Annotated in this window: 94 protein-coding genes (2 of these 94 running past the window's edge); 54 read left to right on the top strand and 40 right to left on the bottom strand. The window is 71.4% G+C overall.

The genetic code is table 11. The features are described from left to right. From ACQPZZ_RS33805 to ACQPZZ_RS33795, 3 genes are all read right to left on the bottom strand, one after another. Nucleotides 1-371, bottom strand: the start of a protein-coding gene (locus ACQPZZ_RS33805) for a prenyltransferase (protein WP_432925791.1). Its footprint begins 691 nt before the window's first position; 371 of the gene's 1062 nt are visible here — the first part of the coding sequence; it begins with the start codon at nt 369-371; its stop codon lies beyond the left edge, outside the window. Then, nucleotides 368-1081, bottom strand: a complete 714-nt coding sequence (locus ACQPZZ_RS33800; RefSeq protein ID WP_363643814.1) for a class I SAM-dependent methyltransferase — start codon at nt 1079-1081, stop codon at nt 368-370. The genes ACQPZZ_RS33805 and ACQPZZ_RS33800 overlap by 4 nt, the downstream gene beginning before the upstream one ends. Nucleotides 1082-1269: 188 nt before the next feature. Continuing rightward, nucleotides 1270-2511: a glycosyltransferase family 4 protein gene (locus ACQPZZ_RS33795; RefSeq protein ID WP_363643816.1), complete on the bottom strand. Its 1242-nt coding sequence runs from the start codon at nt 2509-2511 to the stop codon at nt 1270-1272. Nucleotides 2512-2766: 255 nt separating this feature from the next. On the opposite strand from ACQPZZ_RS33795, the gene ACQPZZ_RS33790 reads away from it, so the two are divergent. Next, complete coding sequence (locus ACQPZZ_RS33790; protein WP_363643818.1) at nt 2767-3792, top strand: GDP-mannose 4,6-dehydratase; 1026 nt, start codon at nt 2767-2769, stop codon at nt 3790-3792. 7 nt (nt 3793-3799) lie between these two features. Here ACQPZZ_RS33790 and ACQPZZ_RS33785 read toward each other — a convergent pair whose 3' ends face one another. Then, nucleotides 3800-5728 (bottom strand): hypothetical protein, encoded by a 1929-nt coding sequence (locus tag ACQPZZ_RS33785; RefSeq protein ID WP_432925787.1) that lies wholly within the window; start codon nt 5726-5728, stop codon nt 3800-3802. A gap of 12 nt (nt 5729-5740) precedes the next feature. On the opposite strand from ACQPZZ_RS33785, the gene ACQPZZ_RS33780 reads away from it, so the two are divergent. After that, nucleotides 5741-6070 carry a hypothetical protein gene (locus tag ACQPZZ_RS33780; RefSeq protein WP_432925785.1) on the top strand — a complete coding sequence of 110 codons (330 nt, stop codon included), beginning with the start codon at nt 5741-5743 and terminating at the stop codon, nt 6068-6070. Nucleotides 6071-6214: 144 nt separating this feature from the next. Here the strand turns inward: ACQPZZ_RS33780 and ACQPZZ_RS33775 are convergent, their stop codons facing one another. Next, nucleotides 6215-6652, bottom strand: a complete 438-nt coding sequence (locus tag ACQPZZ_RS33775) for a cellulose binding domain-containing protein (protein WP_432925783.1) — start codon at nt 6650-6652, stop codon at nt 6215-6217. A 248-nt stretch (nt 6653-6900) separates the two neighbouring features. Here ACQPZZ_RS33775 and ACQPZZ_RS33770 point away from each other — a divergent pair, with 248 nt between their 5' ends. After that, nucleotides 6901-8139 (top strand): ROK family protein, encoded by a 1239-nt coding sequence (locus ACQPZZ_RS33770; protein ID WP_432925781.1) that lies wholly within the window; start codon nt 6901-6903, stop codon nt 8137-8139. Nucleotides 8140-8160: 21 nt separating this feature from the next. On the opposite strand, the gene ACQPZZ_RS33765 is transcribed toward ACQPZZ_RS33770, so the two are convergent. Beyond that, on the bottom strand, nt 8161-9360 hold the full coding sequence (locus ACQPZZ_RS33765) for a cytochrome P450 (protein WP_432925779.1): 1200 nt from the start codon (nt 9358-9360) through the stop codon (nt 8161-8163). 205 nt (nt 9361-9565) lie between these two features. Here ACQPZZ_RS33765 and ACQPZZ_RS33760 point away from each other — a divergent pair, with 205 nt between their 5' ends. After that, entirely contained in the window at nt 9566-9922 is a 357-nt protein-coding gene (locus ACQPZZ_RS33760; RefSeq protein ID WP_363643829.1) for an MmcQ/YjbR family DNA-binding protein, read from the top strand. 115 nt (nt 9923-10037) lie between these two features. Here ACQPZZ_RS33760 and ACQPZZ_RS33755 read toward each other — a convergent pair whose 3' ends face one another. Beyond that, nucleotides 10038-10706: a TetR family transcriptional regulator gene (locus ACQPZZ_RS33755; protein ID WP_432925776.1), complete on the bottom strand. Its 669-nt coding sequence runs from the start codon at nt 10704-10706 to the stop codon at nt 10038-10040. Nucleotides 10707-10914: 208 nt separating this feature from the next. On the opposite strand from ACQPZZ_RS33755, the gene ACQPZZ_RS33750 reads away from it, so the two are divergent. After that, nucleotides 10915-11982, top strand: a complete 1068-nt coding sequence (locus tag ACQPZZ_RS33750; protein WP_432925774.1) for an acyl-CoA dehydrogenase family protein — start codon at nt 10915-10917, stop codon at nt 11980-11982. After that, nucleotides 11982-13154, top strand: coding sequence for an acyl-CoA dehydrogenase family protein (locus ACQPZZ_RS33745; protein ID WP_432925772.1), 1173 nt, complete (start codon nt 11982-11984; stop codon nt 13152-13154). Before ACQPZZ_RS33750 ends, ACQPZZ_RS33745 begins: the two co-directional genes overlap by 1 nt. Before the next feature lie 65 nt (nt 13155-13219). Here ACQPZZ_RS33745 and ACQPZZ_RS33740 read toward each other — a convergent pair whose 3' ends face one another. After that, a complete protein-coding gene (locus ACQPZZ_RS33740) occupies nt 13220-15268 on the bottom strand; it encodes a hypothetical protein (protein WP_432925770.1) in 2049 nt (682 codons plus the stop codon). 274 nt (nt 15269-15542) lie between these two features. Here ACQPZZ_RS33740 and ACQPZZ_RS33735 point away from each other — a divergent pair, with 274 nt between their 5' ends. The 4 genes from ACQPZZ_RS33735 to ACQPZZ_RS33720 are packed head-to-tail and all read left to right on the top strand — an operon-like array spanning nt 15543 to nt 18990. Continuing rightward, on the top strand, nt 15543-16700 hold the full coding sequence (locus tag ACQPZZ_RS33735) for an ABC transporter ATP-binding protein (protein WP_432925768.1): 1158 nt from the start codon (nt 15543-15545) through the stop codon (nt 16698-16700). After that, a complete protein-coding gene (locus ACQPZZ_RS33730; RefSeq protein ID WP_363643841.1) occupies nt 16697-17371 on the top strand; it encodes an ABC transporter permease in 675 nt (224 codons plus the stop codon). Before ACQPZZ_RS33735 ends, ACQPZZ_RS33730 begins: the two co-directional genes overlap by 4 nt. Next, entirely contained in the window at nt 17368-18030 is a 663-nt protein-coding gene (locus tag ACQPZZ_RS33725) for an ABC transporter permease (protein ID WP_363643843.1), read from the top strand. The genes ACQPZZ_RS33730 and ACQPZZ_RS33725 overlap by 4 nt, the downstream gene beginning before the upstream one ends. 39 nt (nt 18031-18069) lie before the next feature. Continuing rightward, nucleotides 18070-18990 carry an ABC transporter substrate-binding protein gene (locus ACQPZZ_RS33720; RefSeq protein WP_363643845.1) on the top strand — a complete coding sequence of 307 codons (921 nt, stop codon included), beginning with the start codon at nt 18070-18072 and terminating at the stop codon, nt 18988-18990. 42 nt (nt 18991-19032) lie between these two features. Here the strand turns inward: ACQPZZ_RS33720 and ACQPZZ_RS33715 are convergent, their stop codons facing one another. Further along, a complete protein-coding gene (locus ACQPZZ_RS33715; RefSeq protein WP_432925765.1) occupies nt 19033-20169 on the bottom strand; it encodes an SGNH/GDSL hydrolase family protein in 1137 nt (378 codons plus the stop codon). Between the two features lie 307 nt (nt 20170-20476). Further along, nucleotides 20477-22339: a 3D-(3,5/4)-trihydroxycyclohexane-1,2-dione acylhydrolase (decyclizing) gene (gene iolD / locus ACQPZZ_RS33710; RefSeq protein ID WP_432925763.1), complete on the bottom strand. Its 1863-nt coding sequence runs from the start codon at nt 22337-22339 to the stop codon at nt 20477-20479. A gap of 235 nt (nt 22340-22574) precedes the next feature. Here iolD and ACQPZZ_RS33705 point away from each other — a divergent pair, with 235 nt between their 5' ends. Beyond that, nucleotides 22575-23033: a flavin reductase family protein gene (locus ACQPZZ_RS33705; RefSeq protein ID WP_432934636.1), complete on the top strand. Its 459-nt coding sequence runs from the start codon at nt 22575-22577 to the stop codon at nt 23031-23033. Here ACQPZZ_RS33705 and ACQPZZ_RS33700 read toward each other — a convergent pair. From ACQPZZ_RS33700 to ACQPZZ_RS33690, 3 genes are all read right to left on the bottom strand, one after another. Further along, nucleotides 23026-24717 (bottom strand): S49 family peptidase, encoded by a 1692-nt coding sequence (locus tag ACQPZZ_RS33700; protein WP_432925761.1) that lies wholly within the window; start codon nt 24715-24717, stop codon nt 23026-23028. The two genes, ACQPZZ_RS33705 and ACQPZZ_RS33700, sit on opposite strands and share 8 nt — an antisense overlap. Before the next feature lie 75 nt (nt 24718-24792). Next, nucleotides 24793-26403: a glycosyl hydrolase family 18 protein gene (locus tag ACQPZZ_RS33695; protein ID WP_432925759.1), complete on the bottom strand. Its 1611-nt coding sequence runs from the start codon at nt 26401-26403 to the stop codon at nt 24793-24795. 318 nt (nt 26404-26721) lie between these two features. After that, on the bottom strand, nt 26722-27213 hold the full coding sequence (locus ACQPZZ_RS33690) for a winged helix-turn-helix transcriptional regulator (protein ID WP_139578314.1): 492 nt from the start codon (nt 27211-27213) through the stop codon (nt 26722-26724). Nucleotides 27214-27308: 95 nt separating this feature from the next. On the opposite strand from ACQPZZ_RS33690, the gene ACQPZZ_RS33685 reads away from it, so the two are divergent. The 3 genes from ACQPZZ_RS33685 (at nt 27309) to ACQPZZ_RS33675 (ending at nt 29842) form a co-directional block, all read left to right on the top strand. After that, nucleotides 27309-27803, top strand: coding sequence for a hypothetical protein (locus ACQPZZ_RS33685; protein WP_432925757.1), 495 nt, complete (start codon nt 27309-27311; stop codon nt 27801-27803). A 216-nt stretch (nt 27804-28019) separates the two neighbouring features. Next, entirely contained in the window at nt 28020-29159 is a 1140-nt protein-coding gene (locus ACQPZZ_RS33680) for a sensor histidine kinase (protein WP_363643859.1), read from the top strand. Next, nucleotides 29156-29842, top strand: coding sequence for a response regulator (locus ACQPZZ_RS33675; protein WP_432925754.1), 687 nt, complete (start codon nt 29156-29158; stop codon nt 29840-29842). Before ACQPZZ_RS33680 ends, ACQPZZ_RS33675 begins: the two co-directional genes overlap by 4 nt. A 29-nt stretch (nt 29843-29871) precedes the next feature. On the opposite strand, the gene ACQPZZ_RS33670 is transcribed toward ACQPZZ_RS33675, so the two are convergent. After that, nucleotides 29872-30807 (bottom strand): LysR family transcriptional regulator, encoded by a 936-nt coding sequence (locus ACQPZZ_RS33670; RefSeq protein ID WP_432925752.1) that lies wholly within the window; start codon nt 30805-30807, stop codon nt 29872-29874. Between the two features lie 134 nt (nt 30808-30941). On the opposite strand from ACQPZZ_RS33670, the gene ACQPZZ_RS33665 reads away from it, so the two are divergent. Further along, nucleotides 30942-32210: an MFS transporter gene (locus ACQPZZ_RS33665; RefSeq protein WP_432925750.1), complete on the top strand. Its 1269-nt coding sequence runs from the start codon at nt 30942-30944 to the stop codon at nt 32208-32210. 47 nt (nt 32211-32257) lie between these two features. Next, entirely contained in the window at nt 32258-32890 is a 633-nt protein-coding gene (locus ACQPZZ_RS33660; protein WP_432925748.1) for a cysteine hydrolase family protein, read from the top strand. 5 nt (nt 32891-32895) lie between these two features. Here the strand turns inward: ACQPZZ_RS33660 and ACQPZZ_RS33655 are convergent, their stop codons facing one another. Further along, nucleotides 32896-33609: a DUF2306 domain-containing protein gene (locus ACQPZZ_RS33655; RefSeq protein ID WP_432925746.1), complete on the bottom strand. Its 714-nt coding sequence runs from the start codon at nt 33607-33609 to the stop codon at nt 32896-32898. A 162-nt stretch (nt 33610-33771) separates the two neighbouring features. On the opposite strand from ACQPZZ_RS33655, the gene ACQPZZ_RS33650 reads away from it, so the two are divergent. Continuing rightward, nucleotides 33772-34755 (top strand): NAD(P)-dependent alcohol dehydrogenase, encoded by a 984-nt coding sequence (locus ACQPZZ_RS33650; RefSeq protein ID WP_432925744.1) that lies wholly within the window; start codon nt 33772-33774, stop codon nt 34753-34755. Nucleotides 34756-34769: 14 nt separating this feature from the next. Here the strand turns inward: ACQPZZ_RS33650 and ACQPZZ_RS33645 are convergent, their stop codons facing one another. After that, complete coding sequence (locus ACQPZZ_RS33645) at nt 34770-35735, bottom strand: helix-turn-helix transcriptional regulator (RefSeq protein WP_432925742.1); 966 nt, start codon at nt 35733-35735, stop codon at nt 34770-34772. Nucleotides 35736-35797: 62 nt separating this feature from the next. Between ACQPZZ_RS33645 and ACQPZZ_RS33640 the strand changes: the two genes are divergently transcribed. Next, nucleotides 35798-36952 (top strand): epoxide hydrolase family protein, encoded by a 1155-nt coding sequence (locus ACQPZZ_RS33640; protein WP_432925740.1) that lies wholly within the window; start codon nt 35798-35800, stop codon nt 36950-36952. 50 nt (nt 36953-37002) lie between these two features. Here the strand turns inward: ACQPZZ_RS33640 and glgB are convergent, their stop codons facing one another. Genes glgB through ACQPZZ_RS33620 form a run of 4 tightly spaced genes read right to left on the bottom strand, consistent with a single transcriptional unit; the run spans nt 37003 to nt 44446 of the window. Then, on the bottom strand, nt 37003-39222 hold the full coding sequence (glgB, locus tag ACQPZZ_RS33635; RefSeq protein ID WP_432925738.1) for a 1,4-alpha-glucan branching protein GlgB: 2220 nt from the start codon (nt 39220-39222) through the stop codon (nt 37003-37005). Nucleotides 39223-39268: 46 nt separating this feature from the next. Then, complete coding sequence (locus ACQPZZ_RS33630; RefSeq protein ID WP_432925736.1) at nt 39269-40618, bottom strand: maltokinase N-terminal cap-like domain-containing protein; 1350 nt, start codon at nt 40616-40618, stop codon at nt 39269-39271. Then, nucleotides 40615-42366 carry a maltose alpha-D-glucosyltransferase gene (treS, locus tag ACQPZZ_RS33625; RefSeq protein ID WP_432925734.1) on the bottom strand — a complete coding sequence of 584 codons (1752 nt, stop codon included), beginning with the start codon at nt 42364-42366 and terminating at the stop codon, nt 40615-40617. The genes ACQPZZ_RS33630 and treS overlap by 4 nt, the downstream gene beginning before the upstream one ends. A 31-nt stretch (nt 42367-42397) precedes the next feature. Further along, nucleotides 42398-44446, bottom strand: coding sequence for an alpha-1,4-glucan--maltose-1-phosphate maltosyltransferase (locus ACQPZZ_RS33620; protein WP_432925732.1), 2049 nt, complete (start codon nt 44444-44446; stop codon nt 42398-42400). Between the two features lie 380 nt (nt 44447-44826). On the opposite strand from ACQPZZ_RS33620, the gene glgP reads away from it, so the two are divergent. Beyond that, on the top strand, nt 44827-47424 hold the full coding sequence (gene glgP, locus ACQPZZ_RS33615; protein ID WP_432925730.1) for an alpha-glucan family phosphorylase: 2598 nt from the start codon (nt 44827-44829) through the stop codon (nt 47422-47424). A gap of 47 nt (nt 47425-47471) precedes the next feature. Here the strand turns inward: glgP and fxsT are convergent, their stop codons facing one another. Further along, nucleotides 47472-49898, bottom strand: a complete 2427-nt coding sequence (fxsT, locus tag ACQPZZ_RS33610; protein ID WP_432925728.1) for an FxSxx-COOH system tetratricopeptide repeat protein — start codon at nt 49896-49898, stop codon at nt 47472-47474. A gap of 249 nt (nt 49899-50147) precedes the next feature. Continuing rightward, nucleotides 50148-51047, bottom strand: a complete 900-nt coding sequence (locus ACQPZZ_RS33605; RefSeq protein WP_432925726.1) for a hypothetical protein — start codon at nt 51045-51047, stop codon at nt 50148-50150. 215 nt (nt 51048-51262) lie between these two features. On the opposite strand from ACQPZZ_RS33605, the gene ACQPZZ_RS33600 reads away from it, so the two are divergent. Beyond that, complete coding sequence (locus tag ACQPZZ_RS33600) at nt 51263-52360, top strand: glycosyltransferase family 4 protein (RefSeq protein WP_432925724.1); 1098 nt, start codon at nt 51263-51265, stop codon at nt 52358-52360. A 21-nt stretch (nt 52361-52381) separates the two neighbouring features. Then, nucleotides 52382-53155, top strand: a complete 774-nt coding sequence (locus tag ACQPZZ_RS33595; protein WP_432925722.1) for an enoyl-CoA hydratase/isomerase family protein — start codon at nt 52382-52384, stop codon at nt 53153-53155. Between the two features lie 25 nt (nt 53156-53180). On the opposite strand, the gene ACQPZZ_RS33590 is transcribed toward ACQPZZ_RS33595, so the two are convergent. Together ACQPZZ_RS33590 and ACQPZZ_RS33585 are read right to left on the bottom strand one after the other, a co-directional pair. Beyond that, on the bottom strand, nt 53181-54056 hold the full coding sequence (locus ACQPZZ_RS33590) for an alpha/beta fold hydrolase (RefSeq protein ID WP_432925720.1): 876 nt from the start codon (nt 54054-54056) through the stop codon (nt 53181-53183). Nucleotides 54057-54059: 3 nt separating this feature from the next. After that, nucleotides 54060-56759: a LuxR C-terminal-related transcriptional regulator gene (locus ACQPZZ_RS33585; protein WP_432925718.1), complete on the bottom strand. Its 2700-nt coding sequence runs from the start codon at nt 56757-56759 to the stop codon at nt 54060-54062. 210 nt (nt 56760-56969) lie between these two features. Between ACQPZZ_RS33585 and ACQPZZ_RS33580 the strand changes: the two genes are divergently transcribed. From ACQPZZ_RS33580 to ACQPZZ_RS33550, 7 genes are all read left to right on the top strand, one after another. Then, nucleotides 56970-57338, top strand: a complete 369-nt coding sequence (locus tag ACQPZZ_RS33580; protein WP_363643894.1) for a hypothetical protein — start codon at nt 56970-56972, stop codon at nt 57336-57338. A gap of 6 nt (nt 57339-57344) precedes the next feature. Continuing rightward, nucleotides 57345-58571, top strand: a complete 1227-nt coding sequence (locus ACQPZZ_RS33575; RefSeq protein ID WP_432925716.1) for a DUF6395 domain-containing protein — start codon at nt 57345-57347, stop codon at nt 58569-58571. Then, nucleotides 58556-59410, top strand: coding sequence for a M55 family metallopeptidase (locus ACQPZZ_RS33570; protein ID WP_363643898.1), 855 nt, complete (start codon nt 58556-58558; stop codon nt 59408-59410). The genes ACQPZZ_RS33575 and ACQPZZ_RS33570 overlap by 16 nt, the downstream gene beginning before the upstream one ends. Before the next feature lie 107 nt (nt 59411-59517). Continuing rightward, nucleotides 59518-60033 (top strand): YbaK/EbsC family protein, encoded by a 516-nt coding sequence (locus ACQPZZ_RS33565; RefSeq protein WP_363643900.1) that lies wholly within the window; start codon nt 59518-59520, stop codon nt 60031-60033. A gap of 106 nt (nt 60034-60139) precedes the next feature. Further along, on the top strand, nt 60140-62386 hold the full coding sequence (locus ACQPZZ_RS33560) for a protein kinase domain-containing protein (RefSeq protein ID WP_432925713.1): 2247 nt from the start codon (nt 60140-60142) through the stop codon (nt 62384-62386). 11 nt (nt 62387-62397) lie between these two features. After that, a complete protein-coding gene (locus ACQPZZ_RS33555) occupies nt 62398-64311 on the top strand; it encodes a serine/threonine-protein kinase (protein ID WP_432925711.1) in 1914 nt (637 codons plus the stop codon). A gap of 182 nt (nt 64312-64493) precedes the next feature. Beyond that, on the top strand, nt 64494-65738 hold the full coding sequence (locus tag ACQPZZ_RS33550; RefSeq protein WP_363643906.1) for a serine/threonine-protein kinase: 1245 nt from the start codon (nt 64494-64496) through the stop codon (nt 65736-65738). A 114-nt stretch (nt 65739-65852) separates the two neighbouring features. Here ACQPZZ_RS33550 and ACQPZZ_RS33545 read toward each other — a convergent pair whose 3' ends face one another. Next, nucleotides 65853-66743: a hypothetical protein gene (locus tag ACQPZZ_RS33545; RefSeq protein WP_432925709.1), complete on the bottom strand. Its 891-nt coding sequence runs from the start codon at nt 66741-66743 to the stop codon at nt 65853-65855. 453 nt (nt 66744-67196) lie between these two features. Between ACQPZZ_RS33545 and ACQPZZ_RS33540 the strand changes: the two genes are divergently transcribed. Together ACQPZZ_RS33540 and ACQPZZ_RS33535 are read left to right on the top strand one after the other, a co-directional pair. Then, the gene (locus ACQPZZ_RS33540; protein WP_432925707.1) at nt 67197-67976 is read left to right on the top strand and encodes an electron transfer flavoprotein subunit beta/FixA family protein; all 780 of its coding nucleotides are present in this window, start codon (nt 67197-67199) and stop codon (nt 67974-67976) included. Between the two features lie 11 nt (nt 67977-67987). After that, entirely contained in the window at nt 67988-68941 is a 954-nt protein-coding gene (locus tag ACQPZZ_RS33535) for an electron transfer flavoprotein subunit alpha/FixB family protein (protein ID WP_363643912.1), read from the top strand. Nucleotides 68942-69049: 108 nt separating this feature from the next. Here ACQPZZ_RS33535 and ACQPZZ_RS33530 read toward each other — a convergent pair whose 3' ends face one another. Beyond that, a complete protein-coding gene (locus ACQPZZ_RS33530) occupies nt 69050-69451 on the bottom strand; it encodes a (R)-mandelonitrile lyase (RefSeq protein WP_363643914.1) in 402 nt (133 codons plus the stop codon). 9 nt (nt 69452-69460) lie between these two features. On the opposite strand from ACQPZZ_RS33530, the gene ACQPZZ_RS33525 reads away from it, so the two are divergent. Beyond that, a complete protein-coding gene (locus tag ACQPZZ_RS33525; RefSeq protein WP_432925704.1) occupies nt 69461-69595 on the top strand; it encodes a hypothetical protein in 135 nt (44 codons plus the stop codon). Here ACQPZZ_RS33525 and ACQPZZ_RS33520 read toward each other — a convergent pair. The 3 genes from ACQPZZ_RS33520 to ACQPZZ_RS33510 all read right to left on the bottom strand — a co-directional run bounded on the left by ACQPZZ_RS33520 (nt 69573) and on the right by ACQPZZ_RS33510 (nt 72850). Further along, the gene (locus ACQPZZ_RS33520; protein ID WP_432925702.1) at nt 69573-70595 is read right to left on the bottom strand and encodes a zinc-dependent alcohol dehydrogenase family protein; all 1023 of its coding nucleotides are present in this window, start codon (nt 70593-70595) and stop codon (nt 69573-69575) included. The two genes, ACQPZZ_RS33525 and ACQPZZ_RS33520, sit on opposite strands and share 23 nt — an antisense overlap. Before the next feature lie 375 nt (nt 70596-70970). Further along, a complete protein-coding gene (locus ACQPZZ_RS33515) occupies nt 70971-72182 on the bottom strand; it encodes an MFS transporter (protein ID WP_432925700.1) in 1212 nt (403 codons plus the stop codon). A gap of 176 nt (nt 72183-72358) precedes the next feature. Beyond that, entirely contained in the window at nt 72359-72850 is a 492-nt protein-coding gene (locus tag ACQPZZ_RS33510; RefSeq protein ID WP_432925698.1) for a TetR/AcrR family transcriptional regulator, read from the bottom strand. Between the two features lie 103 nt (nt 72851-72953). Between ACQPZZ_RS33510 and ACQPZZ_RS33505 the strand changes: the two genes are divergently transcribed. Both ACQPZZ_RS33505 and ACQPZZ_RS33500 read left to right on the top strand, forming a co-directional pair. Then, nucleotides 72954-74108, top strand: a complete 1155-nt coding sequence (locus ACQPZZ_RS33505; protein WP_363643921.1) for a cysteine desulfurase family protein — start codon at nt 72954-72956, stop codon at nt 74106-74108. Between the two features lie 193 nt (nt 74109-74301). Continuing rightward, nucleotides 74302-75198 carry a LysR family transcriptional regulator gene (locus ACQPZZ_RS33500; RefSeq protein ID WP_432925696.1) on the top strand — a complete coding sequence of 299 codons (897 nt, stop codon included), beginning with the start codon at nt 74302-74304 and terminating at the stop codon, nt 75196-75198. A 138-nt stretch (nt 75199-75336) separates the two neighbouring features. On the opposite strand, the gene ACQPZZ_RS33495 is transcribed toward ACQPZZ_RS33500, so the two are convergent. The 4 genes from ACQPZZ_RS33495 to ACQPZZ_RS33480 form a co-directional block, all read right to left on the bottom strand. Then, entirely contained in the window at nt 75337-76122 is a 786-nt protein-coding gene (locus ACQPZZ_RS33495; protein WP_432925694.1) for an SDR family oxidoreductase, read from the bottom strand. A 281-nt stretch (nt 76123-76403) separates the two neighbouring features. Beyond that, nucleotides 76404-76958 (bottom strand): hemerythrin domain-containing protein, encoded by a 555-nt coding sequence (locus ACQPZZ_RS33490; protein WP_432925692.1) that lies wholly within the window; start codon nt 76956-76958, stop codon nt 76404-76406. Continuing rightward, on the bottom strand, nt 76955-77875 hold the full coding sequence (locus ACQPZZ_RS33485) for a Rieske 2Fe-2S domain-containing protein (protein WP_432925689.1): 921 nt from the start codon (nt 77873-77875) through the stop codon (nt 76955-76957). Before ACQPZZ_RS33485 ends, ACQPZZ_RS33490 begins: the two co-directional genes overlap by 4 nt. Before the next feature lie 133 nt (nt 77876-78008). Next, the gene (locus ACQPZZ_RS33480; protein ID WP_432925687.1) at nt 78009-79049 is read right to left on the bottom strand and encodes a DUF695 domain-containing protein; all 1041 of its coding nucleotides are present in this window, start codon (nt 79047-79049) and stop codon (nt 78009-78011) included. Between the two features lie 222 nt (nt 79050-79271). Between ACQPZZ_RS33480 and mnmA the strand changes: the two genes are divergently transcribed. Then, the gene (mnmA, locus tag ACQPZZ_RS33475; RefSeq protein WP_363643933.1) at nt 79272-80357 is read left to right on the top strand and encodes a tRNA 2-thiouridine(34) synthase MnmA; all 1086 of its coding nucleotides are present in this window, start codon (nt 79272-79274) and stop codon (nt 80355-80357) included. A 16-nt stretch (nt 80358-80373) separates the two neighbouring features. On the opposite strand, the gene ACQPZZ_RS33470 is transcribed toward mnmA, so the two are convergent. Next, complete coding sequence (locus ACQPZZ_RS33470) at nt 80374-81003, bottom strand: MBL fold metallo-hydrolase (RefSeq protein ID WP_432925685.1); 630 nt, start codon at nt 81001-81003, stop codon at nt 80374-80376. A gap of 19 nt (nt 81004-81022) precedes the next feature. Here ACQPZZ_RS33470 and ACQPZZ_RS33465 point away from each other — a divergent pair, with 19 nt between their 5' ends. From ACQPZZ_RS33465 to ligA, 3 genes are all read left to right on the top strand, one after another. Beyond that, nucleotides 81023-82027, top strand: a complete 1005-nt coding sequence (locus ACQPZZ_RS33465; protein ID WP_432925683.1) for a methionine synthase — start codon at nt 81023-81025, stop codon at nt 82025-82027. A 241-nt stretch (nt 82028-82268) separates the two neighbouring features. Further along, on the top strand, nt 82269-82739 hold the full coding sequence (locus ACQPZZ_RS33460; RefSeq protein ID WP_432925681.1) for a hypothetical protein: 471 nt from the start codon (nt 82269-82271) through the stop codon (nt 82737-82739). A gap of 394 nt (nt 82740-83133) precedes the next feature. Next, nucleotides 83134-85365 (top strand): NAD-dependent DNA ligase LigA, encoded by a 2232-nt coding sequence (gene ligA / locus ACQPZZ_RS33455; RefSeq protein ID WP_432934634.1) that lies wholly within the window; start codon nt 83134-83136, stop codon nt 85363-85365. A 146-nt stretch (nt 85366-85511) separates the two neighbouring features. On the opposite strand, the gene ACQPZZ_RS33450 is transcribed toward ligA, so the two are convergent. Beyond that, complete coding sequence (locus ACQPZZ_RS33450; RefSeq protein WP_432925679.1) at nt 85512-86846, bottom strand: ATP-binding protein; 1335 nt, start codon at nt 86844-86846, stop codon at nt 85512-85514. A gap of 236 nt (nt 86847-87082) precedes the next feature. Between ACQPZZ_RS33450 and ACQPZZ_RS33445 the strand changes: the two genes are divergently transcribed. Next, entirely contained in the window at nt 87083-88006 is a 924-nt protein-coding gene (locus ACQPZZ_RS33445; RefSeq protein WP_432925677.1) for a PhzF family phenazine biosynthesis protein, read from the top strand. Between the two features lie 140 nt (nt 88007-88146). Here ACQPZZ_RS33445 and ACQPZZ_RS33440 read toward each other — a convergent pair whose 3' ends face one another. From ACQPZZ_RS33440 to ACQPZZ_RS33430, 3 genes are all read right to left on the bottom strand, one after another. Then, the gene (locus ACQPZZ_RS33440) at nt 88147-88590 is read right to left on the bottom strand and encodes a hypothetical protein (protein ID WP_432925675.1); all 444 of its coding nucleotides are present in this window, start codon (nt 88588-88590) and stop codon (nt 88147-88149) included. Between the two features lie 229 nt (nt 88591-88819). Next, the gene (locus ACQPZZ_RS33435; protein WP_432925673.1) at nt 88820-89932 is read right to left on the bottom strand and encodes a hypothetical protein; all 1113 of its coding nucleotides are present in this window, start codon (nt 89930-89932) and stop codon (nt 88820-88822) included. Between the two features lie 102 nt (nt 89933-90034). Further along, entirely contained in the window at nt 90035-91432 is a 1398-nt protein-coding gene (locus tag ACQPZZ_RS33430; RefSeq protein ID WP_432925671.1) for a glycoside hydrolase family 6 protein, read from the bottom strand. Nucleotides 91433-91793: 361 nt separating this feature from the next. Here ACQPZZ_RS33430 and ACQPZZ_RS33425 point away from each other — a divergent pair, with 361 nt between their 5' ends. From ACQPZZ_RS33425 to ACQPZZ_RS33375, 11 genes are all read left to right on the top strand, one after another. Further along, nucleotides 91794-93869, top strand: a complete 2076-nt coding sequence (locus tag ACQPZZ_RS33425) for a putative bifunctional diguanylate cyclase/phosphodiesterase (protein WP_432934633.1) — start codon at nt 91794-91796, stop codon at nt 93867-93869. 96 nt (nt 93870-93965) lie between these two features. After that, nucleotides 93966-94934, top strand: a complete 969-nt coding sequence (locus ACQPZZ_RS33420; RefSeq protein ID WP_432925669.1) for a helix-turn-helix domain-containing protein — start codon at nt 93966-93968, stop codon at nt 94932-94934. A 154-nt stretch (nt 94935-95088) separates the two neighbouring features. After that, nucleotides 95089-95538: a hypothetical protein gene (locus ACQPZZ_RS33415; RefSeq protein ID WP_432925667.1), complete on the top strand. Its 450-nt coding sequence runs from the start codon at nt 95089-95091 to the stop codon at nt 95536-95538. Nucleotides 95539-95712: 174 nt separating this feature from the next. After that, complete coding sequence (gene gatC, locus ACQPZZ_RS33410; RefSeq protein WP_363643963.1) at nt 95713-96012, top strand: Asp-tRNA(Asn)/Glu-tRNA(Gln) amidotransferase subunit GatC; 300 nt, start codon at nt 95713-95715, stop codon at nt 96010-96012. Beyond that, nucleotides 96009-97499 (top strand): Asp-tRNA(Asn)/Glu-tRNA(Gln) amidotransferase subunit GatA, encoded by a 1491-nt coding sequence (gatA, locus tag ACQPZZ_RS33405; protein WP_432925664.1) that lies wholly within the window; start codon nt 96009-96011, stop codon nt 97497-97499. Before gatC ends, gatA begins: the two co-directional genes overlap by 4 nt. Before the next feature lie 25 nt (nt 97500-97524). After that, nucleotides 97525-98871 carry an AAA family ATPase gene (locus ACQPZZ_RS33400; RefSeq protein ID WP_432925662.1) on the top strand — a complete coding sequence of 449 codons (1347 nt, stop codon included), beginning with the start codon at nt 97525-97527 and terminating at the stop codon, nt 98869-98871. Beyond that, nucleotides 98868-99521: a DUF4276 family protein gene (locus ACQPZZ_RS33395; protein WP_432925660.1), complete on the top strand. Its 654-nt coding sequence runs from the start codon at nt 98868-98870 to the stop codon at nt 99519-99521. Before ACQPZZ_RS33400 ends, ACQPZZ_RS33395 begins: the two co-directional genes overlap by 4 nt. Before the next feature lie 144 nt (nt 99522-99665). Further along, on the top strand, nt 99666-100976 hold the full coding sequence (locus ACQPZZ_RS33390) for an AAA family ATPase (RefSeq protein ID WP_432925658.1): 1311 nt from the start codon (nt 99666-99668) through the stop codon (nt 100974-100976). Further along, a complete protein-coding gene (locus tag ACQPZZ_RS33385) occupies nt 100976-101614 on the top strand; it encodes a DUF4276 family protein (protein ID WP_432925656.1) in 639 nt (212 codons plus the stop codon). The genes ACQPZZ_RS33390 and ACQPZZ_RS33385 overlap by 1 nt, the downstream gene beginning before the upstream one ends. Then, nucleotides 101607-103115, top strand: a complete 1509-nt coding sequence (gene gatB / locus ACQPZZ_RS33380) for an Asp-tRNA(Asn)/Glu-tRNA(Gln) amidotransferase subunit GatB (protein ID WP_363643975.1) — start codon at nt 101607-101609, stop codon at nt 103113-103115. Before ACQPZZ_RS33385 ends, gatB begins: the two co-directional genes overlap by 8 nt. A 175-nt stretch (nt 103116-103290) precedes the next feature. After that, complete coding sequence (locus tag ACQPZZ_RS33375) at nt 103291-105261, top strand: VanW family protein (RefSeq protein WP_432925655.1); 1971 nt, start codon at nt 103291-103293, stop codon at nt 105259-105261. A 55-nt stretch (nt 105262-105316) separates the two neighbouring features. Here ACQPZZ_RS33375 and ACQPZZ_RS33370 read toward each other — a convergent pair whose 3' ends face one another. Next, nucleotides 105317-106528, bottom strand: coding sequence for a PQQ-dependent sugar dehydrogenase (locus ACQPZZ_RS33370; protein ID WP_432925653.1), 1212 nt, complete (start codon nt 106526-106528; stop codon nt 105317-105319). A gap of 65 nt (nt 106529-106593) precedes the next feature. Between ACQPZZ_RS33370 and ACQPZZ_RS33365 the strand changes: the two genes are divergently transcribed. From ACQPZZ_RS33365 to ilvC, 5 genes are all read left to right on the top strand, one after another. Further along, nucleotides 106594-107514: a 2-hydroxyacid dehydrogenase gene (locus ACQPZZ_RS33365; RefSeq protein ID WP_432925651.1), complete on the top strand. Its 921-nt coding sequence runs from the start codon at nt 106594-106596 to the stop codon at nt 107512-107514. A 300-nt stretch (nt 107515-107814) separates the two neighbouring features. Next, a complete protein-coding gene (locus ACQPZZ_RS33360) occupies nt 107815-110487 on the top strand; it encodes a putative bifunctional diguanylate cyclase/phosphodiesterase (RefSeq protein ID WP_432925649.1) in 2673 nt (890 codons plus the stop codon). A gap of 244 nt (nt 110488-110731) precedes the next feature. Then, entirely contained in the window at nt 110732-112537 is a 1806-nt protein-coding gene (locus ACQPZZ_RS33355) for an acetolactate synthase large subunit (protein ID WP_432925647.1), read from the top strand. A gap of 126 nt (nt 112538-112663) precedes the next feature. After that, complete coding sequence (ilvN, locus tag ACQPZZ_RS33350) at nt 112664-113188, top strand: acetolactate synthase small subunit (RefSeq protein WP_363643987.1); 525 nt, start codon at nt 112664-112666, stop codon at nt 113186-113188. Nucleotides 113189-113244: 56 nt separating this feature from the next. Further along, complete coding sequence (gene ilvC / locus ACQPZZ_RS33345) at nt 113245-114237, top strand: ketol-acid reductoisomerase (RefSeq protein ID WP_363644189.1); 993 nt, start codon at nt 113245-113247, stop codon at nt 114235-114237. A gap of 124 nt (nt 114238-114361) precedes the next feature. On the opposite strand, the gene dacB is transcribed toward ilvC, so the two are convergent. Further along, nucleotides 114362-115343 carry the 3' portion of a D-alanyl-D-alanine carboxypeptidase/D-alanyl-D-alanine endopeptidase gene (gene dacB, locus ACQPZZ_RS33340; protein ID WP_432925644.1) on the bottom strand. Its footprint extends 617 nt past the window's final position, so the window shows 982 of its 1599 coding nt (coding positions 618-1599); the start codon falls outside the window, past its right edge; it ends in the stop codon at nt 114362-114364.

Here is a 115343-nt window from a genome sequence, read left to right as displayed (position 1 = left end):
ACCACCGGCCACATCGACCGGGCGAAGTCCTCGTCGCCGGTCACGAGCAGGTCGTGCCAGACCCCCACCGCGATGTACGCCGCGTGGTTCGACTCCCCGGCCGCCTCGGCGGGCTCGCCGTCGCGCACCTTCATCGGCCAGGAGCCGTCCGGGCGCTGGTGCCGCACGAGCCAGTCGTAGCCCTTGCGGGCTTCGGCGCGCAGCCCGGCCACGGTCAGCGCCATCAGGCACTCGATGTGGTTCCACGCGTCGATGTGGCCCTCGGGCCAGGGCACGCCGCCCTGGTCGTCCTGGACGGCGGCGATGCTCTCGGCCGTACGGACGACCTGCTCTGCGGTGATGATCCCCGGGACGTCCGGCACCCGCCTCATGCCGGCTTCCGGACGTAGACCACGACGCTCTTGCCGATCAGGGGGTTGAGCACGGCCTCGGCCAGCCGGGTGGCGAGGGGGCGCTTCATGATGTCCCAGACGAGCAGCTCGTGGTAGGCCTTGGCCAGCGGGTGCTGGTCGTCGTTCACCCCGACCGCGCATTTGATCCACCAGTACGGCGAGTGCAGGCCGTGGGCGTAGTGGTGGCCGCCGACCTCCAGCCCGGAGGCCTTCAGCTTCGCCTGGAGCTCGGCCAACGTATAAATCCGGATATGTCCGCCGGGGGCGGTGTGGTAGTCCTCCGACAGGGCCCAGCAGATCCGCTCGGGCAGAAAGCTCGGCACCGTGATCGCGGCCCGTCCGCCCGGCTTCAGCACGCGTACGATCTCGCGCATCGCGGCCATGTCGTCGGGGATGTGCTCAAGCACCTCGGCGGCGATGACGCGGTCGAACGAGGCGTCGGGGAACGGCATGCCGAGGGCGTCGCCGACGACGGTCTCGCCGGTCGCGCCCGCCGGCACCTCGCCCTCCTTGTCCATGGCCGCGAACATGGCCGCCACGCTCTCCATCTCGGCGGCGTCCATGTCGAAGGCGACCACGTCGGCGCCCCGGCGCAGCACCTCGAAGGCGTGCCGGCCACCACCGGCCCCGAGGTCGAGAACGCGGTCGCCCGGGCCGACGGGCAGCCGGTTGAAGTCGACGGTCAGCACTCGGTGCCTGCCTTTCGTGGGTTTCGGGGAGTCGCCGGGAGACCTTCGGAAGTCACGGAGGGGCTTTCGGGGCTCACGGGAGGCTTTCGGAGGTCACCGGTTCCGGCGGTCTGCGGTTCCGGGAGTCACCGGTTCCGGTGGTCGCCGAGATCGATAGTCGCCGGGATCGGTGGTCACGGGCTTCGGGGTCACCGGGAGGGGCGGTGCGCGGCGATGGCCTCGTGGTAGGCCTCGACGGTGCGCTTGGCGACCACCGGCCACGCGTAGCGCTCCATCACGCGCTCGTAGCCGCGGCGGCCGTGCTCGGCGCGCTCCCCGGGGGAGTCGAGCAGGCGGCGCAGGACGGCGGCGAGCTCCTCGGGGTCGCCGGGGGTGACCTGCACGGCCGCGTCGCCGACCACCTCGGGCAGGGCGCCGGTACGCGAGGCGACCAGCGGCGTGCCGCACGCCATGTGCTCCACGGCCGGCAGCGAGAAGCCCTCGTACAGCGAGGGGACCACCGCGACCTCGGAGGTGGCGATCAGCTCGGCCAGCTCCTCGTCCGGGATGCCGTGCACGAACCGCACGCGGTCGTGCAGCGACAGCTCGTTGACCAGCTGCTCGGTCGGCCCGCCGGGCGTCGGCCTGCTCACCACGGTGAGGTTGACCTCGCGCTCGGTGGCGAGCTTGGCGACCGCCCGCAGCAGGGTCGCCACGCCCTTCATGGGCGAGTCCGCGCTGGCCACGGCCACGATCGAGTTCTCCCGCTTCGGCAGTTCCGGCCGGGGGTGGAAGAACCGCGTGTCGACGCCGAGCGGGATCAGCCGCATGTTGGACTGCGGCACGTTGAAGTCGCGGTGGATGTCGGCCAGTGACGACTCGCTGACGGTCAGGATCGGGCTGAGCCGGGGCGCCACGATGCTCTGCATGCGGACGAAGCCGTACCAGCGCCGCATTGACAGCCGCTTCCAGCCCTTGGCGGCCTTCAGCTCGATCCGCCGGTCCACGCTGATCGGGTGGTGGATGGTGCCGACCACCGGGAAGATCTTTTGAATGCCGAGCAGGCCGTATCCGAGGGTCTGGTTGTCCTGGACGACGTCGAAGTCGCCCCGCCGCCTCTTCAGCTCCCGGTAGGCCCGCAGGCTGAACGTCAGCGGCTCGGGGAAACCGGCCGTCCACATCGTGGCGACCTCGAGCGCGTCGATCCAGTCGCGGTATTCGTCGCGTTTGGGGGTACGGAACGGGTCCTCGTCACGGTAGAGGTCCAGGCTCGGCACCTTGTTGAGGATCACGCCCTCGTCCAGCTCCGGGTACGGCTGGCCGGAGAAGACCTCGACATGGTGGCCCAGAGCGACGAGCTCGCGGCTTATGTGGCGCAGATACACCCCCTGGCCGCCGCAGGTGGGCTTGCTGCGGTAGGACAGCAGCGCGACTCGCAGCCTCTCCGCCAAGAGGCACCCCTTTCCAGCCGGTTTCCCGCCGTGCCCCCGTGGGGCTGCTCGCCAGGAACACTACCATTTGACCTTAGATGGGGTAGGTGAGGTGGAAAGGGTCCTCGCTCGACTCCCACCCTGCCCGACCTGGGGACTTGGCTTACTCGAACGAGATTCGGTGTAACGCGTTCTAGTGGGTGTATGCAGGCGAGGCCGGGCAGGACGGTACATTCGCCTCTCATAGGCCAAGTTGGGCGCTACGAGGAGGATCCGTTGGCCAGGCGTGCGCTGATCACCGGCATCACCGGTCAGGACGGCTCCTATCTCGCGGAACACCTGCTGAGCGAGGGATACGAGGTCTGGGGCCTGGTCCGCGGGCAGGCCAACCCGCGCGTCCCGCGCGTGCGCCGGCTCCTGCAGGACGTCCGGCTGGTCCGCGGTGATCTGCTCGACCAGGGCTCGCTGATCTCGGCCGTGGAGAAGGTGCAGCCGGACGAGGTCTACAACCTCGGCGCGATCTCGTTCGTGCCGATGTCGTGGGAGCAGGCCGAGCTGACCGCCGAGGTGACCGGCATGGGTGTGCTCCGGGTGCTGGAGGCCATCCGCGTCTGCTCGGGGATCACCGCCTCGCGCGGCACGGCCGCCGGGCAGATCCGCTTCTACCAGGCGTCGTCCTCGGAGATGTTCGGGCAGGTCAGGGAGACGCCGCAGACCGAGCGCACGCCGTTCCACCCCAGGTCGCCCTACGGCGTGGCCAAGGCGTACGGGCACTTCCTCACGCAGAACTATCGCGAGTCGTACGGGATGTTCGCGGTGTCGGGGATCCTGTTCAACCACGAGTCGCCCCGGCGGGGCGCCGAGTTCGTCACCCGCAAGGTCTCGCTGGGCGTGGCACGGATCAAGCTCGGGATGGCCGCGGAGCTGCGCCTGGGCAACCTGGAGGCGCGCCGTGACTGGGGCTTCGCCGGCGACTTCGTCCGGGCGATGCACATGATGCTGGCGGCCGGCGAGCCCGAGGACTACGTCATCGGCACGGGACGCACGCACTCGGTGCGCGAGCTGGTCGAGGCGGCGTTCGCGGCCGCCGATCTGGACTGGGAACGGTACGTCGTCTGCGACGCGTCCCTGCACCGCCCGGCGGAGGTCGACCTGCTGTGCGCCGACCCGAAGAAGGCCCGCACCCAGCTCGGCTGGGAGCCGACGGTGTCGTTCGAGGAGCTCGTGGCGATGATGGTCGAGGCCGACCTGCGCCTGCTCGCCGACGGCGGCGACCCCGAGCAGGACTCCTCCTGGGCCTGACCGGGAGTCACGGGGGAGTGAGATCCCGGCTCACCGCCTCCGCGACCTTGCGGATGCCGTGTTCGAGACGGCGGAAGTAGGTGGCCCTGGACAGGTGGAGGCGATGCGCGAGGAGGTCGTGGCCTCCGGCGCGGGCGAGGTAGTACAGGCGGAGGATCTCACCGGCCTCGGCGTCCACGGCCGACGCCGACGACGCGAGCGCCTCCACGGCCTGCCGCAGGAGATCGGCGAGCGCGGGCGCCGGGCGCGGGCCCGATGCGGCCGCCCGGGTCGGTGCGCGAAGGTCCCGCAACGCGGCGCGGACGAGTTCGGCCGTCCGGCCGGGTCCCGCGGAGTGAGGGTCCTGCATCCGCCGCAGCCATCCGGACAGGTTCTGCGGCGTGAACGTGCGGGTGTAGAGGGCGCTCGGCCGGCCGCACCGGTAGACGTCGTGCCGCGTGTCGCCCATGCGGCGCAGGCCGAAGCGCGCCGCCATCTCCTGGTAGGGGATCCACGGCGTGGACACGACGAGCCGGCCGCAGTCGATCCCCGCGGTGAGGATGTGGCGGACGAGTGCGGGCTGAGCCCGGGCGAACTGCGGCTCGACCGCCATCATGCCGACGACCCATCCGGACCGCCCGAGGTTCAGCACCGTGTCCGCGTACTGCTGGAGCAGCGGCTCCAGCGCCGGTGCGCCGCCGGGATCCAGCGGCGTGAGGTTGACCATCCCCACCGCGTGATCGTCGGTGTCCACCGCGAGATGGAAGCCATGGTCGGCGCCGGAGAGCCACAGATCCCGCATCCGCTCCACCTGGCGTTCCGCCAGGCCCTCGGCGTCGCCCCACAACCGGATCAGGCGGCCGATCGCCTCGTCGTCGCCCTCGCCCGCGCGCCGGATCGAGAACTCGCCGCGCCCGTCGGCGTACAGATCACGGCGCGCACGTCGGTTCCCCGACAGGTAGAGAACCTGGTCGGCGAGCCGGGCCCGCAGCGGTGGGTCGGCGGTGCGGGCCAGCTGGCGGTGCCGATGCTCGGCGGCCCGGGCGGCCATGTCGTCGCGGAGCACCGGGTGACGCCAGCGATAGGCGAGATCGAAGAGCGTGCGGTACGGCTCGGCGACGGTCAGCCCGTGCCGGTCCGGGCGGATCACGCTCAGCCTTCCCAGCCGCGTGAAGGCCCCGGGCGGAAGCCGTGTCAGGGCGGTGAGGAGATCCTCGTCCGCTCCGTCGACGGCGGCGACGATCGCCAGCACCTCGGGAGGAATCCCCCGGGACTCCACGCCCAGGCGAAGCAGGACCTCGGAGGCGGCCGCATCGGCCGGCGCGCCCTCGGGGCCGGGTTCGCCGCCTCTGCGGATCGCCCGGCACAGCGAGTCCGCGATGAGCGGGATCCCGCCGCTGAGCCGTACGACCAGGTCGGCGCGCGCCGGGTCCGTCACCCCGAGCGCACAGGCGAGCCCGCGGATGTCGGCGGGCGACCACGGCCCGAGCTCGACGGTGACGAGCGGCCTGTGCGCCCACCCGGGCCGTGAGGCCAGGGGCAGCCGGCCGGCGATCAGGAACCGGCCGCGACCGGCCCGGTCCAGGAGACGCGCCGCCGCGGCCGCACGGCGGTCGGTGTCGACACCGTCGATGGCGAGCGGAGCACGGCCGTCCAGGTCGCCGTCAGCCGGCGTATGGACCTCGGCCGGCGTGCGGAGGTCCACGAATCCGGACGACAGCGTCGCGAGCAGACGGCTCTTGCCGACGCCGAGCGGGCCCGCGACGTTGACGATCGCCGACGCACCCGCCTCGTCCAACGCTGCGACGACAGCACGGGCGGCCTCCTCGAAGGCGGCCGGTGGGTCGTGCGCGCCGGCGGGCCGGTGCGCGGAGGCGGGAAGGTTGAGACCCGGCTGAGACTTCGCCGTGGGCGGGCGCGGATACGTTCGGATCACGTCGAACACGGAGTCGAACACGGAGAGGTGACCATGTTCAGTGTCATCCGCGCACGCGCCGGCGCCGCCGCCGCCGTCGTCATCGGCGCGATGAGCGTCCTCGCTGTGACCGCCCGGCCCGCCCAGGCCGCCGTAGACCCGGCCAACTGCCAGTTCAGTTACAACCTGTCGGTCGGACGCGTTGCCGCCGACTGCTGGAACAGCACAGGGTCGGGGTGGTACATCCAGCTCACTTGCGAGCGCTTCAGGAACGGAAGCCATTACTACGCCAGGGGATCGATCGTCTACGGCAGCGGCGTGTCGGCCGCGCAGTGCGACGCGCACACCTCGGAGATCGCCGACGTCGAGATCGTCAACATCTGAGCCGGCGTTCACCGGATCGCACGCCTGCGGCCGGTGCCCGGCGGTGTTCCGCGAGCGGGAGGCCTGCCGGCCTCCCGCCGTCGTCCCGCCGGCCTGCCGGGCGCTCTTGTCGGAGGTCACGATCCGTCCGCTCGGAACGGCTCCCTAGGAGATGTCCGTGTAGGTCACTCCGCAGGGCACGCCGTTGAGAGTGAAGTCGGTCGGTTTGTCGTTGACCCCGCTGTAGGTGCCCTGGAAGCCGAGGGAGGTGCTCGCGCCGGGGGCGATGCTCTTCACCCAACTGGGGTTGACGGCCTGGACGCTCGGGGGTGTCTGCGTCCAGGTCGCGCTCCAGCCGATCGTGATCTTCTGGTCGCCGGAGAACAGGAACTGCAGGATCCACGGGCTGAAGGGCTTGGAGCCGGTGTTGGAGATCGTCAACAGGGCGGTGAAGCCCGTGGCCCAGTCGGCGCTGGCGTAGGTCACCTCGCACCCGTAGCCGGGCGGGGGCGAAAGGGCCGCCGCGTGAGCGGGGGCGGCCGACAGTGCGGCCAGCAGGAGACCGGCCGCTGCGATGCCGGACGATGTGCGGGAAGAGCGCATGGATCCCCCTTCGGGACGCGCGCCCGCGATGCGGGGCGATGGGGCGGGAAGGGCGGTTCCAGCGAATCGTGAGCCGCCGCACGCACGCTGTCAAGATCTCCCCGTACCCTTGCCGCCCGGTCTCGCCCGCCCATGCACAACCGCTGATCCGCGTGCGGAGGCGGGAGGACGCCTGCCGGCAGTCGGCGCAAAATTGACACAAAACCTACCAATTGTGCATCCTTTTCGCCATGCGATCGAATGGCCTCGTGTCTTATGGCCTGGCGTCCGCCGGCCCGGTGTCCGCGGTGCGGCGCGGGCACGAGCAGGCCGTGCTCGGCCTGCTGCGCGGGCACGGCCCGCTCAACCGGGGCGAGATCAGCCGGCGGTGTGGTCTGTCGCGCACGACCCTGCACGACACGCTCAGCGGGCTGCTGGCCACGGGCGCGGTGGTCACCGCGGTGCCGGACGAGGGACCACGCGGCCGGGGGCGTCCGGCCGAGAAGCTGATGCTCAACACCTCGGTGGGCCAGGCCCTCGGCATCGACTTCGCCCGGCGTGCGGTGCACGTCGCGGCCGTCGGCGTGACGTACGAATTGGTGGGCTCGGCGGGGGAGGCGCACGCGCCAGGTCTGCCGTGGCCGGATCGGGTGGCCCTCGCCGAACGCCTCGTCCGCGGGCTTGCCGGCGCGGAGACGTGGCGCAGGGCGCTCAGGGGCGTCGGCGTGGGCGTCGTGGGGCCGCTGGCCGGGGCGCAGGACGGGACCCTCTCCGGCGTCGGGACTCTGCTCGGGGAGCGCTTCGGCGGGCCGGTGCTGCTGGACAACAACACCAGGCTCGCGGCGCTCGCCGAGTCGATGTGGGGCGCGGCCGCCGGCGACCGGGACGTCCTCTACCTACGACTCTCGTACGGCGTCGGCGGCGGGGTGGTGGCCGGAGGCGTGCTGCACCGCGGCGCCGACGGGGTGTCCGGGGAGATCGGCCACATTCCGGTGGACCCGGCGGGAAGGCCCTGCGAATGCGGCGGCACCGGATGCCTGGAGACCGTCGCCTCGATCAGGGCGGTGCTCGACGCCTACCGCGCCCGGGGCGGCCACGGCGACGACCTGCCCGCCCTGGCGGCGGCCGTGGCGGCGGGAGACCCGATCGCCCGGGTCCTGCTGCGCGACGTGGGCACCCAGATCGGCCGGGTGCTCGCCGCGCTGTCCAATGCGATCGGGCCCAGGGTGATCGTGATCGGCGGTGAGCTGGCCCAGATCGGCGCTCCGCTCCTTGGGCCCGTTCGGGAGGCTCTGAACGCGGGCGCGGTGCCGATCTCGCGCCACCGGCTGACCCTGCGCCGGGCGGCGCTGGGCGACGTCGCCGGCGCCCTCGGCGCAGTCGCCCTGGCGCTCGGGGACTCTCCGCTGCTGTCACGCTACCCGGCCGCGGAGCCGGATTCCGGCCCGGCAGGCGCCGATCGGAACGGCGGGGTCGCGGCCCGGCCGCGCCTGGCCCTGACCTTCTGACCCCGCCGTCCTCGCCGCCCTTCAGCCGAGGGTGACGGGCAGTGTCTTGATGCCGTTGATGAAATTGGACCTCAGCCGCGTGGCGTCGCCGCTCTGCCGGATGCCGGGCAGGCGCTGCGCCAGCACCTCGAACAGCACCCGAAGCTCCAGCTTGGCCAGGTGGTTGCCGAGGCAGAAGTGCGCCCCGCCGCCGCCGAAGCCGATCTGCGGGTTGGGGTCGCGGCCGATGTCGAACTCGTCGGGCCGCTCGAAGACCTCCTCGTCCCTGTTGGCCGACGCGTAGAAGACCACCACCTTGTCGCCCTCGGCGATCTTCTGGCCGCGGATCTCGGTGTCCGCCATGGCCGTACGCCGGAACAGGTTGACCGGGGAGACCCACCGGACGATCTCGTCGGCGGCCGTCCTGGCGAGGGAGGGGTCGTCGACCAGGCGCTTCCACTGGTCCGGATGCTCGAAGAGGGTCAGCATGCCGCCGGACGCGGCGTTCCTGGTGGTCTCGTTGCCCGCCACGATCAGCAGCAGGACGAACAGGTCGAACTCGTCCTCGGTCAGCGTCTGCCCGTCCTCGTCGGGCTGCAGGAGCCTGGTGACGATGTCGTCGCGCGGGTCCCGCCTGCGCGCCTCAGCGAGGCTGTGGGCGTAGGAGTAGACCTCGATGGCGGCGGCCTGCCCCTCCTCCGGGCCGGTGGAGTAGTCGGGGTCGTCGCTGCCGATCATGCGGTTGGACCACTCGAAGATCTTGTCGCGGTCCTCGACCGGCGCGCCGAGCAGCTCGCAGATCACATACAGCGGCAACGGTGCGGCGATGTCCCGGACGAAGTCGACCTCGGGCTTGCCCTGGATCTCGTCCACCAGCGCGTGGCAGATGTCGCGGATGTGCTCCTCCAGCCGCCCGATCTGCCGCGGGGTGAAGCCGCGGTTGACCAGAGAACGGCGCCGGGTGTGCTCGGGCGGGTCCTGGTTGAGCATCATCAGCCGCTGGAACTCGCGCTGCTCCTCCGGCATCTCGTCGAACAACGCCAGCTTGCGGGCCGAAGAGAACAGGTCGGAGTGACGGGAGACGTGGACGACGTCCGCGTGCTTGGTGATCGTCCAGAATCCGGGCCAGTCGTCCTGTCCCTCGTGCCAGTAGACGGGCGCGTTCTCCCTGAGCCAGCGGAGCTGGTCGTGCGGAACCCCGCTGCGCGCGTAACGGTCCTTGTCGACGAGGTTGATGTCCATGGGATTCACCTAATCGGGTTTGGCTGCCCTTGGTAAGAGGGACGATCGGCCTGCCGGGGGCCGGCGGGATCGGATACGGCGATCAGTCGCTTGCTCGCGCTGCTCTGCAACGTGTTCTATTGCCGTGGTCACGGCCCGTCAAGCGCCTCGGGGGTGACGGATCGCTGTCGCCGTCCTGTCGGTGGGCTCTGGTACGACTGGGCGCATGGGTGTGAGTGTCGAGGAGTTGTTGGCCATGCTGGACCGGCTGCCCGAGGTCAGCCAGGGCCAGGGCGGCGACTGGGTCTCGTTCAAGGTGCGCGGCAAGGGCTTCGGCTACCTGTGGGAGCGCACCGAGACGGTGGGCCTCAAGGCGACGATCGAGGAGCAGATCGCGCTGGTGGCCGAGCGGCCCGAGGTGTTCGAGCCGCAGTTCACCGCCGGGCGTTTCGGCTGGGTCGTGGTCCATCTGGCGAAGATCGACGCGGACGAGCTGTTCGAGCTGGTCACCGAGGCGTGGTGCCTCACCGCGCCGAAGGCCCTCGTCGAGGCGCACGAGTCCGGGCCCGGCGCGTTGCCGTAGAACTGAAACATGTTCTAACCGAATAGGGGTGATTGGACATGATCGGCTCGCGGGCGGTCATGCGAAGAGCGGATGACGTGACGCCGGCGAGCGGGGGCGCTGTCGGAACGGGAATCTAGAAACCCGCCAGCAACCTCTCGGCGGCGATCTCGATGCGGTGCTGGATCTGCTCGTAGGTGCGCCGCCCGCGCAGCATCTCCAGCAACTCCTGCACCCACACTCCGGTGAGGGAGCCGGTGAGCACGAGCTGGTCCTCCGCGGGCAGGTCCTCCGACGGTGGAACCGAGCGGCCGTTGCCGGCGACACGCAGCAGCAGGCTCGCCATCCGGTCGCCGAACGGCGCCTCCACCTCGGCCATGATCAGTGAGCGGATGAGCGCGTCGGCGAGTTCCGGCTCGCGCATCAGGCCGCGGGTCGCCCGCATCAGCACGTCGACCGCGCGGCCCGCGGGGTGTGCCGCGCTCGGCGGGCGCCGCTCGATGCTGGATTCGAGCAGGTCGATCTCCTCGCCGACCACCGCCACGACCAGGTCCATCTTGGAGGGGAAGTAGCGGTAGAGCGTTCCCAGTGCGACGCCGGCGCGCTCGGCGACCGTGCGCATCTGCATCGCCTCGACGCCTCCGCGGGAGGCGAGGGCGGCCGCCGCCTGGACGATGCGCCGACGCCGTTGGTGCTGGCTCCTGGTGCGGACACTCGGAGTGGCCGGAGCCGGATGGCCGCCCGCGCCGGAAGGACCTTCGGGGAGCGGTGGTGGAGCGTCGGCGACTGTATGCGAAGTGCGCATAGGAACACGTTATCTGATTTCGGCTCCCGCTCGGTGGTTACCCGCGGGTCACAAAAGTGCTGGCATGTTGATGACTTTCGTGTTTCCGCCGCGTGTCGCCACCGCTTCGGGGCCACCCTCTGGACAGAGATTAGAATCTGTTCTACTTTGCGGAACTGGGCGGTGATCTCGCCCCACAGGCAACTCGGCGGCACACGCGGGAGGCGCGGTGGACTTCGATCTCGACGAGACCCATGCCGAGTTGCGCGCGCTGGCCGCGTCGGTGCTGGACCGCGAGGCGGACCAGGCCAGGATCGAGGCGCACGAGCGCGGCGGCCGGCCGTACGACGCGGGGGCGTGGAAGGCGCTGGCGCAGGCGGGCCTGCTCGGCGCGTGCCTGCCGTCCGAGGCGGGCGGTGCCGGACTCGGCCCGCTCGCGGCGGCGGTGATCCTTCGTGAGGTGGGAGCCCGCGCCGCGCCGGTTCCCGCGCTGACCGGTCTGATCGCCGCGCTGACCGTCGCCGGGCACGGCACGGACGCCCAGCGGCGGGCGCTCGCGCCGTTCGGCGAGGGGGAGGAGGTGCTGACCGTCGCCTTCCGCGAGGCCGGAGCGGGCCCCGGCGATCCGCCGGCCGCGATCGCCGGGGACGGCCGGATCACCGGGCGGCCCGGGATCGTCCCGTACGCCGCCGAGGCGTCGGCCATTCTCGTGCCCGCGCGGTCCGGGTCCGGGGCCGCGCTGTTCCTCGTACGGCCCGGGGACGCGCTGTTGTGCCCGGTCCCGTCGGCGACCGGGGAGCCCGCGGCCGCGGTCATCCTCGAGGACGCGCCGGGCGAGATGGTGGGGGAGCCGGACGGCGCGGCCGTGGCCGCGTTGCGGCTGAACACCCTCGCGGCCGTGACCGCGGCCGCCTCCGGAGTGCTGGCCGGCGCGCTCGCGCTGACCAAGGGACACATCGCCACGCGCAGGCAGTTCGGCCGGGTGCTCGCCGAGTTCCAGGCGGTGACCATGCAGATCGCCGACGTCTACATCGCCGCACGCGCGCTCGACGTCGCCATGTGGACGGGGGCGTGGCGGCTGACCGAGGGGCTGCCCGCGGAGCGCGACCTCGCCGTCGCCGCCTACAACGCGGCGGGGCAGGCCGTGCGGGCGCTCTACACCTGTCAGCATCTGCACGGCGGCGTCGGCCTCGACCTGACCTATCCGCTGCACCGCTACTTCGGCCTGGGCAAGCACCTCGCCCATCTGCTGGGCGGTGAGCAGGCCCAGCTCGACCTGATCGGAGCCCTGGTCTGATGTTCATCGAACTGACGGCGGAGCAGCGGCGGCTCCGCGACGACCTGCGGGCCTACTTCGCGTCCTGCCTGACGGGCGAGGAGCGCGCCGAGATCGCCCGGGACCCGTTCGGCGAGGCGTACATGGCGCACTGCCGCAGGCTGGGCCGCGACGGCAAGCTCGGCCTCGGGTGGCCGGAGGAGTACGGCGGAGGCGGCTACGGCTCCGTCGAGCAGCAGATCTTCGCCAACGAGGTCGCCCGGGCCGAGGTGCCCTACCCCGTGATCACATTGCAGACGGTCGGCCCGACGCTGATGAGGTACGGCACGGACGCGCAGAAGGAGTTCTTCCTGCCGCGCATCCTGGCCGGAGAGTGTCACTTCGCGATCGGCTACAGCGAGCCGGAGGCGGGCACCGATCTCGCCTCGCTGCGCACGACGGCGGTGCTGGACGGCGACCACTACGTGGTCAACGGGCAGAAGGTGTTCACCTCGGGCGCCCACCACGCCGGCCACATCTGGCTGGCCGCGCGCACCGACCCGGCGGCGGACAGGCACCGGGGAATCACCATGATGATCGTCGACTGCGCGGACCCCGGATTCTCCTGGACGCCGATCACCACCATGGACGGCCGCCACCACACCAACGCCACGTACTACTCGGACGTGCGCGTCCCGCTCGACATGGTCGTCGGCGAGGTGAACAAGGGCTGGGACCTGATCGTCAGTCAGCTCAACCACGAGCGTGTCACGCTCGGGCCCGCCGGCACACTCGCGCACACCCTCGATCGTTTCGTCCGCTGGGCCAAGACCCATCCGGGCCGCGACGGCGTGCCGCTGTGGGAACACCCCGACGTACGGCGGGCCGTCGCCGAGGTGTACGCGTACTTCCGGACGAACGAGCTGCTGAACTGGCAGGTCGCGGCGTCGATGGACCTCGGCTGGCTGGGCGCGCCCGACGCCTCGGCCACCAAGATCTACGCCTCCGAGCGGGTGCAGGACGTCGGCCGGATCGTCGGCGACACGCTGGCCCGCTTCGGCGACCCGTACGACGAGGAGACGCGCGACCTGATCGAACGGATGGACCGCGGCGTCAAGGGCGCGCTCGTGCTCACCTTCGGCGGCGGCGTCAACGAGGTCCAGCGCGAGCTGATCGCCATGCTCGGGCTCGGGCTGCCCAAACCGCCACGCTGAGCGCACCCCCGCGCCCGCGCCGCGTGCAAGGTTCGGCGCCGGGCTCGTTCTCGGCTCGGCCGGGCTCAGGGCGTGAAGACCGTCGGCACGTTGAAGAAGACGATCACCGCGATGATCAGGCAGATCAGGATGCCGACGACCTCCCACAGCCAGTCGTAGTGCCGGTCGCGCTTGACGCGCCGGCCCTTGCCGGCGCTGTCGCCGCCGGACGGCTTGCCGGCGTGCTTGCTCGCCGTGTTCGTGCCCGAGGTGTTCTTGCCGGTGGTGTTCTTGCCTGCGGCCTTTTTGCCCGCGGTGCGCTTGCGTCCCGCGCGGCGGGTGCCCGCGGGCGCGGGAGCGGGGACTGCCGCGGCCGCCGGGTGGACCAGGATGTCCGGCTTTTCGGCGGGATTCCCGGCGGCGCGCTCGCCGTCCGTTCTGGGAGACGGCGGCACGTCGGCGACCCAGGCCGTCTGGAACGGCTCGGCGTGCTCTCCGGCGGCCGGATCGGCCTGCGGAGGTGCGGGAGCGAACTCGTACACGGGCGGATCGGCCGGAAGGAACGACTCGAGAGGCGGCGTCGGCGGGACCTCGCCGGACGGCTCCCCGGTCTGCGGGAAAGCCTGGGGGAACGCCCCGGTTTGCTCCGCGGTAGGAACCGGGTCGAACGGCCCCACCTGCGGGAAGGCCCCGGCGGACTCGTCCGGCTGCGGCGAGCCGGTCTTCTCGGCCGTACCGAACGCGTCGAAGGGCACCGCGAAGCGGAGGGTGTCGAACAACGCGTCCAGCGGGTCCGCCGGGTGGGGGGTGCCGGTGGTGCCGGGCGCCGGGAAGGGGTCTGCCGGGCGCGGTGGGTTTCCGAAGGCGTCGAACGGTTCCGCCGGTGGTGGTGTGGTGGTTCCGAAGGCGTCGAACGGCTCCGAGCGGTGGGGGGTGCCGGTGGTGCCGGGCGCCGGGAAGGGGTCCGCCGGTGTCGGCGCGTTTCCGAAGGCGTCAAAGGGTTGCGCCTGTGGCGCCGAGGTTCCGAACGCGTCGAACGGCTCCGTCCGGGGAGGCGCGCCGGACGTTCCGAACGCGTCGAACGGGTCCGGATGGCGGGGGACGTCGGAGGTGCCGAAGGCGTCGAACGTCTCCGGGGCGCTCTCCGTCGCGCCCGCGGCGGGCGGCGTGGCCGTGCCGGGCCGGGTGGATTCGCGCGGGGACGTCTGCGGCTCGACGGGTGCGGCCAGGGCCTCCGGTCGCTCCGCAGGCGCCGGTCGCCCGGCGCGTTTCCTACGCAGACGCCCCTCGGCGAGCGAGTTGAGCAGCGATCCGCGCAGCCGGGGCATGGGCTCGGTGGTCGCCTCGTGCTTGGCCTTGCGCCGGGAGCCCTGCGGCTGCCCGATGGCGTCGGTTTTGACCACGCACGTGTTGGTGACCTGGTCGGGGTCGCTCAGCGGCAGCGGCCAGGTCGGCGTGGTCGGCCACAGCCTCTTGGTGGCGAGCCCAGAGGGCTGCTCCCGGCCCGTGGCGGTGCTTCCCGGCTCCTCGTACGGCAGCGCCGCCAGCACCCGGTTGCGTACTGACGCGGCCGGCCGGCGCCAGGGCAGCCGGGTCAGCACGTCGCCGATGGGAGAGACGGCGATGGCGTCGTACACCTCGGCGACGGAGTCGGGCACGAACGGCGCCGACCTGGCGGCGGTGACCGCGGTCTCCAGGGTCTGGCCGAAGCGGCGTGCCGCCCCCGCGATCAGCTCCTCGGCGGTGTCGGCCGCCACATCGAGAACCAGCGAGAGCTCGGGCGCCGTGAGGCCGCACACCTCCGACAGCAGCAGGACCTCCCGCTGGTGTGGCCGGATGTCCCGGAACACCCGCTCGATCAAGGCGGTGGCGGGGTCGGCGACGGAGTCGACGGCCGGCAGGGCGTAGCTGACGTCCCGGCGGTAGATCTCCCGTCGCGCCAGGGCGTACAGCGCGGCGCGCGAGGGTGGCTCGGCGGTCGGAGCGGTGGTGAAGACGGCCACCACGGCATCGGCGGCCGACGTCGTCTCACCGAGTTGGTCGTGGCAGTAAGCGAACAACCCCGCGGCGTGACGCTCGTAGAGCTCGGCGATCAGTTCGCTCCTGGAGCGCTGACCGGTGAGCGGTGGAGTCACGACCGGCTCCTCAGAAGTTCATGGCTGGTCCGTATCGGAGGGACGCGGCGGAGGGATAGAAGAGGCGTGAGAGTAATCATGCCAACACATCGCCGCGTCACGCATCAGGAGATGCCCTATTGATAGATATCTAGGCCCGGCCGCCGCCGTAGGCTGACGGCCGGATGTTCTACGCGAAACGGGTGGCGTTGGATATCCGGGAGGTTCACGGGGAAGAGCGGATGGGCTTCGCGATGTTGGCTTGATCGCACACTCTTTCGAAGGGCGAGATGGCGTGATCACGTTCGAAGGCGTCACCAAGCGCTACCGGGACGGGACGGTGGCCGTGGACGACCTCAGCCTTGAGGTACCCACGGGGGCGATCACCGTGTTCGTCGGCCCCTCCGGCTGCGGCAAGACCACCTCCCTGCGGATGATCAACCGCATGATCGACGCCACCTCCGGCCGCATCAGTCTGGACGGTCAGGATGTGCGCGAGATCGACCCGCCGACGCTGCGGCGCGGCATCGGGTACGTGATCCAGCAGGCGGGTCTGTTTCCGCACCGGAAGATCGTCGACAACGTGGCTACCGTGCCGTACCTGCTGGGCTGGAGCAAGAAGAAGGCACGGACCCGCGCCATGGAGCTGCTGGAGCTCGTCGGTCTCGACCCGGGCCTGGCCGGCCGCTACCCCTTCCAGCTCTCGGGTGGTCAGCAGCAGCGCGTCGGCGTGGCCCGGGCGCTCGCGGCCGATCCTCCGGTGCTGCTCATGGACGAGCCGTTCAGCGCGGTCGATCCGATCGTGCGGGCCAGCCTCCAGGACGAGCTGCTGCGGCTGCAGTCGGAGCTGCGCAAGACGATCGTGTTCGTCACCCACGACATCGACGAGGCGGTCAAGCTCGGCGACACGGTGGCCGTCCTGCGCGTCGGCGGGCGGCTGGCCCAGATGGCCGGCCCGGCCACGCTGCTCACCGAGCCCGCCGACGACTTCGTCCGCGAGTTCCTCGGCCGCGACCGCGGCATCCGGCGGCTGTCGTTCATCTCGGCGAAGGAGGTGCGGCTGAGCGCGGCGCCGTCCGATCTGGCGACGGACGAGGACGGCAGGCCGCTCGGCTGGCGGACCGCGGACGGGCTCGCGGCCTACGGCACCTTCAATCCCGAGTCCGACTCGTTGCGCGCGGCACTCGACGCCGCGCTGCTGTCGCCGGGCGGCACCGCGGTCGCCGTGGACGAGGAGGGCCGCGTGCGCGGAGTGGCCGGCCGGGACGCGATCGACGAACTGCTCGCCAAGTACGCGCCGCCCGCCGCCCCCTCCCCGGGAACCGAAGCCCCGAATTCCAAAGCCCCGGGAGCCGCATCCCCGAAGGGCGAATCCTCGCGGGCCGCATCCCCGGACGGCGGATCACGCGATGACGCCTCCGGCGCCGGCTCCCCCGAGGGGGCGCCCGCGTGAACCAGGAGCCGTTGGTCCGCTGGGACTGGATCGCGCGCAACTGGGCCAACGGAGGCCCCACCGCGATCAGCGCCCTGCTGGAGAACCACGTCGTGATGGCCTTCCTGCCCGTGCTGTTCGGACTGGTCGTGGCACTGCCGCTGGGCCTGGCCTGCGTACGCTGGCGCTGGCTGTACCAGCCGACGGCCGCGCTGATGAACGTCACCTACTCGCTGCCGTCCCTCGTGCTGTTCTCGATCTTCCTGTCGGTCACCGGGCTCACCCGGTCGACCGTCGTCATCCCGCTGACGTTCTTCGCGCTCGCGGTCCTGATCCCCGCCGTGGTGGACGGCCTGGCCTCGGTGCCCGACCCCGTACGGCAGTCCGCGGTGGCGATGGGGTTCCGCCCCGTGCGCCGGCTGCTCCGGGTCGAGCTGCCGGTCGCGGTGCCGGTGGTCCTGGCCGGGCTGCGGGTCGCGACCGTGTCCAGCATCAGCCTGGTCAGCGTGGGCGCGCTGATCGGCCAGGGCGGGCTCGGCAACCTGTTCATCGACGGCTGGCAGCGGCAGTTCTACACGCCCATCGTGGTCGGGATCGTGCTCATCGTGCTGCTCGCCGTGCTCGCCGACGGGCTGCTCGTGCTCGCCCAGCGGCTGCTGACCCCCTGGTCCCGGGCGAGGAGGACGGCGTGAACTTCCTGACCGACTTCTTCGGCGACTCATCGCACTGGTCCGGTCCCGACGGCATCCCGGTCCGGCTGCTGGAGCACCTGGAGTTCTCGGCGGCGGCCTTCGTCGTCGCGGCGCTGATCGCCGTGCCGCTCGGCATGCTCATCGGCCACACCGGCCGCGGCGCGCTGCTCGTCGTGGTCGCGGCGAACGCCGCCCGGGCGTTGCCGACGCTCGGCCTGCTCGTGCTCGTGGTGCTGCTCGCGGGCGTGGGAACCGTCCTGCCGGTGCTGATCCCGCTGATCGTGCTCGCGGTCCCGCCCATCCTCGTGAACACGTACGAGGGTGTGCGGGGGGTGGACGCCGACCTGCGCGACGCCGCGTACGGCATGGGCCTGCGCGGGCGTCAGGTGCTGTTCCAGACGCTGACCCCGGTCGCGCTGCCGCTGATCCTGCTGGGCCTGCGCCTCGCCGCCATCCAGGTCGTCTCGACCGCCACCGTCGCGGCGTTCGTCGGGCTGGGCGGGCTCGGCCGGTTCATCATCGACGGCCTGGCCACCAAGACCTACGCGGACGTGATCGGGGGAGCGGTCCTGGTGGCCGCCCTCGCCCTGGCCGTCCAGTTCGCCTTCCTCCTGCTCGACCGGGTGGCCGTCTCGCCCGGTGTCCGCCAGGTCCGCTAATTCCGCTATTATCGCCCTACAATGAAGGGATTTTTCGGTATGAGACGTATCTTCGGCGTCGCGGCGGTCGCCCTGACCGCGGCGCTCACGTTATCGGGCTGCGGGGGCTCCGACCCCCTTTCCACGACCGCGTCCGCCGCTCCGTCGGCGTCGGGCTCGGGCGACGCCGCCGCCGCGAAGGTCGTCGTGGGCTCCTTCAACTTCCCCGAGAGCGTCCTGCTCGCCTCGATCTACGCCCAGGCCCTCCAGGCCAAGGGGGTCACGGTCGAGGAGAAGCCCAACATCGGCAGCCGCGAGGTCGTCTACGACCAGGTCAAGAGCGGCGGCCTGACCGTGCTGCCCGAGTACGCCGGGTCGCTGCTGGCGTTCGTCGACAAGTCGAGCACCGCCAGGACCAAGGACGAGATCCTCTCGGGCCTGAAGGCCAAGCTGCCGCCGGAGCTGGAGATCCTGGAGCCCGCGGCGGCCGAGGACAACAACTCCCTCACAGTCACCAAGGCCACGGCCGACAAGTACAAGCTGACGAGCATTGAGGACCTCGCCAAGGTGGCGAAGGACTTCGTGGTCGGTGGTCCGCCGGAGTTCAAGCAGCGCCAGGAGGAGAACTTCAAGACCGTCTACGGCCTGGAGTTCAAGCAGTGGAAGCCGACCGGGGACACCACCGCTGACGCGATCAAGAGCGGCACGGTCCAGGTGGGCAACGTGTTCACCACCGACCCCAAGATCGTGCTGAACGACCTCGTGCCGCTGCAGGACAACAAGAACGCGTTCGGCTCGGAGAACGTGACGCCCCTCGTCTACAAGGCCGGGGTGAACGACACCGTGACCTCCACGCTGAACGCGGTCTCCGCCAAGCTGGACACGGAGACGCTGGTCGGGCTGATGAAGCGGATCGCCGTCGACAAGGACGACCCGCCCGTGGTGGCCAAGGACTGGCTCACCCAGAACGGCCTGCTCTGACCCGAGCCGGGGGCCCGGAGTCCTCCGGGCCCCCGGCCGCGTCTACCACCTGAGCGGCAGCGTGGCGATGAAGTCGTCGAGCCGCTGGGAGATGATCCGGTGGTCGTGGGCCGAGGGGTGCCAGTCACAGCCGCCGTAGTCCAGCTCCGAATTGTCGTAGTACCAGTAGCGGACCCGGTCGTCGCCCCGCTCGTTGCGGTCCTGGACGATCTGCCGCGCGGCGTCGGCGAACGCCGTGGTGTTGGACATGTAGGTGGCGCTGACCACGATGATCGCGCGCTTGCCGTACCGGGCCCGGAGCTTGTCGATGAAGCCGTGGTAGGCCGTCTTGTAGGCGGCGACCAGGGACTCCGGCGTCCACGGCTCGCCCGGGTTGATGGCTGTGGAGAAGTCGTTGATGCCGAGGCCGATCACGATCAGCTGCGGGTGCCAGGTGCCCGGATTCCGCCAGACGTCGCCGGGCACGCCGATCAGGGCGCGGTCGTAGTAGGTGCGGTAGTCGGTGCCCGGCTCGATCCCGTTGTAGTTGCGCACCACCCCGCGGCCGGAGAAGGCGTTGATCTGGTAATCGGCTCCGAGGCGGCGCGCGGTGAGGGCGCCGAAGCTGACGTCGGCGTTGGTGTTCCGGTCGATCTGGCCGGGCGCGGGGCAGTCACGGGTGCCGGACATGTTGCCGTAGCCGGCGGTGTAGGAGTCGCCGATGAACTCGATCTGCCGGTGGCGATCGGCCGGCCCGGGCAGGATGGCGCCGCCGGGCGCGGCGACGAACCCGCCGAACCGGCCGGCGGACCACGGGCTCTCGGTGCGCTTGACGAGCCGCACGCTGTGCACGCCGTGGCTCAGGTTCCTGACCCAGTGGGTGGTGCGGCCGGGGGTCACCAGCGTGGCGACCGTGGCGCCGTCGACCTGGACGTCGTAGTCGTTCACCGCGTCGTCGATCACGATCCCGACCCCGCTGCCGCGGAAGCGGCCCTCGAAGTAGACGCCCGGCCAGCTGTAGCGCAGTGAGTTCCCCGCGACCTCGACCCGCCCGGCGGTGTGCACGGTGGCCGGCACGGCCGGCGCCGGCGTGCGCGCCTCCGCCGCGCCGGGCGGGGCCGCCGCGTGGGCGGCCGCCGGCGGCAGCGCGGCGGTCATCGCGAGCGCGGCCAGCGTCGTCCTCACCATTGTGTGTCGCACGGTCTCTCCTTCTGCCTGCCGATGGGGCACCGGGCTCCCTGCCGATGGCACGCCGAGCAGCCGGCGCTGAACGTTTCACGGGCACGGGCACGGCGGGGGGCTCGCCGCGTCGCCGCCGTCCGGAGGCACGACCGGCCGCGGATCTTCGGCCGAGACGCGGATGACCTGGGGGTCAACGCCCACCCTTCGCATGTGATCGGACGGATGCCGGTGGCGGGTCCGTCAACGCGTGCCGGCCCGCGCCGAGCGCAGAGTGTGCGCCCCCGCCCTGATCGTCAAGGCCCCGGACGTCAAGGCCCCGGCTTTGTCAGAGGTAGGGCCGCTGGGCGCGCTTGGCCTCCTCGTAGCGTTCGCGCGCGGCGCGCGTGTCGGCCCGCCCGGAGACCTCGGCCACCGGGACGTCCCACCACGCCTCGGCGGCCGGCGCGGGGCCGGCGACCGTCTCGACGTAAACCACGGTCGTACGCGGGGACGCGACGGCCTCGGTGAGCGCGGCCCGCAGGGCCCGCGGATCGGCCGCGGTCAGCACGTCGGCGCCGAGGCTGGCCGCGTTGGCGGCGAGGTCCACCGGCAGCCGCTCCCCGTCGAGGAGGCCGTCCGGGCCGCGCTTGCGGTAGGCCGTGCCGAGCCGCATGGCGCCGACCGACTCGCTCAGCGCGCCGATCGAGGCGAATCCCCGGTTGTCGACCAGGACGATGACGAGCTTGACACCCTCCTGCACGGCGGTGGCGATCTCCTGGGCCATCATCAGGTAGGACCCGTCGCCGACGAGCACGAACACCTCGCGCTCCGGGGCGGCGAGCTTCGCCCCCAGGCCCCCGGCGATCTCGTAGCCCATGCAGGAGTAGCCGTACTCGACGTGGTACGACTCCGGATCGGCCGCCCGCCACAGCTTGTGCAGGTCGCCCGGCATCGACCCGGCCGCGTTGACCACCACCCCGCCCGCGGCGACCTGGTTGACCGCGTCGTTGACGACGCCCAGCACGACCGGCTGGGTCAGCTCGCTCCCGCCGGAGAACCGGTCGATCTCGGCCTGCCAGGCGGCGGCCAGCTCGGCCGCCCGGCTCGTCCAGCCGGGGTCGGCCCGCCAGTCCAGGCCGTCGAGTGCCCTGAGCGCCTCGCGGGCGTCGGCGACGAGCGTCTCGGCCGCGTGCTTGGCCGCGTCGAACGCCGCCACGTTGACGTTCAGGAACCCGGCCCGGCCGAACAACGTCCGCGAGGCGGTGGTGAAGTCGCTCCAGCGGGTGCCGATCCCGATGACCAGGTCGGCCTCGCGGGCCAGGGTGTCGGCGGCGCGGGTCCCGGTGTGCCCGATCGCGCCCACCGCGCACGCGTGGTCGTACGGCAGCGCGCCCTTGCCCGCCTGGGTCTCGGCCACCGGCACGCCGTGACGTTCCGCGAAGCGGGCCAGCTCGGCGCAGGCGCCGCTGTACCCGACCCCGCCCCCGGCGACGATCAGCGGGCGGCGCGAGCCGCGCAGCACCTCGGCGGCCCTGGCCAGGGCCGCGGGTTCGGGGACCGGCCGGGCCACGTGCCAGACCCTGCGGGCGAACAGCTCGCCCGGCCAGTCGTACGCCTCGGCCTGCACGTCCTGCGGCAGCGCCAGCGTCACCGCGCCGGTCTCGGCCGGGTCGGCGAGCACCCGCATGGCCCCCAGCAGCGCGGACGGAAGCTGCTCGGGCCGGTTGACCCGGTCCCAGAAGCGGCTGACCGGCCTGAGGCAGTCGTTGACGCCGACGTCGTACGACCGGGGGTCCTCCAGCTCCTGCAGCACCGGCGAGGCGGCCCGGGTGGCGAACAGGTCGCCGGGCAGCAGCAGCACCGGCAGCCGGTTGATCGTGGCCAGCGCGGCCCCGGTGACCATGTTGGTCGCGCCCGGCCCGATCGAGCTGGTGCAGGCGAGGGTGGACAGCCGGCCGGACTGCCGGGCGTAGCCGGCGGCCGTGTGCACCATGGCCTGCTCGTTGCGGGCCGGGTAGTAGGGCAGCGGGTCGCGGGTGCCCGCGCCCTGCTCGGCCAGGGCCTGGCCGATGCCCGCCACGTTGCCGTGCCCGAAGATGCCCAGGCAGCCGGCGATCAGCCGGTGCTCCACGCCGTCGCGTTCGGTCCACTGCCGCGTGAGGAACCGCACCAGCGCCTGCGCGACGGTGAGTCTCGTGGTGTTCCTCATCGCGCACCCCCCGGACAACGCGTCCCCCGCCCGGCGCCCGCGCCGGCGACGACGGGCCGCCCGGTTGGTGAGGCGCGGCCCGGGGACGTCCCCCTGGAGTGACGTTCCCCGGACGGCCTGCCGTCTGACGCGGGCGGGCGATCGGTTGCGCGTCCCGGTCCCCGGTGGCACAGTCGCACGCCGGAGGGGAAGGAGCCGGGGAGTGGGACCTGGGCAGGGGTTGTTCACCGAGGCCATGGGGCAGGTGGCCGCGGGCGTGGCGGTGGTGACGGTCAAGGACGACCGTGACGACCTGGGCACGACGGTCGCGACCCTGATGTCGGTGTCGCTCGATCCGCCGCTCGTGCTGGTCAGCCTCGACTCGGCCGGATACCTCGCCGAGGTGCTGCTGCGCCGCGACCGCTGGGCCGCGAGCGTGCTGGCGGACGGCCAGCAGGCGGTCGCCTCACGGTTCGCCGCGGCCGGACGGCCCGGCGCCCGGCTCCTGCTGGCCGGGGTCGCCCACCACCGCGGCGCGCACAGCGAGGCGCTGGTCGTGGAGCGGGGGGTGACGGCGATCGAGGCCGAGACGACGCGGGTCGTCCCGGCCGGCGATCACACGTTGTTCATCGGGGAGGTCCTCGGCGTCGACTACGTCGACGCGTCGAAGGCCCCGCTCGTACGGCTGCGCTCCCGCTACCGTCCGGTCATCTGATCGTCCAGTGGCCCGGCAGCACCAGCGGGCCGTACGCCGGGAGACCGAGCTGCCCGGCCATCCGCGCCAGCGGGCCCCACGCCTCCAGGCGCACCCGGGCGAGCGCGGCCGACTTGTCCTCGCTGGACTCCGGCGGGCGCAGCCGCTCCAGCGGGTGCATGCGCGGATAGGTCCGTACGGGGGCGTCGTCGGCCAGCCCGGCCCGGCGGCGGGCCAGGGCGAGGGCGTCCTCCAGGCCGCCGAGCTCGTCGGCGAGACCGGCCGCCTTGGCGTCGGCGCCGGTCCACACCCGGCCCCTGGCCAGCTCGTGCGCCCGATCCTCGGTCAGGCCGCGGCCCTGCGCCACCTTGCCCACGAAGTCGGCGTAGATGCGGTCGAGCCAGGCGTTCACCCGCTGCCACTGGGCGTCGGAGAACGCGGTGGACGGCGAGAACATCCCGGCGTTGGCGCCCTCGGCGACCGACTCGGTCACCACGCCGAGCTTGCCGAGCAGCTCGCCGACGACGGGCTTGCCGCCGAACACGCCGATCGAGCCGGTCAGCGTGCCCGGCTGGGCGACGATGACGTCGGCGGCCATCGACACGAAGTAACCGCCGGAGGCCGCCAGGTCGCCCATCGACACGATGACCGGCTTGCCCGCCCGACGAGCCAGGACGACCTCCCGCCAGATGGCGTCGGAGGCGACGTACGACCCGCCGGGGCTGTCCACGCGGAACACGATGGCCTTGACCTTCTCGTCCCGCCTGGCCGAGCGCAGGGCGGCGCAGATGGTGTCGGAGCCCATGGCGCCCCCGCCGCCGAGCGGCGAGCGGCCGCTGCGGCCGAGGCGGATCATGCCGTCGCCGTGGACCAGGGCGACCGTGTCGGTCCCCGGGCGGGGGAGCTTGCCGGACAGCACGCTCTTGGCGTACCGCGACACGTAGAGCAGGTGCGCGCCGTCGTCGACGGTTTCGGCGTAGACCTCGTCGCGATATTTCAGCGCGTCCACCAGCCCGGCCTCGACGGCCTCCGTGCCGATGAACGGGCCCTGGTCGATCAGCTCGCGCACCCGCTTCGGGTCGAGCCGGCGCGCCTCGGCGATGCCGGCGACGATCTGCTCGGTGATCGACTCGGCGATGCGCCCGGCCGACTCGCGGTGGGCGTCGGTCATGTGGTTCTGGGTGAACGTGTTGGCCGCGGTCTTGTACTCGTGCCGCTGGCCGAGCTGGTATTCCACCCCCGCCTTGGCGAGCGCGTCACGCAGGAACCGCTGCTCCAGCGCCACGCCGGTCAGACCCACGTCGCCGGAGGGCTGGAGGTAGACCCGCTCGAAGGCGCTCGCCAGGTAGTAGGGGACGGTGCCCGCGCCGAACTCGCCGTACGTCTCGGCGAACGCGACGGTCCGCTTGCCGGCGGCGCGCAGCTTGAGCACGGCCGTGCGCAGCTCCTGCACCATGCCGAGGCCGAGGGGGTTGCCGCCGATCTTGACGATCAGCGCGGTGACGCGCGGGTCCTTACGGGCGCGGCGCAGACCCGAAAGCACGTCGGTGAGGCGTGTCTTGCGCATGGACAGCAGAGCGGTGACCGGGTCGGCGGGCGGGCCTTCCGACAGCCCTTCGGTCAGATCCAGTTCCAGCACGAGCGGCGCCGTACGGCGCTGCCGCAGCTTGCCGACGGTCTCTACGATCGTCCTCGTCGCGTCCATAAATGCCACCATAAGCGACGGTTTAGCCGGAATGGCCCGGATGAGGCCCCCGCAGGCGCGGGGGCCGGTGACCGTTTACTTGAGACCGCTCGACATCGCGGTGATCAGTTCGCCGTTGGCGGTGTCGCCGCTGAACTCCCAGAAGAAGGCCCCGCCGAGACCCTGGTTCTTGGCGTAGGTCATCTTGCCGCCGATCGTGGCGGGGGTGTCGTAGCTCCACCAGTTCGAGCCGCACTTGGCGTAGGCCGTGCCGGCGACGGCGCCGGTGGCCGGGCAGCTGTTCTTGAGGACCTTGTAGTCCTCGATGCCCGCCTCGTACGTGCCGGGGGCGGCGCCGGTGGCGGTGCCTCCGGGAGCGGCCTGGGTGACGCCGGTCCAGCCGCGGCCGTAGAAGCCGATGCCGAGCAGCAGCTTGCTCGTCGGCACGCCCTTGCTCTTGAGCTTCTGGATGGCCGCGTCGGAGTAGAACCCGGCGGTGGGGATGCCGGAGTAGGAGGTGAGCGGCGAGTGCGGGGCCGTCGGGCCCTGCGCGGCGAAGGCGCCGAAGTAGTCGTAGGTCATCACGTTGTACCAGTCGACGTACTGCGCCGCGCCGGCGTAGTCGGCGGCGTCGATCTTGCCACCGTTCGTGCCGTCCGCGGTGATCGCGGCGGTGACGAGGTAGCTGGGCCCGAACTTGGCCCGCAGGGCCGCCATCAGGTTCTTGAACGCCGCCGCGCCGCTGGTGTCACAGCTCAGGCCGCAGGCGTTCGGGTACTCCCAGTCGATGTCGATGCCGTCGAACACATCGGCCCAGCGCGGGTCCTTCAGCAGGGTGTAGCAGGAGTTGGCGAAGGCGGTGGGGTTGGCGGCCGCCTGGCCGAAGCCGCCGGACCAGGTCCAGCCGCCGAAGGAGTAGAGCACCTTGATGTGCGGATACTGCGCCTTCAGCTTGCGCAGCTGGTTGAACGCGCCCCGCAGCGCGCCGTTGTCCCAGGTGTCGGCCTTGCCGTCCACGCTGTTGGCCGTCGTGTAGGCCATGTCGTAGTCGGCGTAGGAGTCGCCGATCGCGCACTGGCCGTTGGTCACGTTGCCGAAGGCGTAGTTGATGTGGGTGAGCTTGGCGGCCGAGCCGCTGCTCACGATGTTCTTCACGAAGTACTGCCGGCCGTACACGCCCCAGTCGGTGAAGTAGCCGAGCACCTTCTTGCCGCCGGGCGGCGGAGGCGTGGGGGATGCGCTCGGCGACGCGGAGGGCGACGCGGACGGGCTGGCACTGGGGCTCGTGCTGGGGCCGGCCGAGGGGGAGCTGCCGGGCCCGCCGGCGCAGGGCGCGCCGTTCAGCGTGCAGTGCAGCGGCGTCGAGCCGCCGGGAGCGCCGATGAAGCCGAAGCTCGCCGAGGCGCCCGCCGCGAGCCCGCCGCTCCAGGAGGGGTTCTTGAACGTGTAGTGGTCGCCGCTCTTGGTCATGGTGGCGTCCCAGGCCGAGCTGATCGTCGCGCCGGAGGGCATGTCGACCTCGACGGTCCAGCTCGGCAGGGCGTCGGACCCGGCCTTGACGGTGAACTTGCCCTGGAAGCCGGAGCCCCAGTCGGAGTCGACGGTGTACGTGGCGGTGGCGGGGGTGGCGGCGGAGGCGGTCCCGAGCGCGAGCGGCGCGAGTAACGCGGCGCCCGCGATCAGGGACCCGAGGAGGATCTTTCGCATCGGAAACTCCCGGTGGGGGGTGTATGAATAGGAAAGTTTCCTATTTATTGTCAGAGTAAGCAAAGGCCGCGAGGGGGTCAACGCCCTCCTGACCCGCTAACCGTCGTTTAAGCCTCCGCTAAGGTCGCGGCGCCGTCCTCGGTGATGACCGGGCCTGCCCTGGTGCCGCGACCGACAGGATTCGCCCGGGGCGAAGATCGGCGAGAGGGGCACCAGCGTGCCGCGGTATCCAACGTTTGCCCCATGGCCCAGGCGTCGGCCCCACTGCTTGGATCATGCTTCTCGCGATATGAGCTGCTCAGTACGATCCTGGGGATCTCAGGAGCTTTCCACGAAGCGCGCGCCCGGCCCGGGCGTGCGGCAGACGTCTTCCGGGGCGAGGTGGCTGTGCCCCGCAGCGCACTCGAGGACGACCTTGACCGGCTCGTCGCAGGAGCTCGCATCGTCGACGGGCCGGTGCCGGACGATGACCGACGGGCCCTGCGGGTCGGCGAGATACGTGTCGCCCCATTCCAGGAGCGCCACGAGCGTGGGCCGCAACGCCCGGCCCTGCTCGGTGAGCTCGTAGGCGAAGCGCTGCCGATCCCCAGGCTCCTGATAGGGCACGCGGCGCATCACTCCCGCGGTCACCAAGGTCTCGAGCCGAGTCGCCAGGAGATTCCTGGCGATCCCGAGGCGGGAGTGGAACTCTCCGAACCGGCGCGCGCCGTCCAGTGCTTCACGAACGATCAGCAGCGACCAGCGCTCCCCCACCACCGAGAGGGCGCGCGCCACCGAGCAGTTCACCGGGTCGATTCGCCGCGTCTCCATGGGACGAGTGTACCCATCTGGGTTTACAAGCTGTACTCAGCCGTCGTAGGCTCCCAGCCTGAGTTGAAGAACTAAACTCATAAAGGAGATCGACCATGCCCATGCTCGACGTTTACATTCCCGAGGGCGCGCTCCAGCCGGACGCCGAGGCGGCCCTGCTGAACCGCATCACCGAGATCCTCGTCCGCAACGAGGGATTCGACCCCGCCGACCCGGTGAGCCGTTCCGTCTCCTGGCTCTGGCTGCACCGACCGGCCGGCGTCTACGTCGGCGGAGAACCCGCGGACGCACCTCGTTACAAGGTCGTCCCGTCCGTCCCCGAGGGCCAGCTCGACGAGCAGAAGCGTGCGAGCGTCATCGCCGAGGTCACCGAGGCGATCCTCGACGCGGAGAACGGCGCCTGGCCGCGTGACGCCAGCCGGATCTGGGTATTCCCCACCGAGATCCCCGAGGGTCACTGGGGCGGCTGGGGCAAGATCAGGCCGCTCGCAACGATCCTCGCCCGACTCACCGGCGACACCGAACGGGCCCGTACGCTCGCGCGTGAGCGGATCGCTGCCACCCGAGCCGAACACGCCCGCCTGCCCTGATGAGCGGCGAACGAAGTGGGGATCGATGCGGCCGGTGACACAGTCGTTAGGATCAGCCCGATTCAGGCGACGTTGGCCTTGGCTACGACTGTCACCGCACCCGGACTCGTCGTCGCCGGCGACAAGGACGAACTCCCGCTCTCCACCCGGGGACCGGACGTTTCTCAGCCGCGGTGCCTGTTCTGCTTCCCACGTCCGCTCTCGTACCATGAGGCGGTGCACGGCTTCATCCGCTCCGTGTGGCACGAGCCCCGTCCTCCCGATCCCCCCGTACGCGTGTGGCGGGACTGGGTGCTCGCCGGGGTGCTCGTGCCGCTCGCGATACTCGAAGGAGTGCTGCGGCCGGATCTTCCGTGGCGGCCGCTGGCGGTGGCCGTCACCGTCGGACTGGTGCCCACCCTCCTGTGGCGGCGGACCCGTCCCCTGGCGATGCTCGCGATCTGCTTCGTCGCCGCGCATGCGATCCCGATCCTCGTGACCGGCGCGACCCTCGACGTGTACACGCTGGGATACCTGCTGATCCTGCCGTACGCGGTGTTCCGGTGGGGGTCGGGCAGGGAGATCGTGACCGGTCTCGGAATCATGATCGCCTCCGCCGGTCTGTCCGCGCTCGTCGACCACGCCGCTCTCGCCGACGTGGTCGGGCCGTTCGCCGTCCTGCTCGCGACCACCAGCCTGGGCGGCGCATTCCGCTACCGGGCCGGGGCGAGAATGCGCGAGCTGGACCAGGTCAAGCTGCTGATGCGCGAGCAGCTCGCCCGCGACCTGCACGACACGGTCGCGCACCATGTCTCCGCGATGGCGATCCGCGCACAGGCGGGGCTCGCCACGGCGGCGGCGCGGCCGGACGCCGCGACCGATGCCCTCCGCGTGATCGAGGCCGAGGCGGCACGGGCCCTCGACGAGATGCGCGCCATCGTCCGCGTCCTGCGGCGCGACCGGCCGGCGGAGCTGACCCCTGGCCTGCGCATCGCCGAACTCGAACGGCTCGCGAGCCGGGGCGGCTCCCACCACCCGGCGGTCGAGGTGGAGATATCCGGTGACTTGGACGATCTGTCGCCGTCGGTCGAGTCCGCGGTCTACCGCATCGCCCAGGAGGCGGTGACCAACGCCGTACGGCACGCGCGCCGTGCCACCAGGGTCGAGGTGCGCGTCGCCGCCGACGAGGCGGCGGTGCGCCTGTGCGTGCGTGACGACGGCGACGGGGGCTCCACCCGCCCGGCCGCGTCGCCGGGATACGGGATCATCGGCATGAGCGAGCGCGCGAGCCTGCTCGGCGGCACGTGCGTGGCCGGCCCGGACCGCGATCGGGGGTGGACGGTGACCGCGGTGCTTCCCCGGGCCGGGGTCGCATGAGCGAGCGGAGCGAGCGAGCCGGTGGGCACGGCGTCCGGGTGCTGATCGCCGACGATCAGGAGATCGTCCGCACCGGGCTCTCGATGATCCTCGACGCCCAGCCGGGCATCGAGGTCGTCGCCACGGCCGCCGACGGGCGGCGGGCCGTCGAGCTCGCCCGGCGCCTGCGCCCCGACGTGTGCCTGTTCGACATCCGCATGCCCGGGACCGACGGCATCGAGGCGACCAGGTCCCTCGCAGGACCGGACGTCGCCGACCCCCTCGCCGTCGTCGTCATCACCACGTTCGACCTCGACGAGTACGTCTATGCGGCGTTGCAGGCCGGGGCCCGGGGTTTCCTGTTGAAGAACGCCGGGGCCGACATGCTCGCGCAGGCCGTGCACGCCGCCGCCGCGGGCGACGCGCTCATCGCCCCGAGCATCACCGCGCGGCTGCTCGGCGCCTTCGCCCGGACCGGTCCCGCCGCGCAGGCCGTGCGGCCCATCGAGGAGCTCACGCACCGGGAGGAGCAGATCCTCGCCGCCGTGGCGCGCGGCCGGACCAACGGCGAGATCTCCGCCGAGCTGCACATCTCGCTCAGCACGGTCAAGACCCACGTCGCCAGCCTGATGGCCAAGCTCGGCGCCCGCAACCGCGTGGAGATCGCCATCTGGGCCTACGAGACCGGCCGCGTCAGGAGCTGACCGCGGTCCGGCCCGCCGAGGCGGCGCGTTCAGCGTGCGATCGCCCAGTCCGGCGCCCAGGTCCCGGCGGTGTCGTGGCCGGCCGCCGTGGCGGCGAGGTGGGCGCGGAGGGTGGCCAGCGCGGGGTGGGGGTTGTCGCGGTGCCACAGGAGCGAGTGCGGGTAGACGGGCGTCGGGTCGGTCACCGGGATGCGGCGCAGGCCGTGGCCGGCGGGCCAGACGAGGCGGGTGTGCCCGCCCATGAAGGTGGCCAGGGCCGGGGTGTCGGCGATGGTGTCGAGGAGCGCGTCGGAGCCGAAGTTGGGGCCGGTCGCCTCGATGGTGAGGCCGAACTCGGCGACGAGGTCGTCGTAGTAGGCGGTCCACTCGGTGCCGGGGGTCAGGCCGGGCATCCAGATCCGGTGCCCGGCGAGCTGGGCGACTGTCACCGACCGGGCGCCGGCCAGCGCGTGGGCGGGGCCGATGAGGAGCTGGAGCGGCTCGTCGAGCACCCGGACGGACTCGATCTCCTCGGGGAGGGGCCGGCCGGGCATGGCGACGGCACGGAAGGACGCGTCGATCGCACCGGACCGGATGGCGGCGACGGCCTTCTCGATGTCGAACAGCATCACCACGTCGAGGTCGATCTCGGGGTGCGCGCGGTGGAAGCCGCGCATCAGGCCCGAGGCCGCGCTGCGGGAGGTGAGCATGTCGACGCGCAGCGGACGGCGGCCGGCGCGCACGGACGCGACAGCCCGGTCGGCGGCGCGCAGCAGCTCCTTGGCGTGGGGCAGGAACGCCTGCCCGTCGATGGTGAGCTCGGCGCCGCGCGGCGTGCGGGTGAACAGCCGCACGCCGAGGTCGCGCTCCAGCGCGGCGATGCGCTTGGAGACGGCCTGTTGCGTGACCGCCAGCTCCGCGGCGGCCTCCTGGAACTGTCCGGCGTCGGCGGCGGCGACGAAGGTCCGGACGGTGTCGAGGTCCATGCGGACACCTTACGGATACAACCATCGGTTGTGGCCGGGCGGCCTCGTGGTTGTTTGATCTGCGGCCATGGTGCTCGCTTTGATGCTTCCGATCGCGGATCGGTTGTATGGGCGAGTGGCGAGGGGCGAGCGACGTGAGGAACGGGCACCGGTTGGGGCGGCGGTTCGGATGGCTCTGGGCGGCGTACGGGACCAGCGCGCTCGGCACGTGGCTCGCCTTCGGCGCGTTCCCGCTGATCGCGGTCCAGGTGCTGCACGCCGGGCCGGCGCAGGTCGCGGCGTTGGCCTCCGTGGGGGCCGCGGTGGGCGCGGCCGTGGCGGTGCCGCTGGGCCCGTGGGTGGAGTTCCGCCGCAAGCGGCCGGTGCTGATCGGGACGGACCTGGTGCGCTTCGCGGCGCTGCTGACGATCCCCGCCGCGTTCGCGCTCGGCGTGCTCTCCTTCGTCCAGCTCCTGCTGGTCTCGGTCGTCGTCGCCGCGGCAGACATCACCTTCCGCGCGGCCTCCGGCGCGTACCTGAAGGCGCTGCTGCCGGCCGAGCACCTGCTCGTCGCCAACGCCCGATTCGAGTCCACGACCTGGACGACCACGATCGTCGGGCCGCCGCTGGGCGGCGCCGCGATCGGGCTCCTCGGCCCGGTGGCGACGGTGGTGGCCGACGCGGTCAGCTACCTGCTCTCGGCCCTGGGCATCCGCGCGACGGGCGGCGGGGAACCGCGGCCCGAGCGCGGGCAGGCCGCGCGCGTGCGGGCCGGGGACCTGCTCGACGGCTGGCGGTACATCCTCGCCGACGCGACGCTGCGTCCGCTGTTCTTCAACACCGCCGTGTTCAACGGCCTGGTGATGGCCGCCGACGCGCTGCTGGCCGTCCTGATGCTCGGCCGGCTCGGGTTCGCTCCGTGGCAGTACGGCCTCGCCTTCGCCGCGCCCGCGATCGGCGGCCTGCTGGGTTCACGGCTGGCCCGGCCGCTCGTCACCCGGTTCGGGCAGCACCGGGTCCTGGTCGTGTCCGGGGCGTTGCGCGCGATCTGGCTCGTCGGCCTGGCCTTCGTGGGGCCGGGCACCGGTGGGCTGTTGCTGGTGATGGCCGTCGAGCTCGGGCTCATCTTCTGCTGCGGCGTCTTCAACCCCGTCTGCGCGACCTACCGCCTCGAACGCACCGCGACCGGCCGGGTGGCCCGCACGCTGTCCGCCTGGACGGTGACGACCAAGGCCTCGACCGCGCTCCTGACGGCCGTCTGGGGTGTGCTGGGCGGCCTGCTCGGCCCGCGCACCGCCATCGGCCTGGCCGGTGTGCTCCTGCTGGCGACCCCGCTGCTGCTTCCCCGACGCGCCGCGGCGACCCCCGCTCAGCCCCCTGCCGGGCCCCCCGCCGAGCCGGAGCCCACACCGAGCCGCGCCTGACGGGCCGCCACCGCCGTCACCGCGATTTCCTCACCCAAGGAGAGAAGATGACCGTCACGACCCCGGCGCTGGACTCCCGGACGGCCGCACTGCTCGTCATGGATTACCAGCCGGCGATCCTGGCCTCGCTCCCCGGCCCGGCCGACCCGGAAGCGCTGCTGTCACGGGTGGCCGGCGCCATCGCCGACATGCGCGCGCACGGCGCGGCCGTCGCCTACGTGCGCGTCGGATTCACCGAAGCCGACTGGGCGGCGATCCCGCCGGCCAACAGGACGTTCTCCTTCCTCGGCCGGCAGCGCCTCATGCACCACGCGGATCCCGCGACGGAAATCCACCATCGGCTCGCTCCCGAGCCCGGCGACATCGTCGTCCGCAAGACCCGCTTCGGCGCGTTCTCCACGACGGATCTGGACCGGCGGCTGCGGGATCGCGGAATCACCACCCTGGTCGTCGCCGGCGTCACCACCAGCGGCGCCGTGCTGTCCACCGTCACCGACGCCGCCGACCGCGACTACCGGCTCCACATCCTGTCCGACGGCGTCGCCGACCCGGACCCGCAGGCCCACCAGGCCCTGATGACCGGCGTCTTCCCGAGGCTGGCCCACATCGTCGACACCGCGGAGCTGCGCGCGCTCCTGCACCAGGGTCATCCCGATCGGGCGGAGACCGGCGGGGCATGAGCCGCTCACTTCGCCCCTCGGGACGATGCCGGCACTCGGGCGCCTCTGCGGACGACCCACTCCGCGACGGCGATGTTGATCAGCCATCCCGCGCCCAGCAGCAGCGCCCGGGGGAGCGGACCGGGCTGACCGGCCACCACGACCCAGGGCACGGTGGTCAGCACCTGGGTGCCCGCGCCCATGCCGATCGCGTAGCCGCGCGTCATCCAGGCGCGATGGCGGGCGATGTCCCGTCGCCGGATCGCCGCGAAGCCGAGGACGACGGACACGAGCATGGCCGTGCCGAACACCAGCCGCATGCCGGTCAGGAGGGCGTGGTCGGCCGGTGGGTGGGGATAGAACACCGTCATCCACAGCCCCGACAGCGCCGTGACGATCCCGGACGGAACCAGCACCCGGCCCAGGACGCGATGCAGGCGCGGCGCGCGGCGGCGGAGCCCGGCGGCGAACTGCAGGGCTCCCAGGACGCTGAACAGGGTGACGGCGACGATGTGCGCGACCACGGGAACGGGTGAGGCGAAAAACCGGGCGCTGTCCGCGGTGACCGGTCCTCCGCCGGTCAGTTGGGACAGCCGGGCGGCGCCGGCGATCATGGGGACGGCGCTGAGCACGATCAGCGCGGCGGGCACGAGCCACCCCGCCCCGCGGTTCCCGCCCGATCGGCCGTTTTCCTTCACCCGGCCGTGTGCGAGCCTGGGCCGTTCCATCGATTCGGTCATGTGCCGATCCTGGGCCGCGAAAGGGACGTGGTTCATCGGTGGAACGGCCGGATCCGTGCCGCCCGATCGGCTGCCGATCGGGCGTACTTTCGGCCGATACGCCCGGCACGCGGCGCTTCTTACGCTGACCTTCCCCACTGCCAAGGTGACGAGGAGAACGCGATGAAGGCGTACGTCCTGCGCTCGTACGGCCCGCCCGACGTCCTGGAGCTCACCGACGTCGGCACGCCCGTGCCCGGCCCCGGCGAGGTGCTGGTCCGGGTGCGCGCCACCTCCGTCCAGCCGTACGACTGGCACCACATGAGAGGCGAGCCGTACGTCGCGCGCCTGATGGGCGGCACGCTCGGCCCGAGACGGCCGCGGATCGGCGTCCTGGGCGCCGACGTGGCGGGAGAGGTCGAGGCGGTCGGCGCCGGCGTCACCGCGTTCCGCCCCGGCGACGAGGTGTTCGCACTGCTCACGCAGGGCGGCTTCGCCGAGTACGTGTGCGTGCGGGAGGGCGCACTGGCCAGGAAACCGGAGAACCTGTCGTTCGAGCAGGCGGCGGCGGTGCCGATGGCGGCCGTCACCGCACTGATCGCGCTCGACCAGGGACGGGTCCAGGCGGGGCACGCGGTTCTCGTGAACGGAGCCTCGGGCGGCGTGGGGACCTTCGCCGTGCAGCTCGCCAAGGCGTTCGGCGCCGAGGTCACCGCAGTGTGCAGCGGCCGGAACGGGGACCTGGTGCGGTCGATCGGCGCCGACGAGGTCGTCGACTACACGAAGGAGGACTTCACCCGGCGCGGGCGGCGCCACGACCTGCTGCTCGACATCGCGGGCACCCGCGCGCTGCGGGCCTGCGCGCGGGTGCTGAAGCCCCGGGGGACGCACCTCGTCGTCGGCGGGCCGGCCGGACGATGGCTGCAGCCCGTCGGTCACATCATCGCGACGCTCGCGGTGTCGCCGTTCGTGTCCCAGCGTGTGGTCGTGACCCAGGTGTCCTACGGCGAGAAGGTCCGGGGCGACCTGATGCGGCTGACCGACCTCATCGAGGACGGCAAGGTCACTCCGGTGATCGACCGCGGTTATCCGTTCGACGAGATCCCGGCGGCCATCGCCCATGTGGAACAGGGGCACGCCCGCGGGAAGGTCGTCATCACGGTCTGACCGATAGGCGGTGGCTAGGCTTCGGCCGCCGTACGCAGCCGGTCGGCCAGGTCGCGCAGGACCGGGATCAGCTCGGGCGGGTCCAGCACCCGGAACGGGAATCCCTTGGCCGCGACGTGCAGGGCCAGCGTCTCCAGCGAGTCGGAGCCCGTGTGGAACAGGCAGGTGTCGGCTCCGTGCGCCTCCAGCCGACCGGCCGTGGGGGAGGAGCGCCGGGCCACCGCCTCGATCGGGGCCTCGAACAGGATCCGGGCCCGGTAGCGGTAGGGCGCCGACGAGATCGCCTGGGAGACGTAGGCAGCCACGTCGCCGGAGGGAGGCGTACGCGGGGTGAACCGGGCGCCGGGCGGGTCCACGGGTCCCTGGATCCGGTCGGCCCGGAAGGTCCGCCAGTCATCGCGGTCCACGTCCCACGCCAGCAGATACCACCGGCGGTGCGTGTGAGCCAGCCGGTGGGGCTCGACGGTACGGACCGCCGGGCCGTCCCGTCCCGGGTACCGCAGCCGCAGCCGCCGGTGGTCCCGGCAGGCCGCCGCGAGCGCGGTCAGCAGGCCGGGGTCGACCGCCTCGCCGGCCGGCGCCGGCCCGGTCAGCGGCACGGCCGCCGCTCGGAACGCGGTCACCCGGTGCCGGAGGCGGGCCGGGAGCATCTGCTCGAGCTTGGTCAGCGCCCGCACCGAGCTCTCCTCCAGCCCGGCCACGCTGCCGGTCGCCGCCGCGTGCAGCCCGATCGCGACCGCCACCGCCTCCTCGTCGTCGAGCAGCAGCGGTGGCAGCGCCGTGCCGGCGCCGAGCCGGTAACCGCCCGCGACTCCCGGGGTCGCGTCCACCGGATAACCGAGGTCGCGCAATCGGTCGATGTCGCGCCGCACCGTACGCAGGCCCACGCCGAGCCGTCCGGCCAGGTCGGCGCCCCGCCAGTCGCCGCGCGACTGGAGCAGCGAGAGCAGCCGGAGCAAACGTGCCGAGGTTTCCAGCATGACCGCAATTGTGCCCGCCATTGGTGACCGAGCCTGACACCGATCGTTCCTACGGTGATCTCATGACGAACACCGAGATCCGTCCGTTCCGCATCGAGATCCCCCAGGCCGACGTCGAGGACCTGCGCGATCGGCTGGCCCGCACCCGCTGGGCCCCCGAGCTGCCGGAGACCGGCTGGGAGCGCGGCGTGCCGACCGGCTACCTGCGCGACCTGGCGGCGTATTGGGCGGAGAAGTACGACTGGCGGGCGCACGAGGCGGCGATCAACGCCCATCAGCAGTTCACGACCACGATCGACGGCATCGACCTGCACTTCCTGCACGTCCGCTCGGCCGTGCCGGACGCCACGCCGCTGCTGCTGCTCCACGGCTGGCCCGGTTCGATCGTGGAGTTCCTCGACGTGATCGGCCCGCTCACCGACCCCGTGGCGCACGGTGGCGACCCCGCCGACGCCTTCCACGTGGTGATCCCGTCGCTTCCCGGGTACGGCTTCTCCGGCCAGCTGCCCGCTGTCGGCTGGACCGACGGACGGGCCGCCGCGGCGTTGACTGAGCTGATGGACCGGCTCGGCTACGAGCGGTACGGCGTGCAGGGCGGCGACGTGAGCGCCTTCATCGCCCCGCTGATCGGCCGGGCGGCGCCCGACCGGGTCATCGGGGTCCACCTCAACGCGCTGGTCACCTTCCCGACCGGGATGCCGGCCGACATGGCCGCGCTGACCGAGGCCGAACAGGAGCGGCTGAGGCGGATGAAGGACTGGCAGGACCGGTCGAGCGCGTACATGCAGATTCAGGGCACCCGGCCGCAGACGATCGCGCACGCCCTGCACGACTCCCCGGCCGGCCAGCTCGCCTGGATCGTGGAGAAGTTCCAGGAGTGGACCGACCCGGCCGCCGATCTGCCCGAAGACGCCGTGGACCGCGACCGGATCCTCACCGACGTCAGCCTCTACTGGTACACCGGCACCGCGGGCTCGGCCGCGCACACCTACTTCGAGCGGTTCAACGACCCGTCCATGTGGGTGCCGCGCGAGCGATCGAGCGTGCCGACGGCCGTGGCGGTCTTCCCCACGGACTTGGCCATCCGTGGGTTCGCCGAAAAGACGCACACCATCGTGCGCTGGACCGAGTTCGACCGGGGCGGCCACTTCCCCGCCCTGGAGGCGCCAGGCCTGCTCGTGGAGGACCTGCGGGAGTTCTTCCGCGGCCGCGCCTGAGCGGCTCCGCCCGACCGGGGTCCGCGCCGCGGACCCCGGTCGTGAGGGGCTCAGGATTCGGCGATCAGGCCATCGGGTTCCCCGGCCGTCGTCTCGGCGCGCTCGTCCATCTCGGCGCTCACGGCCGTGGGACTCTCCACCGGCCGCAGCCACACCACGCCGAGCGGCGGCACGCGCAGGCGTGCCGAGCAGGGCAGTCCGTGCCGCGGCTCCTCGGCCGCCTCGACCGCGCCCATGTTGCCGGTGCCGCTGCCGGCGTACTCGTACGCGTCGGTGTTGAGGACCTCCTCCCACCGCCCGGGAGTGGGCAGGCCGAGGTGGTAGTCCTCGTGCGGGGCGCCGGAGAAGTTGGCGACGCAGGCCAGCACCGAGCCGTCCGTGCCGTACCGCAGGAACGACAGCACGTTGCCCGAGGCGTCGTCGGCGTCGATCCAGCGGAAGCCCTCGTGGGTGTTGTCGCGGGAGTACAGCGCGGGCGACTCCCGGTAGACCCGGTTGAGGTCCCTGACCAGGCGTTGCACGCCACGGTGGTAGTCGAAGTCCAGCACCCACCAGTCGAGGCCCTTGGCCTCCGACCACTCGGCGCCCTGGCCGAACTCGCCGCCCATGAACAGCAGCTGCTTGCCGGGATGGGCCCACATGAAGCCGTACAACGCGCGCAGGTTGGCGAAGCGCTGCCACTCGTCGCCCGGCATCTTGCCCAGCAGCGACCCCTTGAGGTGGACGACCTCGTCGTGCGACAGCGGCAGCACGAAGTTCTCGGAGAAGGCGTACATCAGGGAGAACGTCATCTGGTGGTGGTGATACTGCCGGTAGATCGGCTCGCGCGACATGTAGCTGAGCGAGTCGTGCATCCAGCCCATGTTCCACTTGAAGCCGAAGCCGAGCCCGCCGAGGTAGGCCGGCCGAGACACGCCGGGCCAGGCGGTCGACTCCTCCGCGATCGTGACGATCCCCGGCTCCTCGCGGTAGACGACGGCGTTCATCTCCTTGAGGAACTCGATCGCGTCGAGGTTCTCCCTGCCGCCGTACACGTTGGGCGTCCACTCGCCCTCACGGCGGGAGTAGTCGAGATAGAGCATCGAGGCCACCGCGTCCACCCGCAGGCCGTCGATGTGGAACTCCTTGAGCCAGTAGAGCGCGTTGGCCACGAGGAAGTTGCGCACCTCGTTGCGGCCGAAGTCGAAGACGTACGTGCCCCAGTCGGGGTGCATGCCGCGGGCGGGGTCGGCGTGCTCGTAGAGCGGCGTGCCGTCGAAGCGGGCCAGCGCCCACTCGTCCATCGGGAAGTGCGCGGGCACCCAGTCGACGATCACGCCGATGCCGGCCCGGTGCAGCTCGTCGATCAGGTGGCGGAAGTCGTCGGGGGAGCCGAAGCGCGAGGTGGGGGCGTAGTAGGAGGTCACCTGGTAGCCCCACGAGCCGCCGAAGGGGTGCTCGGCGACCGGCATGAACTCCACGTGCGTGAAGCCCATGTCCTTGACGTAGCCGACCAGCTCGCGGGCGAGCTCCCGGTAGGACAGGCCGGGCCGCCACGAGCCCAGGTGCACCTCGTAGGTGCTCATCGGCTCGGCGAGGGCGTCGCGTGACGGCCTGCCGGCCATCCACTCCCCGTCGCGCCACTCGTACGCGGACTTCTCGACGATGCTGGCGGTCGCCGGGGGGATCTCGGTGCGGCGGGCCATCGGGTCGGCCTTCTCCCGCCAGATGCCGTCGAGGCCGAGGATCTGGAACTTGTACCGCATGCCCTCGCCGATGTCCGGGAGGAACAGTTCCCAGACTCCCGACCGGCCGAGTGAGCGCATGGGATGGGCGGCGCCGTTCCAGTGGTTGAAGTCGCCGATCACCCGCACGCCCTGGGCGTTCGGCGCCCACACCGAGAAGGCCGTCCCGTCCACGTCCTCGTGGCGGACGACCCGCGCCCCGAGCACCTCCCACAGCCGCTCGTGCCGTCCCTCACCGATCAGGTGGAGGTCCAGCTCGCCCAGCGTCGGCCAGTGCCGGTACGGATCGTCCGTCTCGTACGGCGGGGCGTCGGGATAGGTGATGCGCAGGCGATAGTCGGGGACCTTGTCGAGGCCGGGCAGCGTCACCTCGAAGACTCCGAAGTCGAGGTGACTCATCTCGTGGGCCGAGCCGTCGGCCAGCACCTCGACCTTCTCCGCGAAAGGGCGCAGGGCCCTGATCGTGACACCGTCGGGCCCGGGATGGGCACCCAATATGGAGTGGGGGTCGTGGTGCGCGCCCCCCGCCAGCCGATCCAAATCCATGTCGCCAACCTGCCCTCGATGTGTCCCTCAGAACACTCTGATCTTGTCAGCGGAACGCCGCGATTGGGATGGGCAGCCACGAGGGGCGGTTACGCGCCTCGTAGACGACCTCGTACACCGCCTTGCTCAGTTCCAGCGCGCGCAGCAGCACCGCGTCGTCGCCGCGGATGCGCCCGCCACCCTCCGAATAGCCGGCCAGAAACGCGGCGCGGTTGCGCTCCGACCACTCCCTGGCCCGGTTCTCCAGGCTCTCGGCGTCGGGGCGGTCGGCCAGCAGGTGCCGGGCGGCGTAGTCGAACGAGCGCAGCATGCCCGCCACGTCCCGCAACGGCGAGTCGAGCGCCCGGCGCTCGGCCAGCGGCTGCCCCGGCTCTCCCTCGAAGTCGAGCACCACCCAGTCGGTCATGGTGCGCATGACCTGGCCGAGGTGATAGTCGCCGTGCACCCGCTGCACCGGGATCTCGTGGCCGAGATCGGACAGCCGGTCGAACGCCTCGGCGGCCACGGCGGCGTGCTCGCCGAGACGCGGCACCTCGGCGACCGCCTTGTCCAGACGGCGGCGGAACCGCTCGGTCATCCGCTTGATCTCGGGCGGCTCGATCGTCCCCGTCGGGAAGGCCCGCGCGAGCTCGCGGTGGACCTGCGCGGTGGCCAGCCCGAGCCGTCGAGCCTCGCCCGCGAAGTCGCCGCCGGCGTCCTCCGCCGGCATGTCCTCCGGGCACGCGTAGAGATCGCGGACGCTGGTGAGGGCCATGGACCAGCCCTCGTTGGCGTTCTGCAGGTACTCCTGCATGATCGCCAACGTGGTCCGCTCGCCCTGGAGCTCGGTTTCGATCCATCCGTACGGCCTGGCCACCTGGGCCGAGCCCGCGTCGGCGAGGGCCGTGATGATCTCCAGCTCGGGGTTGATCCCCGGGCTGAGCTGGCGGAACAGCTTGAATATGTACTTGTCGCCGTACACCAGCGAGGTGTTCGACTGCTCGGCGGTCAGCACGAGGCTGCGTTGCGAGGTGTCGATCTCCGCCCCGTGCGCGAGATGGAAGCCGAGGCCGTCGAACCGGCGGTCGCCGGCCATCCCCTCCAGCAGGTGCCCGGTCAGGGCGGAGTCGTGCAGCGCGTCGTACACCTCGACCTCGCGGTCGTCCCGGCGGCAGGCGCCAATCCGCACGTGGCCGAGCCGGTCGGGCAGGTGCTCGCGCAGCCCGACCGGAATCTGGTAGCGCGTGCGGCGGTCCCCCTGGCGCACGCACACGATCAGATGGAGCAGCGCCGGGTCTCCCGCGACGATCTCGATCTCCGAGTCGATGGACAGGTCGTCGATGGCGCGCCCCTTGCCGGCGAACCACCGTTGTCCGGTGATCCAGCCGGCGAGGAGCCCCTGCAGTGAAGTCGTCACTCCTCCTTGGTGCCGGCCGTCCTGTGCGTGACGGGCAGTGTGAACCAATAGAACCCATGCCCAGGGAGCGTCAAAAGATACGGAAGCTCACCGATCGGGGGAAAAGGAACTCCGCCCATGCACTCGACCGGCGTGGATCCCTCGAACCTGCGCAGGTCGAGCTCGACCGGCTGGGGGAAGCGCGACAGGTTGTTGACGCACAGGACCCGGTCGTCGCCCAGCTCCCGTACGAACGCGAGCACGCTCGGGTTGGACGAGTTCAGCTCGGTGAACTCGCCGAGGCCGAACACCGGGTGACGCTTGCGGATCTCGATCATCCGCTTGGTGAAGTGGAGCAGCGAGCTGGCGCTCTTCTGCTGTGCCTCGACGTTGATCGCCTGGTACCCGTAGATCGGGTCCATGATCACCGGTAGGTAGAGCCGGCCGGGGTCGCAGTTCGAGAAGCCCGCGTTGCGGTCGGGCGTCCACTGCATCGGCGTGCGGACGCCGTCCCGGTCGCCGAGCCAGATGTTGTCGCCCATGCCGATCTCGTCGCCGTAGTACATGACCGGCGATCCGGGCAGGCTGAGCAGCAGCGCGGTGAACAACTCGATCTGGTTGCGGTCGTTGTCCAGCAGCGTCGCCAGCCGGCGGCGGATGCCGACGTTGGCCCGCATGCGGGGGTCCTTGGCGTACTCGGAGTACATGTAGTCGCGCTCTTCGTCGGTGACCATCTCGAGCGTGAGCTCGTCGTGGTTGCGCAGGAAGATGCCCCACTGGCAGTTCTCGGGGATCTTCGGCGTCTGGGCCATGATCTCCGAGATCGGGTAGCGCGACTCCCGCCGCACCGCCATGAAGATGCGCGGCATCAGCGGGAAGTGGAAGGCCATGTGGCACTCGTCGCCGCCGGTGACCGGGTCGCCGAAGTACTCCACCACGTCGGCCGGCCACTGGTTGGCCTCGGCCAGCAGCACCCGGTCGGGGTAGATGCGGTCCACCTCGGCCCGCACCCGCTTCAGGTACGCGTGGGTCGCCGGCAGGTTCTCGCAGTTGGTGTCCTCCTGCTCGAACAGGTACGGGATCGCGTCGAGGCGGAACCCGTCGATGCCGAGGTCGAGCCAGAAGCGGATGACCTCCATCATCGCGTCCTGCACCGCCGGGTTCTCGAAGTTGAGATCCGGCTGGTGGTGGAAGAACCGGTGCCAGTAGTACTGCCCCCGGACGGGGTCGAAGGTCCAGTTGGACGCCTCGGTGTCGATGAAGATGATCCGGGCGTCCTTGTACTCCTCGTCCGTGTCGCGCCAGACGTAGAAGTCGCCGTACGGGCCCTCGGGGTCGTTGCGGGACGCCTGGAACCACGGGTGCTGGTCGCTGGTGTGGTTCATGACCAGGTCGGCGATGACCCGGATGCCCCGCTTGTGCGCCTCGTCGACCAGTCTGACAAAGTCGCCCAGGTCACCGAAGTCCGGGAGGATCTTCATATAGTCCGAGATGTCGTACCCGCCGTCCTTCAGAGGGGACTCGTACAGCGGGAGCAGCCACAGACAGTCGATGCCGAGCCACTGGAGGTAGTCCAGCTTCTCGATGAGGCCGCGGATGTCGCCGGTGCCGTCGCCGTTCGAGTCGGCGAAACCGCGGATAAGCACCTCGTAGAAGACAGCCCGCTTGTACCAGTACTTGTCCCGTGGTTCCTCCTCGGTGAAGGTGTTCGGGACGGGCTGCGTGTGGCTGGGCTGTGTGTGACTGGGCGGAGGTGTCGTCGAGCTCACCTTTTGACTCCCCGGATGTGCCGAGCTGCGCTCACGGGCGGTGCGCTGACCCGTGGCGGAGCGTGAGAATGTGTGCGGGATGGACGTGCGGATCGAGGCGCACGTAGTTCGCCTGCCCCCAGCGGTACGACTCGCCCGACAGTTGGTCGTCCACGACGAACTCGGCATGCCAGTCGAGACCGAGGGCCGGCATGTCGAGCCGGACCGTCGCCTCGTGTGTGTTGTGTGGATCCAGATTGACGACGGCCAGCACCACATCGCCTAGTCCGTGCCGTCGTGTGGCCGTGTCATAGGCGCCGGGCAGCCGCTTGGAGAAGCAGATCACGTCCGGCTGGTCGACGTTGTGAAACCGTAGGTTACGCAATTCCTGGAGCGCCGGGTGTGCTCTTCTCAACAAATTGAGCTGGGTAATGATCGGGGCAAGGCTGCGGCCCTCACGCTCCGCCTCCGCCCAGTCACGCGGCCTGTACTGGTACTTCTCGCTGTCGAGGTACTCCTCGCTGCCCGGACGCACCGGGACGTTCTCGGCCAGCTCGTACCCGGAGTACACACCCCATGTAGGCGCCATCAAGGCGGCCAGAACGGCCCGGATCTCGAACGCCGGCACGCCCCCGTGCTGGAGGTACTCGTGCAGGATGTCGGGCGTGTTGACGAAGAGGTTCGGCCGCAGGTAGTGCGAGGTCTCGTGGGACAGCTCCCGCAGGTACTCCTCGACTTCCGGCTTGGAGTTGCGCCAGGTGAAGTACGTGTACGACTGGTGGAAGCCGATCTTGGCGAGGGTCTGCAGCATGGCCGGGCGGGTGAACGCCTCGGCGAGGAACAGCACGTCCGGGTCGGTCGAGTTGATGTCGGACAGCAGCCGCTCCCAGAACCGGACCGGCTTGGTGTGCGGGTTGTCCACCCGGAAGATCCGCACGCCGTGGTCCATCCAGTGGCGGACCACCCGCTTGACCTCCGCGTAGATCCCCTCGGGATCCTTGTCGAAGTTCAGGGGGTAGATGTCCTGGTACTTCTTCGGCGGGTTCTCGGCGTACGCGATCGAGCCGTCGGCCCGGATGTTGAACCACTCCGGGTGCTCCTTGACCCAGGGGTGGTCCGGCGAGCACTGGAGCGCGAGGTCGAGGGCGATCTCCATGCCCAGCTCGCGCGCCTTGGCGACGAACACGTCGAAGTCCTCGATCGTGCCCAGGTCGGGGTGGATGGCGTCGTGCCCGCCCTCCTGGCCGCCGATGGCCCAGGGCGACCCGGGGTCGTACTGGTCGGGGGTCAGGGTGTTGTTGCGGCCCTTGCGGAACTGGGCCCCGATCGGGTGGATCGGGGGCAGGTAGACCACGTCGAAGCCCATCTGGGCGATCGCCGGGAGTCGCTTGGCCGCCGTCCTGAACGTCCCCGACTTGGGCGCGACGCCCTCCTCTCCCACCACGGCCCCCTCGGACCGGGGGAAGAACTCGTACCACGAGCCGAACAGCGCCCGCCGCCGGTCCACCCTGACGCGGTTGCGGCCGGAGCGGGTGAGCAGGTCGCGCAGCGGGTGCGCGGCGATCAGCGCGGCGGTCTCGGGCAGCTGGGTCACCGCGAAGCGCGCCCGGGGATCCACCGCCTCGTCCCGCAGGCGGGCCGCGAGGGCCAGCAGCGCGGCCCGGTGCCCACAGGCGCCGCCCGCCTCCGTCACCACGCAGTCCGCCGCCCGCACGCCCTTTGCCGCCCGATCGAACAGCCGGGCGCCCTCCTCGCACATGAGGTCGGCGTCCAGGTTGCGGGGAATCTTGATCCCCGCGTCGTGCATCCACGTGGCGATCGGGTCGCTCCACGCCTCGACCCGGAACTGCCACAGGCCCTCGGCGGGCAGCGTCACCTCCACGCTCCACCGGTCGGTGCCCGGCGCCACCTCGCGCATGGGCATCATCCTGCCCGGCTTGCCGCTCGGGTCGATCAGCACGACGCCGGCGGCGACCGCGTCGTGTCCCTCGCGGAACACGGTCGCGCTGATCTCGAAGGTCTCTCCCGCGGCGGCCTTGGCGGGCCACTGGCCGCAGTCGACGACGGGCTGGATGTCCTGGATGGGAATGCGTCCGATCATCGTCACTTCGTATTCGGGGGCGGCACACCGGGTGCCGCCGGGGCTTGCGGGGCAGGAACATCTGTGGTCAGGCGGGCAGCACGAGACGACGGACTCCGCTGGCCGCGGTCCTTCTCTCGTCCTTACAGGGGTTGCCCTAATAGTCCACTCTTACCCCTGTCGATTGAAAGACCGCCCGCCGTGTTTGGGACGGCCTTCCCAGGAGATCGATCATCTCGTGCCGGCCATCGTCGCCCGGCGCGGACATCACCAGGTCAAGGGTACTTTGGTGAGGTTTGAACCGGTTTGATGGTGGTGAGAGCGTTCGATAACTGGCATCGCAGTACGACAAGTTTGATTCGGTCGCGCATCGTGGCGCTGAGTAACTAGGGTCTGGCCCCGTGAGAGCTATCCGCAGGTTCACTGTCCGAACCGTTCTTCCCTCACAGCTCGCACCTCTGGGCGAGTTGGTTCACAACCTCCGATGGTCCTGGCACCCGGAGACCATGGACCTGTTCGCCGAGGTGGATCCCGAGGTCTGGGAGCGTGTCGATCACGACCCCGTCGCGCTGCTCGGCGCGGTCGAGGCCGACAGGCTGCGCGAGCTCGCCCAGGACCGGCGCTTCCTGCGCCGCCTGGCCGACGCCGCCGACGACCTGCGCGAGTACATGACCGCCCCCCGCTGGTACCAGTCGCTCGAGGACGCACCCAGGGCGATCGGCTACTTCTCCCCCGAATACGGCATCTCCGCCGCCCTGCCGCAGTATTCCGGCGGCCTCGGCATCCTCGCCGGCGACCACCTGAAGGCCGCCAGCGACCTCGGTGTGCCGATCCTCGGCGTCGGCCTGCTCTACCGGCACGGCTACTTCACCCAGTCGCTGTCCGCCGAGGGCTGGCAGCTGGAGCACTACCCCTCCCTCGACCCGGGCGGCCTGCCGCTCACCCTGCTCAAGGAGGAGGACGGCGCACCGGCCCGCATCAAGATCGGCCTGCCGGAGGGGCGCGTCCTGCACGCCCAGATCTGGGTGGCCCAGGTCGGCCGGGTTCCGCTGCTCCTGCTCGACTCCGACGTCGCCGAGAACGACACGGTCGCGCGCGACGTGACCGACCGCCTGTACGGCGGGGGCGGCGACCACCGCCTGATGCAGGAGCTGCTGCTCGGCATCGGCGGCGTACGCGCCATCCGGGCCTACTGCCGGATCACCGGCCACCCCGAGCCCGAGGTGTTCCACACCAACGAGGGCCACGCCGGTTTCCTCGGCCTGGAGCGCATCCGCGAGCTCACCGAGGCCCGGCTGTCGTTCGAGGAGGCCCTGGAGGCCGTACGCGCCGGGACCGTGTTCACCACCCACACGCCGGTCCCCGCCGGCATCGACCGGTTCCCGGCCGAGATGATCGCCCGGCAGTTCGGCGGGTCGAACGCCTGGCCGACGGTGTCGGTGGACCGCATTCTGGAGCTCGGCGCCGAGCCGGACGGTCCCGACGCCGACAAGTCGGTCTTCAACATGGCCGTCATGGGCATGCGGCTGGCCCAGCGGGTCAACGGCGTGTCCGAGCTGCACGGCCACGTCAGCCGGGAGATGTTCCAGGGCCTGTGGCCGGGCTTCGACGTGGACGAGGTGCCGATCGGCTCGATCACCAACGGCGTCCACGCCCCGACGTGGGTCGGCCGGGAGATGATGGAGCTCGCCGGCGAGGAGCTGCCGTCGCTGATCGACAAGGCGCAGGGCTGGGAGAGCGTGCAGAAGCTCTCCGACGCCGACATCTGGGGCATCCGCGCCAAGCTGCGCGCCCGCCTGGTCGAGGAGGCGCGCCGGCGGCTGCGCAAGTCGTGGCGGCAGCGCGGCGCCAGCGAGGCCGAGCTGGGCTGGGTGGAGGAGGCGCTCGACCCGGACGTGCTGACGATCGGCTTCGCCCGGCGGGTGCCCTCCTACAAGCGCCTGACCCTCATGCTCTCCCAGCCCGACCGGCTCCGCAGGCTGCTGCTCGACCCGGACAAGCCGGTGCAGATCGTCATCGCGGGCAAGGCGCACCCGGCCGACGAGGGCGGCAAGAAGCTCATCCAGCAGATCGTCCGCTTCGCCGACTCCGAGGACGTGCGGCACCGCATCGTCTTCCTGCCCGACTACGACATGGCGCTCGGGCAGCTCATGGTGACGGGCTCCGACGTGTGGATGAACAACCCGCTGCGCCCGCTGGAGGCGTGCGGCACGTCCGGCATGAAGGCGGCGCTCAACGGCGGCCTCAACCTGTCCATCCGCGACGGATGGTGGGACGAGTGGTACGACGGCAACAACGGCTGGGCGATCCCCAGCGCCGACGGCGTGGACGACCCCGAGCGCCGCGACGACCTGGAGGCGACGGCGCTGTACGACCTCATCGAGCGCGAGGTCGCCGACCGTTTCTACGACCGGGCCGTCGACGGCCTGCCCCGGCGCTGGCTGGAGATGGTCAAGCACACGCTGAGCTCACTCGGGCCGAAGGTGCTGGCCGGGCGCATGCTGCACGACTACGTCACCGAGCTGTACACCCCGGCGGCGGCCTCCGCCCGCGCGCTCGCGGCCGGCGGCTACGGCGACGCCCGGGTGTTCGCGGCCTGGAAGCTGCGCGTGGCCAAGGCGTGGCCGGGCGTACGGGTCGAGCACGTCGAGGCGACCGGCGTGGGGGACACCCCCGAGCTGGGGGCCCGGCTGGAGCTTCGGGCCACGATCGCCCTCGGCGAGCTGTCGCCCGAGGACGTCCGGGTCCAGGCCGCCTACGGCCGGGTGGGCGCACACGACGAGCTGCTGTCACCCGGCTACGTCACGCTGAAAATCGACTCGGTGGGCGACGACGGCCGGGCGTACTACACCGGCGTCCTGCCGCTGGACCGCACGGGGGCCTTCGGCTACAGCGTGCGTGTGGTCCCGTCCCACCCGCTGATGGCGTCCGTGGCGGAGCTCGGCCTCATCACCGTCCCGGAGGAGCCGGTCGGCATGACCAACGGCACCCTGCGCTGATCCGTTACGCGGATCGCCGGCCTTCCACGGGCCGGCGATCCGCCGCGTCAGGAGTGCCGTGCCACCTCGAGAATCGCCTCCGCCCGTGCCTCCAGTTCCCCGGCGTCCGCCGGTTCCGTCCGGGCGCGGTGGAGGGTGGCGAGTGCCCGCAGGACGGGTGCCATCGCGGGGTGGTCCGCCGCGTACCTGACGGTCACGATGTCCTCGGCACGCCGGAGCGTCTGCTCGGCGTGCTGGAGGCGGCCCTGCCTGATCTCGGCCAGCGCGAGGGGCACCAGGGCCTCGGCGACATAGGGATGGTCCTCGCCGTAGAAACGCTCGTATATGGCCGAAGACGCGCGCAGGTGTCCCTCGGCCTCCTTGGCCCGGCCCCGGACCACCAGGGCGGTGCCGAGGCTTCGGAGGGCGGCGGCCTTGTCGGGGTGGTCGAAACCGTGCAGTGTCGCCAGCCCGTCGACGGCGGCGCGTGCCAGCTCGACGGCCCTGCGGGGATCGGCCAGCTCCAGGTAGCAGTCGCTCAGCAGCTGTTCGGTCTTGAGCACGTCGAAAGCGCCCTGCCCATGGAGCCGCAGGAAGATCTCGTACGCGGCCAGGTGATGGTCGAGGGCGGCGGCGAAGTCGCCGATCAGGACGAGCGCGTCGCCGATTCGGTAGTGGGCATCCGCGATCGTGGCCTGATCGGGGTCGGGCAGGGCGCTCTCCACTTCCAGTTGCCGCTGCGCGTACGAGAGCGCGCTGCCGAACCGGCCCTGCCTCCGCCGGAGATAGGAAAGACGACCGAGCAACGGCACGAGAGGCCGGCTTTCCGGGCCGGCCGACTGCTCAACGAGTGACAGCGCCCGGTTGAGCGTGTCCTCCGCCTCCTGCAATCTGGACAGCTCCATCAGGGTGGTGCTGAGACGGACGAGGTCGTCGGTCAGATCGGTGGAGGCCGGTCCGAGCCGCTTCTCCTTGATTTTCACCGCTCTCTGGCAGAAGAGCAGGGCATCCGCCAGATCCGCGCGCCGGTGCTGGACGCGGGCGAGCTCTCCGCACGTCTCGGCGACGTCGACGCTCTCGTGTCCCCGGGTGTTCTCCAGGTGCTCGAGAGCCGACCGCAGCACCTCCAGCGAGGAGGTGAGGAAGCTGCGCTTGGCGAGGTAGACCCCGGCCCGCAGGAGCAGCTCCCCGGTCGGCTCCCCGACGCCCGCCGCCCTCGCGTGTTCGGCCGCGGACAGCGCGTGCGGCATGAGCTCGGCGCACCGGCCCCAGCACGATCTGTCCCTCGGCGTGCCGGGGAAGGCCGCGTTCAGCGTCTTCACCGTGGTCTCCGCCCAGGCCCGCCGCTCCGTCTCGTCCAGGCTGGCGCGCACGGTGAGCTGCACGAGGCGATGCATCGACAGATACCGGGTGTCCGCGGTCAGCAGCGAGTACCTGTTGAGCGCGGCGACCGCGAGATCGTAGGCGATCTGGTCGGCGGCGAGCTCCCGCAGGTGGTGGCGGCAGCCGATGGTCGCCGGATCACCGGGGAGGTCGCGCGGGATCGCCTCGGGGGCCATGAAGGAACAGAACGCGAGCAGAGCCCTGGCACCGGGCGCGAGGGCCGCCGCCTGATCGATCGACATCGACCACGTGGTGGCGATGGTGGCGTTGTAGTCCGAGGGCGGCGTGGCGGCGAAGACCGCCCCCGTGCGCCGTTCGATGAGATCGGCGTAGTGGGCGAGGGTGGTGCTCGTCTGCGACACGTAGGAGGCGGCCTGGACCAGGGCGAGGGGCAGGCATCCGAGCCGCTCGGCCACTTCGGAGGCCGATCGGGTGTCGGCGGCGGCCACGCGCCGGCGCAGCAGCGCGACCGCGTGGTCCTGGCTGAGCACCTCCACGCAGAACGTCTCGTCGGCCAGTTCCTCCCACTGAGAGGACCGGGATGTCACCAGGATGTGGCCGTCGCCCACCTCCGGCCACGACTCGCGGAGCGAGCCCACGTCCGGAGCGTTGTCGAACATGATCAGCCACGGCTCCCATTGCCGTAGTTCCTGAGTGAGGCGGGAGAACACGTCCGTGCCGTCGTACTCGGCGTCGCCGATGAGGATGCCGAGCAGGCGGGCCAGGTCGCCCGCGAGGGACGCCTGCTGCTCCGCGCGCACCCACCAGACGAGCCGGTATCCGTCGCCGTACCGGTGCGCGTACTCGGACATGAGCGACGACTTTCCCACGCCGCCCAGTCCGTGGAGAGCGCAGCTGCGGACGCTTCTCGCGTCGGGCCGCCCGGCGAGCGCCGTTCGGATGAGTCCCAGGTCGTGGTCGCGGTTGGTGAAACCGGGGTTGCGCGGCGGGACCCGGCCCCAGACCCGCCTGGTGCCGGCGCCGATCGCGGCGCCGGGCGTTGCGGGGCGCCGGGTGAGGGCGGCGTATCCGCCACCGGCGGCGGTGAGGAACGCGAAGACCCCCGCCACCAGGGAGGCGATCGTCGTCCAGAGAACCTGAGCGGAGGACATGGGCCCGGAAAGCTGAGCGGAGATACCCGCATAGGTCCCGAAAGCGGCCAATCCCGCGGCGACCGTGCTACCGGCCCATAAGAGGTGCCTGTTCCGGCCTGTCACCCGACTTCCGGCTCGCCCACGCCGGTGCCCGCTTCTGCGAAATCGCATCCGTCGCTCCCGTCGAGACGTGTGGGGCGTCGTCTCCGCCGAAGGTCAAGAAATGCATGTATAACACGGGAAATCGGTCATGAGGAGACGGCCGGGTCAGGTCGTGGGCCAATGGGTGAGGTCGGGAAGGAGGCCCCGGCTGAGAGGCACGGATATCCGGAATTCCGAAATTCTGATTTCGTGCGATTCCCGGGCGAGGCGCAAAATCGCCGCCAGCCTATGGTTTCCGTCGAGTACGAGGGAGCGCCCGCTGAGCAGATCGAGGGTCGCCAGTGACAGATGAAGCGGCCGGGAGGGCTCGTCGTCGCGATACGCACCGATGAAGTGCCGGATCTTCTCCTGATGGGTGGGGCTGAGTCCCCTGTCGCAGGCGGCCAGCTCCGAGAATCGCCATGGTCGCGCGCCTGGCTCGCCGAAGTCCGCGGGGCGTGTGTGGTCCTGGTGGTACCAGGGGGCGAAGACCTCGTGGAACCCCCGGTCCGAGCGGTGCATCCGCAACGACACCCGCACCTCGCCCGCTTCGTGATGGCGGTCCAGTCGTTCCCAGTCGAGGAGAACCCGTATCTCGTGCGGCTCGTGCCGAAAGAAGCGCCGGAACGCCTCATAGGGGATACGCGGCGGGCGCGGCAGTTCGATGAGGCGGCATGCCAGCAGGGACGCCTGTTCGGCCAGCCGCCGGGAGTCCCCGTCGAGCGAGACGAGATCCGCCGCGTGCTGTGCCTGCCTCTGGAACGGCCGTAGCGCCTCGGCGTAACCCGCCCACTCGCCCGGCTCCCATTTCGCGTACGCGTCGAGAGTGACGGTCATGCCCTGGTGTAATTGGCGCAGTCCCTCGGACAGCAGGTGCAGGTATTCCCGCCGCGGATACGGAGACATGTAGGGGAGGAGAGCCAGTCCGGTGCGCCCATCGGACAGGACGCGGAGCGCCGAACGTGAACTGGTCCCGATTCGCAGCCGTTCGACATGCGTCGCCAGTCCGGCCAGCTTTTCCGTCATATCCACGGCCAGAGCTCCCCCGTTTCGATGGTCGCCTCCACTATCCACCGCTCGCGCGGTGAATTCCCGACGTCTTCGGAGAGGGCATTTCGCCCTCCGGCTAAAGGAACAAAAGGCGGGGGCGCTCACGCGTACGGCCGGCGCACTCGGGCGGGGCCCGGTTCTGTGACCGTCGGCGCAGGTGAGAGGGTGGATGTGCGGTACGGAGGTGAGCGATGGCTCCGGCGGGGGACAGGGCCGGACCGCGGGGGGCGCTTTACGTCGGGATGGTCGCGCCGCCGTGGTATGACGTGCCGCCCCGGACCTACGGCGGCATCGAGGCGGTGGTCGCCGGTCTGGTTCGCGGCCTGCGGGACCGCGGGCACCGGGTCACCGTCATCGGGGCCGGCCGCCGCGTGGATCTGCGGACCTACGACGAGCCGCCGTCGGCGCGGATAGGCGAGCCGTACCCGGAAGTCGTGCACGCGGCCGAGGCGGCCCGCCTCCTGCGGGGCCTGGACGTGGACGTCGTCCACGACCACTCGCTGGCCGGGCCGCTCACCGCCGCCGGGCGGCTCGTGCCGACGGTCGTCACCTGCCACAACGACGTGAGCGGGGAGCTCGGCGACTACTACCGGGGCCTCGGTTCGGACGTGTCCCTCGTGGCCGTCTCCTCGGCCCAGCGCGCCCACGCGCCCGATCTGCACTGGGTGGGGCGGGTGCACAACGCGGTGGACGTCGCGGCGTGGCCGTTCAGGGAGCGCAAGGACGACTGGGTGCTGTGGCTGGGGCGGCTCAGCCCGGACAAGGGCGCCCACCTCGCGATCGAGGCGGCGCGGGCGGCGGGGCGCCGTCTTCTGCTGGTCGGCAGGCAGGCCGGGCAAGCGGAGCGGGCCTACTTCCGCGAGCGGGTGGAGCCGCTGCTCGGGCCCGATGTCGAATATCTGGGGGAGGCGGAGGGCCCGCTCAAGAGCGAGCTGTTCTCCCGGGCCCGGTGCCTGGTGCTCCCTTTGTTATGGGACGAGCCCTTCGGCATGGTCATGATCGAGGCGATGGCCTGCGGCACGCCGGTGGTGGCGCTGCGGCGGGGCGCGGTGCCCGAGATCGTGGTGGACGGGGCGACCGGCTACGTGCGTGACACGCCCGCCGAGCTTCCCGCCGCGATCGAGGCGGTCCCCGCGCTGGACCCGAAGGCCGTACGGGCCCGGGTGGTCCGGCACTTCGACGTGCCCGTGATGGCCGAGGGCTACGAGCGGGTCTACCGCGACGTGACGGCCACCGCGACGGCCGCCGCGCCGTCCGGCCCCCGGCGGCCCCTCCCGCTCGGGCGCTGATCACCCCCTTATGGTGGGGCCATGGGTGAATTCGTCAGGGTGGAGATCTCCGAGCACATCGCCACGATCAGGCTCGACCGGCCGAAGATGAACGCGCTGAACCGGCAGGTCCAGGAGGAGATCGCGGAGGCCGCGCGGCTCGTGGACGCCGATCGGAACACGCACGCCGTCATCGTCTACGGCGGCGAACGCGTCTTCGCGGCCGGGGCCGACATCAAGGAGATGGCGGTCATGTCCTACGCCGACATGGCCGTGCACTCGCGCACCCTGCAGGACTGCTTCACCGCCGTCGCGCGGATCGGCAAGCCGGTGATCGCGGCGATCACCGGCTACGCCCTCGGCGGCGGCTGCGAACTCGCGCTCTGCGCCGACTTCCGGGTGGCCGGGCAGAGCGCGAAGCTCGGCCAGCCGGAGATCACCCTCGGGATCATCCCCGGCGCGGGCGGGACCCAGCGCCTGCCCCGGCTCGTCGGGCCCGCCCGGGCCAAGGACCTGATCTTCACCGGGCGGCACGTGGACGCCGCCGAGGCGCTCGCCATCGGCCTGGTCGACCGCGTGGTGCCCGACGGCGAGGTCTACACGGCGGCGCTCGAACTCGCCGCGACGTTCGCCGAGGGACCGGCCGTCGCGGTCCGGGCGGCCAAGTTCGCGATCGACCACGGGCTCGAAACCGACCTCGACACCGGCCTGGAAATCGAGCGGCTCCAGTTCTCGGGCCTGTTCGCCACCCAGGACGCCCGGGAGGGCATGACGGCCTTCGCCGAGAAGCGCCGGCCCAAATTCACCGGCAACTGAGTTCACCGGCCGGTGACGGGGGCGGTCACCCGGCCGCCGTGTGCACGAGGATGGCGCCGGCCAGTTCCTCGTGCACCTCCGGCGGCAGGGTGTGGCCCATTCCCTTGATCGTCATCAGCCGGGCGCCGGGGATCCGCTCGGCGATGAGGGCGCCGTGGCCCGGCTTGGCGGGCTCGTGCGTGCCCTCGACGACCAGGGTGGGCGCCGTGATCCGGTGCAGGACGCCCACCGGCTCGAAGTCCGGCTTCGCCGCCGCGGCCAGCCGGTGGTTGGTCGCCGCGTCGAGGTCCCGTGCCCGGTCGTACAGGCGTTCTGCCAGTCTGCGTGAGGCGTCCTCGTCGAACGGCAGGCCGGTGCCGTGCAGCACGCGGTCCCCCGCGATCATGCGCTCGATCCGCTCGCGCCGGTCGCGCGGCGGCGGCGCGACGATCAGCTCGCGGTAGAACGCGACGAACTCCGGCGTGGGCTCGGGCAGGCTGCCCTCGGGCTGCGGCTCGCCCATCAGCGCCCGCATGATCACCGCGCCCTCACCGCCGCCGAGCGGCGACGAGCCGATGACGGTGAGCGTCCGCACGCGCTCCGGCCGCTCCACCGCGATCAGCTGCCCGAGCAGCCCGCCCGCCGAGTGGCAGACCAGATGCGCGCTGTCCAGTCCGTGCGCGTCCATCACCCGCAGCACGTCGTCCTTGATGTCGTCCCATGTGTACGGATCCTTCTCGAAGTCGATGACGTCGGACATCCCGGTGTCGCGGTGGTCGTAGCGGATCACGCGCCGGCCGCCGGCGGCGAGCCGCCCGACGAACTCGTCCGGCCACAGGATCCCCTGCGACATCGAACCCATCACCAGCACGATCGGCGCGTCGGCCGCGGCCCCGAACTCTTCGCTCCAGATGTTTGGCATGGGCTAAAGCATGTCGTCCGCCGCCGCCGGCGCCTTCCGTAGAACTACTAGCCGCGCCAGCTCAGTACGTGAGGTGATGCCGAGCTTCGGATAGATCTTGTACAGGTGGTATTCCACCGTGCGCGGGCTGAGGAACAGCCGGGCGGCGATCTCCTTGCTGGTCGCGCCGTCCGCCACCAGGGTGGCGATGCGCAGTTCCTGTGGGGTGAGCGCGTCCAGCGCCATGCCCCGCACGTCCGGCGCCACCTCGGGAGCCGGCGGCGCGTCCTTCTCCGGCCGGATGCTCTCGCCCGCCGCGCGCAGCTCGCCGTACGCGCGCCGCGCCCACGGCGCGGCTCCCGCGCGCTGGAACGTCTCGAACGCCGCGCGCAGATGCGCCCTGGCCTCCGCCGGCCGGTGCGTACGGCGCAGCCGCTCGCCCAGCAGCAGCCCCGTCCTGGCCGCCTCGAACGGGTTGGCGTGCAGGCGTGACGCCTCACCGAGCGCCTCGACGGCCCGGTCGTCCGGCAGGACCAGGCCGCGGCACCGGGCGAGCAGCGCCAGGGACTCGGCCGTCCCCGCGTGGGCCGACCAGCGCTCGTACGCCTCCAGCGATTCCCGGGCGGCGTCCACGTCGCCCGCGCCGACGGCGGCCTCGATCCGGTCCGGCGTGGTCCGCCAGACCACGGTCGGATGCCCGGCTCCGGGACCGGCGGCGACGATCGCGGCGAACCGGTCGTGCGCGGCGGCGAACCGGCCCAGGCACAGGTCGAGCATGGCCAGGGCGTAGGCGGCGACCCCGGCGCGCAGGCCCACGCGATGGGGGACGGCGATGGCCAGCGCCTCCCTGGCGTACCGGATGCAGGGCTCCTCCTCGCCGCGCAGGGCCGCCACGGCCGCGAGGTTGGCCAGGTGCGCGGCCACGGTGTTGGCGTATCCGGCCTCGCGGGCCAGCTCCAGGCCCTCCTCCGAGACGGCCCGGCTCTCGGCGAGGCGCCCGGCCAGCCGTTCGGCGGTGGCGACGAACTCCAGCACGACGGGCAGCTGACCCGTCATCCCGGAGACCCTGGCCACCCGGCCCGCCCGCTCGGCCAGCTCGGCGGACAGGTCGCCCTCGCCCAGATGACTGGCCGCCGCCGCCGCCCACAGGAACTCGGATGCCTCGCGCAGCTCGCCCGTACGGCCGAGGGCCCGCCTGAGCAGGTCGTGCCCGCTGCCGTCGGCGAGCGTCGCGCCGATGCCCGTGACCACGTCGCGCAGGAACCCCTCGGGGAAGGCCGCCGCCCGCCGCCCGATCTCCACGATGGCCGCCGTGTCGCCGACGTAGGAGGCCGCCTCCGAGGCGTCGGCCAGCATTTCGAGGGTGTCGCCCGCCGCGAGGATCCGCACGGCCTCGGCGGCGTCGCCGGAGTTCAGCTCGAACCGTCCGCGCAGCTGGGCGATCTCCATGAGCAGTGCGGTGTCCGACCCGGCGAACTCGCGGGCCTCGGCCAGCAGGGACTCGGCCTGGCCGGGACGCCCCCCGAGCCACGCGGCCACGGCGGCGTCCTTGAGCCGCCCGGCGCGCGCGAGCGGTTCGGGGGTGAGCTCGGCGGCCCTGGTCAGGGCGGTGGCGGCGGCGCCGTACCCGCCCCGGTCCCGGGCCCGTTCCGCGGCCCGCGTGAGCGCGGCGGCGACCGATTCGTCCTGGCCGAGCGCTGCCCCGGCCAGATGCCGGGCCCGCCGGTCCCCGCCGGACACCTCGGCCAGCGCCGCGTGCGCCTCGCGGCGTGCGGCGGGGGAGGCCGCCTCGTACACCGCCGACCGGATCAGCGGATGGTGGAACCGCACGTGCGTCCCCGACACGCTCGCGAGCCCCGCGGACTCGAGCTCGGGCAGCGCCGCCTCACCCGCACCCAGCCGCCCGGCGGCCCGCAGCACCAGGTCGAGGTCGCTCTCGACCGCCGCGAGCAGGGCCGTCAGCCGTGCCCCCGCGCTCAGCGCGGCCACCCGGTCGCCGAAGAGCCGGGTCCCGCCGGGGAGGGGATCGGGCAGCGGTTCCCGGCCGGCCCGCTGGGCGGGAGTGAGCAGCCGGGCCGTCTCGCGCAACGCCAGCGGGTTACCCCCGGTCAGCGCCACCAGGCCACGCCTGACCGGCGCCGCGAGCGTGAAGCCGGCGTCGAGCAGCTCGGCGGCCGCCGGTTCGGCCAGCCCGGAGATCTCCAACGCGGGCAGGCCCTTCACCGGCGTGTCGCCCCGCACGGCCAGCGGCATCGCGATCGGCTCGGTGCCGAGCCGCCTGGCGGCGAACAGCAGGGCATCGGCCGACGGCCGGTCCACCCACTGAAAGTCGTCGACCACGCAGATCAGCCCGCCGGGCGCGGCGGCCTCGGCCAGCAGCGACAGCACCCCGGCCCCCAGTAGGAACCGATCGCCGGAACCGGCGGGGGCCAGCCCGAGCGCGCCGCGTACGGCCTCGGCCTGCGGTCCGGGCAGCGCGTCGAGCAGCCCGGCCACCGGCAGCAGCAACTGGTGGAGGGCGGCGAACGCCAGATCGGCCTCCGCCTCGACCCCCGTGGTCCGGAGCACTCTCATCGGGCCACCCCGGGTGGCCGCCTGGTCGAGCAGCGCCGTCTTGCCGACACCGGCGTCGCCGCGCAGCACCAGCGCGCCCCCGGAGCCCTTCCGCGCCCGATCGACCAGGTCGTCGATCGCGGCCGTTTCCACCGATCTGCCGTAAAGCACAACCGCAGACTGTATTGCGCGGCGCGCTCGCGTCCGGCGTCCCGGTCCGGTTCCCCCGGTCCGGTTCCCCCAGTCCGGCGCCCCTGGTCTGGCGCCCCCGGTCCGATGCCTCTGTCCGGGCAGATGGCCGGAAGTAGTTCCCAGCCAACGTGGAGCAACTCTGCATTTTGCGTCAAGAAACGCTCCAAAATGCCGCTAATGTGGCGGCTCATGATGCGGTTGCGAGTGCTGGGCCTGTCACGGCTGCGCCGGGCGCTGCTGTCCCGGCTCGACTCTCGGTACGTCACCAAGCCCGATCACCGGCAGGACCTCAAGGACGCCCTGTGGGAGGTCCAGATGCTCCGCAGAGAGGTCGTGGCGCTGCGCGACGAGGTCGACCGGCTGCGCCGGACCGCCGTGACGCCCGTGAAGGCGGCCCCACAGCCCAAGGCGACGCCGGACCCCAAGGCCGCCGAGGCCCACCGGCTGGCGACCGAGACGGCCGAGGCGGTGGACACGCTGCTGCAGAGCGAGATGCGCATCTGGCAGGCGATCGACGAGCTGTCGGCGCGGGTGGGCGCTCCCGGAAGGGCGGGGTAGCCGGTCATGCGGGTGCAGTGGACGCGTGACGCGGACGTGTGGCGGCTGGTCTTCCTGCTCGACGCGGAGGACGAGACCACGGGGGCCTGCACCGACGGCCACCCCATCGAGCTGCGGACCAACTCCTGCCACGTGCGGACCGGGGACGCCGGCGCGTCCGTGCATCCCGACCTGCTCGCGGTCGCCGCGTGGACCGTGGTCGCGCCGTGGACCGGACGACACGTGACGTTCGACCGGCCGATCTCCGCCGGGCTCGCCGAGGCGCTGCGTACGGGGTGGGGCGTGGACGCGGGGCCGGTCGGGGCGGACGCCAGGAACGGCACACGTCTGGCCATCTCCTACAGCGGGGGCGCGGACTCGATGGCCGTGGCCGCGATGTTCCCCGACGCGCCGTTCGTGCACTTCCAGCGGATCAGCCATCCCCGGGTGCCCAACCGCTGGACGCACTACCGCTCCGAGGTGCTGGCACAGCTCGCCCACAAGACCGGCAGGGAGCTCCACGTCGTCCAGTCGGACCTGGAGTTCGTGCTGAGCCGGCCCCGGCCCGGGTTTCCCGAGCACCACGCGGTGACGGCGGGCGCGCTCCTGCTCGCCGACGATCTGGACCTCGGCGGTGTCGCGCTGGGCTACGAGATCGGGTCGCGCTGGCTCGGCAGCGACCGGTACGTCAACCGCTACACGCCCGACAACCCCATGTGGGCGGCGCACGGGAAGTGGGCCCGGCTGTACGCGGCGGCGGGGCTCCCGCTGGTGCTTCCGGTCGGAGGGGTGAGCGAGCCGGTGACCATGCGCATGGCGCTGGGCTCCGATCTCGGTCATCTGGTCCGCTGGTGCCTGCGCGGCGACGTGTCGGGGCCCTGCCAGAGATGCGGCAAATGCCTGCGCAAGGAGCTGATTCTCGCCGCCATCGAGGGGCGCCCGCTCAGCACGACGCTCACCGCCGGATCGGTCCCCGCCCGCGCCTGGCAGCAGCCGCCGCCGTACTCTGGCCAGGAGACGATCGAGTACGGCTGCGCGCGGGTGCCGGGGATCGAGACGACGCCGTTCGCCAAGGCGGCGGAGTACCTTGGAGCGACCGTGGAGTCGACCCGCTGGATGGAGCGCTGTTACCCGCCCTCCATCGACGAGACGCCGGAGCCGTGGCGCGAGCAGGTCGGCGCGTACATGCGGGACACCATCGGACTCATGACCGCGGACGAGCAGCGCCAGGTGGAGGCATGGGCGGCGACATGAAGATCTACCTGTCGGTGGACATGGAGGGGGTCACCGGGCTGACCGACCCCGAGGAGATGCACCTCGGGGGCCGGGGCTACGAGCGCGGCTGCGAGCTGATGACCGGGGACGCCAACGCGGTCGTCCAGGGCGCCTTCGACGCGGGCGCCGGGTCCGTGCTGGTGAACGACGCTCACGGCTCCACCAAGAACCTCAGGATCGACCTGCTGGACGAGCGGGCCACCCTGATCAGGGGCCCGGGCAAGCCGCACCGCATGGGGCAGGGACTGTCGGCCGACATGGACGCCGCCTGCTTCGCCGGCTACCACGCCCGCGCGGGCGTGCAGCACGGGGTGCTCAACCACACGTGGATGGGCAAGGAGATCCAGAACGTCTACCTGAACGGCGAGATCTGCGGCGAGACCCGGCTGGTGGCGGGCTTCGCGGGCTCGCTGGGCGTGCCGGTCGCGCTCGTCACCGGCGACGAGGCGGTGTGCGAGGAGGCCGGGGAGCTGCTCGGCGACGTCGAGACGGTCGCCGTGAAGAAGGGCATCGACAAGTTCTCCGCCGAGCTGCTGCCCCCGGCCGTCGCGTGGCGCCGCATCCGCGAGGGCGCGGCCCGCGCGCTCGGCAGGCTGTCCGATTTCCGGCCCTACGTGGTCGAGCCGCCGTACACGCTGGGCGTGGAGTGGAACTCCACCGCCATCGCAGCGGCCTGTTCGATCGTGCCCGGCGTACGGCTCGCCGGTCCCCGGCACACCGAGTTCACGACGGACGACTACCACGAGATCATGGCGTTGTTCGGGCTCTTCTCGATGATCGGCGGCCAGGTGGCCTGCGGCAGCGGCAAGTACGGCTGACGCCCGGCCTCTCCCCATCACTGCCCGCGCCTGGGCGGGGGGCGCCGTAGCCGGCGCGTAAGGTGGTCACCCAAAATCGCACGGAGCGCGCCGACAAGGAGGGCTGAATGCCGCTCGAATGGGTTCCCGCGTCCGATCGGCCGGACCTGCTCGCCGATCCCGTCGCCAAGGCCGTCGCCTCCCTCGACCTCACGGTGGAGGTCGCCGAGATCGATCCCGAGCTCTCCGACACCGCCGCCTTCTGCGAGAGGTACGGCGTGGCGATGGAGGACTCGGCCAACTGCGTCGTCGTCGCGGCCAAGCGGGGCGGGGAGACGCGGTACGCCGCCGTCATGGTGCTCGCCACCGCGCGCGCCGACATCAACGGGATCGTGCGCCGCCACCTGGACGCGCGGAAGGCGTCCTTCGCGCCGCAGGCGGAGGCCGTCGATCTGACCGGAATGGAGTATGGCGGCATCACTCCCATCGGGTTGCCCGAGGGCTGGCCGGTGCTCGTTGACGAAAACGTGATCCGCCGGCCTTCCGTGGTGATCGGCAGCGGCGTCCGCCGCTCCAAGCTGGCACTTTCCGGCGAGGCGCTGGCCGCGGCGACTCAGGGGGAGATCCTCGCGCTCACGGTTTGACCCCGTGCCCGGAAACCGTTGGCGTCTTTTCTCCGTTGTGCTGAGCGGAGATGTGGCGCAATGGTTCACTCATGGGCGTTCTTTTAGTCGGTATGGTGCTTAGGCAATGAATCAGGACGACCGACTGGGCCCGTACCGGCTGCTGAGGCGGCTCGGTGAGGGCGGCATGGGCGTGGTTCATCTCGCTCTCGACCCGCAGGGCAGGCAGGTGGCCGTCAAGGTCCTGCGCTCGGAGGTCGCGGGCGACGACGTCGCGCGCAGGCGTCTGTCGCGCGAGGTCGAGACCATGCGGCGGGTGCGCGGGCCGCACATCGCGGAGGTCGTCGACGCCGACGTCACCGGGCGCAGGCCCTACATCGTCACCCGTTACGTGCCGGGCAGGCCGCTCGACGCGATCGTCAAGAACGAGGGCCCGCTGCCGCTCGACGGTGTGCTGAAGGTCGCCTACGGGGTGGCCGAGGCCCTCGCCACCGTGCACGCCGCCGGGGTCATCCACCGCGATCTGAAGCCGGGCAACGTGCTGATGCTGGACGGTCAGCCCGTGCTGATCGACTTCGGCATCGCCCAGGCGGTCGACGCCACCCGGCTCACGCAGACCGGCATGCTCATCGGCACGCCCGGCTACCTCGCTCCGGAGATCATCGAGGGCCACGAGGCCGGGCCGCAGGTGGACGTGCACGCCTGGGCCGGCACCGTGCTGTTCGCCGCCACCGGCCAGCCGCCGTTCGGCAAGGGCACGCTGGAGATGGTGTTCTTCAACATCACCTCCGGCCGGGCCAACGTCGAGGCCGCCCCCACGCTTATCCAGCCGATGCTGCGCGCCGCGTTCAACCGCGACCCGGCGAGGCGGCCGACCGCGGCCGAGCTCGTACGGCAGCTCGCGGGGCTCATGCCCCGGTCTCCGGGTGGCAGGCCCCGCGTGCCCGACGAGATCACCACCGTGCCCAACGTCGACGACACCGGCGGTCAGCAGGCGCCCGGCGTCGGCCGGCCGGGCGGGCCGCCGATGCCGCCGATCACTCCGCCGGTCGCGCCCGTGGCGACACCGCCGGTCACGCCGTCCCCGCAGGGCGGCCGGGCCGAGGAGTTCGTCTCGCTGCTGCGTGAGACGCCCCCGGCGGGCCAGGGCGGCGACCCCTTCCCGACCGTACGGGTGACGGGAGAGGACCTGCGCAGGGCGGGTCTCGGGCCGGTCGCCCCGCCGGACACCCCGGTGAGCCCGGCGGAGGGCGACATCCCGACCAGGATGCCGCCGCCCCGCACGCCGCCGACCGGCTCGTCCGGCCCGGCACCGCTTCCAGGTTCGTCCGGTCCGGCACCGCGCCCAGGTTCGTTCCCCGGCTCGTCCGGTGCCGTCGCCGCGCCGGGCCCGGCTCCCGCGACCGGCGGGCCGTCCGTGCCGCCGCATGCCCGGGCGGACGGGTGGCCCACGCCGATGCTGCGCCCGGAGGGCGACATCCCCACCCGGCGGGTGACCTCCGAGGAGATGCGCCAGGCCGTCACCGGCGACTCCCCGGCATCGCGCGGCGCCGGGTCCCTTCAGCAAGGGTCCCCTCAGCACGGGTCGTCGCAGCACGCAGATGTGGCGGCGCGCGACCAGGCGCTCTTCGGGCACGCGCCCGAGATCTACGAGCGGACTCCGCACGTCCACCAGCCGAACCCCGCGCCGTTCATGCCGACGGTGCGGGTGCCGCCGCCGACCGTGCCGCCCATGCCGTTCCCGCCCGGGGGACTGCTGCAGCGCTCCAGGGCGTACGGCGTGGCGAGCGCGCTGCTGCTCGTCGTGACGACGTCTCTCGCCGTCATGGCGCCGCTGCTGGTGTGCCTGGTGGCCGTTCCGGCCGCGGTGCTGCTGCGGGCCGCCGACCTGGCCCAGCCGCACCTCAACTCCCGCCGTCCGGCGGGCGCCGCGGCGGCCGACGTGCTGCGCGTGCTGGGCCGTCCGGCGGAGCTCGTCAAGTCGATCGGCGTCACGATCGCGCTCGTGCCGTACGCGCTGGTCCTGGGGCTGCCGGTGACGCTGCTGCTCACCGTCCTGTTCGGCGGCACGGACACGCTCCGGCTCGCGGCGCTGAGCTGGGGCATCGCGACGGCCTTGTGGACGATCTGCGCCGGGCCCGGGGTGGTGGGCCCGGGCAGGCAGATGCGGCGGACGCTGGCCTCGCTGGCGCCCGGTGAGGGAGCGGCGAAGGGGCTCGCCTGGGGGATCGGCGCCCTCGCCGTGCTGACGGCGGCGATCGCGCTCTCCAGCCTTCTGGGTAAACAGACAGCAGGGCACTTCTGGGGCACGATAGACGTTCAATCAGTACTGGAACGACTGAAAGACCTGCGTAACCAGGCGGGGAACGGGTGACGGGGGACGACATGTCGGCTACCGAGGCTCCGGAGAGGATCGGGCCCTACCGGCTGCTGCGGCAGCTCGGCGAGGGCGGCATGGGGGTGGTCCACCTCGGCCTCGACGCGGAGGGGCGCGAGGTCGCGGTCAAGGTCCTGCACCCCCACGTCGCCACCGATCTCAAGGCACGCGACCGGCTCACCCGCGAGGTCGAGACCATGCGGCGGGTCCGCAGCAAGCGCGTCGCCGAGGTCCTCGACGCCGACCTGACCGGCGCCGCGCCCTACATCGTGACGCGGTACGCCCGCGGGCGGACCTTAGAACAGACGGTGCTGGAGGACGGCCCGCTCGGCGACGACGCGGTGATCCGGCTCGCGGTGGGCCTGTGCGAGGCCCTGGTCGCCATCCACGCGGCCGACGTCATCCACCGCGACCTCAAGCCGGCCAACGTGATGCTCGTGGACGGCGAGCCGCTCGTGATCGACTTCGGCATCGCCCACCTGGTCAACGCCACCCGGCTGACCCAGACGGGGATGTTCGTCGGCACTCCCGGCTACCTCGCCCCGGAGATCATCCGGGACACCGAGATCACCCAGGCCGCCGACGTGCACGCGCTGGCGGCCACGGTGTTCTTCGCGGCCACCGGGAAGGCGCCGTTCGGCTCGGGTACGTTCGAGTCGGTCTGTTACAACATCCTCGAAGGCAAGGCACAGGTGGATGTCGCGCCGGCCTGGCTGCGGGGGTGGCTCCGTCTCGCCCTGGCGCCCGAGGCCACGTCGCGTCCCACCGCCGCGTCGCTGCTCCGGCTCAGCCGTTCGCTCGACCCCTCGGTCACCGTACTTCAGGAGACCGCCCACGAGGGACCGCGCGACGGCGGCACTCGGCTTCTGGACGGCACGCGCGTGCTGGACGAGCCGGCGCGAAGGGACACGGGCGGCCCGGTGAACGGGGGCAACGGGAGCCGGACCGGCAGACTGCCGGCGAACGACGACAGCTACTCCGACCTGTTGCCACCGGTGAACTACGTGGAGCCGGAGCGGCCCCGCAGGGAGCCCCGGGCGCCGAGGCAGCGCCGTCCGGTGTCCGCGCCGCCTCCCGCGCATCCACAGGCCCCGCCGTACGGGCAGGCGGGCCCGCCCCCGCCGTCGTACCAGCCCGCGCAGTACCCGCCGCCGCCGTATCAGGACCAGCGAGTGGCGGGCTACCCGGAGCCCCAGGTCGCGCCGCCGCCGGCCCCCGCACCGCGGTACGAACCGGAGCGGAAGCGGGCCCCCTACCGGGCCCCGCATCCGGTGCTCGCGGCTCTGCTGCTGGCCACGCTCGTGGCGCTGGCCTGCCTGCTGCCGGTCGTGGTGAGCCTGTTCGCCGCCGTGGCGGCGCTGTGCCTGCGGGTCGGGCAGTACCTGATCGGGGATCTCGCCGACCGCCGGGCCGCGCGGGGCAGCAGCGGGGCCGACCCGCTCTTCGCGGTGCTCGGCACGCCGTGGGCGCTGATCAGGGCGGGGCTCGCGACGGTGGTCCAGGTGCCGCTGGCCCTGATGTTCGCGATGTGCGCGTGGGGCGGGTTCCACTACATCGGCGGGTTGCGGCCCGATCCCGCCGCCGCGTACGCCGCGGGCGCCTTCGTGGCCGGGCTGTTCCTGCTGCCCGGAGGCAAGGCACCCCGCAAGGCCGTGTCCCGGACGCTGAGCGCGGTGATCCGGAGCCCCGGAGCGGGAATGATCGTGACGATCGCGGTCGGTACGGTCGCGCTGTTCGCGATCATGACGGCGCTGTCCGCGGACGCCTCGTGGGTCCCCTGGCGGCCGCCGTCGGTGGCGGTGGACCACATCGTCGCGGATCTCAAGCAAAGGGGTCAGGACACGGTCGTCAACCTGATCGGCGGCGTGATCGGGGACCTCATGGACAGGATCGGCCTGCGCTTTCTGACCTTCTGGACCTGACCCGCCCGGGTCCCGCCAGACTGAACCAGGGAACGAGCGGCTCCGAGCGACGAGGGAAGCGCTCACGGCGCGCCTCCGGCACGACCCGGCGGGTGTGAACGCCCCGACGGTGAACGGGAACACCGAGCGAAGCGGGAAACACCGAGCGAAGCGGGAACACCGAGCGACGTGGGAGGCACGAATTGGGCACGCCGGAACAGCTTGGTCCCTACCGCCTGGTCTCCGCCCTCGGCTCCGGAGGGTTCGGCGAGGTCCATCTCGCGCTCGACCCCGACGGGCGCACGGTCGCGGTGAAGATCCTGCATCCCCACGTGGCCGCCGACGGGTTCGCGATCACCCGCCTCGCCCGCGAGGTGGAGACGATGCGCCGGGTCCGCGGGGCGCACGTCGCCGAGGTGCTGGACGTCTCACTGTCGGGGGAGCGGCCCTACATCGTGACGCGGTACGTCCAGGGCAGGCCGCTCAGCACGGTCGTGGCCAAGGACGGGCCGGTCGCCGGGGCGGGCCTGCTGCGGCTCGCCCTCGGCCTGGCGGAGGCGCTGGAGTCCATCCACGAAGCCGGTGTCGTCCACCGCGACCTCAAACCGGCCAACGTGATCGTCTGCGAGCGCGAGCCGTACGTGATCGATTTCGGCATCGCCTGCGCACTGGAGTCGGCCTCGGTCACCGCGTCGGGCGCGGTCGTGGGAACGCCCGGCTACCTCGCCCCCGAGGTCCTGGAAGGCCGCGACGCCGGACCGGAGGCCGACGTGTTCGCGTGGGGGGCGACGCTGGCCTTCGCCGCGTCGGGGCGGCAGCCGTACGGGACCGGGCCGGCCGCCGCGATCGCCTACCGCGTCGTCCACCGTGAGCCCGACCTGTCGGGCGTGCCGTCCTGGCTCGTCCCGCTCGTGGAGCGGTGTCTGAGCGCCGACCCGGCGGACCGCCCGGCGACGGCCGAGCTGGGCGGGCTCCTGAAGGAGGCCGCGCCGGTGCTCGACGGGATCGAGCCGGCCCGGCCCGCGCTGTCGGAGGCGCCCACGCGCGAGTGGCGGCCCGGTGACCGGCGACCCGGTGACCGGCGGCCCTCGCGCGGCACCCGGCGGGGAGGAGAGGTGGACGACCCGCGCGCCGCGCGCCGGGAGAAGCTGCACCGCCGGTGGGTGATCGGCTCCGCGGTGGTCGTCGGCCTGTTCGCCGCCGCGGCCCGCGCCAACCTGCCCGAGGTGTCGCTTCTCCTGCTCGTGCTCTACGGCATCGCCCTGCTGGTGGACGCGGGGTTCGGGCTGCTGGGGAGGTCCAGGCGGCGGCTCGTGGTGGACCTCGCGGGCGGCGTGGGGGCCGTCGCGGTGTGGGCGCTGCTCAGCACGCTGTTCAGCACGGCGACGCTCCTGCTGGCCGTCGGCACCGTCGTGTTCCTGCTCGTCATGCTCGTGTTCGCCAGCTGAACCCTGCCCTTGGGAGAACCGGTGCCCTTGGGAGAACCGGTGCCCTTGGGAGAACCGGTGCCGTTGGGAGAACCGGTGCCGTTGGGAGAACCGGTCGCCGCGTCGCTGCGGCGGTCAGGAGAACCAGTTGCCGCCGAGCTCCCGGATGGTTCTGCCGCCGTCGGGCACCAGCAGCGCCTCGCTCAGCACCTGGTTGACGTGCTTGGGGTTGTTCACCAGGCCGAACAGGAAGAACGAGCCGCCGTCCGCCGTACGGAAGCCGAAGATCGAACCGTGCCCGGCGAACTCGACGTAGGCCCCCTTGTACACGGCGGGGAACGCCTTGCGGCTGTAGCTGTCCTTGGCCAGGCGGTAGCCGGAGGCGCCCTCCTTCTTCTCGTTGTTCCAGAAGTTCAGGTACTCCTGAGCCACCGCGCGCGCCACGTCGGTGTCCATGTCGGCGATGTAGCCGTCGGCGTCCAGGCGCGGCTTCGGCATCCGCTCGCCCCAGTGGATCGGAGTCGCGACGGCCAGCTTGAAGGGCTGCCCGGCGGTGCCGAGGAACGCGAGCAGGTGCGGGCGGGCATGCCCCTTGGCGTCCTTGTAGGTCGCCTGCGCGATGAACCACTCGCCGATCGGCTGCTGCCGTTCCGGCCTGGGCAGGTAGATCGTCGGAGTGCCGGTCACCTTGATCGGCCTGTGCCCCGGCTTCGACCCGAAAATCTCATGGTTGCGTTCGACCACGCCCTCGTGCAGGGCGGCTTCGACGAACAGCGCGTCGAGCAGGTCGTTCTGATTCCACCACTTGCGCGTGCGGAGCGTCGTGTTGTACCTGTGCACCCACTCCCGCATGGCCTGCCTCGCCTGGACGACGGTCGGCCCGTTCGTCACGGCGGCGGAGGGAGTGGGGGCGGTGCCCGGCGAAGCGGGCGGTGACGCGACCGGGGCCGGTGTGGGCGCGTCGGCCGCCCGGGGGAGCGGCCCTGGAACCGCGCCGCAACCGGACAGGCTCACGACGAGAGCCACGATCAGCCACGTCCCACGCACCGGTGAAGACCCCCCAAGATCGAGCGTAGAGATGCCAACATATCGGGGCATCCGGCGCGGCCGACCGGACGGACGCCGTGCGGCCTCGGCGAGGCCGCGGCCCGTGGAGCGGTTGGCGTGGAATCCCGGGGTCCCGCCGCGGGGGCCTCGGCGACACTTCCGGAACATAGTTCGGTAGGGTGAGTGTGGGCGTGACCGGGTTCTGGGAATTCCTCAACAGAAGAATGCGGCCGTAAAAACCCGGAGGTTTGCACATAAGCTACCGATGGGTAACATACCGCCTGGGGGGACCAGGGTCAGCTCGACACCCGGGCCACCTGCACAGGCACGCCCGCGAGCACCTGGCAGTCTTGCATCACGTGCGCGTACCCCGCGCCACGTACCGAGAACCGCGGCGTCAGCCGTACGGAAAGGGGAGGTCGGCCACCGGCCATGAACATCGTCGTCTGCGTGAAGCAGGTCCCCGACACGGCGACCGAGCGCAAGCTGAGGTCCGATGACAAGACGCTCGACCGCGACGCCGCCGACGGCGTCGTGAACGAGCTCGACGAGTACGCGGTGGAGGAGGCGCTGCGGCTCAAGGAGGCCCATGGGGGTGAGGTCACTGTCCTCAGCATGGGCCCCGCCAAGGCGACCGAGACCATCCGCAAGGCCCTGGCGATGGGCGCGGACAAGGCGGTGCACCTGCACGACGACGCGCTGCACGGCTCGGACGCCCTCGGCACCTCCTACGCCATCTCCCAGGCCCTGAAGAAGATCGGCTTCGACCTGGTCATCCTGGGCTCGGAGTCGACCGACGCCCGCACCGGCATGCTCGCCGCGATGCTGGCCGAGCGGCTCGGCGCCGCGCAGCTCACGTTGGCCGGGAAGGTCGAGGTCGAGGGGGGCTCCATCAGGGTCCAGCGCATCACCGACTACGGCTACGACAAGGTCGAGGCGTCGCTGCCCGCCGTCGTGTCGGTGGTCGAGAAGATCAACGAGCCGCGTTACCCCTCCTTCAAGGGCATCATGGCCGCCAAGAAGAAGCCGGTCGAGACGCTCGGCGTCGCCGACGCGGAGATCGCGGCCGACCAGGTGGGCCTGGCGAACTCCTGGAGCGAGGTCGTCGACTTCGCCGCCGCCCCGCCGCGTGCAGCGGGCACCGTGATCAAGGATGAGGGCGACGGCGGAGCCAAGGCCGCCGAGTTCCTCGCGTCGAAGAAGTTCATCTGAGGGGCCCCGTGATGAGTGAGATTCTGGTTCTCGTCGAGCACGTCGACGGTGACGTCAAGAAGGTCACCCTCGAACTGCTGACCCTGGCCCGGTCGCTGGGCACGCCGGCCGCCGTGTGGGCCGGCCCCGGCTACTCCGACGCCGCGAAGGCCAGGCTCGCCGAGTACGGCGCGGAGAAGATCTACGTGGCGGCGGCCGACGAGATCGGCGACTACGTGGTGGCGCCCAAGGCCGAGGTGCTGGCGCACCTGGTGGCCGAGCGCTCCCCGGCCGCGGTCTTCGTCGCCGCGACCGGCGAGGGCAAGGAGATCGCAGGCCGCCTGGCGATCAAGACCGACTCCGGCGTGATCTCGGACGCGGTGGGCGTCGGCGAGGGCTTCGTCGCCGAGCAGTCCATCTTCGGCGGCGGCGTGAACGTCCGCAGCCGCGTGGCCAAGGGCACGCCGATCATCACGGTCCGCCCGAACAGCACCGCCCCCGTCGCCGCCGCGGCGGCGGGCGCGGAGGAGAAGGTGGAGGTCGCGCTGTCGGACGCCGCCCGCGCGGCCAGGATCGTCGAGCGGGTCGTCCAGGAGAAGGGCGCCCGTCCGGAGCTGACCGAGGCCGCGATCGTGGTCTCCGGAGGCCGGGGCGTGGGCTCGGGCGAGAACTTCTCGATCATCGAGAAGCTCGCCGACGCGCTCGGCGCGGCCGTGGGCGCCTCGCGCGCCGCGACCGACGCCGGCTGGTACCCGCACCAGTTCCAGGTCGGGCAGACCGGCAAGACCGTGTCCCCGCAGCTCTACATCGCGGCCGGCATCTCCGGCGCCATCCAGCACCGGGCCGGGATGCAGACCTCCAAGACCATCGTCGTGATCAACAAGGACGCCGAGGCGCCCCTGTTCGAGATCGCCGACTTCGGTGTCGTGGGCGATTTGCACCAGGTCGTTCCGCAGCTCACCGAGGAGATCGACAAGCGCAGGTGACGCGCTCGGCCCGTGCCGCGTGAACACGCGGCACGGGCCGGGTGGCGCGGCCCGGAAGCCGTGGCGGGCAGCCGGCGGCAGGCACGGCCGGCGCTCGCGGGCGTCGGGTCACCGGCGGGTGCTGGAGCGTTCCGCGGTGTATTCGCTGTCGGTGACGTGCTCCAGCCAGGACGTGTCGTCGCCCTCCCACAGCGCCAGGTGGACCATGAAGTGGTCGGGCGCGGCACCGTGCCAGTGCTCCTCGCCCGGCGGAGTCCAGATCACATCGCCCGGGTGGGCCTCGATCAGTTCACCGCCGCGGGACTGGACGAGCGCGACACCCTCCACGATGTAGAGAGCCTGGCCGAGACCGTGGGAGTGCCAGGCGGTGCGGGCACCGGGAGCGAACTTCACCATGTTCGCGCGCGTTCTGGAAGGGTCCTCGCCGCGGTGGACGACGTCGAACCAGACGTCGCCGGTGAACCATTCGGCCGGGCCCTTGACGGTCGGCGGCCGCTTCAGCAACTCCATAACCACTCCTTGTCGTCGGAAATCCGCTTCGGCGGGCCCATCGCGGTCGTCGCCTTCGGCCCGCCGGTGGAGAAGGCCGGGTGGCTGATCGACTGCTTCAGCTCCCCGGCCGTGCGCCGCGTCAGGGACGCAGCAGGACCTTGATCGCCCGGCGCTCGTCCATGGCCTTGTAGCCGTCGGCGGCCTGCTCCAGGGGCAGTTCGAGGTCGAAGACCTTACCCGGGTCGATCTCGCGGTCCCAGATCAGCCGGATCAGCTCCGGCAGGAAGCGGCGCACCGGGGCCGGACCGCCGTGCAGGTGCACGCCGGAGAAGAACAGCTCCATGCCGGGCAGTTCCACCTCGTGGGTGACCCCGACGTAGCCCACGTGCCCGCCGGGGCGGGCGGAGCGGATGGCCTGCATCATCGACTCCTGGGTGCCGACCGCCTCGATGACCGAGTGCGCGCCCAGGCCGCCGGTCAGCTCCTTGATCCTGGCCACGCCTTCGTCGCCGCGTTCGGTGACGACGTCGGTGGCGCCGAACTCGACGGCGAGCCTCTGCCGGTCGGCGTGCCGGCTGAAGACGACGATCCGTTCGGCGCCCAGCCGCCTGGCGGCCAGCACTCCGAGCAGGCCGACGGCGCCGTCGCCGACGACGGCGACGGTCTTGCCGGGGCCGGCCTCGGCGGCGACCGCGGCGAACCAGCCGGTGCCCAGCACGTCGGAGGCGGCCAGCAGACTCGGGATCAGGTCCGCCTCGGGCATGCCGGGGGTCGCGACCAGGGTGCCGTCGGCCAGGGGGATGCGGGCCCGCTCCGCCTGGGTGCCGATCGTGCCGATCGGGACGGCGTGCACGCAGCGGGACTGATAGCCGGCCCGGCAGATCTCACAGGTGTTGTCGGAGGCGAAGAACGAGCCGACCACGAACTGGCCCGGCTTGAGTTCGCGAACCTCGCTGCCGATCTCCTCGACGACGCCGACGTACTCGTGGCCCATCGGGACCGGCCCGTCGTGCTTGTCCACCCCGCGATAGGGCCACAGGTCCGAGCCGCAGACACAGGCGGCGGACAGCCGGATGATCGCATCGGTCGGGGCGAGGGTCTTCGGGTCCTCGCGCTGCTCCACCCGCACGTCTCCGGGGGCGTGCATCACTACGGCTCGCATCTCATGTACTCCTTGGTGGGTTCCCGGCCGCCTGCCTGTGGACGGCCGGGCAAACCCGATGTCACGGTAAACAACGGTGTTCCGTCTGAAAGCATCCGGCATCCCCAGTGCCCATCAAGCCCGGGGCCATGGCCACCACGCAGTAAAAAGCGCCGGTCGGGCAGGCAGGAAGGCACGGCGACCACCACCGCCGTTATGCCGCGGGCCCGAGCACGGCGACGGCCGAGCTCGGCCGGTTCAGCGTGCACGACGTCCTGGCGGGAGACGTGATCTCGCGGTCGGGAGCGGAGGCCGGCCGGGGGTGAGCCTGGCGCCGGCGGGCAGGGCACGCCGACGCCAGGTCTCGCCGGCCAGGAGTGCCGGCCCCGGCGGGTGTCAGGCCGCCGCGCGGAGAGGGGCCTTCTCGTCCCCCGACCGGACCGGCAGCGGGATGATCTCCGTACGGGACGCGGGCAGCAGCCGCGCGGCCACGGCGATGACGGCGCCGAGGACGACCGCCACGCCCATCGCGGCCCGCAGCGACGCCGCGGCGGACAGGAAACCGATCACCACGGGCCCGAGCAGCAGGCCCGCGTAGCCGATCGCGCTCGCCTGCGCGATCGCGGGACCGGGCTCGGGCGTCGCGGCGCCCGCCAGCGACAGCGCCATCGGCGAGATCGTCGCCACCGACAGCCCGATGAAGAACAGCCCGGCCACGGCCGCCACGGTCACCGGCGCGGCGATGACCACGAGGAACGCGAGCGCGGTGGCGGCGCCGGAGAACGTGATCAGCCCGCGCGCGCCGTAGCGGCCGCGCAGCCGGTCGCCGGCCAGCCGGGCGATCAGCATGCCCGCCTCGAACACCGGGTAGCCGAGCGCGGCGACCGCCTCGGAGGCGTGCAGGGTGCCGATCAGATACAGGCCGTTCCAGTCGGCGACGACGCCCTCCACCATGAACGCGGCGAAGGTGACCGCGCCGAGCAGGTAGACGACCCCGGGCATCCTGCGCCGGGAACGGGCGGACGGCTTCTCTCCGGCCGTCTCGGGCGCGGGGTCGGGCAGGTGCATGCGGCTGAGGGCCAGCGCCGCCGGCACCGACACCAGGGCGACGACCGCGATGTGGGCGGTGAGGGACAGGTTCAGGGCGATGGCCGCCGTGCCCAGCAGGCCCGCCGAGATCGCGCCGACGCACCATCCCGCGTGCATGCCGCTCATGATCGGCCGGCCGTACGCGCGCTCGACGGTGGAGCCCTGGGCGTTCATGCCGACGTCGACCGCGCCGAACGCCATGCCGAACAGCGCGGCGGCCACGGCCAGCACCGGGAAGGACGGCGCGAAGGCGACGAGGACCAGTGACGCCGCGCACAGGGGAGCGGCCGCGCGCAGGACGCCACGGCTGCCGATCCTGGCCAGGACGACGCGCATGAGCTGCATGGTGAGCAGCGCGCCGATCCCCCAGCTGAGCAGGGTGAGCCCGACCGACGACTCCGGCAGGCGGAGCCGGTCGGCCAGCGCCGGGAGGCGCACGGTGAAGGTTCCACACATCAGGCCGGCCAGGACGAAGGTGAGGACTGCCCCGTGACGGGCCTTCCTCAAAGCGCGGGTCATCACAGCTTCCTTTCCAGGTGAGTCAAGTGGGTTTCCGGTCCCGGATTAGCGGGCAGACACCAGCAGGTCGCCCTTTCACGGCAGAGCCGGAAGGAAGGGCGACCACCAGGTGTGAGTTCGGGGGCGCGCCGCAGGCGCGCTACGACAGGGCTTGCCGGAGGGGCGCTACAACGGCGCTACAACAGGGCGAGCAGCCTGGCGCGTATCGCGGCGTAGTCGATGATCTCCGCACAGTGCGTGGCGGCGTCCCAGACGCCCTCACAGGCCAGCCGTACGACCTGGGAGGCCAGGGGGTCGGGCTCGTCGTCCAGGCCGTGCCGCATCCAGCGGACCATCGCCTCGCGCAGCGGCGCGAGCAGTTCGGGATCGCCGGCCGCGCCCGTGACCACGGCCCATCGTCGTAGTCGGCCGCTCTCCACGGCCTCGAACGTCGCCGCGACGTACGCCCGGGTGTAGGTGCTCTCCGACTGCGCCTCGATCAGCGCGTCGAAATCGGCGATCAGGCGCTCGACCATGCCTTTGACGAGCGCTTCCTTGGTCGCGAAGTGATAGAGGAGGCCGCCCTTGCTGACACCGGCGCGCTCGGCCACCGCCGCCAGGGTCAGGGCTTGGGCGCCCTGGTCCTGAAGCAGGCCCTCGGCCGCGTCCAGCAATTCGTCCCTCCGCATGCCGTCTACTGTACCGTCTGGACGGTTTAGTTGCGACACGTTATCGGTGTCCGCCGTCTACCCGGATACGCTTGGTGAGCTGAATACGCGTCAGGGAGGGGTCATGGGAGCTGCGTACTTGGACCATGCCTCGACCACACCGATGCTGCCCGAGGCGATCGAGGCGATGACCGCCCAGCTCGGGCAGGTCGGCAATCCCTCGTCCCTGCACGCGGCCGGCCGCCGGGCCCGCCGGGTCGTCGAGGAGTCGCGCGAGACGATCGCCTGCGCGCTCGGCGCACGCCCGAGTGAGGTCGTGTTCACGGCCGGCGGCACCGAGGCCGACAACCTCGCGATCAAGGGCCTGTTCTGGGCGCGTAAGCGGCCCAGGATCCTGATCAGCTCGGTCGAGCACCACGCCGCCCTGGACCCCGCCCACTGGCTGGGCGACAACCACGGCGCGAGGGTCGAGCTGCTGGAGGTGGACGAGCGGGGCCGGGTCCATCCGGAGACGCTGCGCGAGGCCATCGCCCGTGATCCGGACGACGTCGCGCTGGTGAGCGTCATGTGGGCCAACAACGAGGTCGGCACCGTGCAGCCGGTGCGGGTGCTCGCCGCCATCGCGCACGAGTACGGCATCCCCTTCCACACCGACGCGGTGCAGGCGGTCGGTCAGCTTCCGGTCTCGTTCGCCGACTCCGGCGTGGACGCCATGACCGTCTCCGGCCACAAGGTCGGCGGCCCCGTGGGCGTGGGCGCGCTGCTGCTGGCCCGCGGTGTCGATCCGGTTCCGGTCCTGCACGGCGGCGGACAGGAACGTGACATCCGCTCCGGCACTCTCGACGCACCCGCCGTCGCCGGGTTCGCGGCGGCGGTCGAGACGGCCGTCGCCCGTCAGCCCGCCACGGCCGAGCGGCTGTCGGCGCTGCGCGACGACCTGATCGAGCGCGTACGGCGGGCCGTGCCCGACGTGCTGCTGAACGGCGACCCGGTGAACCGGCTGCCCGGCAACGCCCACTTCTCGTTCCCCGGCTGCGAGGGGGACGCCCTCCTCATGCTCCTCGACGCGAAGGGCGTGGAGTGCTCCACCGGCTCGGCCTGCTCCGCCGGGGTGGCCCAGCCGTCCCACGTGCTGCTGGCGATGGGCCAGGACGGCGTACGGGCCCGCGGCTCGCTGCGCTTCTCCCTGGGGCACACCTCCGTGGAGGAGGACGTCGAGCGGGTCGCGGAGGTCATCGGGCACGTCGTCGAGCGCGCCCGCCGTGCCGGGTTGTCGTAACTCGCCCCGTTTACCCCTTCGGGGCGTGGTCGCAGACCCGCCCCCGCGTCCCGTCGGCTGAACTGGCCGTGTCGCCCCTCGCCCGCACCGCAGCGAGAATCCGATCTGCGAGAGTGGATAGGCACTCGCTTACGCTATTACAGCGATTACACGGATGAGATCGGGGATGCCCCGCAGGGAGGGGAAGAAGCCGATGAGCCTTCGTCAGTTCGAATACGCCCTGGCCGTCGCCGAGGAGGGCTCGGTGACGGCGGCGGCGGAGCGGCTGCACGTCGCCCAACCGTCGGTGTCCCAGCAGATCCGCGGCCTGGAGCGGGAACTGGGCGTCCAACTGTTCGCCCGCACGCCGACCGGACTGGTGCCCACCGTGGCCGGCCGCGCGTTCCTGCGGGAGGCGCAGGTCGCGGTGAGCGCGTCGCGGCGGGCGAGGGCGACGGCGCGGGCCCATGCCGACGAGCTGGTGGGCGAGCTGGTGGTCGCGGCGCAGATGGGCTTCGGCACACGGCAGCTGCCGGGCGCGCTGGACGCGCTGCGCCGCCGCTTCCCGCGGCTGGAGGTCACCGTCTTCGAAGAGCCGAGCTCCGCCGAGCTGGACCGGCTGTGCCGCCGCGGCGTGCTGGACCTCGCCCTCATGGCGGCGTGCGAGCAGTCCCCCGGCGACGCCCACCACCTCGGCGACGAGGAGTTCGTCGTGGTGCTGGGCGCCGGGCACCCGCAGCTCGCCGCGGACCGGGTCGAGCTGCGCGAACTGGAGGGGGAGCCGTGGGTGCGGTTCGACCGCGACAGCGCGCTCGACGGCGTGCTGCTGAACGTACTGCGGGACAACGAACTGACTCCGGCCACGGCCGCACGCGTGTCCCAGACGGCGACGGCCGTGCGCTGGGCCGCCCACGGACTGGGGGTGACGCTCGTCCCGGCCTCCGCGGTCCCCTACGGTTACGAGCACCTCGTCCGCCCGGTGTTCCCGGTCGTGTCCCAGCCCGTCATCGCCGTGGTCCGGCCCGGCCCGGGCCCGGCGGAGACGGCCCTGCTCGAGTTCCTGCGTCAGGAGTCCTGGCGCGGCTCCGCGGTGTTCTCGCCGGCGTCCTGACGGCCGGGCGCGCCGCGATTGACGACTGCATTCTTGTCGCTGTGCTCATCTTTTTCCCTCGCAATTCGATTATCTGCCGGACATCACGCCGGTGAGTCCTTCGGGCGTGCTGGAATTCCCTCGGCGTCGACCCCTGCCTCAACCCCTGGGGAATTCGCCGCCGTCCACGACGAGATTGCTCCCGGTCAGCCAGCTCGCCCGGTCGGACACGAGGAACAGCACCGCGTGGGCGATGTCGTCGGGCTGACCGTCGCGCCCCAGCGGCACGGGGGTGCCGTTCCGGTCCGGCGCCGCGTCCTGGTCCGGTGCGGTGTCCAGGCGCGCCCACTGCTCCCGCGTCGCCTCGCCGCCGGGGGTGGCGACTCTGCCGGGAGTCACCGTGTTGACCCGGATCCCGAACGGGGCAAGCTCCAGGGCCAGTCCCCGGCTGTAGTTCTCCAGTGCCGCCTTCGCCGCCGTGTAGTGCAGGAACGGCGCCACCGAAGTGGCCGCGGCCGAGGAGACGTGCACGATCACCCCCGAGCGCCGTTCCCGCATGCCGGGCGTGAGCAGCGAGTCCAGCCGCACCGACGCCAGGAAGTTCAGGTCCAGCGCGTCCTGCCACTCCTCGTCGGGGATGGCCGAGCTGCCCTTGTACGGCCGCGCCCCACCCGCGTTGTGGACCAGGATGTCCACCCCGCCGAGCGCCTCCTGCGCGGCCGCGGCGAGCGCCTGCGCTCCGGCCCGTGTCCGTACGTCGGCCTCCACGAAGACGGCCCCCTCCGGCACCGTGCTCGTCGCCGACCTGGCGGTCGTGAGCACCTCGGCCCCCGCGTCCAGGAGTCGGCGCACGACGGCCGCTCCGATTCCGCGGGAACCACCCGTGACCAGGGCCCGCTTTCCCGCGAGTTCTCGCGTTTCCGATCCGTTCTCGAACGTGGTCATGCCACCGGTCCTTTCCTCGCGTGTGTCAGTCCGCTCGACATGAGAAAAATCGGCGTGCGCAGAGCGCGAATCCCCGGAGAAATCGCGGTGTGCGCCTCATCGAGCTGTTTCACGGTACGTCCGGAAAAGAACGAGAGACAAAGACGAAATGTCAGCGGAGGCCATAGGCGATGCCTATGGCGCCTGGCCAGGCGGTGACCGGCGCAGGAGACGGATCAAGGCGACTTCGTCCGCCGCGTCCGCGCCGCCATCGCCGTACGCCTGCCGGGCCTGGCGCGCGCCTATCGGGCCGTACGGCGCAGCAGTGCCCGTTGGAGGCGAAGGATCGCCCGGATGAGCCGTGACGAGCGCAGCCGCTCCAGCCGGGCCTGGAGCCGGTCGCCCAGCTCGACGAGCAGCTCCTCGTCGGCGAAGCGCTCGATTTCCGGGAACAACTGCCGCTCCTCGTCCAGGTGGGCGTGCGACTCCAGCGCGTCGTGCATCGCCCTCAGCTCCCGGTCGAACCGCTCGGTCCGCGGGGCGGCGCGCGTCAGCGCCACGAGCTGGTCGCTGAGCTGGCGATGCTCCGACCAGGCCGCCGAGAGAGCAGGGGTGACGTGGCGCATGGCGGGATAGAAGATCGCCTCCTCGATCCGCTCGTGCATCCACAGCTCGTCGAACAGCTCGTCGGCGAGCGCGCGCCGCAGGCCGGGCTGGGATCGCGGCGTCTCAAGCAGGCGCCGCAAGATCGCGCGCAGCACCTCGTGGTGCTCCACGAGCACCCGCGTCGCCGTCTTCCGCTCCTGCCGGGCGTGCGCCTGCGGCGCCTCCGTGAGCACCTGCTGCCTCCTCCTCACGGCCGCACCTCCTGCTGGTGGACCAGCGCGCTCCCGGGAGGCGCGGTGACCGCGACCGGCGCGCGGCGCACCTCGATCCACCCGTCGCGCACCCGGGTCTGGAAGCACGGCACGGGTGCGGAGGCCGGGCCGTTCAGGCTCTGCCCGCTGGACAGCTCGAACCGGGAGCCGTGCCAGGGGCAGGTGAGGGCGCCGTCCCGGAGCCAGCCCTGAGACAGCGGTCCGCGCAGGTGCGGGCACGCGTTCTCCAGGGCGTGGATGCGGCCGTCCGCGCGGACCAGGACGATTTCCACGTCGCCCGCCCGCGCCCGGTGCGGGCTCTTTTCGGCCAGGTCGTGCTCGGCCATCACCCGGGTGAAGTGGCGTGGTTCGAGCCGCCGGTCCGTGTGGTCGACTCCGATGCGGTGGCGGTAGACGAGTGTGCCGCCGAGGAAACCGCTGACCATGATCACGGGATAGCCGGCCAGGGCGGCGAGCCGTCCGCGCAGATGGTGTCCCCGGCCCCGCTGCCACCACGACCAGCCGTACACGGCGAAGGCGAGCGTGTTGAGCGTGCCGTGGACCAGCCCGACGCGCCGGGCGTTGTCGTGCGTGTGCTGCCAGTCGTGCAGGCCCGTCACGGCCGCCGCCAGCGCTCCGGCGAGGCCGACTCCCACGGCCGCGCGCGCCGCGCGCCTCTGCCCGGTGAGGTCCAGGACCAGCGCCGTCGTCCATGAGCCGATCGGGAGGTCGGTGAACACCGGGTGGAGGGGGTGCCCCAGCCAGACGCCGTGCAGGAAGCCGCGGGCGCGGCCCCCGGTGATCCCGAGAAGGTTCTCCGTGAACGCCAGACCCTGTTCGAGCCGATGGCTCGCCCGGTCGAGGCGGCCATCGCCCTCGATCGCGTCCGGCAGCCGGTCCAGTGCGCGCTGAGCCATGTCCGACCCCAATCCCATCGCCGGATCGGCCCGCAGCCTGCGGGAACGGGCGGAACGCGGGCGCTCGCCCGCGCGTCGCGTCTATCGCGACGTGCCCGTGCTCAAATATGGTGAAACGCGCTGAATGTCCGGTTCAGGTCAGGAAGGGGGCCACCGCGCTCCAGGACGGGTCCTCGGTCACGTCGACGCGGGCGGGCCCCTCCTTCCACCCGGCGGCGACCTCCTCGACCACCGGGGGGACGGCCGCCGCGGGATCGGCGTACACGTGCAGCACCCGGCTGCCGTCGGCGCTGATGTGAGCGGTCAGCACGGCCGAGCCAAGCGCGGCCAGCCGTTCCGTCAGCCGGTCTTCGAAGTCGCGCAGCGCCTCGAGGGAGGCTCCGCTCGGCAGCCCGTCGCCGCTGGCCTCCCCGTACGGCAGGGTGACGGCGATGTGCTGGTCGAACAGCGGGAAGTCCACCGGCCTGAGGGGGTAGCGGGCGGCGGCGGCCAGCCGGCTGCCGGTGGCGGTGTGGCCTTCGAGGAGCGCCCACTGCTCCTCTTTGAAGCCCTCCGCCACGTCGGCGACGACGGCGGGCAGATGAATCGCGGGGAGGGCGTCGATCGGCTCGAACTCCGCGGCCGTGATCTCGCCGACCCACCGGGCCACCTCGTCCTCGCCCAGCAGCCAGTCGAGCGCGATGAGGGCCGCCTCCATGCGGGTGTCGTCGTCGACGTCCGGGAAGATCGGGTGGAAGGCGGTGACGTCCACGCGCGGCGTGCCCGGCGGCACCCGCAGCGCCACCACCAGCCGGTCGAGCCCGAACTCCCGCCCGCCGACGTCGACCGTGAGGTCGGCGGCCTGCGAGTTCGCCTGCCGTGACGGATGGAACTCCCACATCGCGTCCGCCGGCGGCGCGGCCAGGGCCCACCGGTGGGCGAACGGCCGCAGCTCCGGGTCGTTCGACGCGGTGACGACCAGGGCGTTCACGGCCATGCGGCCGGGAGCGATCTCCCAGACGAGGGACGGATGCAGCGCGGTGACGGCGGGGCCGATCAGCTCGAACAGGGCCTCGGGGTCCTCCGCCTCGACGTGCGCGTCGATCTGGGGACGTGCCTGGTCCCACCAGGTCCAGAATGCCGCGATGGCCTCGGCGGGGTCGGCGGACTCGCTCTTGCGCCCGAACAGTCGCATGACCCCGCATCCTCCCAGTACGCCCGCCCCGATGCCAACGCGGCGCGACCGGGCGGCCCGAGGGCTGGGCGCGGCGGCGTCCGCGGGCGGGTGCGGCGCCGGGCGGGTGCGGCGGGTACGGCGCCGGGCGGGTGTGGCGGGTGCGGCGCCGGGCGGGTGTGGCGGGTACGGCGCGGCCGGGCGGATCGCGGGGACACCGCTCGGGGGTAACCTCGAACTGTTATGGGTCCCACACCGAAGCTCCGCGTCCTCGCCGCCATGTCGGGCGGGGTCGACTCCGCGGTGGCCGCCGCCCGGATCGCCGAGGCGGGGCACGACGTGACCGGCGTCCATCTGGCGCTGTCGTCCAATCCGCAGTCCTACCGCACCGGCGCGCGCGGGTGCTGCACGCTGGAGGACGCCCGCGACGCCCGCAGGGCCGCCGACGTCATCGGCATCCCCTTCTACGTGTGGGACATGGCCGAACGGTTCCACCGCGACGTGGTCGAGGACTTCGTCAGCGAGTACGCCGCCGGGCGCACGCCCAACCCCTGCCTGCGCTGCAACGAGAAGATCAAGTTCGAGGCGGTGCTCGACCGGGCGCTCGCGCTCGGCTTCGACGCCGTCGCCACCGGCCACCACGCGCGGCTGGAGGACGGCATGCTGCGGCGCAGCGTCGACGAGGCCAAGGACCAGTCGTACGTGCTGGGTGTGCTCACCCGCGAGCAGCTCGCGCACGCGATCTTCCCGCTGGGTGGCTCGACCAAGGCACAGGTGCGTGAGGAGGCCGCGCGGCGCGGCCTGACCGTCGCCGACAAGCCCGACAGCCACGACATCTGCTTCATCGCCGACGGCGACACCCGGGCGTTCCTCGCCGAGCGGCTGGGGGCGTCGGAGGGGCCGATCGTCGACGCGCTCACCGGCCGGGTGGTCGGCAGCCACCAGGGGGCGTACGGCTTCACCGTCGGGCAGCGCAAGGGCCTGCACATCGACCGGCCGGCCCCCGACGGCAGGCCGCGTTACGTCCTGTCGATCGAGCCGGTGTCCAACACGGTCACGATCGGCCCCCGCACCTCCCTGGAGGTCCGGAGCATCGCCGGGGAGCGGCCGGTGTGGAACGGGCCGCTGCCGGAGCCGTACGAGCCGATCACGTGCACCGTGCAGTTGCGGGCGCACGGCGAGGTGTACGGCTGCCGCGCCCAGCTGTCCGGCGGCGAGCTGCACATCGAGCTCGACCGCCCGGCGACCGGCGTCGCGGCGGGCCAGGGCGCCGTCCTGTACGACGGCGACGTCGTCATCGGTTCCGCCACGATCGCCTCGGCCGTCTGAGGTCAGATCTCGACGGTCAGATCTCGACCGACTCCCCGACAGGGACGCGGCGGAAGTCGGCCTTCTGCTTGCCGGCCTCCATGTCGAGCCAGTTGTCGATCAGCGTCGCGCCGATGTCGTTGACCAGCCCGTCGTGGGTCGAGTAGGCACGCGCGGGCCGGACGTAGCGCAGGTACATGATCATCTCTGCTCCCTTGAGCCACGGCGCGTTGGTCGGCACGAGCAGCGTGGGCACGTCGCGACCGGGCGGCGTGAAGGCGTCACCGGGGTAGAACACCTCGTCGTCCACGAAGAAGCCGACGTTCTGCACGGGCGGGACGTCGGGCAGGTTGAGCGCGTGCCACTCGCCGACCGCCCGCACGCGGAAGCCCGCCGTGTCGAAGGCGTCCCCATGGGTGACGACCTGGACCTTCGCCGGGATCTGACCGAGCTGGTCGGCGACGGCCCGGCAGGTGTACACCTCCAGGTCGGGGCTCGCGTTCCTGAGCAGGTTCGTGTCCACATGGTCGAAGTGCTCGTGCGTGATCAGCACGGCGTCCGCGCCGTCGAGGAGCCCTTCGCCGCTGAACGCGCCGGGGTCGATGACGAGGGTCCGGCCGTCCTTCTCCAGCCGCCAGCACGCGTGACCGAGTTTGGTGAGTTTCATAGTCCTTAAGCTAGTCACCGTGAGTGAGTATCCGTGGAGCGAGGCCACGGCAACCGGGGTGGGGTCCTATCCGGGCGAGGACCATCTGGAGGCGGTCAGGACGGCCTTCGGCGAACTGCCCATGCCCTACCTGCCCGAGCTGCCCGGCCGGGGCGTGGGCGCCGACATGATCGGCCGTACGGCGTCCCTGCTGGTCGAGCTGCCCGTGGAGGTGCAGCCGTCCGGCTGGCGGCTCTCCGACCGGCCCGGGCGGGACTTCAAGCGGGCCAGGGACCATCTCATCCGCGACCTCGACGGCCTGGAGGAGGTCGCCCAGGGCTACGAAGGACCGTTCAAAATCCAGGCGTGCGGCCCGTGGACGCTCGCCGGGGCGATCGAGCTCAGGCACGGCGACAAGGTGCTCGCCGACGCGGGAGCCGTACGCGACCTGACCGAGTCGCTGGCCGAGGGGCTGGCGCAGCACGTGGCGGAGGTCCGGCGGCGGGTGCCGGGAGCCGAGCTCGTCGTCCAGATCGACGAGCCGGGGCTGCCCGGGGTGCTCGCGGGCACGGTGCCGACCGCGTCCGGCTTCGGGCGGCTGCCCGCCGTGGAGTCCCCGATCGCGGCCGAACGGCTGAAGACCGTGCTGTCCGCGCTCGCGCCCGCGTTCCCGGTCGTCCACTGCTGCGCGCCGGGCGTGCCGTACGAGGTGATCCGTACGGCGGGGGCGCGGGGCGTCTCGGTGGACGCGGCGCTGCTGCGCCGCCGTGACGAGGACGCCATCGGGGAGACGATCGAGAAGGGGCTCGCGCTGTTCCTCGGCGTCGTGCCGGGCGTCGACTCCCGGCTCGCCGATGTCGGGGTGGTGGCCAGGCCGGCGGTGGAGCTGTGGCGGCGGCTCGGGTTCGCGCCGGCCCGGCTGGCCGAGCAGGTCGTGCTCACCCCCGCGTGCGGCCTGGCCGGGGCCTCTCCGGCGTACGCCAGGGCGGCGCTGGCCCGGTGCCGGGAGGCGGCCCGGGTGCTGCGCGAAGATCCGGGGGAGTGATCGGCGGGCGTGGGACCCCCGGGCGCGCGGGGCCGTCGTGCTCCGCGGCCGAGAGGCGGGCGTGCGTGGGACTCCCGGCGTGCGGGGCCGTCGTGCTCCGCCGCCGAGAGGCGGTCGCGCGGCGGCGAATGGGTCGCCGCGCGACATCCAAGCGGCCTCCCAGCTCATCCCCAAGTGATTCACAAGCCTTGTCACGTATCTCTTGACGTGCTGGAAGTTCAGACGTTCAGGAGAAAGACCCATGCGAAGCGCTGCGCGCCTTCTGCTCCCTCTCGCCGCCGCCGGGCTGTCCGCCGCTCTGGCGACCGGTCTCGTCGCGGCTCCCGCGGCGGCCTCGGCGGCCTCGGCCTCGACCGCGGCGTCGGCCGTGTCGGCGGCGGAGACCTGGAAGTGGGGGCCGACGGCGTCGTCGGACACCAAGGGCTGGGCGAACGGGCACGTCCGCTCGAGTTCCTCGGGCCTGCGCATCGTCGGCGACCTCTATGACGCGGGCGGCGCCAGGACCTGCTCCTGGGTGAAGGTCAAGTGGTTGACCGACCGCGGGAAGTACCGCACCGCGACCTACCGCAACTGCTCACAGTCCACCCCGCGGACCTTCACCGTGAAGGCCGGGTACATGCTGCTCGCCAAGGCCATGGTCTGCCGGGGCAGCGCGACTCGGATAACCGGGAAGTGCTCACGCTGGGAACAGGTCTGGACGCAGGGCGGCTGAGCTCTCGGGCCGGTCTCTCTCCATCCACGGCGACCGGCCCGAGTACACCCGGACAAAAAGGAATGAAAGTGGGCCGCAAGCGGTCTACCGTAATTCTCGATCGCTCCTGAGGCGAGGGGCCGCGCGGTCTGGAGCGGCCTTCTCGCCGAGCGGTCCGGCGGGAGTCGCCCACGTCCTCGGCGCGGCTCCCGCCCCCGTCCTTCGCGAACTGTCGGTCGGCGGAGATACGGTTGCCCTGGGTGTCTGACGAGGGGAGATGGGCGCTGTGACCGACAGGGCTGACGTTACCGACGGGCTCGACGGCACCGAGATCGACGGCACCGAATCCGACGGCACCGAACCCGCGCTTGACGCGAACGGGCACGCGGAGGCCGCGAGCGAGGTCGAGAGCGTCATGGGCGACGCCGGGGGAGCCGTTGCCGAAACAGCCACTCCCGGAACAGCCGCTCCCGGGACAGCGCAGGGCGCGCCGTCCGAGGCGCGGGAGCGGCACGCCGAGCTCAGCGAGCTGCTCGAGGACGCCAACTGGCGCTACTACGTGCTCGACTCTCCCACGGTGAGCGACGCCGAGTACGACGGCTGGATGCGGGAGATCCGCGCGCTGGAGGAGCGGTATCCCGACCTGAGGACGCCCGACTCGCCGACCCAGAGGGTCGGCGCACCCATCTCCGCGGAGTTTCCCGAGGTCGAGCACCTGCAGCGGATGGAGAGCCTCGACAACGCGTTCAGCGAGGAAGACCTGGCCGCCTGGCAGGCGCGGGCGCAGCGGCTGATCGAGGCCGACCCCGGCCCCTATCTGTGCGAGCTCAAGATCGACGGGCTCGCCGTCGCGCTCGTCTACGAGAAGGGCCGCCTGGTGCGGGGGGCCACCCGCGGCAACGGCCGTACGGGTGAGGACGTCACGCCCAACGTCCGGACCCTGCGCGACGTGCCGCAGCGTCTCACCGGGAGCGACGTGCCCGACCTGATCGAGGTGCGTGGCGAGGTCTTCCTGCCCGTGAAGGGCTTCGAGCAGCTGAACGAGCAGCTCATGGACGCGGGCAAGGCACCGTTCGCGAATCCGCGCAACTCGGCGGCCGGTTCCCTGCGGATGAAGGACCCGCGCATCACCGCGCAGCGGCCGCTGCGGATGATCGTCCATGGCGTCGGCAAGTGGGAGGGGACCACGCCGCCCGCCACCCAGTCGGAGATGTACGAGCGGCTCGCGTCGTTCGGCCTGCCGGTGAGCGACCGCTACAAGGTCGTGGCATCGCTCGACGAGGTGTGCGAGTTCGTCGAGTACTACAACGACCACCGCCACGATCCGGAGTACGAGATCGACGGCGTGGTTGTGAAGGTCGACCGGGTCCCCGTCCAGCGGCAGCTCGGGTCCACGAGCCGGGCGCCACGCTGGGCGATCGCGTTCAAGTATCCGCCGCAGGAGGTCAACACCCGCTTGCTCGACATCCAGGTCGGCGTGGGCAGGACGGGCCGGGTCACGCCGTTCGGCGTGATGAAACCGGTGGTGGTGGCGGGGTCCACCGTGGAGCGCGCGACGCTGCACAACGCCTCCGAAGTGGCGCGCAAGGGCGTGCTCATCGGCGACACCGTCGTGCTGCGCAAGGCCGGAGACGTCATCCCCGAGATCGTCGGGCCCGTCGTGGACCTGAGGGACGGCACCGAGCGGGAGTTCGTGATGCCCACGCACTGCCCCGAGTGCGGCACCGAGCTGGCCTACGAGCGTGCGGGCGACGCCGACCTGCGCTGCCCGAACGCCCGTTCCTGCCCCGCGCAACTGCGTGAGCGGATCTACTTCGCGGCCGGGCGCAACGCGTTCGACATCGACGGGCTCGGCTACGTCGCGGCGACCGCGCTGACCCAGCCGCTGCCGCCGCAGGAGCCGCCGGTCCGCACGGAAGCCGATCTGTTCGACCTGACCATCGAGAAGCTGCTGCCGATCAAGTCCGTGGTCCGCGACCCGGACAGCGGCCTGCCGAAGACCGATCCGAAGACCGGCGAGCCGAAGGTGGTCTCCTTCTTCGCCAACATCTCCGGCGAACCCAGCGCGAACGCCGAGCTGATCCTCGATCAGCTCAAGAAGAAGAAGGACCAGCCGCTGTGGCGGGTGCTGGTGGCGCTGACGATCCGGCACATCGGGCCGCCCACGGCCCGCGCGCTCGCCGCGGAGTTCCGCTCGATCGACGCCATCGCCAGGGCGTCCGAGGAGGAGCTCGCGGCCGTGGAGGGCATCGGCCCGCGGGTCGCCGCGACCATCAAGGAGTGGTTCGCGGTCGACTGGCACCAGGAGATCATCGAGAAGTGGCGGGCCGCCGGCGTCCGCATGGCCGACGAGTCGCCCGAGGACGAGGGGCCGCGCCCGCTGGAGGGCCTGACCTTCGTCGTCACCGGGACGCTGGCCGACTTCAGCCGCGACGAGGCGAGCGAGGCCATCGGCGCCAGAGGCGGCAAGGTGACCTCGTCGGTGTCCAAGAAGACGAGCTTCCTGGTGGTGGGAGACAACCCCGGTTCGAAGTACGACAAGGCGGTCAAGGCCGGCGTTCCAATCCTCGACGAGGCAGGTTTCCGCGTCCTCCTCGACAAGGGCCCCGACGCCGCCCGCGCCGTCGCCGTCACCCCCGAGGAGTGACCCGCACCCTGACAACTGCCGGCGCCCGAGCTGAGGCGGCGGTCCAGCGGACGCAGCCGGGGCCTCCCTTCCGCCTCCTCACACGTGACGGCTCTGGGGCGGATCAGCGAGTCCGGCCGTCAACGCCGCTGGTCACCCCGACGCCGTCACTGCCAGGCGGCCAGCAGGTCTTCGGGGCCCCAGTGCGCGGCCAGCGGCAGGGCGTCATCGACACCGGAGCGGGAAACGGCTACCAGCGGAGTCGTGGGCTCGGTGCCCGGGACGGCGAGCATGCCGCGCACCAGGCTCTCGTACTCATGTCGTCCGAACGACGCGTTCTCCAGCCACTTGATCGATCCGAGGAAGTGGACGCGCCGCGCCACCGGCTCGCGGTCCGCACCCACAAGGTCGATCTCGGGGTTGTTCTGGCGGTTCCACCATCCGCCGACGGCCTCTGTCTCGGGCCACCGGTCGTCGGGCAACAGCCGTAGCAGTGCCTCGCGGACGACGGGTTCGACGGCGTGGCCCCGCCAGGAGGTCCAGGAGCGTTCGATGGCGGCCAGGACGCGTTCCCCCTGGCCGCGCTCGACCAGCGGAATGCCACGGTCGAGGAAGGCCAGCCAGAATCGCAGATACGAGTCGGCGATGCGATAGCGCTTGTTCTTCGTGTCCGGCTTGGTCGACAGCGGGCTGTCGACGGCCAGCACCCGCTTGCCGATCAGGGTGGACAGCAGCGGGGAAAGCGTGCCGGAGGCCAGGGGAGCGGCACCACCCGCCTCGGTGGCGATGGCGGTGAACGTGCGCTCACCGCTCCCGACTGCCGACAGAACCGCACGAGAGTGGGAGGTCTCGGGAAATTCCCCCAGCAACGACAGCTCGCCGGCCATCAGCAGCGCTGACAGTGGATTGGCCAGCGACTCCCGTAGGTAGTCGACGCGGTTCATGCCCGGCTGCCAGGCTTGGGCCACCTCTGGGAACCCGCCGGTGATCAGGAAGGCGTCGATCGCGTCAGCGGCGCCCAGTCCGGTCATGACGGCCACATCCGCCGGGTGGAGAGGCTGGACGGTCATCTTCGCGGCGCGGCCGAAGAAGGGACGGCCATAGGACTGCAGCGCCTCCATCACCGACAGGTCACTGCCGACCAGGATGAGCAGCACCGGCTTGGCGGACAAGTGCCGATCCCAGACCGTCTGCAACGCCCCTTCGAACTCGCGGTCCTGCTCCACCAGCCACGGCACCTCGTCGATGACCGCGATGCTCGGAGTCTGGTCGGGCACAGCCACGGCCAGGGCGCGTAGTGCCTGGTTCCAGTCTCCGGCCCGCACACCGGCGATCAACTCTGCACCCGGCAGTGCGGACTGCCCGAGCATGTCGACGAAGTCGGCGCGCTCGGCCACCGGGTTACGGCCCCTGGTGGCCTGGAAGACCACGTACGGCACGCCGGCGCGGTCGCAGAACTCCTGAACCAGTCGCGACTTCCCCACCCGGCGTCGGCCGGTCATGATCATGGCGCGCCCGCGAGTGCCGCCCGATCCCTCTGCCACCTGCCGCAACTGCCCGCCGAGTAGCTCAAGATCTGCGGCTCTGCCCTTGAACTCCATTAGTCGGCTCGCTCATACGTAGATGCAATATAACGTAGATGCGATCTTACATTGTGGAGAGGGTCGGGAACGGAAGCGCGGACCGTTCACCGCCTGAACGCTCGTGACGGAGCCTCGCGCCTCGGGAACAGGAGCATGTGCTCTTCTGTTCTTCCGAACAGTCGACTTCTGCTGATCCGATACCCGAAGTTCTGCATTACGCGGCCTTCACCACCGATCCCGCTGGCGGCAACATGGCCGGGGTGGTGCTCGACGCCGCCGGGCTGGATGAGGCGACCATGCTCGCCATCGCCGCCGAAGTGGGACATTCGGAGACAGCCTTCCTCAGGGAGGCTCCGGCGCAGCTCGCCGGGACGGGCCGGACGTTCGCCGTCCGTTATTTCAGCCCGAAGATGGAGGTGCCGTTCTGCGGGCATGCCACGGTGGCGGCGGCGGTCGCGCTCGCCGAACGGATCGGCCCGGGTGGCCTGGTTTTCGAGACGCGGGCCGGAACCGTACCAGTCGAGGTGGTGGCGGATGACGGCGGCGTGCTGTGGGCGACGCTGACCAGCGTGGAGCCGTACGTCGAGCCGGTCGGCGAGCTCGATGTGGCGCAGGCGCTCGACGCGCTGAAGTGGCGGATCGACGAGCTCGATCCCGCACAGCCCCCGCGGATCGCCTTCGCGGGATCGCGCCACCTGGTCCTTGCCGCTGCCACACGTGAGCGCCTGGCCGATCTGGACTACGACTTCTCAGGGCTGGCGCGGTACATGACCGATCGGGATCTCATCACCCTGCAACTGGTGTGGCGGGAGTCGGCGGACACCTTCCAGGTGCGTGATCCGTTCCCCGTGGGCGGAGTCGTGGAGGATCCGGCCACCGGGGCCGCCGCGGCCGCTTTCGGGGCGTATTTGCGGGACCTCGGCGAGGCCGGCCCCGCTGCGAGGCTGACCCTGCACCAGGGGGTCGACATGGGGCGGCCCGGTCTGCTGCGGGTGGAACTGCGAGACGGGGACATCACGGTCCGGGTCTCCGGCGCTGCGGTACCTGTGTCGGCCGGAGGCCGGTCAGGCTCGCGTTGACCCGACCCTCGTGCGAGCTTGGCATCGGGACCCGGCACTCGGCGGGCGGTGGAAGGCGCGGATACCGCTCACCGCTATCCGGATGGCGTTGTCCATCGCCAACACGCCCGGCCTGTGTGATCGGGTCGCCGCGGGCGGCGTCAGCAGTTGACCAACTGTGCCATGGCGTTCTTGGTTTCGCTCGCGATGTCGAGGCCGGTCGTGAGCTGGTCGAACACTGCTTTCAGCAGCCCCAGGCGCTTGACCGCCTCGTCCTCGACGGGGGTGCCTGACCGCAGCCGGGCGTTGATGGCGAGGGCTGCCATGAGGCGCTTGCCGGTGAAAGCTCGATCGAACAGGCGAGTGAAGTCGTCGCCCTCGGCTTCCTGGATTGTCCGCGCCTCGGCCGCGTCAACATGTGCATACACCCATACGTTGCCTTCCATCAGGTGTCCCTCGACGCAGTCGAACACGAAGAGCCTGTCATCCTGCTTGATCAAGCCGGCCGTGGGCATGTTGTAGCGGTCGAAGACCTCAACCGTCTCGGAGCTGGGCGTAGGAAGCCAGGGACGCTCTCCGATCCCCAGCCTGATCAGGTCGCTCATAGGATGCCTTCCTTCCAGTTTGCCGACTCGAAGCAGGCGTCGAACCTGTCCGTGTCATCGTCGGTCCATAACCGCTCGCCGTCCACCGGTGCCACGGAGACATGCCCCGGTATGCTCTGCTCGCCTGCCGGGGGAATGAGTGCATGAGTTCACTCATTGTACATGAATGAATGCGTACCGTTGTCAATCCTCGGCCGCGTAGGTAATGCGATCCTCGTTGGCGGAGGCGTCAGCGGCTCAGCCAGGAGTCGAGCCGGCTGAGCAGAGCGGGCTCGGCCCTCAGCCCGGCGGCGGTGCCGCTGAACACGGCCCGGCAGGGGGCACGCCAGATCCGCATCTCGGCGACGGCTCCGGTCGTGTCGGCCGCCCACACGACGTCGAGCCGGGTGATCGGCGTCGCGGCCCGTGTCCGGTCAGGCCTGCCGCAGCCCACCCCGTTGACGTAGTAGGTGGTGACTCCTTGGCCGTCGGCCACGCTCTGAACGGTGGCCGCGGTGTTGAGGAGTTCCCGGACGGGTTCGAGATCGTCTCGCAGGACCCGGTGAGAGCGCAGCCGCAGGTCGTCTCCGTCCGCCCGGTAGCGGCAGGCGGTGACCGCGGCGAGCGGGCTGGGCAGGAACCCGTCCTCGCGGCCTCGGTTGCGGGCCATGCCGTCCTCGGGAAACTCCAGGTCAGGCCGGTTGTCGACCTCCGCAACCGCCACCTTGGCCGGGCATCTCGGCGGCGGGACCGCCGTCGGGTCCCTCGCGATCTGTTCCCGATAGAGGAAGAGGAAACGGTCGACCGGCTCCCCGCGCAGAAAGCGGGTCCGGCCCGCGTGGTGGACCACTCCGCAGTTGCGATCGAGCAGGAGCAGCGCGGATGGCCGATCGCGGTAGCGCACCGCGAACGACAACTGGGTGCGATACCCGATGTCCGTACAGACCTCGCCGATGTGCAGGTCCCCGGGCGGCGCGTGGCCCTCGGCCGCCATCTCGGCCCGCGCCGCCGCCTCCACCTCGTCTCGTGCCGGCAACGCGTTGAGCACGGCGATCATCTCGGCGACATGAGTGGCGAGGGTGCGGTCCTGTCCGGGCCGTGGCGACGGCAGCGGCCCGGGGCCCTCCCTCGGCGGCGTGATCAACTCGCACAGCGTCACCGAGACGGCGTCCTCGGCGGGCACCAGCGGCCCCGGCCTGTCGGCGGTTCCCCGCACCTCCATCACCGCGGTGGGGCAGCCGTCCGCCTTCAGAAACCGCGCGTCCGGCATCTCGACGGGATAGGAGGCGGACCCGGCGAGAAGCAGGACGATCACGGCCCCGCCGGCCAAGCCGCGTCCGGCCCAGTCCCGCCACGAGATCATGAACCGACTGTACGGCAGGCATGTCCGGCAGGTCCCCGGATACGGGACAGGCGTGCCGTACGGGTGGGGAGGCCCGTACGGCACGCCTGGACTATGCGGGGGTCAGGAGACGGTGCAGACGAGCGGGGACGGGGTGGAGGGGGTCCCGCTGGAGCTGCCGAGGAAGCCGAACGTGGTGCTCGCGCCGGGGGCGAGGTTGCCGTTCCAGTTCAGGTTCGTGGCCGTGACGCTGCTGCTGCCGGTGAGGTTGGCGTTCCACGCCTGGGTGATGGACTGCCCGCCGGGCATCGTCCACTTCACGGTCCAGTTGCTGATCGCCGAGGAGCCCGCGCTGGTCACCGTCACCTCGCCCTGGAAGCCGCCGCCCCACGAGTTGACGACCTTGTAGACCGCCGTACAGCCGCGGTCTCCGGTGAACGTCGGCGAGGCCGACGGGGACGGCGAGGGCGACGGGGACTGAGGTGCCGAGGGCGAGGGAGACGGCGACGGCGACGGCGACGGCGAGGGCGACGGCGAGGGCGACGGGGACACCGGCGGCGGGGTGTACGGGGCCGCGATCGCCAGGTCGTAGGCCCGCTGCGGCACGAACTGGCCGGCGGGGGCGATGCAGCCGTCGGACTCGCCCGGAGGCTTGACCCACAGGTACGCGGCGATCGCCGAGTCGCCGGTGTTGGTGGTGCTCCAGGCGCCCGTGGCGCGGCCGGCCGGGTCGCACCACTCGGTGCCGACCGGGCCGTTGCCGTTGCGGCTGGTGTCGATCACGGCCTTCAGCCAGGACACACCGGTGGCCGCGATGACGTTCTTGGCGTAGGAGACCGCGCCGGAGGTGAACCGGTAGTTGGAGACGTTGAGCGAGATGCCGTCCGCGCTGTTGGCGATGTCGGCGCCCCGCAGGCGGTTGGCCATGTCGGAGGCGCCCACCCAGGCGTCGTTGCCGGCGTCGAAGAAGACCTTGACGTTCGGGGAGGTGGCCTTGAACTTCTTCCCGGCGTACGCCATGGAGGCCTGGACCTCGGCCTGCTGCGAGGAGTTCATGCAGTTCGGCATGATCGCCAGGGCGTCGGGCTCCAGGATGATGTAGGCGGGCCGCCCGCCGAGGCCCGCGGCGACCTGGTCGATCCAGGCGCGGTAGGAGGCGTGGTCGGGAGCACCGCCCGCGCTCGCGCCGCCGCAGTCGCGGTTCGGCATCTCGTACACGACCATGATCGGGATCTTGCCCGCCGACGCGGCCGCGCCGACGTAGGCGTCGACCTGGCTGCGTACGGCCGAGGGGTTGTAGCTGGCGAACCAGCGGCCCTGTGGGACGGCGGCGATGCGGTCCCTGATCACCTGGGCTTTGCTGTCGCCGGGGTTGGCGGCCACCCACTTGGCCGCGTTGGTCGTGGGGTCCACGTAGAAGGCGGAGTCGGCGGCCTGCGCGGCGGAGGAGGAGAGCACGGACGCCCCCACCGCGGCCGTGGCGACCGCTGTGAGCACAGCCGCCGTCAATCTGCGAGACATGGAATACTCCGTCCGGTAATGTGGGAGCGCTCCCACAGGTATCTCGGATGGTAGGGAGCCGACGGCGTGTCCAAGAAGGGCCGCTCGGGTTTTGTTTGGACGGCCAACCTAAAAGCCGCAGGCGGGCGGGGGAACGGACTCGTGGAGCAGTTGAAACTTTCACCCCAAGCTCGGGCAGACCGTGATATCTCCAGAAATCATGGTGACGCAGTGTGCCCAAGCGGTTTCGCGAAGTGGCCCAGAGGTCGTACCCTCCCATAGTGACCTCTTGGGGGGTTTCTTACCGATGACGCTTTCACGCGGTCTCACGCCGCTCACCGGGGTGCCACGCGTCCTTCTGCCCGCCGTCGACCTGGGCGAGATATCCACGCCCGTCGACACCCGGGACACCGGACCGCGCCCCGGCTCGCCGCTGTGGGCCTACCTCACCGTGGTCACCGCCGTCGGCGTCACCGCACTGGTGATCGCGCAGGTGCGGCTCGGCTTCGGCGAGCTGGGCGAGGTGGCCCGCACTCCGTTGTTCTGGATGCTGACCGTCCTGGTGGTGCTGGGGGAGCTGCGCCCGGTCATGTTCAGCTCCTCGACGCTGGTCGGGGGCACGCCGACTTCCACGATGTTCGCCTTCGCCGTGCTGATCTACCAGGGCCTGCCGACGGCGGCGCTGATGCAGGCGGTCGCCGTGGTGGTCAGCGGCCTGGTGCGCCGCAGGGCCTGGCACCGGGTGCTGTTCAACCTCGCCCAGGTGACCCTGGCCTGCACGGCGGCGGCGGCCGCCTTCGCCGCGTTCGGCGCGCATCCGGCGCCCGCGACCCCCTGGATGCCCGACGGCCGGGACATCCCCGCCCTGGTGGTGGCCGCGGCGGCGTACTTCGCGGTCCGCGCCATCCTGGTCTGCCAGGCGGTGGCGCTGCACGAGCGCCGGCCGCTGACCCGGGTGATGAAGGCGTCCATCGGCCCGCAGGCCCTCGTCTACGGGGCGCTGCTCGGGCTCGCGCCGCTGGTCGTGGTCGTGATGGCGCACTCCACGGCCCTGGTCCCCCTGTTCGTCGCGCCGCTGACCGCGGTCTACTTCACCGCGACGCTCTCGCTGCGCCGGGACCACCAGGCGACCCACGACGGGCTCACCGGTCTGCCCAACCGCAAGATGCTCATTCTGCGCACCGAGGAGGCGCTGGCCGAGGCGCGGGCGCACGAGCGGGTGGGCCTGCTGCTGCTCGACCTCGACCGTTTCAAGGAGGTCAACGACACGCTCGGCCATCCGGTCGGCGACCGGCTGCTGCAGATCGTGGCCCACCGGCTCACCCACAGCGTGCGGCCAGGCGACGTGGTGGCCCGCCTCGGCGGTGACGAGTTCGCGGTGCTGCTCCCGTCGATCAGGGACGCCCACGCGGCCAAGGAGGTCGCCTCACGGTTGCGGGTCGCGCTGACCGAGCCGGTACGCCTCGAGGGCATGACCTTCGACCTCGACGCGTCGATCGGCATCGCGCTCTATCCCGACCACGCGCCGGACTTCGAGCTGCTCATGCAGCGTTCCGACGTGGCGATGTATCTGGCGAAGGAGAGCCGCACCGGTGTCGAGTTCTACCTGCCGGGCAAGGACCGCAACTCGCCGGAGCGGTTGAGCCTGCTCGGCGACCTGCGCCGGGCGATCGACGCCGACGAGCTGGAGCTCCACTATCAGCCCAAGGTGAGCCTGGAGGACGGCAGGGTCGAGAGCGTCGAGGCGCTGCTGCGCTGGTGGCACCCGGTGCGCGGGCCGATCTCGCCCGCCGAGTTCATCCCGCTGGCCGAGCAGTCCTACCTGATGCGCGAGCTCACCCAGCACGTCATCGGTCACGCGTTGCGGCAGGCGGCCCGGTGGTGGCACTCGGGCGTCGACGTGCCGGTCTCGGTCAACGTGTCGGCCCGCGACCTGCTGGATTCGAGCCTGCCCGAGCAACTGGAGTCCGGCCTGGAGAAGCTGGACCTGCCTCCCGAGGCCATCCGGCTGGAGGTCACCGAGCGCATTCTGATGACCGACCAGGCCTACAGCGCCGAAACGATCCGCACGCTCGCCGGGCTCGGCATCCAGCTCGCACTGGACGACTTCGGCACCGGCTACTCCTCCCTGGTCCGTCTTCAGCGGCTCCCGGTCTCCGAGGTGAAGATCGACGCGTCGTTCATACGGCGGCTCGGGGAGTCCGCGGACGACGAGCGGATCGTCCGCTCGATCATCGACCTCGTGCGGTCTCTCGGGCTGAGGTCGGTGGCCGAGGGGGTCGAGTCACCGGAGGTCGCGGCGCTGCTGCGCGAGATGGGCTGCCACGCGGGCCAGGGATGGTGGCTGGCCAAGCCCATGCCCGCGAGCGAGGCGACCACGTGGTTGCGCGGCCGGCTCGGCGCCGCGTTAAGAGAGCACGAGAGCGGCGACGCCGTCGCCGGCGCGAGCTCGTTCTGACGGATTTCGCGACATTTGTTGACTGGCAGCGTGGGGACGCCGATCCTGCCTGTGTGAACTCCGCCCCACGACGCGCCCGATGAGGATCACGCGGCGTTGATCGAGTTGCGCAGTGAGGATTTGCCCACCGCGGAGCGGTTCCCGTGGTGGTGCGAGCTGACCGCGCGGCAGATGTACCCCACGCTGCTCAGCAGTGACCACGCCGACGATTACCGGGCAGCGGTGAAAGTGCTGGAACTCGGGCGGGTGACGGTGGCGGTGCCGGAGTTCGACTGCATGAGAGCGGTCCGTACGCAGCGGCTCATCCGGCGTTCCGACCCGGAGGTGTGGACGCTCACGCTCATCTGCGGCGGGTCGCTCTGGATCGAGCAGGATCGTGAACGCCATGAGCTGCGGATCGGCGATCTGGTGCTGCAGGATCCCTCACGGCCCTTCCGGTCCGAGGCGCTGGAAGCCGGAGGCGTGGCCCGTACCGTGCAGTTGGACCTGCCCCGCAGGTCGTTGCCGGTGCCCGAACAACTGCTGCGCGGCCACGCGTCACGTCCGCTGCCGTCGCGGCGGGGTGTGGGAGTCCTGCTCGCCCGGATGCTGGAAGAGCTCGTCTGCCAAGGGGACGATCTGTCTCCCGTCCAGTGCGTCCTTCTCGGCGACGCGTTGATCGAACTGGCCACCGCCTTCCTCGCCGGTGTGGTCGACCGGGCCCGCGTGGTACCGGTGGAGACGCGGCAGCGCGTGCTCATGCGGGAGATCAAGGCGTTCGTGCAGCGGCATCTCGGCCGGGCGGATCTGTCACCGTCGTCGATCGCCGCGGCCCACCACATCTCTGTCCGCTACCTGCATCGCCTTTTCCAGCAGGAAGGGATCACCGTGGGCGGGCACATCCGGCGGCAGCGACTGGAGCGCTGCCGCGCCGATCTCGCCGACGGCCGGCTGTCGCGGCAGAGCGTCGAGCGGATCGCGGCGCGGTGGGGTTTCCGCGACGCCGCGTCATTCAGCCGCGTTTTCAAGACGGCGTACGGCATGCCCCCCGGCGCGTACAGACGGTCCGCCGCCGGCGCGATTTAGACGCCCAGAGTTAGACGCTCAGGGTCAAGAAGACTGCGCTGCGGTCCAACGACAGGCGCCCGCGGGCACCCGATGCTGATGACACGAGCCGGCGCCGTCCGTCTCGATCACCACAGCACGCAACCCGTTCCCCGACGCAGCAGGAGGGCATGACGTGACGAACGTGACGCGACGAGAGGCAGGTCTGATCGTGGCGGCTCTGGGAATCGCGGCGGTGTGCATCCCCGCGCCCGCGTACGCCGCTTCCGGCGGACTCGCCGGGCCCACCTGCCGCCACACGTCCAGCTCCCTTTCCGGTGCGAGCGCCCGCGGCACGCTGTGCTGGCAGAAGCTGTCGGGGGAGATACGGTTCACCGTCGACGGGAGCCTCAAGGACAGCGCGGGCGACGGCAGATACGCCGTGTTCCGGGTCCATTACCGCTCGCGCACGGCCGTCGGGTGGAGCACGCACACGAAGGACATCCGGACCACCAAGGGCCACAACGCGCCGGTGAGCCTCTACGTCGACTGGCGCGGTTCCGCGAGCCGGGGTCTCAAGGACTTCTGGATGCAGGTGTGCAAGCAGGGCGGCGGCAAGCGGACCTGCGACAGTCACTGGCACTGAGCGCCCGTCAGGGGAGCCCGGCCCTGAAGGAGAGCGGCGACGTCCGTCTCGCGCCGCACTGAGCGAGGCGTGAGTTAAGACCATGTGACGCGGCCTCGTCGGGTCGGCCGCGCTCGGCGGCGAGCCCTAGGATGGGTAGGTCCAATCTCCATCATGAAACGGGTTCGACGACTCATGTCCGCCATAACCCGCGATGAGGTCGCTCACCTCGCCCGGCTGTCCCGGCTGGCACTGGCCGACGACGAGCTCGACCACTTCGCCGCCCAGCTCGACCAGATCGTCGGCGCCGTCGCCCGCGTCGCGGAGGTGGCGGCCGACGACATCCCGCCGTCCTCGCACGCGCTTCCGCTGACCAACGTGTTCCGGCCCGACGACGTACGGCCCGGCCTCTCACCCGAGGACGCGCTGTCCGGCGCGCCCGCCGTGGAGGACGACCGCTTCCGCGTGCCGCGGATCCTCGGGGAGGAAGAATGAGCTTGATTCGCAAGACCGCCGCCGAGCTCGGCGCGCTGGTCGCCTCCCGTGAGGTCACCGCCGTCGAGGTCGCCCAGGCGCACCTCGACCGGATCGCCGAGGTCGACGGCAGGGTCAACGCCTTCCTGCACGTCGACGCGGAGTCCGCGCTGGCGCAGGCCCGCGCGGTCGACGAGCGCATCGCCGGCGGGGAGACGCTCGGCCCGCTCGCCGGGGTGCCGATCGCGCACAAGGACGTGTTCACCACGACCGACATGCCGACGACCGCCGGGTCGAAGATCCTCGAAGGCTGGCGCCCCCCGTACGACGCGACCGTGACCCGCCGCCTGCGCGAGGCCGGCCTGGTGATTCTCGGCAAGACGAACCTGGACGAGTTCGCCATGGGATCGTCCACGGAGAACTCGGCGTACGGCGCCACGCACAACCCCTGGGACCTGTCCCGGATCCCCGGCGGCTCCTCGGGCGGCTCGTCGGCCGCGGTGTCCGCCTACGAGGCGCCGCTGTCCACCGGCACCGACACCGGCGGCTCGATCCGGCAGCCCGCCGCGGTGACCGGCATCGTCGGCATGAAGCCGACGTACGGCGGCTCGTCCCGCTACGGGCTGATCGCGTTCGCGTCCTCTCTCGACACGCCCGGGCCTTTCGCCCGCAACGTGCTCGACGCGGCGCTGCTGCACGAGGCGTTCTCCGGCCACGACCCGCTCGACTCGACCTCGGTCGACGCGCCGGTCCCGCCGGTCGTCGAGGCCGCGCGGCAGGCCGACGTGGCGGGCATGCGGGTCGGCGTGGTCAAGGAGTTCGGCGGGGAGGGCTACCAGCCCGGCGTCCTCGCCCGGTTCAACGAGGCCGTCGAACTGCTGGAGTCGCTCGGGGCCAAGGTCGTCGAGGTCTCCTGCCCGGCCTTCTCCTACGCGCTGCCCGCGTACTACCTGATCGCGCCGTCGGAGTGCTCGTCCAACCTGGCCCGCTTCGACGCGATGCGGTACGGCCTGCGCGTCGGAGACGACGGCACCCGCAGCGCCGAGGAGGTCATGGCCCTGACCCGGGCGGCCGGCTTCGGTCCCGAGGTCAAGCGGCGCATCATGCTCGGCACGTACGCCCTGTCGTCCGGCTACTACGACGCCTACTACGGGCAGGCCCAGAAGGTCCGCACGCTGATCATGCGGGACTTCGAGGCGGCCTTCCATCAGGTGGACGTGCTGGTCTCGCCGACCACGCCGACCACGGCGTTCCCGATCGGGGAGCGGGCCGACGACCCGATGGCGATGTACCTCGCCGACCTGTGCACCATCCCGACCAACCTCGCCGGCAACGCGGCGATCTCGGTGCCGTGCGGCCTCGCCGACGAGGACGGCCTGCCGGTCGGGCTGCAGGTCATGGCCCCGGTTTTGGCCGACGACCGCTGCTACCGGATCGGCGCCGCCGTGGAGAAGGCGTTCGAGAGCCGGTGGGGCGGCCCGCTGCTGTCCCGCGCGCCCGCGCTCTAGTCGCCGAGAGGAGGGGAACGGCGGCATGATCACCCGCATCGAGATCGACGGCTTCAAGTCCTTCGCGGACTTCAAGCTCGATTTGCCGCCGTTCCTCGCCGTCATCGGCAGTAACGCCAGCGGCAAGTCGAACCTGTTCGACGCTCTTCGCTTCATCTCCGCGCAGGCGCGTGGTGACCTATACGACGGGATAGACGCCGTTCGCGGGGACGCCGTGGGGTTGTTCCGGCAGCGGGGAGACGGCTCGCGAGCAAAAGAGATCAAATTCGGCGTCGAACTGATCGTGGACCCGGATCGGGGATGGGGCCGGTCGGTGCCCGAGGAGTGGCGCAGGAGCCTTGGTTCCCGCTGGCGCTACGAGCTGTGGGTGACCCTCAAGAAGAGGGGTCCCGAATCCACGCAATTCTTCATTCCGCTGGTCGAGGAGGACGACTCCTGGCCGGACGAGGTGAACGCGGATCCGGAGTGGCGCGCGAAGTACGTCACCTATCTCGACGAAGACGACGACGCCGCCTGTGCGCTCTTGGGAGAAGACGGTTTCCTCCACCTCTTCACGCTTCCGGACGGCCACCCGATGGCTGACATGGGCGACGGAGACGTTGACACGAGCGTGGAAGGGCAGATGTATGACGCCGTCGTCAACGCCATCTTGAAAACGCTTGCCCAGATTTCCGCTTTTCAGCTCGAAGATGCCGCTCTCAGGAAACCGAGTGCCCTGCCCGCGCGTCCCATGCTGCGGCCTAATGGCGAGGGCCTGCCCGGATACCTCAGTCATCTTCGCCAGATGAGCGCGGACCAGGGCGACGAGGCGGGAGTTCTCGCGGAGATTCGCGCGGATCTCGCCCGAATCGTGCGGGAGGTGACGTCGTTCGACGTGGTAGAAGACCATGAGCGCCGGGATGTTCGAGTGGTCTTCGACGGACGCTATGTTCCCCGCTTCGGTGCGGATGTGGCCTCTGACGGCACACTCCGGATCCTGGCGTTGCTGGCGATGCTCAACGATTCGGACCGCGGAGGCCTGGTGGCTGTTGAGGAGCCGGAAAACGGCGTGTTTCCCGAACGCCTCCGAGACCTCCTCGCAACCATGCGTCGCCTGGTCAGTGACCCATCCGCGGACGACCCGATCTGGCCCCTCAAGCAGGTTCTCGTTACGAGTCACTCGCCGGTCGTCCTCGACGCGGTGCCACGCCGGGACATCGTCTTCCTGGAGAACCTGACGAGGATCCAGGAAGGGGTCCCCTCGCGGGTCACGGTGGCCCGTCGCCTCGTCGAGCCCGGCCAGCCGAATCGCTTGCCGGGTGAGGACATTCCCCGGGTCACCGAGAGCGAGATCGAGCGGTTCCGCGCGGGCCGGGAACCCGCGATCTCATGAGGTGTCTACAGGCGGTCCTGGTTTGTGAGGGACCCTCCGACGAGTGGCTCCTTCCGGTCTTGCTCCAGCGCGCCACGCATCTGCTCTGCCTGGAGAGTTTTCCGGGCGACGTAGACGTGAGAGACGTCCGGGTGCTCGGCGCGGACCACCAGCGGCCCGAGGAGATCGCGAAGGCGGCGATTCGTGAACGCGATGCGTTCGACGTGCTCCTCTATCATCACGACGGGTCGCCGCATCGGAAGGCCGCTGAGAAACTCGATGAGGTGCGGCAGGCGCTGAATGACGCCGGGAGCGGGGAACCTCTGGTGCCGGTCGTCCCGGTGGTGGAGACCGAGGCATGGATTCTCGCCGACCCCGAGGCGCTCGCCGCGGTCCTCTCCGTACCGATCGCGAAGGTCCGCGAGTTGCTCCCGCAGCAGCCGAAGCAGGTCGAACAGCAGGCCGACCCGAAGGAACTGCTTCGGCTGGTGATGCGCTCGCTGGTGAGACGTCACAGGAGGGCCAGGCCGGACGGAGACAGCATGGAACGCTATTTCAGCGAACTGGCTGAGCTCATCGACGTGTCCCGACTGCGGGAGGTGCCCGCGTTCGCGGACTGGTGGACCTCGATGGGGAATGCCCTGGAACGGTTGGGTTTCCGTTATGGGTAACAACGTGACGGATCTGTGCCCCTTGCCGCGGCTGCTCTGTGGAATTCGACGCAAGGCTGAACATGCGCGTTTGCCCGACACCAAGCGGGCTGCCGATGGCCGGGGAACACACACTCTGCGAATCGAAGGGAGGGGGACGGCAGATTGATCACCCGAATCGAGATCGACGGGTTCAAGTCGTTCGAGAGGTTCGCGCTCGATCTGCCGCCGTTCCTCGTGCTCATCGGCACCAACGCCAGTGGCAAGTCGAACCTGCTTGACGCTTTGACGTTCGTCGCTACCGCGGCCACCGAAGGGCTGAACTCCGCGGTCGCGCGGGTGCGGGGCGACGCCCGCGGACTGTTTCGCAGGCGCGGGGACGGCACGCGCGTGGACTTGATGAGCTTTGCCCTGGAGTTCTTTTTCATGGGTTCCGCTTTCCACGCCGGTAATCGGTGGCGGTACGAACTCGATCTCAGCTGGAAGGTTCCGGAAGACACGATCGAGGGCCTCGTCGTCCGGGCGCAGCGCCTCGTTTCGATACCGTTCAGTACCGAGCGCTGGGATCCACTCCTGAGCGCGGCTCCTCAGTGGTACGAGGAAGTCGAGTGGGAGGGGAGCGAAGTCATCGAACTCCCCGCCGCAGAAGAGCTGCCCGACCTCCGGGGCGTGCTCGGTCTCCTGACCGCCGCCGTGGCCGGGATGGTGAGGCGTGACCGAGGCGAAAGCCTTCTTCTGATGCAACTGCAAGGGGAACTCGCGAACACACGTTTTCTGCATCTCGAAGCCGGTTCGCTTCGCCGGCCCAGTGAGATGGGCGGCCCTCAGCGGATGGACTCCACCGGGCGAGACCTGCCCAACTACCTCCGCTTCCTGGCGAAGGAGGGGGCTTCGGACAACCGGCCGCTCGGTCAGATCGGCGAGATAAAGATGCATCTCGTGGGGCTGGTTCGGGAAATCAGCGACTTCACGATCGTCGAGGACGAGCACCGCAGGGACGTCCGGCTGGAGTTCTCCTCGCCATACGAGCACGAGCTTGGGGCGGAGTTCGCCTCAGATGGCACCTTGCGAATGCTGGCGATCCTGGCGGCCCTGCACGATCACGGGACCACGGCTGTGGAGGAGCCCGAAAACGGGGTCTTCCCGGAGCGGTTGCGGCAACTGCTCAGCCTGGCCGGAGCTCTCGTCACCGACTTCCGCGAGCCGCCGGAACGAGATCGGTCGGATGCCCGGCTGCCGCATCGGCAAGCGATCTTCACGAGCCACTCGCCCGTGGTGCTGGACGCGGTGCCGTACGAGAACATCGCGTTCCTCGACATGACGACGATCATCGAGGATGGGGTTCCCAGCCGGGTGACCCGGGTGCGACGGCTGAGGGAGAACGCCGGCCCGGTCCGCGTGGAGGGTGAGCGGTGGCCGCGGGTCACCGACTCCGAGCTCGACAGGTTCCGCGCCGGGGTGGAGGAACCGGTCTGATGCGGAGCTTGAGCTGCGTTCTCATCAGGGAGGGGCCGTCGGACGACTGGTTCCTGCCGATCCTGCTGCGCCGGGCCTTGGAGGAGCTCGTCATCGAGTCCTTCCCGGCCTGCCGGGAGGTGCAGGAGGTGCGCAGTCTGCCGAAGGCCGGCAACCAGAGCCCCGAGCCCGTGCTCACGGCTCTGAAGCAGGAGCGGGGCAGCTTCGACGTGGTCCTGTACCACCATGACGGAGCTCCACCGGCGAAGTCGGGTCCCGTGCTGGAGCGGATGCGGCAAACTTGGAGGACCAGCGACTTCGAGGAACCCTTGGTGGCCGTCGTCCCGATGAGGGAGACGGAGGCCTGGTTGCTCGCGGACCATGCGGCTCTCGTCAGGGCGCTCAACGTGCGGAAGCTCGGCCGGACGCCCGTGTCGGGACCGGAGGTCGAGTCCTGCCTGGATCCGAAGACGGTGGTCGAGGCCCTGCTGCGGGACGAGGCCGGGATGAACCCCAAGAAGAACGGCGTGCTCCGGAACTTCTATGTGTCGGTGGCGGAGACCGCCGGCATCGCTGAACTGCGGAAGGTGCCAGCCTTCCAGCAATGGTGGAATGACATGATCGAAGCATTGGAAGGACTGGGTTACCAGCATGGCTGATACCGCGACGCTCATGCCGTACGACGAGGCGCTGGAGCGCTTCGAGCCGGTGCTGGGGCTGGAGACGCACGTCGAGCTGGGCACCGCCTCGAAGATGTTCTGCGGCTGCCCCACGGTGTTCGGCGCGCCGCCGAACACGCAGGTCTGCCCGGTGTGCCTGGCACTGCCCGGCTCGCTGCCGACGGCCAACGAGAAGGCGATCGAATCGACGATCCGGATCGGCCTCGCGCTGAACTGCACCATCGCGAAGTGGTGCAGGATGGCCCGGAAGAATTACTTCTATCCGGACATGCCGAAGAACTACCAGATCAGCCAGTACGACGAGCCGCTGTGCACGGACGGCTACCTGGACGTGGAGGTCGACGGGAAGACCGTCCGCGTGGAGATCGAGCGGGTGCACCTGGAGGAGGACACCGGCAAGTCCACCCACGTCGGCGGCGCGACCGGGCGGATCCACGGCGCCGACTACTCGATCGTCGACTACAACCGGGCCGGCATCCCGCTCGTCGAGATCGTCACCAAGCCGATCGAGGGCACCGACCGGCTCGCCCCCGAGGTCGCCCGCGCGTACGTCACCGAACTGCGCGAGGTGATGCGCTCGCTCGGCGTCTCCGACGTGCGGATGGAGCAGGGCTCGCTGCGCTGCGACGTGAACGTGTCGCTGATGCCGCGGGGCTCGGCCGAGTGGGGCACCCGTACGGAGACCAAGAACGTCAACTCGCTGCGCAGCGTCGAGCGCGCGGTGCGGGGTGAGATCGAGCGCCAGGCGGCCATCCTCGCCGAGGGCGGCCGCATCGTGCAGGAGACCCGGCACTTCCACGAGGACACCGGGCAGACGACCTCGGGCCGGTCGAAGGAGGAGGCGCAGGACTACCGCTACTTCCCCGAGCCCGACCTGCTGCCGATCGCGCCCGACCCCGCCTGGGTCGAGTCGCTGAAGGCCGCGCTGCCCGAGCTGCCGTCGGCGCGGCGCAACCGGCTCCAGCAGGAGTGGGGCGTGTCCGACCTCGACATGGCCGCCATGCACAACGCCGACGCGATCGACCTGGTCGAGGCGACGGTGGCCGCGGGCGCTCCCGCCGCGGACGCCCGCAAGTGGTGGATGGGCGAGCTGGCCCGGCGGGCCAACGAGGCCGGTACGGCTCTCGCCGACCTGCCGATCACCCCGGCGCAGGTCGCCCGGGTGGCCGAGCTGGTCGCCTCCGGCGCGCTCAACGACAAGCTGGCCCGCCAGGTGCTGGAGGGCGTGCTCGCCGGCGAGGGAGGCCCGGACGAGGTCGTGGAGAAGCGCGGCCTCCAGGTCGTCAGCGACGAGGGCGAGCTGTCGGCGATCATCGACCAGGTGCTGGCGGACAACGCCGACGCCGCGGACAAGGTCCGCGGCGGGAAGATCGCGGCCGTGGGCGCGCTGGTCGGCGGCGTGATGAAGGCCAGCCGGGGCAAGGCGGACGCGGGCCGGGCCCGTGAGCTCATCCTGGAGAAGCTCGGCGTCCAGGGCTGAGACGACCGGAACGGCCGGCCACGGTAGACATGGCCGGCCGTTGCGCGTAAAAGACAGCCGCGGGCCGACGCGTGCAAAGGGAAAGCGCGCAAGCTGTGGCTTCGGGACATATCCAGCAGAGGGTGCTTTAGGGTTAACTGATCGGAGTTGACCTTGAGCTGGAGGAGACCGAGGCGTGCGCAACGCCGGAGCGTCCGTCGACCCGCCCACGGATCCGTCCGGGGCGGAGCCCACGCCTCCGCGCAAACACCCGGTGCGCCGCGTCACCTCGCTGCCCCGCGGGGTCTCGGCCCTTCCTCCCGGGGTCTCGGCGGACATCTTCGCCGAACCTCCCGCTCCAGCCGTCCCGGCCGCGGCCAAGCCGTCCGGCAACGCGACCATCCCGCCGCCGGCTCCGCCGGTCGAGCCGTGGCGGGTCCCGGAGCGCCCGGTGCGCGAGGAGCCCGCGGTCGTCCCGCCGCCGGACCTCGAACCGCTGGACGCCGCCCCTCGGGGCCGTACGCTCCGCCGGGCGCTGATCGGGCTGGTGGTGCTGGTCCTGACGATCTACGTCCTGCCGGCCATCCCGATGGCGGGGAAGATCCTGCCCGGCACCACGGTGCTCGGCGTGGACATCGGCGGGCAGAGCAGGACCGAGGCCGCCGTCACGCTGCGCGAACGGCTGTATGCCCTGGCCAGGACGCCGTTGATCGTACGGCAGGGCACGCGGCGGCTGACCCTGGACCCGGTGCGCGCCGGTCTGGCCCTCGACGCGGAGGCCACGGCGCGCGTCGCGCCGGGGGGTTTCCCGAGCCCGACGGAGGTGTGGAGCGCGCTGACCGGCAGCCGTGAGGTGCAGCCCGTCGTGTCGGTGGACCGGCGGAAGCTCGACGAGGCGGTGGCCAGGGAGATCGCCGCGCCGCTGGAGATCCCGCGGCGCGAGGGCGACGTGTCGTTCGACGGGGTCACCCCGGTTCCGACCTTTCCGCGCGTGGGCCGCGTCATCGACAGGAAGGCGACGGCCGACCAGATCGTCAGGGGATACCTCCACCCGGAGAGCATCGTCGTGGTGCCCACGATGCGGGATCTGCCGCACATCACCCGCGCCGAGGTGCGGCGCGCCCTGAGTTGGGCGAGGCGATCGACGGCCGCGCCGCTCACGCTGACCAACGGGGACGTCTCCGTCAGCCTGTCGCCGGCCACACTCGCACGGCACCTGACGTTCGCTCCCGACGGCGCGGTTCTGCGGCCGCGCTTCGACGCCGAGGCGGCGATCGCCGCTGTGGAGGCCACGCTGGTCGGCCCCGCGCGGGTGGCCCGCGACGCCGCCTTCACGATCGCGGACGGCCGGCCGGTCCTGGTGCCCGGCAGGCCGGGTGACCGGGTGGACACCGACCGCCTCGCCGCGGACGTGCTGGCCGCTCTCGACGGCGGCGGCCGTACGGTGGCCGTGCCGGTCGTGAACGGCCCGCCGCGGATCACCGACGACGTGGCGGAGCGCATGGGGATCCGCGAGGAGGTCGGCCGCTTCGCCACCTCCTACGCCTGCTGCCCGTCGAGCGCGGGCAACATCCGCAGGGCCGCCGCGCTTGTCGACGGCCACCTGGTGAGACCGGGGGAGACGTTCTCGTTCAACGAGGTCGTCGGCCCGCGCACCGCGGCGGCGGGCTTCGACGGCGTCGCCCCCACCATGATCCATGGCCGGGCGGGCACGGACGCGGCGGGGATGACCCAGGTGGCCACCACGATGATGAACGCGGTGCTCCGCGCGGGCCTACGGGTCACCGAGCACACCCCACCCGAGGTCCACGCCGCCCACCTGCCGGTCGGCACCGAGGCCGCGGTGTCCCTCCCCGGCCCGGACCTGCGTTGGAGGAACGACTCGCCGTACGGCGTGCTCGTCCAGGCCTCCGCCACCGGCACCTCGCTGACCGTGACGCTGTGGAGCACCAAGCGATACGACGTGGACCTGGAGGAGCCGGTTGTCGGGCAGCGGGTCTCCGTGCCCGCCGTGACCGGTCACGGGTCCGGCTGCGTGGCGACGCCGGGGCAGCCCGGTTTCACCGCGACGGTGACGCGGGTGCTGCGGGAGAACGGCGAGGTGGTCTCCCGGCGGACCTTCCGCACCTCCTACCGGGCCCAGGCCGAGGTCGTCTGCTCAGGCTGACCGCGTACGCCTCCGCGCCCCCCGGGCCGGAATCCGGAGTGCGGCGGCCGGGCCGTCAGGCCGAGGGCCGCACCACCAGGATCCGGTCGTCGCCGTCCCTGGGGGTTCCGCGCCCGTCCCGGTTGCTGGTGCCCACCCACAGCGTGCCGTCGGGCGCGGCGGCCACCGCGCGCAGCCTGCCGTACTCGCCCGTGTACAGCGCGACGGGACGGCCGGCGCGGCCCGAGGCGTCCACCGGCACGCGCCACAGCCGCTCGCCGCGCAACGCGGCGGCCCACAGCGCCCCCCGCGCGTACGCGAGGCCGGACGGCGACGCCTCGGCGGGCGCCCAGGTGAGCAGCGGATCGGTGTACCCGGGCCGGTGGCCCACGCCCTCGACCTCGGGCCAGCCGTAGTTGCGGCCCTTCTCGATGAGGTTGATCTCGTCGTAGGTGTCCTGGCCGAACTCGGTGGCGTACATGTGCCCCCGGTCGTCCCAGGCCAGGCCCTGCACGTTGCGGTGCCCGTAGGACCACACGAGCGTGCCGAAGGGGTTGCCGGGGGCGGGCCGGCCCTCCGCCGTCATGCGCAGGATCTTGCCGCCCAGCGAGCTCTTGTCCTGCGCGATGCCGTCCCTGCCGGTCTCGCCGGTCGAGGCGTAGAGGTGGCCGTCGGGGCCGAAGGCGAGGCGGCCCCCGTTGTGGATGGGCCCCTTCGGGATGCCGCTGACGATCACCCGGCGGTCCGAGAGCCGCCCGTCGTAGCGGTAGCGGACGATACGGTTGTCGTCCCCGGCGGTGAAGTAGACGAAGATGAGGTGATCGGTGGCGTAGCGGGGCGAAACGGCCACCCCCAGGAGCCCGCCCTCGCCGCTCGCCGACACGCCCTCGATCACGCCGATCTCGCGGACCTCGCCGCGCGGCGTGACCCGCAGCAGCCGCGCCGACTCGCGCTCGGTCACCAGTGCGTCGCCGCCGGGCAGGAACGCGATCGCCCAGGGCACCGACAGACCGGTGACCAGTGTGCGCGGCGCGGCCGGGGTGACGGTCGTCTCACCGGCACCTCCATTGGCACCCTCTCCGACTTCCCGGGCGTCGCCGTCCGCGGCGGCACCCCCGGCCGCGCCGGTGACCTCGCTCGTGGCGGGCGACGGAGTCCTGCCCCCGCCCGCTCCGCCGGGCGCGCACGCCGTGACCGTCAGAAGGACCGCCAGAAGGGCCGTCAGAACGGCCGCCGACGAAAGGGCCGCCGCCAGGCGCGCGGTGCCCGTGCCGTGTCTGTCCGCCATCCCCGATGACCTCCTCGTGTACCCATACTCGCGGGCCGGTGCGATGGTTCCCTAGGTTGGTGCCCGTGAAGATCTGGGTCGCCTCACAGGACATCGCCGACGCCCTCGCCGTGCTGCCCGAAGGGCTTCCTGCCCTCGACTGCGCGGTGTACGACGGAAGGACGCCGCCGCCCGGCCCCCCTGAGGAGGTGGAGATCTGGGTGCCTCCGCTGGTCCCGGTGCCGGACACCGCCGGTCTGCTGGGCCGGATGACCGGCCTCCGCCTGCTGCAGACCGTGACGGCGGGGGTCGAGCCGTACCTGCCGCACGTGCCGCCGAAGGCGGTCCTGTGCAACGCCCGCGGGGTCCACGACGCGGGCACGGCCGAGTGGGCGGTGGGTGCGATGATCGCGATGCTGCGGGAGTTCCCCGGCTTCGCCGCCGCCCAGGCCAGACGCGAGTGGACCTACCACCACACCGGCGTCCTCGCCGACTCCACCGTGCTGATCGTCGGATACGGCTCGATCGGCGAGGCGCTCGAACGGCGTCTGGCCGGGTTCGAGGTGGAGATCGTCCGGGTGGCGCGCACGGCCCGGGACGGCGTCCACGGCCAGGACGAACTGCCCGCGCTGCTGCCCGCGGCCGACGTGGTCGTGCTGCTGGTGCCCGCCACGGCAGGGACGGCCGGTCTGGTGGACGCCCGGTTCCTCGCCCGGATGAAGGACGGCGCGCTGCTGGTGAACGCCGCGCGCGGGTCGGTCGTGGACGCCGGCGCGCTGCTGGCCGAGCTGCGGTCGGGCAGGCTTCGGGCGGCGCTCGACGTCACCCCCGTCGAGCCGTTGCCGTCCGATCACCCGCTCTGGACCGCCCCGGGGGTCTTCATCACCCCGCACGTAGCCGGCAGCACGCCCGCGTCCGTACGCCGTACCCGGAACCTGGTGCGGGAACAGGTCATCCGTCATCTGACGGGCCGCCCGCTCGCTAACATGATCACCGGGCATTACTGACCGCTCCATTAAGGATTCCGGAACGTGGCTGCCTCGTGACCTGGGGTGCGTACGGTGATGCTCAGCGTGCACGGCTGGTTATCAGATCGGTGACGACTCGCTCGTTGTCCCCCTCTCGATCAGCGGCTGCGCGCACACTGGCCATGTGACAGGGAGAGTAAAGCCGAGTCGAGAACGGGAGGGGCAGTGACCGCACACCCCACCGGACCCGGCGACGCCGAAACGACTCCGGCCTCCGCCGAAACCGTGGAGGACACGACGGCCGGTGGGCAATCGGCGACAGGTGCAGAGGCGACGCGCGTGAACGTCAGGCGTGACCCCCGGGTCCCAGTCACCACCGCGGCCGGGCTCGGCGCGGTGGCCGTCGTCGTGGCCCTGATCACCGGGGGCTCGGCGCCGGTCGTGACCGCTATCGCGGGGGTCGTCACCGGCCTGTTCGCGGCCGTCTCGCTGATCATGGCCGCCTCCCGCGTCACCCCCTCCCACCGGCGGCAGGCCGGCGCCTGGAGGTGGATGGCCGCCGGGTCGCTGACCTGGCTCCTCGGCGTCGGCGTACGTCCCATGGCGGACGGTACGCCGTTCGTTCTCACCTTCGCCGACCTGCTCATGCTCGTCGGATCGGTGCTGCTCGCCATCGGCTGCGGCATGTCGGTGAAACCACCCGCGTTCACCCGCGGGGTGATACGCCAGGCCGCCGACGCCTACCTGGGCGCGGCGTCGGTCTTCGCCATGACCTGGGTCGCCGTGCTCGGCCCGGCGTTCAGGAAGGCGGAGGACACCGGCGCGTTCTTCGTCGCGCTCGCGCTGCCCGTGGTCTGCCTGCTCGCGACCTGCGCGGTGACACCGGCCGTGGCGGCGTCGCGGTCGGGCAACCGGGCGGTCGGGCTCACCGGCGTCGGGGTGCTCACCGCGATAACGGTCGCGGAGATGGCCACGGCCCTCGCCCGTCTCGACGGCGACACCCCGCCGCTCGCGGCCGGGCTCGTCGTCCCGGCCATGCTGCTCGTTCTGGCCGTCACCCCGTGGGTGCAGGACGTACGGCCGGTCAGGCCGCTGCCCGCCGCGCTGACGGCCGCCACTCCGCTGGTGCTCGTCGCCGCCGCCACGGTGATCGCCACCCTGTACGTCATCAGAGGCAGCCGCGACGCCGCCCTGGCGGTCGTGGCGGCCTCGGTCGTCCTGGTCCTGCTCGGCCGGCTGTTCGTGCTCCTGGTCGAGACCGCGGGCATGCGCCGCCTCGTGGACGTGGGCGAGCAGCAACTGCGCAGGCTCGCCGAGAACACCGGCGACGTCGTGCTCGTGTGCGACACCGTCGGCGTCATCCAGGAGGTGGGCCCCGGGCTGGAGGCCACCTATGGCTACCGCCCGGACGACCTCGCCTTCCGGCCGATCTTCGACTACATCCACCCCGAGGACCTGCCGGCCGTGCAGGCCCTGCTCGACCGCATGACCGACGAGGACGACGGGCCGGAGCAGGAGGGCGGGCCGGAGCAGGAGGGCGGGTCGGCGCAGGAGGGCGGCACCCGCATCTCCTGCCGGTTCCGCGCCTCCGACGGCACCTGGCGGCCCACCGAGTCCGTCGCCGCCCGGCACGTACGCGACGACGACCTCGTCCTGGTCACGATCCGCGACCTCAGTGACCAGGTGGCCCTGCGCAACCAGGTCACCCACCTGACCTTCCACGACGGGGTCACCGGGCTGCCCAACCGGGCCTACTTCGAGGAACGCGCCCGCGACGTGCTCACCCGCCGCGGCGCCGGCGGAACCGCCGTGATCTTCCTGGACCTCGACGGCTTCACCTCCGTCAACGACTCCGTCGGCCACGCCAGTGGCGACCACCTGCTCGGCCAGGCCGCCCGCCGCCTCCGCTCGGCCGTACGCGCCGACGACACCCTCGCCCGGTGGGGCGGGGACGAGTTCGCGGTGCTGCTGGAGGGCGGGGGGTCCGGCGGCACCGACGCGCAGACCGCCATCGACCTGGCCGAGCGGCTCGTCCGCGCGGTATCCAACGAGCCGTTCCGCGTCGCGGACCGGGACGTCGCGCTGACGGCCAGCGTCGGCGTGGCGTTCGCCGAGGAGGATCTGCCTCCCGGAGACCTGCTGCGCAACGCCGACGTCGCGATGTCGCGGGCCAAGGAGCTCGGCGGGCGCCGGGTGGAGGTCTTCGCCACCCACATGCACGCCGACGTCCTGCGCCGCCTGGAGATCGCCTCCGACCTGCAGCGGGCGCTGCTCGAAAACCAGTTCGCGATCGAGTATCAGCCGGTGGTCGACCTGGCCACGTCGCGGGTGACCGCCGTGGAGGCGCTGGTGCGCTGGTGGCGGGGCGGCACGTTCGTGCCGCCGGAGCAGTTCCTCGGGCCCGCCGAGGACACCGGGATCATCGTGCCGCTCAGCGAGTGGATCCTGCGCGAGGCGTGCCGTGAGGTCGCGGCCTGGCGTGCGTCGTCCTGGGACATCGGGCTGGCGCTGAACCTGTCCGCGCGGCAGATCATGGCTCCGCGCTTCGTGGAGACCGTGGCGGACGCGCTGAGCGAGAGCGGGCTGCCCGCCAGTGCGCTGACGCTCGAGGTCATCGAGGAGATGCTGGTCGAGGACGCCGGAGAGATGATCAGCAGGCTGTCGGAGCTGAGGACCCTCGGCGTACGGCTGGCCATCGACGACTTCGGCACCGGCTACGCGTCCCTCGCGTTCCTGCGCCAGCTGCCGGTGGACATGATCAAGATCGACCCGTCGTTCGTCTCCGGGCTGGGCCGCGACGACACGCTGACCCTGCTGACGAGGACGATCGTGCAGCTCGGCAACGACCTCGGCCTGATCGTCGTGGCCGAGGGCATCGAGCGTCCCGAGCAGCTCGACCTGCTGCGCAAGATGGGCTGCACGCGCGGCCAGGGCTATCTGGTGGCCCGCCCCATGACCGCACGCGGCGTCGACTCCCTGATGCCCACCTCCACCCTGCAGAACACGGCGTAGGGGCGTTTCCCACCCGTCTCGGAGGATGCCGGACGGGTGCCGATGGCATAACCTGGGAGTCCGTTGTGGGTGTCTTGGATGGCGAGACGGGCGTCCCAGATGATTTGACGTGGAGGCGGTCCATCGGACATCGTGTAGCCATGCATCGCGGTGGGATTCTCGTAGTACTTCGCAGGCGCGCAGCCTGACGAAGCACTCGTTCCTGCGCGCGCCCCAGCTCCGCTCAGCGGATGGGGCATTTTTTATGCCAGAAGTCACGCCAAGCAGCCCAGCCACAGCAAGCTCAGCCACAAGGAACGAGCCGATGACCGAGAAAATGACAGGTGCCCAGGCCCTCGTGCGGGCGCTGGAGCAGGTCGGGGTCGACACGGTGTTCGGGATCCCGGGCGGGGCCATCCTCCCCGCGTACGATCCCCTCTACGACTCGACCAAGGTCCGGCACGTGCTTGTACGGCACGAGCAGGGCGCCGGCCACGCGGCCGAGGGCTACGCGCAGGCGACCGGCAAGGTCGGGGTGTGCATGGCCACCAGTGGCCCGGGAGCGACCAACCTGGTCACCCCGATCGCCGACGCCTACATGGACTCGGTGCCGATCGTGGCGATCACGGGGCAGGTGGCGTCACCGCTGATCGGGACCGACGCCTTCCAGGAGGCCGACATCTCCGGCATCACGATGCCGATCACCAAGCACAACTTCCTGGTCACCAAGGCCGAGGACATCCCGCGGACCATCGCCGAGGCGTTCCACGTCGCCGGGACCGGCCGCCCCGGGCCGGTGCTGGTGGACATCTCCAAGGACGCGCTGGAGGCCACGACCACCTTCTCCTGGCCGCCGGTCATGCAACTGCCGGGCTACCGCCCGGTGACCCGGCCGCACTCCAAGCAGATCCGCGAGGCGGCCCGGCTGATGAGCGAGGCCAGCCGGCCGGTGTTCTACGTCGGCGGGGGCGTGCACAAGGCGCGGGCCGCGGCCGAGCTGCTCGAGCTGGCCGAGCTGACCGGCATCCCGGTGGTCACCACGCTGATGGCGCGGGGCACCTTCCCCGACAGCCACCCCCAGCACATGGGCATGCCCGGCATGCACGGCAGCGTCTCGGCGGTGGGCGCCCTGCAGCGCTCCGATCTGTTGATCGCGCTGGGCACCCGCTTCGACGACCGCGTCACCGGCCGGCTGTCCAGCTTCGCGCCGCACGCCAAGGTGATCCACGCGGACATCGATCCCGCGGAGATCTCCAAGAACCGGCATGCCGACGTGCCGATCGTGGGCGACTGCCGTGAGGTGATCAACGACCTGATCGCGGCGGTGCGGGCCGAGCACGCCGAGGGCCGCAAGGGTGACTACGCCGACTGGTGGAAGATCCTCAACGGCTACAAGGAGACCTACCCTCTGGGGTACGAGGAGTTCGCCGACGGCTCGCTCGCCCCGCAGTACGTCATCGAGCGGCTCAGCGCGCTCGCGGGGCCGGACGCGATCTACACCGCGGGTGTGGGCCAGCACCAGATGTGGGCCGCGCAGTTCGTCAAGTACGAGAAGCCCGGAACGTTCATCAACTCCGGCGGGGCGGGCACGATGGGCTTCTCCGTTCCGGCCGCCATGGGCGCCAAGATGGGCTGCCCGGACACCGTCGTCTGGGCGATCGACGGCGACGGCTGCTTCCAGATGACCAACCAGGAGCTGGCGACCTGCGCGATCGAGGGTGTGCCGATCAAGGTGGCCGTCATCAACAACGGCAACCTCGGCATGGTCCGCCAGTGGCAGACCCTGTTCTATGACGAGCGGTATTCGAACACCGACCTGCAGCGGGTGAAGCGGATTCCCGACTTCGTGAAGCTCGCGGAGGCGTACGGTTGTGTCGGCCTGCGGTGTGAGCGCCCCGAGGACGTGGACGCGACCATCCTCAAGGCCATGGAGATCAACGACGTGCCGGTCGTGGTGGATTTCGTCGTGCACCAGGACGCGATGGTCTGGCCGATGGTCGCCGCCGGCACCAGCAACGACGACATCAAGTACGCCCGCGACATGGCGCCGAACTGGGAGGGCGGAGAATGAGCCCGGCCCCGGCCCGACCCGATCACGACCAGCAGTGCGAGGAGATGGCATGAGCGAGCGCAGCGAGCGAATCAGCGAGCACAGTGTCCGGCGAATGCCACTCCGAGCCGAAGGCGAGGAGATGGCATGAGTCGCCACACGCTGTCCGTCCTGGTGGAGAACAAGCCGGGCGTGCTGGCCCGGGTCGCCGCGCTGTTCAGCCGTCGCGGCTTCAACATCGACTCGCTGGCCGTGGGGCCGACCGAGCACGACGACATCTCGCGGATGACCATCGTCGTCAACGTGGAGGACCTCCCGCTGGAGCAGGTCACCAAGCAGCTCAACAAGCTGGTCAACGTCATCAAGATCGTCGAGCTCGACAACAACCAGTCGGTGCAGCGCGAGCTGATGTTGATCAAGGTGCGGACCGACTCCGAGAGCCGGTCGCACGTCCTCGAACTCGTGAACCTCTTCCGGGCGCGCTGCGTGGACGTGGCCCCGGACGCGGTCACAATCGAGGTCACCGGGACGACCGACAAGCTGGAGGCGTTCGTCCGGGTCCTTGAGCCGTACGGCATCAAGGAGCTCGTGCAGTCGGGCATGGTGGCCATCGGCCGCGGCGCCCGTTCCATCACCGACCGCTCGCTTCGCGCCCTCGACCGCAGCGCATAGCTCCTATCCAGGCACGTCGCGACGGACAACCCGTGAAAGGCAATCAAGTGACTGAGATCTTCTACGACGACGACGCCGACCTGTCGATCATCCAGGGCCGCCACGTCGCGGTGCTGGGCTACGGCAGCCAGGGCCACGCGCACGCGCTGAGCCTGCGCGACTCCGGCGTGGACGTCCGGGTGGGCCTGCCCGAGGGTTCCAAGAGCCGGGAGAAGGCCGAGGCCGACGGGCTGCGCGTGCTGTCGCCGGGCGAGGCCGTCGAAGAGGCCGACCTCACGATGATCCTCGCGCCGGACCACATCCAGCGGCACCTGTACGCCGAGCACGTCGCGCCGAACCTCGTCGAGGGCGACGCGCTGTTCTTCGGTCACGGCCTCAACATCCGCTACGGCCTCATCGAGGCCCCGGAGGGCGTCGACGTCGCGATGGTGGCGCCGAAGGGCCCGGGTCACCTGGTTCGCCGTCAGTACTCCGCCGGCCGCGGCGTGCCCTGCCTGGTCGCGGTCGAGCGCGACGCCACCGGCAACGCCTGGCCGCTCGTGCTGTCGTACGCCAAGGGCATCGGCGGCACCCGCGCCGGCGCGCTGAAGACGACCTTCACCGAGGAGACCGAGACCGACCTGTTCGGTGAGCAGGCCGTGCTGTGCGGCGGCGTCTCCGAGCTGATCAAGGCCGGGTTCGAGACGCTGATCGAGGCCGGCTACCAGCCGGAGGTCGCCTACTTCGAGTGCCTCCACGAGATGAAGCTGATCGTGGACCTGATGTACGAGGGCGGCGTCTCCAAGATGTACTGGTCGGTGTCCGACACCGCCGAGTACGGCGGCTACACCCGCGGCCCGCGCGTGGTGAACGCCGAGACCAAGAAGGAGATGCGCCGCATCCTGGACGAGATCCAGGACGGCCGCTTCGCCCGCGAGCTGGTCGAGGAGTTCGACTCCGGCCAGACCAACTTCAAGCGCTACCGCGAGGAGCTGGCGGGCCACCCGATCGAGGAGACCGGCGGCAAGCTCCGCCCGATGATGAGCTGGCTCAAGGGCGAGCAGGCCTGACGCTCACCGACGCGTCCGTGACCGCGGCGCCGCGCCCCGCCCATGAGGTGGGGAGCGGCGCCGCGTCGCGTCTCACGGACCCGGTCGGCTACCGGTGGCCGGACGGGCTCAGTACCGGACGGGCTCAGCACCGGACGGGCTTGAGCCAGGAGCACTCGAGGTCGTCGGCCGACCGCTGCGGGGACGTCGGAGCGGCGTCCCGCGGCGACGACCCGGGAGCCACGCCGCGCGCCGCCGTCTCGTCCACCGTCTCGTCTACAGGGGCCTTCCTGCTGAACTGGGCCAGCCTGACGGCGATCCGGTCCTCCAGATCCCTCGGCGGGCCGGACAGGTAGCCGTTGCTGATGATCGAGAAGACCAGCGGTTCGCCGTCCGCACTGGTCACGTAGCCCGACAGCGCGGTCACGCCGGTGAGCGAGCCGGTCTTGGCGTGCACGTTCCCGGCCGCCACCGTGCCGCCCATCCTGCTGCGCAGCGTGCCGCCGACCATCCGCTCCGCCTCTCCCGCGATCGGCAGGGCGGCATACCAGGTGGGGAACCAGGGCTTGCCGCGCACCGCCGCGAGCAGGGCCGTGATGCCGGCGGGCGTCAGGGCGTCCACCCTGGACAGGCCCGAGCCGTCCCGCAGCCGCAGCGTCTTCACGCCGTTCGTCTGCGCGAACGCGGTCGTGACGGCGAGTCCGGCCGCCCACGTCCCCGTGCCGGAGACCTTGCGTCCCATCGTCTTGGTGAGGATCTCCGCGTGCATGTTGTTGCTCAGCTTCAGGAACGGCACGAGCAGGTCGCCGAGGGGCATCGATCGGCGTGAGGCGACCGTGGCCGCCTTGGCCGGCGCGGTCCCGCGTACGGTCGGCCCGAGGACCTTCACGCCGTGCCGGGTCAGCCCCTCACGGAACAGGGTGGCCGCGTAGAGCGTGGGGTCCCACACCGCGACCCACTCGTCGTACGGCTCGGAGACCGTGCCGCTGACGACGACGGTGTTGGTGCCGTGCTGCCGCTCGACGAGCACGTCGGTCTCGTCGCCGGTGACGGCCCGGTTCACGATCTTCACGTAGTCGGTCGCCGGCGTGGTCGACACCTTGGCGGCCTTGCCGGGGCCGTCCCCG

Origin of the sequence: Microbispora sp. CA-135349, from assembly GCF_050947365.1 — a bacterium.
In the GTDB taxonomy this organism is placed as follows: Bacteria; Actinomycetota; Actinomycetes; order Streptosporangiales; family Streptosporangiaceae; genus Microbispora.
Note: the sequence above shows the minus strand (reverse complement) of the source record. Positions and strands in the feature narration are given on the sequence as shown.

Coding starts and splice junctions, on each gene's coding strand:
- ACQPZZ_RS33355 (WP_432925647.1), top strand. CDS start 110,732: ATGCCAGAAGTCACGCCAAGCAGCCCAGCCACAGCAAGCTCAGCCACA.
- ACQPZZ_RS33495 (WP_432925694.1), bottom strand. CDS start 76,122: ATGACCACGTTCGAGAACGGATCGGAAACGCGAGAACTCGCGGGAAAG.
- ACQPZZ_RS33570 (WP_363643898.1), top strand. CDS start 58,556: ATGGGCGGCGACATGAAGATCTACCTGTCGGTGGACATGGAGGGGGTC.
- ACQPZZ_RS33515 (WP_432925700.1), bottom strand. CDS start 72,182: ATGACCCGCGCTTTGAGGAAGGCCCGTCACGGGGCAGTCCTCACCTTC.
- ACQPZZ_RS33470 (WP_432925685.1), bottom strand. CDS start 81,003: ATGAAACTCACCAAACTCGGTCACGCGTGCTGGCGGCTGGAGAAGGAC.
- ACQPZZ_RS33640 (WP_432925740.1), top strand. CDS start 35,798: ATGACGAACACCGAGATCCGTCCGTTCCGCATCGAGATCCCCCAGGCC.
- ACQPZZ_RS33565 (WP_363643900.1), top strand. CDS start 59,518: ATGCCGCTCGAATGGGTTCCCGCGTCCGATCGGCCGGACCTGCTCGCC.
- ACQPZZ_RS33780 (WP_432925785.1), top strand. CDS start 5,741: ATGTTCAGTGTCATCCGCGCACGCGCCGGCGCCGCCGCCGCCGTCGTC.
- ACQPZZ_RS33460 (WP_432925681.1), top strand. CDS start 82,269: ATGCGAAGCGCTGCGCGCCTTCTGCTCCCTCTCGCCGCCGCCGGGCTG.
- ACQPZZ_RS33500 (WP_432925696.1), top strand. CDS start 74,302: ATGAGCCTTCGTCAGTTCGAATACGCCCTGGCCGTCGCCGAGGAGGGC.
- ACQPZZ_RS33440 (WP_432925675.1), bottom strand. CDS start 88,590: ATGAGCGACCTGATCAGGCTGGGGATCGGAGAGCGTCCCTGGCTTCCT.
- ACQPZZ_RS33560 (WP_432925713.1), top strand. CDS start 60,140: ATGAATCAGGACGACCGACTGGGCCCGTACCGGCTGCTGAGGCGGCTC.
- ACQPZZ_RS33385 (WP_432925656.1), top strand. CDS start 100,976: ATGCGGAGCTTGAGCTGCGTTCTCATCAGGGAGGGGCCGTCGGACGAC.
- ACQPZZ_RS33575 (WP_432925716.1), top strand. CDS start 57,345: ATGCGGGTGCAGTGGACGCGTGACGCGGACGTGTGGCGGCTGGTCTTC.
- ACQPZZ_RS33520 (WP_432925702.1), bottom strand. CDS start 70,595: ATGCGAGCCGTAGTGATGCACGCCCCCGGAGACGTGCGGGTGGAGCAG.
- ACQPZZ_RS33765 (WP_432925779.1), bottom strand. CDS start 9,360: ATGGACATCAACCTCGTCGACAAGGACCGTTACGCGCGCAGCGGGGTT.
- ACQPZZ_RS33605 (WP_432925726.1), bottom strand. CDS start 51,047: ATGACGGAAAAGCTGGCCGGACTGGCGACGCATGTCGAACGGCTGCGA.
- ACQPZZ_RS33700 (WP_432925761.1), bottom strand. CDS start 24,717: ATGGACGCGACGAGGACGATCGTAGAGACCGTCGGCAAGCTGCGGCAG.
- ACQPZZ_RS33435 (WP_432925673.1), bottom strand. CDS start 89,932: ATGATCTCGTGGCGGGACTGGGCCGGACGCGGCTTGGCCGGCGGGGCC.
- ACQPZZ_RS33505 (WP_363643921.1), top strand. CDS start 72,954: ATGGGAGCTGCGTACTTGGACCATGCCTCGACCACACCGATGCTGCCC.
- ilvN (WP_363643987.1), top strand. CDS start 112,664: ATGAGTCGCCACACGCTGTCCGTCCTGGTGGAGAACAAGCCGGGCGTG.
- ACQPZZ_RS33745 (WP_432925772.1), top strand. CDS start 11,982: ATGTTCATCGAACTGACGGCGGAGCAGCGGCGGCTCCGCGACGACCTG.
- ACQPZZ_RS33755 (WP_432925776.1), bottom strand. CDS start 10,706: ATGCGCACTTCGCATACAGTCGCCGACGCTCCACCACCGCTCCCCGAA.
- ACQPZZ_RS33685 (WP_432925757.1), top strand. CDS start 27,309: ATGCCCATGCTCGACGTTTACATTCCCGAGGGCGCGCTCCAGCCGGAC.
- ACQPZZ_RS33590 (WP_432925720.1), bottom strand. CDS start 54,056: ATGCCAAACATCTGGAGCGAAGAGTTCGGGGCCGCGGCCGACGCGCCG.
- iolD (WP_432925763.1), bottom strand. CDS start 22,339: ATGAGGAACACCACGAGACTCACCGTCGCGCAGGCGCTGGTGCGGTTC.
- ACQPZZ_RS33760 (WP_363643829.1), top strand. CDS start 9,566: ATGGGTGTGAGTGTCGAGGAGTTGTTGGCCATGCTGGACCGGCTGCCC.
- ACQPZZ_RS33670 (WP_432925752.1), bottom strand. CDS start 30,807: ATGGACCTCGACACCGTCCGGACCTTCGTCGCCGCCGCCGACGCCGGA.
- ACQPZZ_RS33720 (WP_363643845.1), top strand. CDS start 18,070: ATGAGACGTATCTTCGGCGTCGCGGCGGTCGCCCTGACCGCGGCGCTC.
- ACQPZZ_RS33675 (WP_432925754.1), top strand. CDS start 29,156: ATGAGCGAGCGGAGCGAGCGAGCCGGTGGGCACGGCGTCCGGGTGCTG.
- ACQPZZ_RS33485 (WP_432925689.1), bottom strand. CDS start 77,875: ATGGCTCAGCGCGCACTGGACCGGCTGCCGGACGCGATCGAGGGCGAT.
- ACQPZZ_RS33555 (WP_432925711.1), top strand. CDS start 62,398: ATGTCGGCTACCGAGGCTCCGGAGAGGATCGGGCCCTACCGGCTGCTG.
- ACQPZZ_RS33510 (WP_432925698.1), bottom strand. CDS start 72,850: ATGCGGAGGGACGAATTGCTGGACGCGGCCGAGGGCCTGCTTCAGGAC.
- ACQPZZ_RS33480 (WP_432925687.1), bottom strand. CDS start 79,049: ATGCGACTGTTCGGGCGCAAGAGCGAGTCCGCCGACCCCGCCGAGGCC.
- ACQPZZ_RS33400 (WP_432925662.1), top strand. CDS start 97,525: ATGATCACCCGCATCGAGATCGACGGCTTCAAGTCCTTCGCGGACTTC.
- ACQPZZ_RS33530 (WP_363643914.1), bottom strand. CDS start 69,451: ATGGAGTTGCTGAAGCGGCCGCCGACCGTCAAGGGCCCGGCCGAATGG.
- ACQPZZ_RS33775 (WP_432925783.1), bottom strand. CDS start 6,652: ATGCGCTCTTCCCGCACATCGTCCGGCATCGCAGCGGCCGGTCTCCTG.
- gatB (WP_363643975.1), top strand. CDS start 101,607: ATGGCTGATACCGCGACGCTCATGCCGTACGACGAGGCGCTGGAGCGC.
- gatA (WP_432925664.1), top strand. CDS start 96,009: ATGAGCTTGATTCGCAAGACCGCCGCCGAGCTCGGCGCGCTGGTCGCC.
- ACQPZZ_RS33430 (WP_432925671.1), bottom strand. CDS start 91,432: ATGTCTCGCAGATTGACGGCGGCTGTGCTCACAGCGGTCGCCACGGCC.
- ACQPZZ_RS33695 (WP_432925759.1), bottom strand. CDS start 26,403: ATGCGAAAGATCCTCCTCGGGTCCCTGATCGCGGGCGCCGCGTTACTC.
- ACQPZZ_RS33705 (WP_432934636.1), top strand. CDS start 22,575: ATGGGGCAGGTGGCCGCGGGCGTGGCGGTGGTGACGGTCAAGGACGAC.
- gatC (WP_363643963.1), top strand. CDS start 95,713: ATGTCCGCCATAACCCGCGATGAGGTCGCTCACCTCGCCCGGCTGTCC.
- glgB (WP_432925738.1), bottom strand. CDS start 39,222: ATGGATTTGGATCGGCTGGCGGGGGGCGCGCACCACGACCCCCACTCC.
- ACQPZZ_RS33655 (WP_432925746.1), bottom strand. CDS start 33,609: ATGACCGAATCGATGGAACGGCCCAGGCTCGCACACGGCCGGGTGAAG.
- mnmA (WP_363643933.1), top strand. CDS start 79,272: ATGGGTCCCACACCGAAGCTCCGCGTCCTCGCCGCCATGTCGGGCGGG.
- ACQPZZ_RS33540 (WP_432925707.1), top strand. CDS start 67,197: ATGAACATCGTCGTCTGCGTGAAGCAGGTCCCCGACACGGCGACCGAG.
- ligA (WP_432934634.1), top strand. CDS start 83,134: ATGGGCGACGCCGGGGGAGCCGTTGCCGAAACAGCCACTCCCGGAACA.
- ACQPZZ_RS33645 (WP_432925742.1), bottom strand. CDS start 35,735: ATGCTGGAAACCTCGGCACGTTTGCTCCGGCTGCTCTCGCTGCTCCAG.
- ACQPZZ_RS33595 (WP_432925722.1), top strand. CDS start 52,382: ATGGGTGAATTCGTCAGGGTGGAGATCTCCGAGCACATCGCCACGATC.
- ACQPZZ_RS33620 (WP_432925732.1), bottom strand. CDS start 44,446: ATGATCGGACGCATTCCCATCCAGGACATCCAGCCCGTCGTCGACTGC.
- ACQPZZ_RS33690 (WP_139578314.1), bottom strand. CDS start 27,213: ATGGAGACGCGGCGAATCGACCCGGTGAACTGCTCGGTGGCGCGCGCC.
- ACQPZZ_RS33535 (WP_363643912.1), top strand. CDS start 67,988: ATGAGTGAGATTCTGGTTCTCGTCGAGCACGTCGACGGTGACGTCAAG.
- ACQPZZ_RS33370 (WP_432925653.1), bottom strand. CDS start 106,528: ATGGCGGACAGACACGGCACGGGCACCGCGCGCCTGGCGGCGGCCCTT.
- ACQPZZ_RS33580 (WP_363643894.1), top strand. CDS start 56,970: ATGATGCGGTTGCGAGTGCTGGGCCTGTCACGGCTGCGCCGGGCGCTG.
- ACQPZZ_RS33600 (WP_432925724.1), top strand. CDS start 51,263: ATGGCTCCGGCGGGGGACAGGGCCGGACCGCGGGGGGCGCTTTACGTC.
- ACQPZZ_RS33660 (WP_432925748.1), top strand. CDS start 32,258: ATGACCGTCACGACCCCGGCGCTGGACTCCCGGACGGCCGCACTGCTC.
- fxsT (WP_432925728.1), bottom strand. CDS start 49,898: ATGTCCTCCGCTCAGGTTCTCTGGACGACGATCGCCTCCCTGGTGGCG.
- ACQPZZ_RS33650 (WP_432925744.1), top strand. CDS start 33,772: ATGAAGGCGTACGTCCTGCGCTCGTACGGCCCGCCCGACGTCCTGGAG.
- ACQPZZ_RS33395 (WP_432925660.1), top strand. CDS start 98,868: ATGAGGTGTCTACAGGCGGTCCTGGTTTGTGAGGGACCCTCCGACGAG.
- ACQPZZ_RS33450 (WP_432925679.1), bottom strand. CDS start 86,846: ATGACCGGCCGACGCCGGGTGGGGAAGTCGCGACTGGTTCAGGAGTTC.